Below are 113,196 nucleotides of genomic sequence, written 5' to 3'. Positions count from 1 at the left end.
GACCTTGAATGGCCTGCGAGTTTACTGGCTGCGGGCGCGCCGGCGCGAGCACCTGAACACGTTGCGCCATGCTGCGCTTGTCGCAGGCGCGCGCTGCCCCCATGTATTGCGGACGCTATCGCTCAGCGTGCCGCCGGGGTGTGGCGGTCTCGCTATACTTGTCACCACTGTTTTGGAGTGTCCCCATGGCCATCAGCCTCACCCCCGCCGCGCTGGAGCGCGTGCAGCGTTTCGTGCAGCAGACCCCGGGTGCGCTGGGCCTGCGCTTTGGCGTGACCAAGACCGGTTGTTCCGGCTGGGGCCACATCACTGACCTGGCGCGCGAGAAGCGCGATGACGACGCGGTATTCGAGCAGGGCGGGGTGCATATCTTCGTTGACCCGGTCAGCCTGCCGCTGGTCGATGGCACCTGTATCGACTTCGGCAAGCACGGGCTGAGCGAGACCTTCACCTTTAGCAACCCCAATGCCACCGCCGAGTGCGGTTGTGGGGAGAGCTTTACCACCGCAGACGAGCACCGCTGACTGATCTCCCTTCTCCCGTCGGGAGAAGGTGCCCCGAAGGGGCGGATGAGGGTACGTGCGAAGCCTCATGCAGTTGAACGGCGCGAGTGGCTTCGCCCCGTACTCTCACCCCACCCCTCTCCCGCGGGGAGAGGGGCTTTAGCGCCTGCAAGGACGCCACGTCCGAAGCTAGCTGCCGGCGAGGTCCGGTTGCAGCTAAGCATCTGAACTGCCATACTTTCCTGCTTCCTGCCCGGTTCCAGGTGGGATCCCTTGCTCCACCGGCCGCTTGCGCGGACTTCCCGGGGAGCTGTCCGGCCCACGTGGCCACATCCGAAAGGTAAAACAACATGAGTCGTCATTACGAAGTCGTGTTCCTGGTCCATCCGGACCAGAGCGAGCAGGTCCCGGCCATGATCGAGCGCTACAAGTCGCTGATCGAGGGTGGTAACGGCACCATCCACCGTCTGGAAGACTGGGGCCGTCGTCAGCTGGCCTACCCGATCCAGAACCTGGTGAAGGCGCACTACGTGCTGCTCAACATCGAAGTCGACCAGGCCGTGCTGAGCGAGCTGGTGGAAAGCTTCCGCTTCAACGATGCGGTGCTGCGTCACCTGGTCGTCAAGCGCGATGGCCCGGACACCGAGCAGTCGCTGATCATGAAGAGCAAGGACGAGAAGGGCGACAAGCCCGAGCGTAGCGAGCGTCGTCGTCGTGACGATGAAGAGGGCGAAGCCCCCGCTGCCACCGATACCGACGGCGACAACGCCGAAGCCGCTTAAGGAGCGCTGTCATGTCCAAGTTCTTCCGTCGTCGCAAGTTCTGCAAGTTCACCGCCGAGGGCGTCAAAGAGATCGACTACAAGGATCTCAACACCCTGCGCCAGTACCTCACCGAGAACGGCAAGATCGTGCCGAGCCGCGTGACTGGTACCAAGTCCAAGTACCAGCGTCAGCTGGCCACGGCCGTCAAGCGCTCGCGTTTCCTGGCGCTGATCCCGTACACGGACAACCACGACGTCTAAGCAGTTCCGCGCAGGAGTCCGCAGTCATGCGGCTCCTTGCGCAAGACCCACACGTGTTTTGTGTGAGTCCCTAGCCCGCACATCCATGTGCGGGTTATCAAAAATATAGAGGCCGGTCATTCGAGATGCGGTGTTGATCGTGCTCTTGCGATTCCCAAATCCCGATTCCCGAATCCCGTCTTTTCGGACAGCACCCGTTGCGCCCGCCCACCGGCCGGCGCTAACGAATAACGGAGCACCACCATGGATCTGATTCTTCTGCAGAAAGTGACCAACCTGGGCAACCTGGGCGACAAGGTCAGCGTCAAGCCGGGCTACGGCCGTAATTTCCTCGTGCCGCAGGGCAAGGCCGTTCCGGCTACCGCTGCGAACGTCGAGGCGTTTGAAACCAAGCGCGCCGAGTACGAAGCCAAGGCCAACACCATCCTGGCCGACGCACAGAGCCGCGCCACCAAGTTCGAAGGCGCCAGCGTCACCATCGGCGCGCATGCGTCGACCGAAGGCAAGCTGTACGGCTCGGTTGGCCCGCGTGACATCGCCGAGGCGTTCACCGCCGCCGGCCTGCCGCTGGAAAAGAGCGAAGTGATCCTGGGCGAAGGCGCATTCCGCAATGTCGGCGAATACGACGTTGTGCTGCACCTGCACGCCGATGTGGAAACCTCGGTCAAGGTCATCGTCGAATCCGACGCCTGATCCAGGCCGTCAGTGTCACCCGAAGGGCGCCTTGTTAGGCGCCCTTTGTTTTTGGGGCGCCGCCGCCAGCGCTGGCATGCCCGCTATACTCATGCCCCATTGCCGGTTCCACGGCCCGCAGATCTTATGGATCAAGGGCTTGGGCGCTGGCTTCACAGGAAAAGTACCTACCGGCTTCGTCCGCGCGGTGCCCGGAATCTCCAGTCCCCATGCGCCTGTCCACGATCAAACTGTCCGGTTTCAAGTCGTTCGTCGACCCGACCACGTTGCACCTGCCCACCAACATGACCGGCATCGTCGGCCCCAATGGTTGCGGCAAGTCCAACATCATCGATGCGGTGCGCTGGGTCATGGGTGAAAGCTCGGCCAGCCGCCTGCGCGGCGACTCGCTGACCGACGTGATCTTCTCCGGCTCCTCGGCGCGCAAGCCGGTGTCGCAGGCGACGGTGGAGCTGATCTTCGACAATTCCGATCACACCATCACCGGTGAGTTCGCCTCGTTCAACGAGATTTCGGTCAAGCGCCTGGTCAGTCGCGACGGTAACAGCGCCTATTACCTCAACGGCACCAAATGCCGGCGCCGCGACATCACCGACCTGTTCCTGGGCACTGGCCTGGGCCCGCGCAGCTACTCGATCATCGAGCAGGGCATGATCAGCCAGATCATCGAGGCGCGCCCGGAAGACCTGCGCGTGTATCTGGAAGAAGCCGCCGGCATTTCCAAGTACAAGGAGCGCCGCAAGGAAACTGAAACGCGCATCCGCCACACGCGCGAAAATCTCGACCGGTTGGGCGACCTGCGCGAGGAAATCACCAAGCAGCTGGCGCATCTGCAGCGCCAGGCGCGTCAGGCCGAGCAATACCAGGCCCTGCAGGAAGAGCGCCGGATCAAGGATGCCGAGTGGAAGGCACTTGAATATCGGGGCCTGGACGGGCAGTTGCAGGGCCTGCGCGAAAAATTGAATCAGGAAGAAACCCGCCTGCAGCAATTGATCGCCGATCAGCGCGATGCCGAAGCACGCATCGAAACCGGGCGCGTACGCCGCGAGGAGGCCGCCGAGGCGGTGGCCAAGGCGCAGGCCGACGTGTACCAGGTGGGCAGCGCGCTGGCGCGCATCGAACAGCAGATCCAGCATCAGCGCGAGCTCTCGCACCGCCTGCACAAGGCACGCGACGAGGCGCAGAGCCAGCTGCAGGAATTGACCCAGCACATCAGTGGCGATTCGGCCAAATTGGCCGTGCTGCGCGAGGCGGTGGCCGACGCCGAGCCGCAGCTGGAACAACTGCGCGAAGACCACGAATTCCGTCAGGAAGCGCTGCGTGAAGCCGAGGCGCGGCTGGCCGACTGGCAGCAGCGCTGGGAAGCCCATAACCGCGACACCGGCGAAGCCTCGCGTGCCGGCGAAGTGGAGCGTACGCGCGTCGATTACCTGGACCGCCAATCGCTGGAAGCCGACCGCCGCCGCGAAGCGCTGGTCAACGAACGTGCCGGGCTGGATCTGGATGCGCTGGCCGAAGCGTTCGAGCAGATCGAACTGCGCCACGAAACGCAAAAAGCGTCGCTGGATGGGCTGACCGAGCAGGTGGAAGCGCGCAAGCACGCACTCGGCGGCCTGCAGGAACAGCAGCGGGCAAGCCAGGGCGAGCTGGCGGAAGTACGCAAGCAGGCGCAGGCCGCGCGTGGCCGGCTGTCCTCGCTGGAAACCCTGCAACAGGCCGCGCTCGGCCAGGAGCAGGGCGCGGCGGTGGCGTGGCTGAAGTCGCGCGGCCTGGACTCGGCGGCGCGGGTGGGCGAGCGCATCAGCGTGGAAGGCGGCTGGGAAAACACCGTCGAAAGCGCGCTGGGGCAGTTGATCGAAGGCGTGCTGGTGGAGGCGCCCGAGCAGCTGGTGGACGCCCTGGGCGAGTTGGGCGAAGGCCGCATCGCGCTGGTGTCCAGCGCCACCGACAACGCGAGCTTTGCACCGACCTCGCTGGCCGCCAAGGTGCAGGGGCCGATCGCGATCCGTCGCCTGCTGGCGCGGCTGCACGTCGCCGACGATCTGGCGGCCGCGCGCGCGCTGCAGCGCAGCCTGCCCGAGGGCGACTCGGTCATCACCCGCAATGGCGAGCGGCTGGGCGAGGGCTGGGTGCGCGTGTCGCGCTCCGGCGCCGCCAAGCAGGGCGCCTTGCTGCGCGAGCGCGAAATCCAGGACCTGCGCACCCAGATCGAAACCCTGCAGGAGCGCGAAGCCGAGCTCGAACACCAACTCACCAGCTTCCGCGAGCAATCGCTGGCGGCCGAGCAGCAGCGCGAAGATGCGCAGCGCCAGTTGTACATGGCGCACCGCAGCGTGTCCGAGCTGGCCGGCCAGTTGCAGAGCCAGCAGGGCAAGGTCGACGCGGCGCGCACGCGCATCGACCGCATCGAAAGCGAACTGGCGCAATTGCTGGAAACGCTCGATACCAGCCGCGAGCAGGCCCGCGAAGCGCGCGCAAAACTCGAAGATGCGGTCACCTTGATGGGCGATCTGCAGGGCACGCGCGAAGCTTTGGAAAACGAGCGCCGCCAGCTCACCGACGCGCGCGACCAGGCCCGCGACGCTGCGCGCGGCGTGCGCGATGCGATGCATGCCCTGGCGCTGACGCTGGAGTCGCAACGCACCCAGATCACCTCGCTCAGCCAGACGCTGGAGCGCATGGACAGCCAGCGCGGCCAGCTCGACACGCGCCTGGAAGATCTGGTCGCCCAGCTCAGCGATGGTGATTCGCCGGTGGAAACGCTGGAGCACGAACATCAGGCCGCATTGAGCGAGCGCGTGCGCACCGAGCGCGCGCTGGGCGAGGCGCGCACCCTGCTCGACAGCATCGACAGCGAACTCCGCAGCTTCGAACAAACCCGTCAGCAGCGCGACGAACAGGCGCTGGCGCAGCGCGAACGTATTTCGCAGCGCAAGCTCGATCAGCAGGCGCTGGTGCTCAGTGCCGAGCAGTTGTCGGCTGCCGTGGTCAAGGCCGGCTTCGTGCTCGAAGACGTGGTCAACGGCCTGCCCGAGGCGGCAAATGCGGCCGAATGGGAAGCAGCGGTGGGCCAGATCGACGGGCGCATGCGGCGCCTGGAGCCGGTGAATCTGGCGGCGATCCAGGAATACGGCGAAGCTGCGCAGCGTTCGGAATATCTGGACGCGCAGAACCTGGACCTCAATACCGCGCTGGAAACGCTGGAAGAAGCCATCCGCAAGATCGATCGCGAAACCCGCGGCCGTTTCAAGGACACCTTCGACCGCGTCAACTCGGGCGTGCAGGCGCTGTATCCGCGCCTGTTCGGCGGCGGCCATGCCTATCTGGAACTCACCGGCGAAGACCTGCTCGACACCGGCGTCACCATCATGGCGCGCCCGCCGGGCAAGCGTGTGTCCAGCATTTCGCTGCTGTCCGGCGGCGAGAAGGCGATGACCGCGGTGGCGCTGGTGTTTGCGATCTTCCAGCTCAACCCCGCGCCGTTCTGCCTGCTGGACGAGGTGGACGCGCCGCTGGACGAAGCCAACGTCGGCCGCCTGGCCAACATGGTGCGCGAGATGAGCGAGAAGGTGCAGTTCCTGTTCGTCAGCCACAACAAGGCCACGATGGAAGCGGCGCGTCAGCTCTCCGGCGTGACCATGCGCGAACCGGGTGTCAGCCGCCTGGTCAGCGTGGACCTGGAAGAAGCCGCACGTTTGGCGGGTGCGGCATGACGTGCCATGCTTGTTGGAATGATTCCACCCGTCACTTTTACGCGGAGGCACGCTGAATGTCCGACATGGCCATGATCCGGATCGGGATCCTGATCGCTGGACTGCTGCTGGTCGCGGCCATCTTCCTGTTCGGCCGCCCGAAGAAATCGCCGCAGGGCCGTCGCGTCGACAAGGACGAGGGCCAGCCGCGCGAGCGGCGCGAGCCGGTGATTTCCGGCGATGCAGATGTCGACGGTGCTGCCTTCGAGCGCAGCGAGGGCAGTGCCGAACAGAGCGAGCTGTCGCTGGATGCGCAGGACGCGGCCGGCGGTAACGATGTCGGCAAGCGCCCGAACCAGGATTTCGACAAGATCGTGTCGCTGTTCGTGGCCGCCAAGGCCGGGCAGATCCTGCGTGGCGAGGATGTGGTGGTGGCCGCGGAAAAGACCGGGCTGGTGTTCGGCCACATGAATGTCTTTCACCGTCTGGTGGAAGGGCACCCCGAGCGCGGGCCGATCTTCAGCATGGCCAGCATCCTCAAGCCCGGCAGCTTCGACATGGCCAACATCCGCGAGATGCAGACGCCGGCGATCGCGTTCTTCCTGACCCTGCCGGCGCCGATGACGGCGCTGGATGCCTGGGAAAAGATGCTGCCGACCGTGCAGCGCATGGCCGAGCTGCTGGACGGCGTGGTGCTGGATGACAGCCGCAACGCATTGGGCCGGCAGCGTGTGGCGCATATCCGCGATGAGCTGCGCGCCTACGACCGTCAGCACCAGGCACCGCCGCTGACCAAATCGCCGCGCTGGTGAGTTGAGCGATGTTGAGCCTGCAGGGCGTGTTGGCAGTGGCGCTACTGCTGGTGCTGTGGGCAATCCTGGCGATGCCGCTGCTGTGGGTCTTTAGCAGAATCGCCGCACGGCTGCGCAAGCGCCCGCGCAACTCGCCGGGGGTGATTGGCGGTTTTGCAGCCGCCATCACCTTGCTGGTGGCGCCGGTACCGACGCCCTTCATCAGCGTGTTCCTGCCGCATGCGATCGCGCTGTTCGACCGCCGTTACTACACGCACATCCTGCAAGGCTCGCCGATGCTGCGCGAGCTGCTGCTATGGAACGCCGGCTCGATGGCACTGACCTTCGTCATCAGCTACCTGTGGATCCGGCACACGTTACGCGCACCGCAGAGCGAGGCGTCGGAGCAGTAGTTCTAAGCCCATCTCCCGCCGGGAGAGGGGTTGGGGTGAGGGTACGTGGCGAAGCCACTTGTGGCGTCTCATTTCTGAAGGCGCGTAGCGACGCGCTTGACCTCCGAGGCGGTGACCACTTCGCGATGCGCCCCTCATCCGCCCCTGGCGGGGCACCTTCTCCCCCATAAAGGAGGACAATGTCCCGATGGGAGAAGGGTCCGCGTGGGCTTTATCGAACGCTTTGCGTGTTAGCGCTTGGCTTTGCCGAATGCTTCGCGAAACCGGACCATTTCCGCCTCGGTGCCTACGCTGACACGCACGCGCTTGGGCCAGATCGGCCAGCTGCGGCCGACGATGACGCCCTGCTTCTGCATCGAATCGGCGAACACGCCAGCGTCACGTTTGACGTCCAGCAGGAAGCAGTTGGCTTGCGAGGGCAGGCAGGTGTAGCCCTTGCCCTTGAGCCAGGCGATGGTTTCGTCGCGCACGCGGGCGTTGTCTGCACGGCGGGTCTGCACCAGCAGTGGGTCGCGCAGGCTGGCGATGCCGGCGGCCATCGCCGGTACCGACAACGGGTTGCTGCCGAACGCGGCAAGTTTGGTCTGCAGGCCCGGCGGGGCCAGGGCGGCGCCCAGACGCAGGCCGGCCATGCCGTAGAGCTTGGAGAAGCTGCGCAGCACGATCAGGTCCTGGCGCTGCCGCACCAGATCGGCCACCGAGGGCTCGTTGCTGTAATGGATATACGCCTCGTCGACCACCAGCACCGCGCTGGACGGCTTGTTGGCCAGCAGCCACTCGATGTCGGCGCGCGGGGTGATGGAACCGGTGACATTGCCGGGGTTGCACATATAGATCAGACCGGCGGTCGGGTCCGCCTTGGCCATCGCCTTGACGTCGTGCGCGCCATCGGCACGCAGCGGCACCTTGCGCACGGCCACGCCTCGGGCAGTGGCGCTTTCGATCAGCGGGTCGAAGCTCGGGTCGGCCACCACCAGCCCGGCGCGCGCGGAGGTGAACAGGCTGCCGGCCCGGTTCAGCGCGTCGCGCGAGCCGGGAAACAACGACAGATGATCGTTGGGCAACTGCAGCTCGCCGGTCATCAGGTTGCGCAGGTCCTGCTCCATCTCGAACAGGTAGCGGCCCGAGCGCGCCAGCGAACGCGTGGCAGCGTCAACCGCCGCCGGGGCAGGCCCGAGCGGGTGCTCGTTGAGGTTGAGGTACACGGTGCCGGCCGCGGCGGCCACGCCCGGCGTTGCCGGCGCCGCGGCGCGCTTGCGGGCCGCCTCGGCCGCGGGTGCCAGCCCCAGTGCGGAAACCGCCACGCCGGTGGTGGCGAGGCTGAGAAACGAGCGGCGCGAGACGGGCAACGACACGGGTGAGCTCCAGAGGCGGCGGGCAAAGAGGGCGCCACGCTAGCCGGTTTGGGCGTGTCTGCCTATCGGGAAATACCCGCAGGGCCGGTCGCGCAGGTGCGCGCGCTGCAATCAGGTGGCAGCGACGGTGGTGTTTCCCGCGTTTGCGTACACGGGTCAGGTAACCGCCGGGCCCGCTTCCAGCGGGCTCCGGGCTGTGGCTGAAGCACCTGTTTCGCTCCGATGCCGACACCCTGGCAAGGTGCGGGTTACGCATGGCCACCGCGGCCGACGCTGCCAATGCCAACGACTTCATCCATCGATCAATCCGCGCGACCGAAGGCGCTTCCGCCAACGCTTGGCATCGGCACGGCCCGTTAGAATGGGCGGCCCAGAGCCAGCCCCGCGATCATGACTGCCAGCCCGGATCCCGCTCAGCGCATCGCTGCCTTGCGTCGCCGCATCGACGATGCCAACTACCGCTATCACGTGCTCGACGAGCCGCAGCTGGCCGACGTCGACTACGACCGTCTGATGCGGGAGCTGGAGGCGCTGGAAGCCGAGCACCCGTCGTTGGCCAGTGCCGATTCGCCAACGCAGCGGGTTGGCTATCTGGCCGCCTCGCGCTTTGCCGAGGTACGGCATGCCTTGCCGATGTTGTCGCTGGGCAATGCCTTCAGCGACGAGGAAGTGCGCGAGTTCGTGCGGCGCATCAGCGAGCGCCTGGAGATCAAGCAACCGGTCTTCTCGGCCGAGCCCAAGCTGGATGGGCTGGCGATCAGCCTGCGCTACGAAAACGGCGAGTTCGTGCAGGGTGCCACCCGCGGCGATGGCGCCACCGGCGAGGATGTCAGCGCCAACCTGCGCACGGTCAAGGCGATTCCGCTGCGCCTGCGCGGCCAGGGCTGGCCGCAGGTGCTGGAGGTACGCGGTGAGGTCTACATGCCGCGCGCCGCGTTCGAGGCCTACAACGCGCAGATGCGCGCGCAGGGCGGCAAGGTGCTGGCCAATCCGCGCAACGGCGCGGCCGGTTCGTTGCGCCAGCTGGATGCGCGCATCACGGCACAGCGCCCGCTGAGTTTCTTTGCCTACGGCGTCGGCGAGGTGAGCGAAGGCGCATTGCCGCAGACGCATTCGGCCATCCTGGCGCAGTTGCGCGACTGGGGCTTTCCGGTCAGCCAACTGGTCGAGGTGGTGCAGGGTAGTGAGGGTCTGTTGGCGTACTACCAACGCATCGGCGAAGCGCGCGATGGATTGCCGTTCGATATCGACGGCGTGGTCTACAAGCTCGACGATCTGGCCGGGCAACGCGAGATGGGATTCGTGTCCCGCGCGCCGCGTTGGGCGATTGCGCACAAGTTCCCGGCGCAGGAGCAGTCCACCACGGTGGAGGCGATCGAGATCCAGATCGGCCGCACCGGTGCGGCGACGCCGGTGGCACGTCTGAAGCCGGTGCAGGTGGCTGGCGTCGTGGTCACCAATGCGACCTTGCACAACGCCGACCAGATCGCGCGGCTGGATGTGCGCGTGGGCGACACGGTCATCGTGCGCCGCGCCGGCGATGTGATTCCCGAAGTGGCCGGTGTGGTCGCCGACCAGCGACCGGCCGGCACGCAGGAATGGCGCATGCCCACGCAGTGCCCGGTGTGCGGTTCGGAGATCGTGCGCGAGGAAGGCCAGGCGGTGTGGCGTTGCTCGGGTGAGTTGACCTGCCCGGCGCAGCGCAAGGAAGCGTTCCGGCATTTCGTTTCGCGGCGCGCGATGGATGTCGATGGTCTCGGCGAAAAATTCATCGAGGTGCTGGTCGACAGCGGGCTGGTGCAGGGCGTGGCCGATCTGTATCTGCTCACCGTGGATCAGTTGCTGCAGCTGCGCCTGATCAGCAACGCCGAGAGCCCGCATGCGTTCCTGCGCGAGGCGCGCGAGCATCTGGCCAGCGGTGCGTATGCGCAGCTGGAAACCCGTGTGGTCGGCATCGGCGTGGACCTCGCCGGGGAGCGCGAGGTGCCGCAGACCTGGCAGGCCGATCTGCTGCGCGCAGGCCTGCCGAGCTTCGACTGGAACCGCAGGAAGATCGCCACCAAGTGGGCCGAGAACCTGATCGAGGCGATCGAGACATCGCGCGACACTACGCTGGAGCGCTTCCTGTTTGCGCTGGGCATCGAACATGTGGGCGAGAGCACGGCCAAGGCCTTGTCGGCCTGGTTCGGCGATCTGGAACTGATCCGCCATCTGCCGTGGCCGTTGTTCAAGCGCGTGCCGGATATCGGTGGAGAAGTGGCGCGTTCACTCGGGCACTTCCTCGACCAGCCCGGCAATCAGCAGGCCATCGACGACCTGCTGCAACGTGGCGTGCGTATCGGCGATGCGCATCCGCCATCGCCCAAGCTGCGCGAGGCGTTGAGTTTTGCCAGCGTACTGGAAGACATGGACATCCCCAAGGTGACGCCGGTGCGTGCGCAGCAGCTTGCCGCTGCGGTGGAGTCGTTTGCTGCGCTGCGCACGGCAGGCGCCGATGCCTTGCAACAGGCCGGCGTTCCCGCGCCCGTGGTGGCCGCGTTGCTGCAATGGCTGGATCGCCCGGAAAACGCCGCGTTGGCAAGCGCAGCGCAACAGGCAATGGAAACGGTGCTGGCGCGGCTGCCGGAAGCCGATGCGCTGCAGACCGGCCCGCTCGATGGCCAGACGGTAGTGATCACCGGCACCCTGGCCGCGTTGACGCGCGATGCCGCCAAGCAACGCCTCGAAGCATTGGGCGCCAAGGTCGCCGGCAGCGTGTCGAAGAAGACTGCGTTTTTGGTCGCCGGCGAGGAGGCCGGTTCCAAGCTCGACAAGGCGCAATCGCTGGGCGTGGAGATCTGGGACGAAGCACGGCTGCTGGCCTTCCTGGGTGAACACGGGCAGCAGCCGTGACGGCAGCGACACTGGATCTGGCTGCACTGCAACTGCGCGCGCAGCTCAACGCGGCGATTCGTGCGTTTTTTGCCGAGCGCGGCGTGCTGGAAGTGGAAACGCCGGTGCTCTCGCAGGCCGGCAATACCGAGCCGAACATCGAGAGTTTCAGCACCCGCTTCAGCGGGCACGTGGATGCCGGCCCGCCCGTGCGCTGGTTGCGCACCTCGCCGGAATACCCGCTCAAGCGCCTGCTTGCCGCCGGCCTGGGCGATTGCTACGAGCTGGGGCGTGTGTTTCGCAATGGCGAGGCCGGCGGCCGGCACAACCCGGAATTCAGCATGCTCGAGTGGTACCGGGTGGGCTGGGACGACCGCGCGCTGGCGCAGGAAACCGTTGCGCTGGTGCAGCGGGCGCTTGCGTTGGTCGGGCGTGCGGCTGCGGTGCAGGTGCTCAGCTACCGCGAGCTGTTCGTGCAGCGGCTGGGCATCGACCCGCTGCTGGCGCCGGAACAGGCGTTGCGTGCGCCGCTGCACGACATCGCCATCGACCCGCAGGGGCTCACGCGCGATGACTGGCTGGACCTGCTGATGACCCATCGCCTGCAGCCGGGGTTTTCCGGCGACACGCTCACCGTGGTGCACGACTGGCCGGCCAGCCAGTGCGCGCTGGCGCGGATCCGCCACGACAACCCGCCGGTGGCCGAACGGTTCGAGCTGTATCTGGGCGCCTACGAGGTCGCCAACGGCTACCACGAGTTGAACGACCCGCAGGAGCAACGCGCGCGTTTCCTGCGCGACAACGCGCGGCGCGTGTCGCGCGGTTTGCCGCAGCTGCCGCTGGACGAGGAGCTGCTTGCGGTGTTGTCGCAGCTGCCGGACTGCGCGGGAGTGGCGGTGGGCGTGGACCGTTTGTTGATGGCCTTGCGCGGCACCGCGCAGATCGCCGACGTGCTGGCCTTCGAGTTCGCGCGTGCCTGAGGACGGGGGCGGCCGGCGTCGCGCTGGATCGCACCACGCAGATCGCGGACGTGCTGACGTTCGAGTTCGCGCGCCTGAGCCTCGGCGCGGCGGGCATTGCGCTTGACCGCCAAGGCGTTCCCGAACGCAGGTGCTCCGCCGCAGCTTGCTGCGCACCAGGCCGGCGCGGCGCATCACAGACGTGGCGGATCCGTAAACGACACCGCTCCACGCGTACCGCGCGACAGTGCGCGTGCACCGCGCTGCCATGCCGCTGTCACCTGCGCCGTATTGCTATCTTCACATCGATGATGCTCTCATCTTCACGTCCACGGGGGCGCGACGTAGATCGTTTCGGGGTGAGGATTGTTGGCATGAAGTGGCTGATCAGCTTATGCGGTTTGTGGTGCCTGCCGCTGCTGATGTTCGCCGATGCGCGTGCTTCCGAGCGTGCGGCCGGTGTGGTGCGCTGCGAGTCCAAGGACATGGCGCGCGTGCATTGCGCGATGAACATTGCCAATGGCGTTCAGCTGGTGCGCCAGCTCTCCGAGACCAGCTGTATCCGCGGCAGCGAATGGGACGTCGAAGACGATGGCGTGTGGGTCGAACAGGGCTGCCGCGCCGAATTCGCCGCGTCCCGCGTGCAGACCGCAACGGTGATGCGCCGCGTGGTGCGCTGCGATTCCAATGGCGGCAAGGTGGCGTGCCCGGTGGTGTTGCGTGGCGCGCCGGTGCGGCTGCTGCGGCAACGTTCGATGTGGCCGTGCAAGGAAGGCCGCACCTGGGGCGTTCGCCGTAACGAGATCTGGGTGTCGCGTGGGTGCGATGGCGAGTTCGAAGTGGGTGCCGAAGACGGCTCCGGCTTCGTGACGGTGCCGCGCATGGTCACCTGCGAATCCAAGAAAAGCGCGCGCCGCACCTGCGGGGTGTCGGTGGAGCGTGCGGTACGGCTGGGCCGGCAGATGTCCAGGACGCCCTGCGTGGAAGGCCAGACCTGGGGCTGGAGCCGCGACGGTGTCTGGGTGAACGACGGTTGCCGCGCCGAGTTCATCGTCGACTGAGCGGCTATCAGGGCAGCTGCGCGACTACGTGTCGGTCTAGTGCTGGCTGGAGGATTTAGGTCTTCGCGCGCCGCGGCTGCCCCGTGGTCTGGTTGCAGGGACCTTGCACGCCCACCGTCGTGGGATACGCTGCAAGTACATCCCGGTAAGCTCCGTAGCGGCATCCATGCCGCCATCGAGTCTCCATGGACGGGTTGACGGCGTGTCCCGCAAGCGATGAGGGCGCCGCGCCCTCGACCAGGCTTGAAGATAGCCAAGCGATCGCGATACGCACAGTGCAGGCGTCTCGCCCTGATTGCTCAATACCGGCAGATCAGGAGGAGAGCGGATGGTCTGCGCCTTTGCTGCAGGGCCCTTGCCCGCCCACCATCGCAGGACACGCCGCAAGTACATCCATGTAGCTCCTTGGCGGCATCCATGCCGCCAAGGGTCCTGCGACGGTGGGCGGGCAAGGACCAGTGGAGTTGGTCGGTGTGCAAGGATCTCAACCAGCGACCAGCAAGCTGGCGATGCGGTGACCTTTGCTCTTCGACAAAAACACCAACCAACTGTCTGGCGTGGTGTCCTCGCCGATTGCGGGACCGTGTGGCGGCATGGATGCCGCCACCGAGCCTCCACGGACGGATTCACGGCGTGTCCCGCGAGCGGTGAGGGCACCGCGCCCTCGACCGGACTTGAAGACAGCCAAGCGATCGCTACACGCACGATGCAGGCGTCGCTACCTGATTGCTCAATACTGGTAGATCAGGCGAAAAGCGGATCATCTGCGCCTTTGCTGCAGAGCCCTTGCCCGCCCACCATCGCAGGACCCGCTGCAAGTACGTCCATGTAGCTCCGTGTCGGCATCCATTCCGCCAAGGGTCCCGCGACGGTGGGCAGGCAAGGACCAGTCAAGTTGGTCGGTGCGCAGGGTTTTCAATCAGCAACGGCAAGCTGCGCGGCGCGGCATTTTCGTTTTCGGCAAGACCGCCAGCCAACCGTCTGGGATGAGGGTGCCGCGATCTCGACCAACCGGGCGGTTGCGCCTGATGCATTGCTGCGCGGTCTGCGATCTGGGCGACGCCTTCCACTGACTGCACCGCCCCTGCGCCTTACAATGGACGCATGAACGACAGCGCCCATATCGATTACGCCCGCTACGACCACATCCGGCCGCTACTGTGGACCGGCGATGCCCTGGAATTGCTCGACCAACGCAAGCTGCCCTTCGTGGTGGAGCATGTGCGTTGCGACACCAGTGACGCGGTGGCCGAAGCGATCCATTCGCTGGCCGTGCGCGGTGCGCCGGCGATCGGCATTGCGGCCGGGTGGGGCGTGGTGCTGGCCGCGCGCGACATCGACGCCGATGACGGCAGCGCCGCGCTGCAGAAGCTCGAGCCGGCGCTGCTGCGGCTCAATGCGGCACGCCCGACCGCGGTCAACCTGGCCTGGGCGCTGATGCGCATGCGTCGGGTGTTGGGCGCGGCCGGCGCGGACTGGCGCGAGGTGATCGCGCGCGAGGCGCAGGCGATCGCGGATGAGGATCTGGCGGCCAACCGCCATATGGGTGCGCTCGGCGCCGACCTGATCGCCCCCGGCAGTGGCGTGCTGACCCACTGCAATACCGGCTCGCTGGCCACTGCCGGCTTCGGCACGGCGCTGGGCGTGATTCGCGCCGGTATGGCGCAGCAGCGCATCGCCAAGGTGTTTGCCGGCGAAACCCGGCCCTGGCTGCAGGGCGCGCGCCTGACCGTGTGGGAGCTGCAGCAGGACGGCATCGACGCCACCCTCATCGCGGATTCGGCGGCCTCGCATCTGATGAAGTCCGGCCTGGTGCAATGGGTGATCGTCGGCGCTGATCGCATCTGCGCCAATGGCGATACCGCCAACAAGATCGGCACCTATCAGCTGGCCATTGCCGCGCGCCACCACGGGGTCAAGTTCATGGTGGTGGCGCCGTCGTCGACCGTGGACATGGCCACCGCCAGTGGCGACCAGATCGAGATCGAGCAGCGCGATCCGGGCGAATTGTTCGGTGTGGGCGGGGTGCGTACGGTGGCCGACGGCATCCATGCCTGGAACCCGGTATTCGACGTCACCCCCGGCAGCCTGATCGATGCCATCGTCACCGAGCGCGGGGTGATCGTGCAGCCGGACCTGGTGCGGATGCAGGCAGCCTTCGGCGCCTGAGCCCGGCGCGGCGCACCTGCGCCGCAAACGTCCGGCAAAGTCCTGCAAGTGCTTGTTTCTGGCTGGTAAACCGGAGGCGTCGGGCTGCCCCTTCGTGGTACAATCCGGGGCTTGAATCGATCGGCGGGAGCGTGGGGTCGGCAGCCTGTGGGTAAGGCGCCCCCGACGCGGCTTTCCGGCTCGCCCGCCACCTCACTTACGGAACCCGAATGGCAGAAACCGCCAAGGAAATCATCCAGGTCAATCTGGAAGACGAGATGCGCAAGAGCTATCTCGATTACGCGATGAGCGTGATCGTGGGCCGCGCACTCCCCGATGCCCGTGATGGCCTCAAGCCTGTGCACCGTCGCGTGTTGTTCGCGATGCACGAGCTGGGCGCCCACAGCAACAAGGCCTACTTCAAGTCGGCGCGTATCGTCGGCGACGTCATCGGTAAGTATCACCCGCACGGCGACCAGTCGGTGTACGACACGCTGGTGCGCATGGCGCAGCCGTTCTCGCTGCGCTACATGATGGTCGATGGCCAGGGTAACTTCGGTTCGGTCGACGGCGACTCTGCGGCGGCGATGCGTTACACCGAGTCGCGCATGTCGCGGCTAGCGCATGAGCTGATGGCGGACATCGACAAGGAAACCGTCGATTTCCAGCCAAATTACGACGAAAAGGAACTGGAACCGACGGTCATGCCGACCCGGTTCCCCAGCCTGCTGGTCAACGGTTCGGCCGGTATCGCGGTGGGCATGGCCACCAACATCCCGCCGCATAACCTGACCGAGGCGATCAACGCCTGCATCGCGCTGATCGACACCCCGGAGCTGGATGTCGAAGGCCTGATGGAATACATCCCGGGCCCGGATTTTCCCACCGCCGGCATCATCAATGGCACCGCCGGCATTGCCGCCGGTTACCGCACCGGCCGTGGCCGCGTGCGCATCCGTGCCAAGGCCGATGTGGAAGTGGCCGACAACGGCCGCGAGGCGATCGTCGTCACCGAGATCCCGTACCAGGTGAACAAGGCGCGGCTGATCGAGAAGATCGCCGAGCTGGTCAAGGAAAAGAAGCTCGAAGGCATCAGCGAGCTGCGCGATGAGTCCGACAAGGACGGCATGCGCATCTACATCGAGATCAAGCGCGGCGAGTCGGCCGAGGTTGTGCTCAACAACCTGTATCAGCAAACCCAGATGGAGTCGGTGTTCGGTATCAACATGGTGGCGTTGATCGACGGCCGCCCGCAGTTGATGAACCTCAAGCAGATGCTGGAGGCGTTCATCCGCCACCGCCGTGAGGTGGTCACCCGCCGCACCATCTTTGAGCTGCGCAAGGCGCGTGCGCGTGCGCACGTGCTGGAAGGCCTGACCGTTGCGTTGGCCAACATCGATGAAATGATCGAGTTGATCAAGACCTCGGCCAACCCGCAGGAAGCGCGCGAGCGCATGCTGGCCAAGACCTGGCAACCGGGTCTGGTCGGCGCACTGTTGGGCGCGGCCGGTGCCGAAGCGTCCAAGCCGGAAGATCTGCCGCCGGGCGTGGGCCTGATCAAGGGCTTTTACCAGCTCAGCGAAGTGCAGGCGTCGCAGATCCTGGAAATGCGTCTGCATCGCCTGACCGGCCTGGAACAGGAAAAGCTGACCGACGAGTACAAGCAGTTGCTCGGCGTCATCGAAGGCCTGATCCGCATCCTGGAAAACCCGGACGTGCTGCTGCAGGTGATCCGCGACGAGCTGATCAATATCCGCGAAGAATACGGCGACGAACGCCGCACCGAAATCCGTCACAGCGAAGAAGATCTGGACATCCTGGATCTGATCGCGCCGGAAGACGTGGTGGTGACGTTGTCGCATGCCGGCTATGCCAAGCGCCAGCCGGTGAGCGCTTATCGTGCGCAGCGCCGTGGCGGCCGTGGCCGGTCTGCCGCCGCGACCAAGGAAGAAGATTTCATCGACCAGCTGTGGCTGGTCAACACGCACGACACGCTGCTGACCTTCACCAGCAGCGGCAAGGTGTTCTGGCTGCCGGTGCATCAGCTGCCGGAAGCCGGCTCCAATGCGCGTGGCCGCCCGATCATCAACTGGATTCCGCTGGAATCCGGCGAGCGCGTGCAGGCGGTGCTGCCGGTGCGCGAGTACGCCGACAACCGCTATGTGTTCTTCGCCACCCGCAACGGTACGGTCAAGAAAACGCCGCTGAGCGAATTCGCCTTCCGTCTGGCGCGCGGCAAGATCGCGATCAATCTGGACGAAGGCGACGCGCTGGTCGGCGTGGCGTTGACCGATGGCGACCGCGACGTGTTGCTGTTCGCCTCCAACGGCAAGACCGTGCGCTTTGGTGAGTCCACCGTGCGCTCGATGGGCCGTACCGCCACCGGTGTGCGCGGTATCCGCCTGACCAAGGGCGAGGAAGTGGTCAGCCTGATCGTGGCCGAGCGTGCCGGCGGTGTCGAAGAAGAGATCGAAGGCGACGAGGTCGATGACGTGGTGGAAGCCACCGATGGCGGCGAGCCTGCCGTGATCGAGGTTGCCGACGACGGCAACGTGGCCTACATCCTGACCGCTACCGAGAACGGCTACGGCAAGCGCACCCCGCTGGCCGAATATCCGCGCAAGGGGCGTGGCACCCAAGGCGTGATCGGCATCCAGACCACCGAGCGCAACGGCAAGCTGGTGCGTGCAGTGCTGCTGGGCGCCACCGACGAAGTGTTGCTGATTTCCGATGGCGGCACGCTGGTGCGCACACGCGGTTCGGAAATCTCGCGCGTGGGCCGCAACACCCAGGGCGTGACGCTGATCCGTCTGTCCAAGGGCGAAAAGCTGCAGGCGGTCGAACGCCTGGATGCATCGCTGGATGAAGTGGACGATGTGGTGGAAGACGCAGCTGCGCAGGCCACCGTAGTGCCGCCGGCAACCGAAGAATGATCGGTTGATCGTGCAGCGGCATTGCTGCAGCTGACCAAAAACGCCGGCGGAAGCCGGCGTTTTTTTTATGCCCGTCATTGTTGCAGGCCATGACATCTGCAACGCAGTGTCCTCGACCGATTGTCGCGAAAAAGGCGGCTCTTTCACCCGCGCGGGCCGAAGGTGGTTGGCGGTGCGGCGGCGTTGCGTTGCCGCTGAGTCGAAGAGGAACAAGTGATGACGATTCTGGATCGTCCTTCCGGTCGCGGCCATTGGGCGCTGGCGATATTGGGAGGTGTGATTGCCGTGCTGGGCGCAGTACTGCTGGCCGGTGGCGTGTGGTTGGCCGCGCTGGGTGGCTCCTGGTATTACCTGCCGGCCGGTGCGGCAATGGTGATTGCCGGCGTCTTGCTGGTGTGGGGCCGCAATGCGGGCGCATGGTGGTTTGCTGCGGTGGTGGTGGGTTCGCTGCTGTGGACATGGTGGGAATCGGGCAGCGATTACTGGCGCTGGGTGCCGCGCCTGGGCCTGATCGTCGGCCTGGCATTCGTGCTCGCGCTGTTGCTCCCGAAATTGCAACGCCCGGTGTCGCGCGCGGTCTCGCGCAGCGTGGCGGGCGCGTTGGCGGCAGTGTTCGTGGTCGCCTTCGTGCTGGCCTTCGTGCCGCACGGCGTTACCGAAGCCGATGGCGCGCTGGCGCAGGCGGCCGGCATGGTGGGTGGTCTGCTCAATCGCACTGCATCCGCCCCGGGTGCGGCACCTGGCGCACAGCCGGCGAACGCACCTGCCGACGGCGACTGGGCTGCCTACGGACGCAGCCAGGCCGGGCAACGTTACTCGCCGCTGCAGCAGATCAATCGCGACAATGTGGCGCAGTTGCAGCAGGCGTGGGCATTCCATACCGGCGATCTGCCGAGCAAGCGCTGGGGCGCGGAGACCACGCCGCTGAAGGTGGGCGACAGCCTGTACCTGTGCACCGCGCGCAACCAGGTGATCGCGCTGGATGCCGCCAGCGGCAAACAGCGCTGGCGCTACGATCCCAAGGTCAAGGACGAGGCGATTCCATATACGGCGGCCTGCCGTGGGGTGTCGTATTACGAAGTGCCGGCAGCCGCCAACACTGCAGACGCAACGGCAACGGCAACGTCGCCGGCAGCGCTGTGCCGCACGCGCGTGATCGAAGGCACGCTGGACGGCCGCTTGATCGCACTGGATGCACGCAGCGGTACGCCATGCCCGGACTTCGGCAGCAATGGTCAGGTCGATATCACCGTCGGCATGGGGCAGACGCCGCCGGGCTATGTGTCGATCAATTCGCCACCGGCCATCGTGCGTGGCGTGGTGGTCACCGGCCATCAGGTGCTCGACGGGCAGAAGCGTTACGAGCCGTCCGGTGTGATCGAAGGCTTCGATGCAGTGACCGGCAAGTTGCGTTGGGCCTGGGACATGACGCATCCGGACTGGAACGGTGCACCGCCGCCGGGCCAGAGCTGGACGCGCGGCACGCCGAACATGTGGACCACGGCGGCCGCCGATGAGCAGCTGGGCTATGTGTACCTGCCGATGGGCAATTCCACCGCAGATTACTGGAGCAGCTCGCGCACGCCGCAGGAGAATCGCTACGCGACCTCGCTGTTGGCGCTGGATGTGACCACGGGCAAACCGGTGTGGAATTTCCAGACCACCCACATCGATGCCTGGGATTACGACCTGGGCTCGCAACCGAGCCTGATCGATTTCCCCAAGGATGGCGTCAACGTGCCGGCAGTCTTGCTGCCGAGCAAGCAGGGCGAGTTGTATGTGCTGGACCGGCGCACCGGCAAGCCGCTGGTGGGCGTGCAAGAACGTGCGGTGCCGGGCGGCGGCGTGGAGCCGCAGATGCGCGCCAAGACCCAGCCGTTTTCGCTGTATCACACGCTGCGCAAGCCGGATCTGACCGAGCGCGACATGTGGGGCATGACCCCGATCGACCAGCTGGTTTGTCGCATCCAGTTCCGCACCGCCAGCTACAAGGGCATCTATACGCCACCGGAAGCGGAGCACCATTCGATCGAATACCCCGGATATAACGGCGGTTCGGATTGGGGCAGCGTGGCGGTCGACCCGCGACGCGGCGTGATCGTAGCCAACTACAACGACATGCCCAATTACAACCTGCTGGTACCGCGCGCCAAGGCCGACACGCTGGGCTGGGCACCGCGCGACGAGGTCCGCGGCGATGCCGGTGGCGCAGAAGGCGCGGGCGACCCGCAGGCAGGCACGCCGTATGCGATCAACGTCAATGCCGGCTGGCGGCTGCCGTTCACCAAATTGCTGTGCAAGGAACCGCCGTACGGCGGCATCCGCGCCATCGATCTGGCCAGCGGCAAGACGCTGTGGGACCGCCCGTTCGGCAGCGCACGCGGCAATGGCCCGTTCGGCATCCGCTCCGGGTTGCCGATCGAGATCGGCACGCCCAACAACGGCGGCGCGGTGGTGACTGCAGGCGGTTTGATCTTCATCGCCGCCGCCACCGACGACCTGATCCGCGCCATCGATCTGGCCACCGGCAAGGAGCTGTGGCATGCCAAGTTGCCAGCCGGCGGCCAGGCCAACCCGATGGTGTACGCGTATGGCGGCCGCGAATATCTGGTCATCATGGCCGGCGGGCATCACTTCATGGAGACCCCGGCAGGCGATGCATTGATGGCCTACGCGCTACCGCAGCAGGCGCCATGATGCTGGGGGCGATCGAAGGCCGCTGGTAAAGCCGGCGATGACACGGCTGCGTGGCTGCCGAGCCGCGCGGCCGGTGTCTGAAATCGGAATGCGCCGATGCATATATGGCGCGACCAGGCGCACGGCCGCCCGCAACCACGCTCGTCTGCATCACTCGTCGGCTGCTCCAGAATGCCCAAGCATGAAACAAAGAAAGCGCACCGCAAGCGGTGCGCTTTCTTGCAGAAAATCACGGGGGCTAAAACGCTTGATTCGCTCGAGACGCCATCCTCGTGGAGAGGCGCAACGCCACATTAGCGATGCATCAGGCCGTACGTACTTGCGATTCCCGATTCCCGGTTAATTCGCACGGTACGCATCCTCGGCAGTAGGCGTAACGCCACATCGGGATGCATCAGGCCGTACGCTCTTACGATTCCCGATTCCCGATTCCCGATTCCCGATTCCCGATTCCCGATTCCCGATTCACCCAACGTTCGCCGCCACCGCATCGTCACGCACCGCATCGCGCACATCCTGCGCCAGCGTCGCCTTGACGATGATGGAGCGGATGGCATCGGTGGCTTCGGAGAGCGGTACATCGCTGCTCAGGCGCTGGAAGGTGTCACGGCTGTTGTAGCCGGAGCCGTCCTTCAAATAATGGTCGTACATCGACAGCAGATCCTGGCAGGCGGTGATCAAGGCCGCCGCATTGCCGCGTACCAGCGCGTGGCCGATCTGATCGAAGCTGTGCAGGCAGTCCGCCAGCCAGTGCAGGTCGTAGCGCGCGGTGCTCGGCTCCGGCGCGCTGTGGCCGCGGCTGTAAGCGCTGTAGCGACGCAGGCTGCGTGCCACGCGGGCGACATGCGCAAACAGGGTGCCGATCTCGCTGGCGATATCCAGCCGCTGCACCATCACCATCGGGATCACCTCGGTGGCCGCGGCGTCCTGCTGCCCGGCTGCGTTCTGCTCCTGCTGGTCCAGCGACTGCTTGAGCACTGCGTAGCTGCGCTGCAGCGATTCCAGCTCCAGCGCGCTGGCCGCTGCACGCGCCTTCAGCTGCGACAGCGCTGCCTGGTAACGGCCAAGGCTGTCCTGGGTGCTGGCAAGCTGGCCGGACTCGGCGCGCAGCTGGCGGCCGCGGACGAATGCCAGTGCCGTGGCGATCAGGGCCCAGAGTGCGAATGCAGGCACCAGGTAGATCAAGATGCCCATGGAGATTCCTCGAAACGTTGCATACCTTGTCGGCGAGGCAGCGGCGTTCTTGAGGGCAATCGCCGGGAGTGTGATGCGGTGGTCAGGCGTGAGGTCGGCCTTGCCCACGCCGAGCGCGTTCAGCCCCGCCCGCGAGGGGGCGAGGGATCAGTCGATGCCGATGCGGCCATAACCCCCCGCGGGAAGGGCGGCGGCTCCATGCCCGGCCGCTGGCGCAATCCGTGGCTATTCGAACGATCGCAGATCTCATTGACCTCTTTTGCCCGTGATCCCGGGCAAATCCAGTCCCTGTGCGTCTGCGCAATCCCGTGCAATCGCATAACCGGCGTCGGCGTGGCGCATCACGCCGGTGGCGGGGTCGTTCCAGAGCACGCGCTCCAGGCGCTTGTCGGCCGCCTCGCTGCCGTCGCAGACAATGACCATGCCGGCATGCTGCGAAAAGCCCATGCCGACGCCGCCGCCATGGTGCAGCGATACCCAGGTCGCGCCGCTGGCAGTGTTGAGCAGGGCATTGAGCAAGGGCCAGTCGGACACGGCATCGGAGCCGTCGGCCATCGCTTCGGTTTCGCGGTTTGGCGAGGCCACGCTGCCCGAATCCAGATGGTCGCGGCCGATCACTACCGGTGCCTTGAGCTCGCCACTGCGCACCATCGCATTGAAGGCCAGGCCCAGCCGATGGCGGTCGCCCAGCCCGACCCAGCAGATGCGCGCGGGCAAGCCCTGGAAGGCGATCTTGTCGGCCGCCATGTCCAGCCAGCGATGCAGGTGCGCATCGTCGGGGATGAGTTCCTTGACCTTGGCATCGGTCCTGGCAATGTCTTCCGGGTCGCCGGACAGCGCGACCCAGCGGAACGGGCCGATGCCGCGGCAGAACAGCGGGCGGATGTAGGCGGGGACGAAGCCGGGGAAGTCGAACGCATCGTCGACCCCTTGTTCCAGCGCCATCTGGCGCAGGTTGTTGCCGTAGTCCACGGTGGGCACACCGAGCGCGTGGAAGGTGAGCATGGCGCGGATGTGGTTGGCCATCGTCTCGCGCGCGGCGGCTTCCACCTCCTTCGGTGCGCTCACGCGCTTTGCGTCCCACTCTTCCACGCTCCAGCCTTGCGGCAGGTAGCCGTTGACCGGGTCGTGTGCGGAGGTCTGGTCGGTCAGCAGGTCCGGCTTGATCCCGCGCAGCAGCAGTTCGTCCAGGACGTCGGCGACATTGCCGAGCAGGCCGACCGACAGCGGCTTCTTCGCCGTGCACGATTGCTCGATCAGGCGCAGCGCTTCGTCCAGCGAATCGGTCCAGGTGTCCAGGTATCCGGTGCGCAGGCGCATGTCGATGCTGGAACGGCGGCATTCCACGGCCAGGCAGGAGGCGCCGGCCATCACTGCGGCCAGCGGCTGCGCGCCGCCCATGCCGCCCAGCCCGCCGGTGAACAGCCACTTGCCGGCCAGGCTGCCGCCGTAGTGCTGGCGGCCCATTTCCACGAAGGTTTCGTAGGTGCCTTGCACGATGCCCTGCGCGCCGATGTAGATCCAGCTGCCTGCGGTCATCTGCCCGTACATCGCCAGGCCTTTTTGATCCAGCGCGTTGAAGTGGTCCCAATTGGCCCAGCGCGGTACCAGATTGGAGTTGGCGATCAGCACGCGCGGCGCATCGGCGTGGGTGCGGAACACGCCGACCGGTTTGCCCGATTGCACCAGCAGGGTTTGGTCATCTTCCAGTCGCGTGAGCGCAGCCACGATCGCATCGAAGGATTCCCAGTCGCGCGCGGCGCGGCCGATGCCGCCGTACACCACCAGTTCCTGCGGGCGCTCGGCCACGTCCGGGTCCAGGTTGTTCATCAGCATGCGCAGCGGCGCTTCGGTGAGCCAGCTCCTGGCGGTGAGCGTGGTGCCGGTGGCAGCGCGGATGACGCGGGTAGCATCGTGACGGGTCATGCCGGGTTCCTTGCAATCAACGGTGGGCCGCGTGCGGCGTGGTGTCGGTTCGGGGTGCGTTGGCGAATGCCAGACAGGCCAGCAGCACGTGCCGCAGCACCGCGCGCAAGGCAGCGGCGTGCACCGGCTGCCACGGAGTGGGCCAGTTGTCCGGGGTGATGGTGTCGGGTTCGCGCATGTAGCCGCGGCAGGCCAGCTCCATCTGCAGGGCGTGCACGCCTTGGTCGGGTTGCCCGTAATGGCGGGTGATCCAGCCGCCCTTGAAACGCCCGTTGCGTACCGTACTGGAGCCGCTGCTGCGGCACAGTTGCTCCACCGCGTCTGCCAGCGCCGGGTCGCAGCTGCGGTCGTCGTTGCTGCCGATGTTGAACTGCGGCAATTCGCCGTCGAACAGGTGCGGGATGAAGGACCGAATCGAATGCGCGTCGTACACCACGATGCTTGCGTGCTGCTGGCGCAGGCGTGCAATCTCGTCGGCCAGCGCGGCGTGGTACGGGTCGAACCAGCGGGTGCGGCGCAGATCGATCTGCGCCTGATCCGGCGCCTGGCCTTCGGCATAGAGCGGTTGATTGTCGAAGGTGGTCAGCGGACACAGGCCGGTGGTGTTCTGGCCCGGATACAACGAAACGCCGCTGGGGTCGCGATTGACGTCGATCACCGAGCGGCTGATCGTGGTGCGCACCGTGGTGGCGCCCAGCGACTGCGCAAAATCGTAGAGCTGATGCGCCCACCAGTCTGCATCGCGGCGCGCCAGCCACGGCGAGGCGAACTGGCCGGCAACCAGATCGGGTAACTCGGTTCCGGTGTGCGGGAAACTGATCAGCAAGGGGGCGTTGCCGCGGTGGATCTCCAGCCAGTCGGGCAGGGCACTCATCGGTGCGCTCCGGTGATGCGCGCAGCGGCGAGCGAGTGCGGCCGGCGGCAGCAATCAGTGGCATGCAGGCCGGCTTCGCGCTGGACGCAGCAGCCAAACCCATCGCCCGCAGATCCTGCGCATGCGCGCGCGGCTGTATCGCATGGCGCCGGAATGTTGCACAGGTAAGCTGCAACGCGCCGCATCATGCCTGCGGCTCCACACCCGGCAACGCAATCGCCACCGCCTCGGCCAGGGCGCCCGACCGCACCAGTACGCTGGCGGCCAGCATGTCCGGGTGGAAGTAGCGATCGTCCTGCAACGTGGGCACCTGCGCCCGCAGCAATGCGCGTGCCGCCTCCAGCGCGTCACTGGAGCGCAGCGGTGCATGGAAGTCGCAGCCTTGCACCGCCGCCAGCAGCTCGATACCGATCACGTGCGCGGCGTTTTCCGCCATGGCCAGCAGACGGCGCGCACCATGCGCGGCCATCGACACATGATCTTCCTGGTTGGCGGAGGTTGGAATCGAATCCACGCTGGCCGGGTAGGCGCGCTGTTTGTTCTCCGACACCAGGGCCGCGGCGGTGACCTGCGGAATCATAAAGCCGGAGTTCAAACCCGGGCGCGGGGTGAGAAACGCCGGCAGACCCGACAAGGCCGGATCGACCAGCATCGCGGTGCGGCGTTCGCTGATCGAGCCGATCTCGCACACGGCCATCGCCAGCATGTCGGCGGCGAAGGCCACCGGCTCGGCATGGAAGTTGCCGCCCGACAGCGCCTCGCCGGTGTCGCTGAATACCAACGGATTATCGGACACGCCGTTGGCTTCGATTTCCAGCGTGCGCGCGGCCTGCCGCATGATGTCCAGCGCTGCCCCCATCACCTGCGGCTGGCAGCGCAGGCAATACGGGTCCTGCACGCGCACATCGCCGAGCCGGTGCGATTCGCGGATCGCCGAATCGGCCATCAGTGCGCGCAACGCCGCGGCGGTCGCGATCTGCCCCGGCTGCCCGCGCAGTGCGTGGATGCGTGCATCGAACGGCGTATCCGAGCCCTTGGCCGCTTCCACCGACAGCGCACCGGTCACCAGTGCGGCCTGCAACACGGTTTCGATCTCGAACAGGCCGGCCAGCGCGCAGGCGGTGGAGAATTGCGTGCCGTTGAGCAGCGCCAGGCCTTCCTTTGCGCCAAGCACGCGCGGTTGCAGTTGCGCGTGTGCAAGCGCGTCGGCAGCAGGTAACCGTTGCCCGCCGACGAAGGCTTCGCCAACGCCGATCATCACTGCCGCCAGATGCGACAGCGGCGCCAGATCGCCGGACGCCCCGACCGACCCCTGGCACGGCACCACCGGAGTGATGCCCGCATGCAGCATCGCGTCCAGCAATGCCAGCGTGCCCGGTTGCACGCCGGACGCACCCTGCGCCAGGCTGGTGAGCTTGAGCGCCATCATCAGCCGCACCACCGGCACCGGCGTAGGCTCGCCGACGCCGGCTGCATGCGACAGCACGATATTGCGCTGCAGGGTCTGCAGGTCGTCGCGCTCGATGCGCACGCTGGCCAGCTTGCCGAAGCCGGTGTTGACGCCATAGACCGGCTCGCCACGCGCGACGATGGCCTCCACCGTCTGTGCGCTGCGCAGCACCGCGGCCGCGCAGGCGTCGTCCATCCTCACCTCGGCGCCGCGATACAGCGCACGCCACTGCGCCAGCGTCACGTGGCCGGGTTGCAAGACAACAGAAGCACTCATGACAACTCCAGTGAATCAGGTCGAATGCCCGCGCCAGACGCGGGCGTGAAGCGGGTTGAAGCCCATGCGATAGACCAGGTCGGCCGGCGCATCGATGTCCCAGATCGCCAGGTCGCAGTCCAGGCCGGCGCGCAACCGGCCCAACCGCGCGCTGCGGCCGAGCGCACGCGCAGCCTCGCGGGTGAAGCCGGCGATGCATTCGTCCACGGTCATGCGGAACAACGTGGCCGCCATGTTCATCGCCAGCAGCGGGCTGGTCAGCGGCGAGGTGCCGGGGTTGCAGTCGGTGGCCAGGGCCAGTGGCACCCCCGCCGTGCGCAGGGCGTCGATCGGCGGCAACTGGGTATCGCGGGTGAAATAGAACGCACCGGGCAGCAGTACCGCCACGGTGCCGGCAGCGGCCATGGCCGCCACACCGTCCTGGTCCAGGTATTCGATATGGTCGGCCGACAACGCCCCATGGCGCGCGGCCAGCGCCGCGCCATGCTGGTTGCTCAGCTGCTCGGCATGAATCTTGATGCCCAGCCCGTGCGCCTGCGCGGCGATGAAGACCTGTTCGGCCTGGGCAGGCGTGAACGCCAGGTGCTCGCAGAACACGTCGACCGCTTCGGCCAGGCCATGCGCGGCAATCGCCGGAATCATCCGGGTGCAGACCGCATCGATGTAAGGCTGCGCATCGCTGCCCGGCGGCACCGCATGCGCACCGAGAAACGTCGGTACCACCTCGACCTGACGCAGGCCTGCGAGCGCGCGCGCCACGCGCAGTTGCTTGGTTTCGTCCTCCAGCGTCAGCCCGTAGCCGGATTTGATTTCCAGCGTGGTCACTCCTTCGGAAAGCAGTGCATCCAGGCGCGGCAGGCTGGCAGCGAGCAGGGCGGCATCGTCGGCAGCGCGGGTGGCCCGCACGGTCGCCACGATGCCACCACCGGCTGCGGCGATATCGGCGTAGCTGGCGCCGCGCAGACGTTGCTCGAATTCGTTGGCGCGGTTGCCGGCATACACCAGGTGCGTGTGGCAATCGATCAGGCCCGGGCTGATCCAGCGTCGTTGGCAGTCGTGCGTGGTGGCCGCTGCGAACCCCGGCGCCTGCGCGGCCGGGCCGGCATACACGATGCGGCCGTCCAGGCAGGCGACCACGCCATCGTCCACCGGACCCAAACCGCCGCCTGGTGCGTCCAGGGTCATCAGCTGCGCGTTGTGCCAGAGAACGTCGCAATGCATGGCGCAGGCTCGTGGTGTCTGATATGTATATACAATAAGTTCGTCAATCGAGGGTGTCCAGTGGCAGACCAGCCGTTACAAGCGTTGTGGGCAGCGCGGGCCCTGTTGCCAGGCGGCTGGGCCAGCGGTGTGCGCATCGGCCTGGCGCAGGGGCGCATCGTGTCGGTGCAGGCCGATACCGCGGTGGCTGCCACCGATACACGCGCCGGGACGCTGCTGCCCGGCCTGGGCAACCTGCACAGCCACGCCTTCCAGCGCGGCATGGCCGGCCTGACCGAAGTGGGTGGGCGTCGCGGTGACAGCTTCTGGAGCTGGCGCGAGCTGATGTACCGCTTTGTCGACCGGCTCGACCCGGACAGCCTGCAGGCGATCGCCGAGCAGGCGTATGTGGAGATGCTGGAAAGCGGCTTCACCCGCGTCGGCGAATTCCATTACCTGCACCACCGCCCCGGCGGCGCGCCTTACGCGCATGCCGGCGAAATGTCCGGGCGCATCGTCGCTGCCGCTGCCAGTACCGGCATCGGGCTGAGCCTGCTGCCGGTGTTCTACGCGCACTCGGATTTTGGCGGCGCCGCACCCAGCGCGTCGCAGAAGCGCCTGATCCACGACATCGACGGCTTCGCACGGCTGCTCGACGATTGCAGGCAAAGCCTAACTGCGCTGACCGACGGCGTGCTCGGCCTGGCGCCGCACAGCCTGCGCGCGGTCACGCCGCACCAGCTGATGGCACTGCTGCCGCTGACCGATGGCCCGGTGCACATCCACATTGCCGAGCAGCAGCGCGAGGTCGATGCCTGCCTGGCCTGGTCAGGCCAGCGCCCGGTGGACTGGTTGCTGGCCAATGCGCCGGTGGACGCGCGCTGGTGCCTGGTGCATGCCACGCATGTCACCGGCAGTGAAGTGCAGGCCATTGCCGATCGCGGCGCGGTGGTCGGGCTATGCCCGATCACCGAGGCAAATCTGGGCGACGGGATCTTCCCGATGCAGGTGTTCGCCGCCGCGGGTGGCCGCTTCGGTGTGGGTTCGGATTCCAATGTGCTGATCGATGCCGCCGAGGAGTTGCGCCTGCTCGAATATGGCCAGCGGCTCAGCGTGCAGGCGCGCAACGTGCTGGCGCCCGCCGATGTGTCGAGCGGGCGCTGGTTGTACGACCAGGCCGGCAGGGGGGCGGCACAGGCACTGGGCAGCGCGGTGCACGGAATCCAGACAGGCGCCGCGGCCGATCTGGTGGAGCTGGAGACCTCGCACCCGGCCTTGCTCGCGCGCGACGACGACGCGCTGCTGGACAGCTGGGTGTTCGCCACACGCGCGGGGGCGGTGCGCACCGTCTGGCGCGCCGGGCGTGCGGTGGTGCGCGATGGCCGGCATATTGACCGCGCACGCATCGCCGCGCGGTTTGCACAGGTGTTGCGCACAGTGCTGGGCAACGGAGCCGATGCGCGCACAATGCAGGTCTGACCGGAGACCTCCGCTTTGACCGCCACCCCCATCGCCGCGCCCGGCACCTTGCACCACCGCATCCGGCAGGATCTGGAGCAACGCATTCATAGCGGCGACTGGCCACCCGGGCACCGCATCCCGCCCGAGCACGAGCTGATGGCGCAGTACGGCTGCTCGCGCATGACCGTCAACAAGGTGCTCGGCCTGCTGGCCGACGCCGGCATGATCGAGCGCCGCCGCCGCACCGGCTCGTTCGTGGCGCGCCCGCATCCGCATCTGGAGCAGGTGGCGCTCTCGATCCCGGATATTGAAGTGGAGATGACCACCCGCGGACATCGCTACGCGTTTTCGCTGTTGTCGCGGCGGCTGCGCACTGTGCGCCCGCGCGTGCCGCAGGAGCGCGCGCTGGGCAGCACCGGCAAGCTGCTCGCGCTGGACAGCCTGCATCTGGCCGATGGCAGCCCGTTTGCGCTGGAACAGCGGGTGATCGATGTCACCACCGTGCCCGAGGCCCTGCACGAGTCATTCACCACGCTCGCTCCCGGCAGCTGGCTGTTGCGCAACGTACCGTGGACGCGTGCCGAACACCGCATCAGCGCAGTCAGCGCCGATGCCGCGCAGGCACGCAGCCTGCAGGTGGACGAAGGCGCGGCCTGTCTGGTGATCGACCGCCACACCTGGCGTGGCGAGCAACCGGTGACCTATGTGCGCCAGCTGTTTCTGGGCGGCTCCTACGATCTGGTGGCGCGGTTTGCGCCGGGCATGCGCTGACGCTGTACTGGATCCTCGCGCGCGCCTCCCGCGTAGGGCCTAACGCGTTGCAGAACGCAGTCGCTGCAACGCCGGTGTGCACGGCGGCTTCGAGAGCCCGGCTCGCCTGACCCGGCTGTCGTAAATGGCAGGCCGCTGCATGCGCAATGACGGGAGGCGCGTCGCAGTCATCGCCCAGCCGCGCCCAGCAGATCAGCGCAGGATCGACTGGACTCGCGCGTGCCCACATCCGACGTCCCGATATGTTTACCGGCGGGTTGGCAGACCATCGCGGTGCACCCGCATCAGATCGTGGTGCATTGCCGCCAGCGCACCGGCTCGTCCACGCCCGGTCGGGGGTTGAGCTGCACGCGCACCGTGCGCAGATAGGGGTAACGCTGCAGTTCGCGGCAGATCAGCGGCCATGCCGCGCCATCGTCCACTGCGCGATCCACCGCAAGCGTCGCCTGGGTGATCCAGATCCCGCGCACCAGGCCCGGCGTCTGCGCCAATGCCCTCGACACCTCGCGCCGATAGCCTTGCAGGGTCTCGGCATCCGGCTCTGCGCTGGTTGCCGTCGCAGCGCCGACTGGCGCTGTCGGCGCTGCGGGCTGCGCAGCGTTCATGGCGGCCGCAGCGGGAGGGCTCGGCGGCGTTGCGCCCACCCGCGAGGCCGCAGCGGGCGGTGCCGGGTGTGGCTCGGGCGGGCGCAGTGCCAGCACCGCCACCAGGGCAAGCGTGGCCAGGGAGGCACCGGCAATGACGCTGTGGCGGAGCGCGCGCCGCCGCGCCAGGGTCACCACGCGGGTCTCCACATCGCCCGGCAGATAGGGTTTGAGCAAGGGCCACAGGCGCGTGCCGTCCAGCACTTCGATGGATTGCTTGTCTGCCGCAGCCAGACCTTCGCGCTCCATGCGGCCCTCGGTCACCATCACCCCGCCGCCAGCGCCGGCCAGCCGTGCCATCGCCCCGAGTTCGTTCACTGCAGCTACGCCGATGCGATAGCCGCGGCCATGCTTGCAGGCCACCAGGCGGGTGCCGTGATCGGTCTGCATCATGAAATCGGCGGTGGGCAGGCCGTCCTGCGGCAGCTGGGTCGGTTGCCAGCCACGTTGGTCCTGCAGCACCCGCAGCACTACCGCGGAGAAGTCGCGCCAATGCAGGGCGGCCAGCGCACGGATGCCTTCGTCGGTTTCGTTGGCGCGACGCCGCACCAGCCAGAAGTAAGCGCACACCGCCAACCAGAGCAGCAGTGCAGCCAGGAGCGCCAGAATCCAGGAAGGCATAAGCATCAAGCGAAGGGATGGCGCGTATTACGAGTCGATGCGCCTAGAAGAATCCTTCGTACCGGATTCGTCAATGGATCGCGGGCGGCGATGTCACGAGCCGTGACCCAGGCAACGAAAGACCCGCCAGTCCGAAGCCGTGAGGGGAGGGGAGCAAACGGACTTCGTAATACAGGACTGGCGGGTCGTCCTCGATTGTCTGTAAAACCATGCTGCTTTGCAACACGGTGGCGGGGCGGCTATCGCTTGACCTCGGTGCGGTCCGGGGCGACCCGGCTCCGCGTGACGTCGGCCGTGGACGGGCGTCTGTGCGACGCCCTGCGTGTAGTTCTCCAGGCCAACCCCTTCCCGCAGTTCACTCCCCGTCGAAAGCCGCCGAATTGCCGGTCTGCGAGGTGCCGGCGGTGGTGCCTGCGCTGGTCGTCTCGCTGCTGGCAGCCTGCGCGGCCTGGTTGGCCGTGCGGTTGGCCCGCTTGGTCGCGGCGGTATTGGCGCGCACCTGTGCCTTCAGCGACTCCACTTCACGGCGCAGGGTTTCCAGCTCTTCCTGCTCGGGGATGTTGAGCGTACGCAGCACGCCCTTGACGCGCTCGTCGAAGGCCTTGCCCAACTTGTCCCAGCCGCGCACCGCGGTGTCGCGTGCCTGCTCGAACTGGGTCTCCACTTCTTCGCGCAGCTCGTCCACGCCTTCGGCCGCCTTGCGCTGGCCGGTGCGCTCGTAGGCAGCGCCCTCGCGCACCAGCGAGTCGAACAATTTGCCGCCTTCGCTCTGCACGCGGCCCAGCGCGCCGAGTCCCGCCAGCCACACGGTCTGCGCCGATTCCCCGAGCCGGCGCGAGATCTGCTCTGCCTGGGCCTGGAAGCCCGACGCCGTGTGGTCGCGATTGCCGTTCTGGTCGTATCCGGTCGTCATGGGATGCTCCTGTCGATTGCCAAAGTGACGTTGCGTTCACCCTAGTGCCGGTCCTGCATCGGGCAGGTGAAGCGCCACCCGATCAGGCCTGGCCCAAGCATCCGCCCATCGCGTGCGGGGCGGGTGACTTGGCGCTGAAGCGGCAACCTGCGCGAAGCGCTGGCTCAGGCGAGTTTTTCCGCCAGCAGGCGGCGGATTTCCGATTCCACCATCGGCTGCACGGCCGACAGCAGGAAGCCGAGCTCGGCCGTCACGTGCACCTGCTGCGGCAGCAGGGTGATTGCACCATCCACACCGGCGCGGGCGATGCGCAAGGTGTCGCCTTCCCAATGCGAGGCGACGCCGTAGCGATCGGTCAGCTTGCGCGCCGCCTCGTCGATCGCCGCGCGGGCCTGGGCCGGCGGCAGGGAATGGTCGTGGCGGATATCGATGCTGGACATGAGCTGCCTGGGTGAGACGAAAGTAGGCGCGCATTGTGCGCATGCGCGCGTCCGGCTCCAAGTGCGACCGCTCGCGCCGCGCTCCAGGCGGCATCGTGGAGACATATGCGTCGGTGCCGATGCGCGCATTTCCAGCGCGTACGCTTCGCTGCACAACCGCCTGACGCCGCCCTTCGGCGGTGTGCAAGGTGCCGGGTTGGCCGCTGCTGGCGGCAAACCTGCTAGGCTGCGGCGGGTGCGCGACCTGCAAGTTCATTTCACCCACCGGCAGCAGCCGGATCATTCCCTCACGCCCGGCGTCCACCGGATCGTCCGTCATGCCTCCGGCAGCGTGCGGGTGGTCGCCGATGCGCAGGGTGCGCTGCTGTTGGCGCAGTTCTGCCTGGACCAGCGTGGCCTGTGGCTGCAGGTGGCCAATGGCATCCGCGGCATCCACGTCAACGGACGCCCGGTGCGGCGCATGGCCTTGCTGCGTCCCGGCGATGCGATCTACGCCGACGGTGTGGAGATGCTGTTGCGCAGCGCGCCGTCGAGCGCGCCGGCCAACGATGCGCCGCAGGACAATGCCGGCCTGAGCGAGGTCTGCCTGCTGCTGCGCGGGCTGGGCGGGCGCCACCACGGACGCAGCTTCACCCTGGACCGCTCACGCCTGGTCGGCAGCGACCCGGCGTCGGACATCGTCATCGACGACCCGGCGTTCGCCGCCCAGCACGCGCGCCTGGAACGCCATGGCGACCGCGTGCTGATGCGCGACCTGGGGTCGGAAGAGGGCAGCTGGATCAATGGCGTGCAGGTGCGCGATGGTTGGTTGCAGGCCGGCGACCAGGTCGTGTTCGATGCGCGTCACCGCTTCGTGGTGGAAGTCCCGCGCATCCATCACGGCACCACCTGGGACATTCCCGATTCCGAACCGCCGCCGCCGCCGCGTGCCACCGCCGCGCCGGCGCGCGCACCGATGAAGGTCGCACGCTGGCCCTGGCTGCTGCTCAGCGCGGTGTTGCTGGCGGCGGCGCTGAGCGCCTTGCTGTGGTTCGGCGCGCGCTGAGCTTTTTCCAGATCCGCCAGCCCAGCAGCACGGCCAGGATGCCGGCATACAGTGCCGGTTCGCGGATGTCGGACTTCACCAGCCACCAGAAATGCAGCACCGCCAGCACGCCGATCGGATAGATCAGCTGGTGCAGGCGGCCCCAGTTGCGCTTGAGCCGGCGCATCCAGCCCTGGGTCGAGGTGATCGCCAGCGGCAGCAACAGCAGCCAGGCCGCAAATCCCACCGTGATGTAGGGACGCTTGAGAATCTCTTCGAAGATCTGCGTCCAGAAACCGCGCAGGTCCAGGGTCAGGTACACCAGCAGATGCACGCTGGCGTAGAAGAATGCGTAGAGCCCCAGCATGCGGCGGAAGCGAATCACCACCGCCTGGCCGGTGAGCTGGCGCAACGGCGTGAGTGCCAGCGTGAGCAGAAGAAACCGTAATGCCCACAGACCGGTGCGGTGCTCGATCTCGGCCACCGGGTCGGCGCCCAGTGCATCGCTGCCGTTCTGCCACACCTGCCAGAATTGCCAACAGAGCAGCGCCATCGGCGCCAGTGCGGCAACGTGTACCGCAGTCTTTGCGGCGATCAATGCAATGGAGGTCTTGGCCATGCCATCTCGAAGAAGGGGACGCCGCGTGGGCATGAAGCGTAGGAGCGCACCCGGGCGCGACGGGCCTTACCGGTAAGGCCTGTCGCGCCCGGGTGCGCTCCTACGACCGGTCGATACCGGAGTGCGTGTTGCCTAGAACCACTTCTTCAGATCCATGCCTGCGTACAACGACGCCACCTGATCGGCGTAGCCATTGAACGGCTTGGTCGCGATGCGTTCGGCAAACAGCTTGCTGGCAGTGCCGGCGATGCGGCGCTCGGTCTTCTGGCTCCAGCGCGGATGATCCACCGCCGGGTTGACGTTGGAAAAGAAGCCGTATTCGGAGGGTTGCAGATCGTGCCAGGCGGTCTCGGGCATCTTCTCGACGAAGCGGATTTCCACAATCGACTTGATGCTCTTGAAGCCGTACTTCCACGGCACCACCAGGCGCAGCGGCGCACCGTTCTGCTGCGGCAACGGCTTGCCGTACAGGCCGGTGGCCAGCAAGGTCAGCGGGTGCATCGCTTCATCGATCCGGAGGCCCTCGCGATACGGCCAGTTGATCGAGCGATAGCGCACACCCGGCATCTGCTGCGGGTCGGCCAGCGTGGTGAACGCCACATACTTGGCCTTGGAGGTCGGCGCGAAACGCTTGAGCACCTCGCCCAGTGGCACGCCGGTCCACGGGATCACCATCGACCAGCCTTCCACGCAACGCAGCCGGTAGATGCGCTCTTCCGGTGTAACGCCCTTGAGCAACTCATCCAGCGACAGGCTGCCGGGCTTTTCGCATTCGCCGCCCACTTTCACCGACCACGGCGACAGCTTCAGTGTCTTGGCGGCCTTCGACGGGTCGGTCTTGTCGGTACCGAATTCGTAGAAATTGTTGTAGCTGGTGACATCTTCCAGCTTGGTCAACTCCTCGGCGGTGCGAAATCCGCTGCGCGCCTGCGCCGGGGTCACCACCGTCTTGGGCGGTGGCGGCGGGTCGGCCTCGGCGCAACCGGCCACGCCCAGTGCCGGCGTCAGCGCAAGCAGTTGCAGCAACCGACGACGGTCGCGGTAAACGGCCTCATCGGTGATCTCGCTGGACGGCAGGTTGAAAGCAGTGCGAAACGACATGGCAGGCTCCGGCAATGGCTGCAGCGTGAGAGTAGCCGACCGGGGCAGAAGTTCGTCCCGCGGCTGTCACTACGTTACGTCAGGCTCAGTCAAAAGGATGCAGCTGCAACTTTTTTGCCCGCTGCCAAGGCCGATGCGCTGCGGCATACTAGAAGGCTAGCTCGACAAGGTGTGCCATGACTCGCGCGTTCAATTTCAGTGCCGGCCCTGCGACATTGCCGGAATCGGTCCTGCGGCAGGCGCAGGCGGAGATGGTCGAGTGGAATGGCGTTGGTGCCTCGATCGTTGAAATCAGCCATCGCAGCGCGGATTTCATGGCGGTCGCGGCCGCGGCCGAAGCCGATCTGCGCACCTTGCTGTCGATCCCTGACGACTATGCGGTGCTGTTCACGGCCGGTGGTGCCACCACCATCCAGGCGCTGCTGCCGCTGAACTTCGCCGCGCCCGGCCAGGCGGCCGACTATGTGATCAGCGGTCACTGGGGCAAGACCGCGATCAAGCAGGCGGCACCTTACGTGGACACACGCATTGCCGCCGATGCACAGGCGGGCGGCTTTACCGAGATTCCGCCGGTAGCCAGCTGGACCTTGTCGCCGCACTCGGCCTATGTGCACATCACCGCCAACGAAACCATCCACGGTGTCGAATTCCGTGAGACACCGGATGTGGGCACACTGCCGTTGTTTGCCGATTTCAGTTCATCCATTGCGTCCGAGCCGCTGGATATTTCGCGTTACGGGCTGATCTATGCCGGTGCGCAGAAGAACCTGGGGCCGGTGGGGATTTCGGTGCTGATCGTGCGGCGCGACCTGCTCGAGCGCGCCGGGCAGCCGCGTGCGGACATCTTCAATTACGCCTCGCATGCGGCACGCGATTCGATGCTCAACACGCCGCCAACCTGGAACTGGTATCTGCTCGGGCTGACCGTGAAGTGGATGCTGGAGCAGGGCGGCGTGACCGAATTTGCGCGGCGCAACGCGGAAAAGGCCGGCCTGGTGTATGCGGCCATCGATCGTTCCGGCGGCTTCTATCGCAACCTGGTCACACCGGCGGTGCGCTCGCGCATGAACATCCCGTTCTTCCTGCCGGACGAGCAGCTGGATGCGTTGTTCGTGAGCGAATCCAAGGCCGCCGGGTTGCTTGCGTTGAAGGGCCACAAAGCCGTCGGCGGTATCCGTGCATCGCTGTACAACGCGATGCCGGTGGCCGGTGCGCAGGCACTGGTGGCCTTCATGCACGACTTCCAGCAGCGTCACGGCTGAGTCCAACTTCGACCGCGGCGCATGCCGCGCAGGCGCGTGCGCCGTCTTTTCAAGGAATGCCCAGCGATGGCACCCAAGTCCAACAAGCCCAAGGCCGCCAATGGCGGCAAACACAGCCCGGCGAGCACGTCTGCCGACACGTCTGCACGTGCGCCCGTCAGCAAACCTGCCAAGGTGGCCGCCAAATCCGTCGCCAAGCCGGCCAAGGCCGTCGCCAAGCCTGTCGCGGCCGCACCGGTGCTGGCCGATGTGCGCGCCAAGATCGACGAGATCGACCGCAACATCCAGGCATTGATCGCCGAGCGCGCCAACTTCGCGCACCAGGTCGGCAAGGCCAAGGGCAAACTGGCAGCGGCGGTGGACTATTACCGCCCCGAGCGCGAAGCGCAGGTGCTGCGCATGGTGGTGGACCGCAACGAGGGCCCGCTCAGCGATGAAGTGCTGGTGCACGTGTATCGCGAAATCATGTCTGCGTGTCTGGCCCAGCAGGAGCCATTGAAGATCGGTTACCTGGGGCCGGAAGGCACCTTCAGCCAGCAGGCCGTGCTCAAGCATTTCGGGCGCTCGGCGGTGGGTCTGCCGATGGCGACCATCGAGGAAGTATTCCAGGAAGTGGAAGCCGGCAATGCCGATTTCGGCGTGGTGCCGGTGGAGAATTCCGGGCAGGGCACCATCCAGGTCACGCTGGACATGTTCCTGACCTCCAACCTGAAAATCTGCGGCGAAGTCGAACTGCGCGTGCATCAGTATCTGCTCTCGCGCAACGGCCGGCTGGACGACATCGAGCGCATCTACGCGCATTCGCAGTCCTTCGCGCAGACCGCCGGCTGGTTGCGGTCGCATCTGCCCAAGGTGGAGAAGATTGCGGTTTCCAGCAACGCCGAGGGTGCACGGCGCGCGCGTAACGCCGAAGACGCTGCGGCGATCGGCGGCGAGAGCGCGGCGCACGTGTATGGCCTGAAGAAGGTCATCATGAAGTCGATCGAAGACGACGACGACAACACCACGCGCTTCCTGGTGATCGGCCGGCAGATCTTTCCCTCGTCCGGGCACGACCGCACCTCGGTGCTGGTGTTCATCCATGACAAGCCGGGTGCGTTGTTCGACGTGCTCAGTCCGTTCGCACGCCACGGCATCAGCATGAACCGCATCGAGTCGCGGCCCTCGCATCAGGCCAAGTGGGAGTACGGCTTCTTCATCGATCTGGTCGGCCATGTGGAAGACGAGGCGATGAAGCAGGCACTCGCCGAGCTGGAAGCGCATTCGGCGCAGATCAAGGTGCTGGGGTCGTATCCGGTCGCGATTCCCTAGGCGCACGAACAGCCGCCGCCATCGGCGCGTTGCGTTGGTGTCGGCAACGCGGCCCCTCTTTCAAAGCGCATCGCCACCGCCTGTGGCGATGCGCAGCATTCGGATCATTCGCATGAGCAACAGCACGCAACACTGGATCGCCCGGCAAGGCAGCGCCTTGCGTGGCACCTTGGCCATTCCCGGCGACAAGTCGGTCTCGCACCGTGCGGTGATGTTTGCCGCGCTCGCCGATGGCGTCTCGCAGATCGACGGCTTCCTCGAAGGTGAAGACACGCGCTCCACCGCGGCCATTTTCGCCAAGCTCGGTGTGCGTATCGAAACGCCATCGGCGTCGCAGCGCATCGTGCATGGCGTCGGTGTGGATGGCTTGCAGCCGCCGTCCGAGGCGCTGGACTGCGGCAATGCCGGCACCGGCATGCGTCTGCTGGCCGGCGTGCTTGCCGCGCAGCGCTTCGACAGCGTGCTGGTCGGTGATGACTCGTTGTCCAAGCGGCCGATGCGGCGGGTGACCGGCCCGTTGGCGCAGATGGGCGCCAGGATCGACACCCAGGATGACGGCACGCCGCCGCTACGGGTGCACGGTGGCCAGACATTGCAGGGCATTGCATTCGTTTCGCCGGTGGCCAGCGCCCAGGTCAAGTCGGCGGTGCTGCTGGCCGGTCTGTACGCACAGGGTGAGACCTCGGTGACCGAGCCGCATCCCACACGCGACTACACCGAGCGGATGTTGTCGGCGTTCGGCGTGGAGATCGATTTCGCTCCCGGCACCGCGCGTCTGCATGGCGGCCAGCGACTGCGCGCCACCGATATCGCGGTGCCTGCCGACTTTTCGTCGGCGGCGTTCTTCATCGTGGCTGCCAGCATCATCCCCGGCTCGGAGGTGGTATTGCGCGCGGTGGGATTGAACCCGCGGCGCACCGGGCTGCTGGCGGCGCTCCGCCTGATGGGCGCCGACATCACCGAAGAACGTCATGCCGAACACGGCGGCGAACCGGTGGCCGACCTGCGCGTGCGTTACGCGCCGTTGCAGGGCGCACACATTCCCGAAGCGCTGGTGCCGGACATGATCGACGAGTTTCCGGCCTTGTTCGTGGCTGCGGCTGCGGCAAGCGGACAGACCGTGGTCACCGGCGCTGCCGAATTGCGGGTCAAGGAATCGGATCGGCTGGCCGCCATGGCCACTGGCCTGCGCACCTTGGGCGTGCAGGTCGATGAAACGCCGGATGGCGCCACCATCCACGGCGGCAGCATCGGCAGTGGCGTGATTGAAAGCCATGGCGACCACCGCATCGCCATGGCGTTCGCCATCGCCGGCCAGCTGTCCAACGGCAGCGTGCAGGTCAACGATGTAGCGAATGTCGCGACCTCGTTCCCAGGTTTCGACACCCTGGCGCGGGATGCCGGCTTCGGGCTCAACGCGCTGCGCTGAAGTCCACCGGCACCTGCACGCTGCTGATCACGGCATGGCCATCGCGCGTGGCCGGCGCGAAGCGCCACTGGCGCAGGCTGTCGGTCACCGCCGCATCCAGGCGCGGGTCGTTGCTGCCGGTGCGTTCGACAATGACAACCTCGCGCACCCGGCCCTGCACATCGAGCTGCAGGCGCACGGTACGGCTGCCCTGGATGCCGGCGCGCGCCAGTTCGGCGGGATAGCTGGGCATGGCATTGCCGGGTAACGGTTGGGCCTCGATGCTGGTGGTGGCCGCGCGTGCCGGTGCATGCGCCACCATGGTCATCGCGCGGGGGCCATCGGCACTGGGCAGAATCTGGCGGCTCGCGACGGGAGCGGGGCTTGTATCGGTCGCAAACGACTCGTCGCTATGCCGGTTCCACCACCAGGCAGGAATCACCACCAGCAGAGCCAGCAGCGTCGCCCACAGCCATGGCGAGGCGCCATCGTCTGCCGCATCCGGCCCCCGGCCCGTAACTGGCGGAGCGCCGCGCGACATCGCTGGCGCCTGGGGCGTTGAAGGGTTCGAGATGAAGGACATGGCCGACCTCCTGGCGCATCTTTGGGATGACGCGGCCAGTCTGGTCGGCACTGCCTGAGGCGCAGCTAAGGCGCGGGGCCTGACGGCGGTGGCCGGCGTGCAGATGTTCAGTTTAGTGATGGTGGCGGCCGTTGCATCCGGGCGAATCGATGGCCGTGTACGGGCTCGATCAGTGCATATCGACGGCTGTCGTCCTCCCGATCAGCAGCACCGGCCGATGCCGATCAGCGCTGCCGTCAGTGGCGCTTACTGACCAGGCTTGAATTCGAACGGAACATCCAGGCTGCCGGCCACCGGCTGGCCATTGCGCTGTGCCGGGTGGAAGCGCCAGTGGCGGACCGCTTCCATCGCTGCGCGGTCCAGATCCCGCGAACCGCTGCGCTGCACCAGGGTGACGCCGCCGGGATTGCCGGCGGCATCCACGTCCACGCGCACCACCACATCGCCCGCATCGCCACGGCGCAACGCAGCGGAGGGGTAGCGCGGCGGCGGCATCTGGCCCTGGATCGGCACCGGGCGGTTGCCGCCGGCCACCGGGGCCGAAGCCGGCGCTGCTGTTCCTGGTGCACCGGGGACGGCTTCTTCCGGGAGTGGCGCAGGCGCGGGCGGAGCCGCCGGCGCGGTGTCGACCAATGTGGGCGTTTCTTCCTGCGGCTTGGCCTGTGGCATGTCGCTGGCGCCATCCTGGGCGGGCAGCGGCGCTGGCAGCGGTTGAATGGCATCGTCCGTCGCCGGCGTGCCGGCGCTCGGTTGGGTGGAGGAGGCCTTGTAGAAATCGTCCTTGCGGCCGGTGGCCCACACCAACAGGAACAGCAGCAGGCCGGCAGCGAACGCGATGCCGGCAATTTTCAGCGTGTGGCGGGGCAGGCGCAAAACGATCTGGCGGTCGGACGCAGGGCGGGGCGCGGGCATAGGGCTCACCTGAAGGATCGCCATAATTCTTGCATAGCCCCGGTGAATCGATCGCAGCAGGTGGCGGAACAGGCGATAATCCCGCGCTCCTCACCGACACACAGACTTCCGATGCTAGATCCGGCCCTGCTTCGCCAACATCCCGCCGACCTTGCCGAGCGCCTGCGCAGCACCCGCAGTTTCTCGCTGGACACCGCGGAACTGGAGTCGCTGGAAAGCGAGCGCAAGCGCATCCAGGTGCGTACGCAGGAACTGCAGAGCCAGCGCAATGCCAAGTCCAAGGCGATCGGGCAGGCCAAGGCGAAAGGCGAGGATGTCGCCGTGCTGATGGCCGAAGTGGCCGGGTTCGGCGATGAGCTCAAGGCGTCGGAAGAGGCGCTGGATGCGATTCGCGCCAAGCTCGACACCATTGCGTTGGGGTTGCCCAATCTGCCGGCAAGCGACGTGCCGCTGGGCAAGGACGAAGGCGACAACGTCGAGCAGTCGCGCTGGGGCACGCCGCGGCAGTTCGACTTTGCGGTCAAGGACCATGTGGAACTTGGCGCGCCGCACGGCTGGCTGGACGGCGAGACGGCGGCCAAGTTGTCGGGCGCGCGCTTCACCGTGCTGCGCGGGCCGATCGCGCGGCTGCATCGCGCACTGGCGCAGTTCATGCTGGACCTGCATGTGGGTGCGCACGGCTACGAAGAAACCAACGTGCCGCTGCTGGTCAATGCCGATTCGATGCGCGGCACCGGGCAGCTGCCGAAGTTCGAAGACGATTTGTTCCAGACTGAAGTGGGTGAGTCGCGCCGCTATCTGATCCCCACCTCGGAAGTGCCGCTGACCAATATCGTGCGCGACGAGATCATCGATGCCGAGCGCCTGCCGCTGCGCATGACGGCGCATTCGATGTGCTTCCGTGCCGAGGCCGGCAGCGGTGGTCGTGATACGCGCGGCATGATTCGCCAGCACCAGTTCGAGAAGGTGGAGCTGGTGACGGCCTGCGCGCCGGAGGACAGCGATGCCGAACACCAGCGCATGACGCGCTGTGCCGAGGTGGTGCTGGAACAACTCGGCCTGCCCTATCGCAAGGTACTGCTGTGTACCGGCGACATGGGCTTTTCGGCGATCAAGACCTACGACCTGGAGGTCTGGCTGCCGTCGCAGAACACCTATCGTGAAATTTCATCGTGCTCCAACTGCGGCGATTTCCAGGCGCGGCGCATGCAGGCACGCTGGCGCAACCCGGCCAGCGGCAAGCCGGAATTGCTGCATACGCTCAATGGCTCCGGCACCGCAGTGGGCCGCGCCATGATTGCGGTGATGGAGAACTACCAGAACGCCGACGGCTCGATCGATGTGCCGCAGGTGTTGCGTCCCTACATGGGTGGGCTGGAAAAGATCGGTTGACGTCGGTGCAGCCGGCGAGCGCTGTGCAGCGGTGGAGAGACGTCGAGTGATCTCGGCATACACGCGCGCAGTCTGGAGTGGTCGTTGGATCGGCAGCACGTACGCACTTGCGCGAGCAAGTGCAGTGTCTCTTGCAGGCTAACGGTGCACTTTCAGCACGAAAAAACGGGGCCAGCAGTGGCCCCGTTTCGCGTTGTACGCGGCTGGCTGGGTCGTATGGCGTAGTGCCTGGCGCGAGTCACGGGATGACGCAGCACGCTCAGGATTGCAGCGCGTTGCGCCCACCCAGCACGTCGCTATCGCTCTTGTGGCGCAGGCGAGGGCACTGGCCTGCGTTTGGTGCCGCGCGCTTATGCCACTGCGTCTGAGGTTTGCTGCAGGCCGGTCAGCGCCTGCGCAATCGCGTCGCTGCGGTGCTGCGGCGAATAGGCCAGGCCTTCGGCGCGTACAAAGCTGACATCGTCCACGCCCAGGAAGCCGAACAGCTGACGCAGGTAGGGCTCCTGGAAATCATTGGTCGGGTCGGGGTAGATGCCGCCGCGCGCGCTGGCGACGATGACGCGCTTGCCGCCGGCCAGACCTTCCGGGCCGGATGCGGTGTAGCGGAAGGTATGCCCGGCAACCGCGATGCGGTCGATCCATGCCTTGAGCGTGGAAGGGATGCCGAAGTTGTACATCGGTGCGCCGATCACGATGACATCGGCCTCCAGGAACTGCTGCATCGCCTGCTCGGCCACGGCCGCTTCGGCGGCGTCCGCCTGCGCCAACGACCTGCCGCTGAGGTGGGGGATTGGCTCCTGATCCAGATCGCGGTACGTCACCTGCAGCCCGGGGTGCAGCCGCTGCTGCTGCGCAACGGCGGCGGCACTGAGTTCCCGGCTGACGGAATTGGCGCCCAGGGCGCTGGAGTCGATGTGGAGCAGCTTCATGGCGAAGACCTGTGGCAAGCGGCAGCGCCGCGGAGATGCGCAGACTAGGTCGTTGCCCTGTTGGGATAAAGGTGGTTAAATATCACTTATCGTTCTATCCATGGATACCTGCGCCATGCACGACCTGAATGACCTGTACTACTTCGCGATGGTGGTGGACCACGGCGGCTTCGCCGCGGCCGAGCGTGCGCTTGGTATCCCCAAGTCGCGCCTGAGCCGGCGTATCAGCCAGCTTGAAACCGACCTGGGCGTGCGCCTGCTGCAGCGCTCCACACGCCGCTTCGCGGTTACCGACGTCGGCACCAGCGTTCACCGGCATGCCCAGACCATGCTGGCCGAGGCCCAGGCCGCGCGCGAGGTGGTGGATCGTCTCAGCGCCGAGCCGCGCGGTCTTGTACGTGTGAGCGTTCCTGTCTCGCTCGCGCAGATCCAGTTGCCCAAGCTGTTGCCGGAATTTCTGGCCAAGTACCCCAAGGTGCGGTTGCAGCTCAACATCAGCAACCGCCGCGTCGATGTGATCAACGAGGGCTACGACATCGCCCTGCGTGTGCGTTCGCGCCTGGACGACGACGGCAGCCTGGTGATGCGCAGCTTCGGCCAGGTGCAGGAGCTGCTGGTGGCCAGCCCGAAGTACCTGGACCGCGCCGGCCGTCCCAAGGACCCGAGCGAGCTGGCCAACCACACCACCATGAGCACCAGCGAAGACGAGGCGCACCAGCGCTGGGAGCTGCATGGACCCAACGGCGAGATGCGCCGCGTGGACCTGCAGCCGCGCCTGGCCGGCTTCGACTTCCCGCTGCTGCAATCGATGGCGCGCGACGGCTTCGGCATCACCATGCTGCCGGAGACCGTGTGCGCCGAAGCGGTGCGCAGCGGCGAACTGGAAGTGGTGCTGCCGCACTGGTCGCTGCCGCAGGGCATCTGCCATGCGGTGTTCGCCTCGCGCCGCGGCCTGCTGCCGGCGGTGCGCGTGTTCATCGACTTCCTGGCCGAGCACCTGCCGCAGGAAATCGAACGCTCGCGCCTGGATTGCGGCGGCAACTGCGCCGAGCTTGCGGAAAAGCTCAAGCGTGCCGCCGGCACTGCTCCGCGCTTGGTCGTGGCCGAAGCCGGCTGAGGGGTTGTGGCCAAGGCCGGCTGAGGGCTGCGTCTGGCCGTCGCGGCTGGCTGGCAAGTTGGCTGGCAGCCAGCGAGCTGCTCGGCAGTCGGTTCGCTGCAGACGTTCGGCAGGCCGCATCCATGCTTGTGTGCATCCCGCCAACAACAACATGCAGCGGCCGGCCACGAGTAGCGCCGCACGACGCTGTGCCAGCCAGAAGCGAGTGGTGCCACCAAGCAAAACGCGTCCGGGCATGCGAGAATGCGCGCCCGGGAGCGATCCTGGGAGTGGTGGATCCGCACAAGATGTCCCTGCGGCCACCGTCAGGCGCCACCCGCGCAATGCGGGTCGCTAGCGTGACAGCCGATGCCTTCGGCGGTCATGCGCAGCAGCATCGGAGAGATGGCCGAGCGGTTTAAGGCACCGGTCTTGAAAACCGGCGAAGGGTCAAACCTTCCGTGGGTTCGAATCCCACTCTCTCCGCCACTTTGGTCCCGCGCGCTGACGTCAGCTTGACTCTTGATCCGACCCCCGGTTTCCGCGAGCCCGTCGCTGCGCGGAGTGCAACCCCGTGCGAGCAGCGCGCCTTGGCCTGCCTCAGCCATTCATGAAGCGCGAAAGGATGCCCTGGTGTAGCCAGCGTGGGGTGGCCCAGATCATGACGGCGGCGGCCTTATTACTGAAGCCTGGGACCACGCTGATGCGGCCGCGATCGAGTGCGCGGATACCTGCGCGAACCACCGGTGCCGGCTGCATCATCATCAGCTTCAGCCCAAACGTGATCTTTTGTTTTGCAGCCTGTGCAAAGCCGGTATCTGACAAGCCGGGGCAGAGCGAGGTGACGGTCACGCCGTCGCGTTTGAACTCACGGTGCAGCGCGTCGCCCAGGCGCAAGACGTAGGCTTTTGCGGCGCCGTAGACGGCCATGTTCACCACGCCGAAATGCGACAACAGACTAGCCACGAGAAGAATCTTTCCATGACCTCGCGCGCGCATGTCTGCGCCGAACAGTTGGGTCATGACGGTCAGGCTGGCGATATCCAACTGCACCATATCCAGTGCGCTCTGTGTGGACGTTTCGAGGAAGGCGCCCTGCAGGCCATGACCGGCGTTGTTGATGAGGATTTCCACCGCGATGCCGCGCTCGCGAAGTGTTCGGTGCAGGGCGGTGACCGCATCGATGTCTGCGAGATCGACAGGCTCAACGACAACCTCGTTGCCGAACTGCTGGCGCAGCGTGGCGGCCAAGGCGTTCAGCCGATCCAGCCGACGCGCGACAAGAATCAGGGGGTGGCCTTTGGCAGCATATTGCCTTGCAAATTCTTCGCCAAAGCCACTGGAGGCGCCGGTGATGAGAACCCAGCCATTGCGATTGTTGGTCATGTTCGTGCCCGTTGCGGATGAGGGGGGTGGTCGCTAACCTTGCGGACATGCAAAATTGAAGACCGATGGTCTTTAATTTAAGAGACCGTCGGTCCTTTATCAAGTCAAATAGTAGACCCGTTATGAGTTCCTTCACTTCCTACTCCCGTGCCCGCTCGCCCGAGCAGAAAGAAGAGCGCCGGCGGCATCTGTTGGCGACTGCCCGCGCGATGTTGACGGACAGTCCGTCAGCGCTCGATCTGGGCATCAACGAGTTGGCGCGGCAGGCGCAGATGACCAAGTCCAATGTCTATCGCTACTTCGAAAGCAGCGAAGCGGTGTTGATGGACGTGCTGGTGGAAGAATTTGCCCTTTGGCAGGACGCGCTGACCGCAGCGCTTGCGCGGACAGGGGAAAAAGGGGCGACGGTCGAACACATCGCGCGCGCGTTTGCCTCCACTCTGTGCGCCCGGCCGCTACTGTGCAGGCTGATCAGCATCATGCCGTCCATCCTTGAGCGCAAGGTGTCGTTCGAGCGCATGGTGGAGTTCAAAGGCACGCTGTTGGCGATCAGGCAGCAGGCTGCAGAGGCGTTTCATGCGCATTGCCCCGCGCTTACGGCGAACGCATTCGATCACGTGATCAAGCATGCGTTGCCGCTGATCATTGGCCTATGGCCGCTCAGCAACCCCGTCGACAGTGCGGCGCAAGTTGTCGAATTGCAGGAGTTTGCATTGCTACGCTACCGTTTTCGGGACGATCTGGAGCATGCACTGCTCACCTTGATGCGAGGAATTGTGCGCGTGTAAACACAGGCAAGCTCGCGCTAAGCGCGGGCATTGGCGCGTGCGTGCATCACTTGGCGTGGGCGCTCGCAATGATAGTTCTCTGTTGCCACTGGCTTGATCTACTGCTGAGGTGCATGACGCCTCACCCACGGTCAGCGCCAACGCGCCTTCGCAGCAGGCCGGCTTCGTCCCGGGCCTGGAGCAGGTCACGGCTGTTGCGAGGCAGCGGCGCAAGGCGCCGAGGTGTGCCGAGGCGCTGTGTGGAAGCGCCATCGCCGATCGATCGCGGATTTGTTACTCCATCGCGGCTGGCAGCCTCTGCATATCCGGGGCGAGACCTGCCGCAGCCACATCGGCTGAATCGCGATGCGCACTCCGTGGCCCCGATCTCACCAAGCCGCTGCCAGTCCGGCCTATTTCTGACGAGTCGGGTACCTACGCTGAACGACTCGACTCGACTCGACTCTACTCGGCGCGACGGCACGGCGCCTCGCGCATGTGCGTTAGCGCGATTACCTGAAGTCACAGCACCGTTGCATTGACCTTGAAGACTTCCACTGCGCGGGTGAGTTGCGTGGAGTGCTCCTCCAACGCATGCGCGGCGGTGCTGGCGGCTTCGACGAGGCGCACGTTTTGCTGGGTGGTTTCGTCCATCTGAGCGATGGTGTGGTTGACCTGTTCGATGCCGCCGGCCTGTTCCTGCGAGGCGGCGGAAATATGCCCGATGATGTCGGTGACGTGCTGGACGCTGGTGACGACTTCGCCCATGGTGGTGCCGGCCTGATGCACCAGGGTCGAGCCATCGGCCACGCGTTGTACGGAATCGTCGATCAGGCGTTTGATCTCCTTCGCTGCATCCGATGAGCGGTGCGAGAGCGTGCGCACTTCCGACGCGACCACCGCAAAACCGCGGCCTTGTTCGCCCGCGCGCGCGGCTTCGACAGCGGCGTTCAACGCCAGAATATTGGTCTGGAAGGCAATGCCGTCGATGACGGAAATGATGTCGGCGATCCGTTTGGAGGAGGCTTCGATACCGGACATCTGCTCGATGACCTGGCCGACCACATCGCGACCTTGCGAGGCGATGGTGGCCGCGCCGAGCGCGAGCTGGTTGGCGCGGCCTGCATGCTCGGCGTTCTGCTTGACCGTGGAGGTCAGCTCTTCCATCGAGGCGGCAGTTTCTTCCAGGCTGGCCGCCTGCTGTTCGCTGCGACGGGTCAGTTCCTGGTTGCCACCGGTGATGTCTTCGGCCGCGAATCCGATGCTGTTGGACGTGGTCTGGATGCGCGTCACGATATCGGTGAGGCGGTGCACGGTGCTGTTGGCGTCGTCGCGCATGGACGCAAACACGCCGTGGAAGTTGCCGGACATGCGCACGGTCAGGTCGCCGTCGGCGATGGCGCGCAGCAGTTCGGAGAACTTGGCCAGGTTGGTGTCGGAGGTCGCCATCATGGTGTTGAGGTTCTCCACCATCAGGCGGAAATCGTGCTCGAACTTGTCCGGCTGGCCGCGAAGTGCGAAGTCGCCCGCGCAGGCAGCCTGGGTCAGGGCGTGGATCTGCGCGTTGATCGCGCGCAGGTTCTGCTTGACCTGCTGCATGGTGGCGGTGATGGCGGCCTTTTCGCCGGGATACTGTTCGATCTCCGGAGCCAGGTCGCCGACTGCATAGCGGCCCATGACCTCGGTCATGCGCAACTGCGTCTGCACATGTGCGTGCACCAATGCGTTGGTGTCCTGCACCATGTGGCCGTACTCGCCGGGGAAGCGCTGCGCATCGGTGCGATAGCTGATCTCGCCGGCATCGTGGCGCGATGCCATGGTGCGTTGTGCGGAGATCACGTCCTGCAGGCGATGCTGCATATGCTGCATGGCGCGCAGCAGTTGGCCGGATTCGTCGCTGCCGGTCGGGGCGTCCTGGCTGCGCAGGTCGCCTTCGTTGATGCGCTGGGCCAGCTGCAGCGACTGACGCAGCGGCAGCACCACGCTGCGGGTGAGCAGGAAGGCAATGGTTGCGCCGAGCAGCAGCGCGACGACGGTGGAGATCACCATCAACATCGCAAAGCCACGCGCGGTGGCGACGGCTTGCTTGGCCGCTGCGCGGTTCTTGGCTTCCTGCAGGTCGATGAAGGCGTTGATGCTGGCCAGCCAGTCGATGAAGGCCGGGCGTGCTTGCTGCAGCAATTGTTGCTCGGCGTGCAACCGGTCCGATGCATCGCGGAACGAGCGCACCTGCGTGATCAGCGGCATGGTGCGCTGCTCGATGGACTGGATCTGCTGAAGGATGGCTTTTTCTTTTGCGTCGGTCGAAGCCGCGATCATGTCGTCGAGCGGCTGCGCGGAACGCGCGTAGTCGGCGGCGAGCTTGTCGATCAATTGCTCGGCCGCGTGGCGGTCGGCCGGCGCGTCCATCAGGACAACATCGCGCAAGGCGATCGCGCGATCATGCACGCTGCCGCGAAAGTTGATGGCGTAACGCTGCTTGACGCTATTGACCTCGTTGATGGCGGTCAGTTGCTGGTCGATGCTCCGTACGCGCTGGATGCCAACCACGGTCAGGATCACCATCAGCACGATGATGGACAGAAAGCCGAGCGCCAGGCGCTGACCAATGCGCAGATTCGAAAGGAGATGCATAGGGTTCGATCGGTGATCCGACAGCGGGATGGCAGGAGTCCCCGCGGCAATGGCGAGGCGAAAGGCGCGATACGGCCGTGGGCAGCGCAAGGCCGCTGCGTTGGGTGTGTCTCGACCTATCCGTTAGCGGCCTCGGCCAGTAGAACTGAACTTTGCAGCCTGGAGGATTCAGGTGCGGTTGCTGCGTCCGGGGCGGCGTCGAGCCGCCAGCCAGCTCGCCCGGATGGCGTTGGCGATGCATGGGCGGGCGACGCCCGAGCCAAGCCCGGAGCGGAGCTGGCATGACCCACATCGTCCGGTGCAGACGTCATGCCCGCCGTGTAAGCCCGTTCTGCCAAGGGGCCTGTCTCCATCCACTCCCGACCGGAGCGCGGCAGCCGGCGAACAACCACTGCCGAGCTGGCAGGTAATCGATTCAGTGGCATGTCGCCCGTCCGCTGGACGGCGTCGGTCGCAGGCAAGATGATAGGCGCCCGGCGTGGGTGTCGCCTGTCACCCACGCGCCGATTCCTGAGTCTTCCCGATGGTCACAACGATGCTTCCATGGTCGACAGGTCACCTGGCCCCCCGTCGTGCTGCACTTGCGCGGTGCGCTGCGCGGTGCGGCGCGCGCAGTGGCGCGCCATGGTCGTGCGCTGCATGAGCGCAGCATTCCCGCATGGCGATAGCGCGATGGCACAGGCGGTCCGTGCCCATGACTGGAGCGGCACGCCACTGGGGCTGCCCGCGCAGTGGCCGTTGCCGTTACGAAATACCGTCGATCTGATGCTCGCCTCGCCCGAAAGCATGTATGTGGTCTGGGGGCCGGCGCTGACGTTCTTCTACAACGATGCCTATGCGCCGATCCTGGGGCCGCGTCAGGCGCAGGCATTGGGTGCGCCGCTGCGCGAGTTGTGGGCCGATGCCTGGGATGCCGTGCGTGCGCCGATCGAGGCGGCGTTTGCCGGGCGCGCGTCGCGCTTCGAAGAAGTGCCGATCGCGATGAACCGTTATGGCACGCCCGAAGACACCTGGTGGACGTTCTCGTTCTCGCCGATCTATCTCGACGATGGCAGCGTGGGTGGCGCGTTCTGCGTGACCAACGAGGTGACCGCACGCAAGGTGGCGCAGGCGCGGTTGGCCGACGAGCACGAACGCCTGATCCGCCTGTTCGAGCAGGCGCCGATGTTCATGGCGTTCTTGAGCGGGCCGCAGCATGTCGTCGAGTTCGTCAATCCGTGTTACTCGCGCCTGATCGGTCACCGCGACGTGATTGGCCGCCCGTTGGCCGAGGCGTTGCCGGACGTGGTGGCGCAAGGACACCTGGCGCGGCTGGATGAGGTGTTTCAATCCGGACGTGCGTATTCGGCCACGGCGCTCGCCTACGATGTGCAGGCCGTGCCGGGCGGGCCGACCGAGCGCCGGCTGCTGGATCTGGTCTATCAGCCGATCGCCGGTGCCGACGGCACGGTGTCGGGCATCTTTGTGCAGGGTCTGGACATTACCGACCGCATCAGCCTGGAACGCGCGGTGCGCGAGGCCGAAGTGCGCAACCGGCAGATCCTGGACAGCGTCATGGACTACGCGATCATTGCCACCGACATGCGCGGCCGGGTGACCTCATGGAACGAGGGCGCACGCCGCATTCTGGGATGGAGCGAGAGCGAGATGCTCGGGCAATCGCTGGAGCGCACGTTCACACCGGAAGACGTGGAAAGGCGGCAGATCCTCATCGAGGCTGCCGCCGCGCTGGAAAGCGGCAGCGGCATGGACGAACGCTGGCACGTGCGCAAGACCGGCGAGCTGTTCTGGGCCAATGGGTCGTTGATGGTGTTGCGCGAAGAAACCGGCACGGCGATCGGTTTCGTCAAGGTCCTGCGCGACCGTACTGCCGAGCGTCTGGCCAGCGAAGCCTTGATCAGGAGCGAGCGCCGCCTGGATGCGCTGGTGCGCGCCTCGTCGCAATCGATCTTCTCTGCGGCTGCCGACTGGAGCGCATTGCGCCAGCACGTGCGCGACGGGCTGCTCAACGACAGCCTGCCGGCGAACGCGCGCTGGCAACAGGACTGGGTGTACCCGGACGATCGCGCGCTGTTGTCGAGCGCCATCGGTGCTGCGATCGCCGACAAATCTGGGCTGGAGCTGGAGCTGCGGGTGCTGGATGCCAGCCAGCGCGTGCGCTGGACCCTGCTGCGCGCAGTGCCGCTGCTGGATGCGCACGGCGCGATCGAAGAATGGTTCGGCACTGCATCGGACGTCACCGACAGACGCCAGGCCCAAGAGCAATTGCGCCTGCTGACCGAAACCCTGGAAGAACGCGTGCGCGAGCGCAGCGCGGCACTGCTGCTGGCTGAAGAAAAATTGCGTCAGAGCCAGAAGATGGAAGCCGTTGGGCAGCTGACCGGCGGCCTGGCGCATGATTTCAACAACCTGCTGACCGCCATCACGGTGGGGCTGGAGCTGCTGCAAGCGCGTGTGCAGCAAGGCAAGTACGACCGGCTGGAACGCTACGTGGAGATGGCGCAGACCAGCGCCGCGCGCGCGGCGGCGTTGACGCAGCGTCTGCTGGCGTTTTCGCGTCGGCAGACCCTGGCGCCGAGCGCACTGGAAGTGGAGGCACTGGTGCATGGCATGCGCGAGATCATCGCGCGCACCCTGGGGCCGTCGATCAGTTTGCAGGTGATTCCGGCGGCCGACGCCTGGAAGGTGCTGGTGGATGCGCCGCAGCTTGAAAATGCCTTGCTCAACCTGTGCATCAATGCGCGCGATGCCATGCCCGATGGTGGCGAGCTCACCATCAGCCTGCATAACCGCTCGCTGGATCACGCTGCGGCCCAGCTGCTCGATTTGCCGCCCGGCGACTATGTGTGCCTGAGCGTGCAGGACACCGGCACCGGCATGAGCGAAGAGATCATGTCCAAGGTTTTCGAGCCGTTCTTCACGACCAAGCCCATCGGTCAGGGCACCGGGCTGGGCCTGTCGATGATCTATGGGTTTACCCGCCAATCCGGCGGGCATGTGCGTATCGAATCGGACGTTGGAGTGGGCACCACCATGGCGCTGTATCTGCCGCGCTTCATGGGCGAGCAGGTGCATGACGAAGGGCCGGCCACGCAGGATGATCCGCAGCGGGCGACGATGCACAGTTGCACGGTGTTGCTGGTCGAAGATGAAACCGCGATCCGTGTGCTGATTTCCGAAGTGCTCACGGACGCCGGGTATCGGGTCATCGAGACGGCCGAGGGAAGCGCGGCAGTGGAGCGCCTGCGGTCAGCGGAAACGATCGATGTGCTGGTAACCGATGTCGGTCTGACCGGCGGTTTGAACGGGCGCCAGGTGGCGGATGCGGGCCGGCAATATCGCCCGATGCTGCCGGTCTTGTTTGTCACCGGCTACGCGGCGACCGCGGCCGTGGGAGCAGGGCAGTTGGATGACGGCATGGAAGTGCTGACCAAGCCCTTCCTGGCGGCTGACCTGGAGCGGCGCGTGGCGCAATTGCTGGAGCGGCGCCCGTAGTGAGTCGGGGCGGTGCGCGGTCACGCTTGGAGGATAGGGCGTGACCGCGAGATGAGGCGCTTCAGGCGTTGTGCTCTCCGCCGCGCAGCAGGAGCATAAAGACCAGCATCTCCTCAGGTCATTCCATCGCTGCAGCTGGGTGTGGCACCACGCGAGGCGTTACAACGCCTTCTGAACGATACCCAGCAGGTCGCGTAACGAAAATGGTTTTGGCAGCAGGCGCATGCCGGTGTCCAGGAAGTCCGCGCGCTTGGCAATCGCACCGGCATAGCCGGTCATGAAGACGATCGGTAGCGCGGGATACAGGCGCCGCGCATTGTCGGCAAGGTCGCGTCCGTTCATGCCGGGCAGGCAGATATCCGAGAGCAGCAAGTCGAACGGACAGGCCGTGGTGAGTTGCTGCATCGCCTGCTCGGCGTCAGCGGACACAACCACCTGATAGCCCTCGTCACCCAGAATGTCTGCGGCCATCGCACGGATGGCATCGTCGTCTTCAACCAACAGAATGCGTGCATTGCCTGATGCGTCGTTCACTGCCGTCCTCGAGCGATCGCAACAGCGCGTTCGCTTCCATTGCCCACGCTATGCGCATGCGCGTGACGGATGTGTCGGAGTTGCCATAAAGCCGGCGGCGCAGGCGGGCACGATCCTCGCAAGTTTTTGTGCGATTCATCGCCGGCGGTAAAACGTTAGCGGTGTCACGGCAGAAAGGCGATAAAACACACAGCACGTCAAGCCAAACAAGCTGATCAATTCAGTCCCTGACGCGGCTGTATCACCGGCGCGTGATAAATTCTGCGGCATGGAAAACGTAAAGCCGATGATCGCAAACCGTATTACCACCGGGACGACGGGGCTTGACACCATCCTCCGCGGTGGCCTGCCCGCCAACCGGTTGTATCTGCTTGAAGGCCAGCCGGGCTCCGGCAAGACCACGATGGCGTTGCAGTTTCTGCTCGATGGCGCAGCCAGGGGCGAAAGCTGCCTGTATGTGACGTTGTCGGAAACCATCGACGAGCTGACCGAAGTGGCCGCCTCGCATGAGTGGTCGCTGGAGCCGCTGCATATTTTCGAGCTAGCTTCGGCCGAAGCGTTCCTGGGCGACGGGCGTCAGCAGTCCATCCTGCATCCGTGGGAAATGGAACTGGATGGGACGATCAAGCTCATCCAGGCCGAGGTCGATCGGGTCAAGCCCACACGCGTGGTGTTCGATTCCTTGTCCGAGTTGCGATTGCTGGCGCAGGATTCGCTGCGCTACCGGCGCCAGGTGCTGGCGCTCAAGCAATTCTTTGCCCCACGCAATATCACCGTGTTTCTGGTGGACGACCTGACCGGTGAACATGGCGAGCGCGATGCCCATCTGCACAGCCTCTGCCACGGTGTGGTCTCGCTGGAGCGCATGACACTGGATTTCGGTGCTGCGCGGCGGCGCATGCAGGTGCAAAAGCTGCGCGGGGTCAATTTCATCGCCGGCTACCACGATCTGACGATCGCCACCGGTGGCATGCATATCTATCCGCGTCTGATTGCCTCCAACCATCACGTGCCGTTCGTTGGCGATGCGGTGTCCAGTGGCGTGGAGCGGATCGATGCGCTGCTGCATGGCGGCCCGCTGCGCGGTACCAGCACGCTGCTGACCGGGCCGGCCGGCTCGGGCAAGACCAACGTGGCGCTGCAATATGTCAACGCGGCCTGCGAGCGTGGCGAGCACTGCTGCGTGCTGGAGTTCGATGAGCGCACCGGCACATTGCTGACGCGCGCACAAAGCCTGGGCATGGATTTACGCAAACATCTGCAGTCGGGTTTGCTGGAGCTGCATCAGATGGATCCGGCCGAGCTGACTCCCGGCGAGTTTGCCTGGGCCGTGCGCGAAAGCGTGGAAAAGCGCAACTGCCGTGTGCTTGTGATCGATAGCCTCAACGGGTACCTGTCGTCGATGCCGCAGGAAAAGCAGTTGATGTTGCAGATGCACGAGCTGCTGTCGTATCTCAATCAGAGCGGCGTGACCACTTTCCTGATCAATCCGCAGCATGGCCTGGTGGGGACGATGTCCACCGGCAACCTCAACGTGTCCTACATGGCCGATACCGTCATTCTGTTCCGCTTCTTCGAAGCGCAGGGCCGCATTCGCAAGGCCTTGTCGGTGATCAAGAACCGCAGTGGTGCGCACGAAGATTCGATTCGCGAGCTGCAGATCGGCACGGGCGGTCTGCAGCTGAGCGAGCCGCTGGAAAAATTCCATGGCGTGCTGACCGGCACTCCGCAGTTCGTCGGAGACGATGCGCCGTTGCTGGGGCGTCCCCTTGACCAGTTGTGAGGCAGACGGCTCGATCGTTCACATCATCGCGCCGTTCGGCCGCGATGCCCAAAGCATCGCCGGCATCGTCGGCGAGCACGGGCTGACCGAGAAGGTGTATGGCACGCTGGCCGCGCTGGCCGGCGACCTGCTCGACAGTTCCGGTGTGGTGGTCCTGACCGAAGAGGCGGTGGGTGGCGATCTGCAACAGCTGCAGCAGATCCTGCAGGCCCAGGCGGCCTGGTCGGACATCCCGTTCGTGCTGCTGCGTGCGCCGCGCGGCAGCCACGCCGGGCGGCGGGCAAGCCTGCCGCCGGAGATGACCAACGTCATCGAGCTGGAGCGGCCGCTGAGTTCGTCGTCGTTGCTGAGCGCGATTTCCACTGCGCTGCGCTCGCGCCAGAAGCAGTTCGTGATCCGCGATCAGATGGCCCAGCTGGCCGAGAGCAGGGCGGCGCTGGCGCTCAGCGAGGCCGAGCTGCGTCGTGTCACCGATGCCCTTCCGGTCTTGATCGCGTTCATCGACAAGCACCTGGTCTACCGCTTCGCCAACCGTTCGTATGAAGACTGGATCGGGATCCCGCCGCAGGATGTGATCGGGCGGCCGCTGGTGGACGTGGTGGGGCCCGCGGTGGTGGCCGAGCGTCGCGCGTGGATCGAGGCGGCACTGGCCGGGCGGGCGCTCACGGTGGAAACCAGCTGGCCGCATGCCGATGGGCGTCGCCGCGATGCCGAGATCCGCTACATGCCGCGCTTCGATGCGGACGGCCAGGTGGACGGGTTCCATGTGTTCGCGACCGATGTCACCGCGCGGGCGCTGGCGATGGAATCCATCCAGCAGCAAGCCACCGTGCTCGAGGCCAAGGTCGCCGAGCGCACGGCCGAGCTGCAGCAGCAGATGCAGGCGCGCGAGTCCAGCGAGGCGGCGCTGCGCCAAGCGCAGAAGATGGAAGCGGTGGGCCAGCTGACCGGCGGCATCGCGCACGATTTCAACAACATGCTGACCGGCATCCTGTCTGCGCTGGATCTGGCGCGCCTGCGCATCGATCAGGGGCGCACCGAAGGGCTGGGGCGGTTCCTGGATGTGGCGTCGGCCTCGGCGCTGCGTGCGGCCGCGTTGACGCAGCGGCTGCTTGCGTTTTCGCGCCGGCAATCGCTGGAAGCGCGGCATCTGCAATTGAACGATCTGGTGGTGTCGCTGCAGGATCTGCTGGCGCGCACGCTGGGCGAATCGGTGCGCCTGGAAACCGATCTGTGCAGTGCGTTGCCGCAGGCCTATGTCGACGAAAACCAGCTGGAAAGCGCGCTGCTCAACCTGGCCATCAATGCACGCGATGCGATGCCCGATGGTGGGTTGTTGCGCATCGCCACGCGGCATCTGCAGGTCCAGGCGCAAGGGCTGGAGCTTGGCCGTGGCATCAGCCTGGCGCCGGGCGACTATGCGGTGGTGTCGGTCACCGACACCGGCACCGGCATGCCGACCGATGTGCTGGAGCGGGTGTTCGAGCCGTTCTACACCACCAAGCCGATCGGGCAGGGCACCGGCCTGGGCATGTCGATGATCTACGGCTTCATGCAGCAGTCCAACGGGCAGGTGTGGGTGGAGTCGCAGATTGGCACGGGCACCACGGTCAGCCTTTACCTGCCGGCCGGGGTGTCCGTGCCGGGTGCGGTGTCCGAGCCGCAAAGCGGTGCGGTGGTGGCCGGGCAGGGGCAGCAGGTGCTGGTGGTGGAGGACGACGAACAGGTGCGCCTGCTGGTGACCGAGTTGCTGGGCGAATTGGGCTACCAGGCCGAGGTGGTGGCCGATGCGGATGCCGCGTTGGCGATCCTGGCGTCGCCACGGCGGATCGACCTGCTGGTCACCGACGTCGGCCTGCCCGGGCTCAACGGCCGCCAGCTGGCGGAAATCGCGCGGCAGTCGCGCCGCGATCTGCCGGTGATCTTCATGACCGGCTACGCCGAAACCGCGCGCGACCGTGGCGAGTTTCTGGCCGAGGGCATGAGCATGATCGCCAAGCCTTTCACGCTGGGCGAGTTCAGCGGCAAATTGCATGAGGTGCTCGGGCCATCGCCGTGAGCCAGTCGCGCGCAGCCCGGCGCGCTGTTGCCGGTCTGCGGCGGTGACCACAGTCGCGGTGTCGTGCTGCTGCGCTCCGCAGCACACACAAGCGCCGCAGTAAGGCTTGCGGCAGTGGCGGGCGAGACGCGTCGTGCGAGCCGGCCGCCGTGAGCGATGGGTCGCGGTGAGGTCTAGCGCGCAGCGCGCCCGGATTGCCGCTCGGTGGCCAGCGCTTGCGCCACGGCAATCTTGTCTGCCACCGCCTTCTGCATGGGCGAGCCGGTCTCCAGCAAACCGTGCAGGTGACGCCAGTGCGTGGTGGCGGCTGCGTAGTCGTGCTGCTGGAAATCGCTGATGCCAAGCAGCCACAGCCCGCGCTGGTTGTCCGGTTCGCGCACGATCACCTGTTGCAGGCGCGTGCGTGAGGCCGCGTCGATCGCAAAATCGTCATGCGTGGCCATGTCGGCAGCAATCCAGCCGACGATGGCCGCGCTGGTGTCCGGCGCAAGCGTCAGGGCCTGTGCGTACGCGTCGCGTGCCTCGGCGGGGCGGTTGTTCTGTTCGTGATCCTTGGCCTGCTGCATCCATGCATCGAGTGCCTGCAGTTGCGCGTCGTCGGCAACCGGGGTCTGTGCCTGTGAGGGGGCGGCAACGGCGGCGTGCGTGCTCTGCGGCGGCGCGGCGTCGATGCGCGGCGCGATCGCATCGGGTGTGCCCACCAGCCGATACAGCCCGGCAGTGGCGAGCGGCAGCCCCAGCGCAAGCAGTACCGGCAGCGTGTAGTGCGCGGCGCCATGGCGCGTGGGCTTGCGCAACAGCGGCAGCAGCAAGAGCAGCAGCGCAACGAGCACCAGCGCGGCGCTTGCGAGATAGAAGCCTGTCATCACCAGTCGTCCTCCGGCCGCGGCGCCACCGGCGTGCCGGCGCGCGCGCGCTGGCGCACGGTGTGGGCCACCATCACCGCGCCGGCGACCAGCATCAGTGCCGGCCCGAACCACAGCAACCAGGTGCCGCGCTTGACCGGCGGGTCGTACAGCACGAAGTCCGAATAGCGGTCGACCATGTACTGCTTGATCTGCGCATCGCTGCTGCCAGCCTGCAGCTGCGCAAAGACCTGGTGGCGCAGGTCGCGCGCCAGGCTGGCGTTGGAATCGGCCAGGTTCTCGTTCTGGCACACCAGGCAACGCAGCTGCGCGGTCAGCCGCTGATAGCGCGCTTGTTCGGCGGCATTCTTGAACGGCAGCGGGTCCACTGCCTGCGCCTGGAGACCGGGCGCAAGCAGCAGGCCCAGCAGCAATACCAGCAACAGCCGCAGCTGCCGCGCCTGCTGCTGCCGATGCGCCTGCAGCCCGCGGTAACACTCGATCACCGCGCCCCCCTGGGCAGCGCAGCGATGGCCGGCAGCAGCTCGTCGTTGATGACATCCGGGGTCAGCACGCCGATGTGCTTGTAGCGGATCATGCCGTGCGCATCGATCAGGAAACTTTCCGGTGCGCCGTAGACGCCGAAGTCGATTGCGGTCTGGCCGGTTTCGTCGGCAAGCACCATGGCATACGGATTGCCCAGGCGTGCAAGCCAGGCGGTGGCATCGGCCGGCGCGTCCTTGTAGTTGTAGCCGATCAACGGCACGCCAAGGCGTTGGGCCTGCGCCATCAGCACCGGATGCTCGTGCACGCACTCGGCGCACCAGCTGCCGAACACGTTGAGCACGTACGGCTTGCCCAGCAGCTGGTCACGGGTGACGTGCCGCGCGGGCTGATCCAGCTGCGGCAGCGAGAACGCCGGGGCCGGTTTGCCGATCAGCGGCGAGGGCACCTCGCGCGGGTTGTACTGCATCGTCCAGTAGATGCCGAAGCCGAACAGGGCGGCTACCACCAAAAACCCCAGCAGGGGCAGCATGCGATTCACGGGTGCGACTCCTGCGCGATGACCAGGCCATCATGTGCGGGTACTGCGGCAGGCCTGGCGGCGCTGGCCGGTGCACGAAAGCGCCGTGCGCAGGCGCTGACGAAACCGCCCAGCATCATCAGCAGGCCGCCGGCCCAGATCCAGCGGATGAAGGGTTTGTAGTACAGCCGCAGCGTCCAGTCGTATTCGATGTGTTGATCGTCAAGCGGCTCGCCGAGTGCGACATACAGGTCGCGGGTGATGCCGGGGTCGATCGCCGATTCGGTCTGGATACGCTCGCTGCTGTACAGGCGTTTTTGCGGATGCAGTTGCGCCACCACCTGGCCATCGCGACTGACCTGCACGCTGCCTTGTTCGGCCTTCCAGTTGGGACCATCGATCAATTGCACGCCGTCGAAGCGGAAGCTGTAGCCGGCGATCTCGGCGGTTTGCCCAGGTGCCAGGCGCACGTCGCGTTCGACCGACAGGCTTTCGGACACCAGCACGCCGGCAACGAAGACCGCCACGCCGGCATGCGCGATCAGCATGCCGGCCATTTCAGCCGGGAAACGCCGGCCGCGCGGCAGCTCGCGCCAGCGCTTGTAAACGTACAGCGCGGTACCGGCGGCCACCCAGGTCGCCACGCCGATGCCGGCGATGGCCTTGGCCTGTCCATCGGCAACGATGCTGCCGACCAGCGCACAGGCCATCGCCGCGATGCCGGCACGGGTGCCGAGCGCCTTCAATGGCGCGGCATCGGCCTGGCCCCAGCGCAGGTAGGGGCCGAACGGCAGCAACAGCACCACCGGCAGCATCAAGAGCGGGAACAACAGGCCGAAGTAGGGCGGCCCCACCGAGACCTTGCCCAGGCCGAAGGCATCGGCAATCAGCGGGAACAAGGTGCCCAGCAGCACCATGGCGGCGGCCACGGTGAGCAGCAGATTGCCGATCAGGATCGCGGTCTCGCGCGAGGCCGCAGCGAACGGTTTGCCGCTGGCGATCCTGGGCGCGCGCAGCGCGTACAGCAGCAACGAGCCGCCGACCACCACGACCAGGAAGATCAGGATGTAGAGGCCGCGGCGCGGGTCGGCCGCGAACGCGTGCACCGAGGTCAGCACGCCCGAGCGCACCAGGAAGGTACCCAGCAGCGACAACGAAAACGCCAGGATCGACAGCAGGATGGTCCACGCGCGCAGGCTGCCGCGTTTTTCGGTGACCGCCTGGGTGTGGATCAACGCGGTGCCGACCAGCCACGGCATGAAGCTGGCGTTCTCCACCGGGTCCCAGAACCACCAGCCGCCCCAGCCCAGCTCCGCATATGCCCACCAGCTGCCGGCGACGATGCCGGCGGTGAGGCAGGCCCAGGCCACGTTGGTCCACGGCCGCGCCCAACGCACCCAGGCCTGTTCCAGCTCGCCGCCCAGCAGCGCGGCGACCGCAAACGCGAACGCCACCGAGAAGCCGACGTAGCCGGTGTACAGCACGGGCGGGTGGAAGGTCATGCCCGGGTCCTGCAGCACCGGATTGAGCTCGTTGCCATCCAGCGGGATCGGTGACAGCCGCCCGAACGGATTGGAGGTCAGCAGGATGAAGGCCAGGAAGCCCACCGACACCAGCCCCAGCACCGCCAGCACGCGGGCGGCGAAGTGCTGCGGCAGATGCCGGCTGAAGGCGGCCAGCAGCACCGTCCAGGTGGCGAGGATGGCGATCCACAGCAGCAGCGAGCCTTCATGCGCACCCCACACCGCGGCGAAACGGTAGTACCAGGGCAGGGCGATGTTGGCGTTGGCGGCGACGTATTGCACCGAAAAATCCAGCGACAGCAACGACCACGCGAGCAGCCCGAAGGCCATCCACACGAACACTGCCTGGCCAAGCGCGGCCGGGCGCGCAATGCCCATCAGTGCAGCGTTGCCGCGCCAGGCACCGATCAGCGGCAACACGCCCTGTGCAAGCGACAGCAGTAACGCCAGGATCAGTGCGATCTGGCCGAGTTCAGGCGTCATGGATAGGTCGCTGGGTGTAACCAAGAAGAGTCATTGCAGTGCCTTGCGCCAGCCGACGACGCATCAGCGCGGCGCAGACAGCGGCACGGCGGTGGCAGCAATCGGCTTGCCGACATGGCCTTCGGCCATCGCGTCTTTCAGTTCTTTGGGCATGTAGGTTTCGTCGTGCTTGGCCAGCACTTCGTTGGCGACAAAGCGCCCGCCCTGCATGCGCCCGTTGGCGATCACCGATTGGTTGTCGCGAAACAGGTCCGGCAGGATGCCGGTGTACTCGACCTGGGTGGCTGCGTGTTTATCGATGACGGTGAAGCTGACTTTCAACGAGTCGCTGGCGCGCTGGATCGAGCCGGCCTTGACCATGCCGCCCAACCGGAATTGCTGGTAACCGGCCGCTTCGCCGGCGTGTACCTGGCTGGGAGTGAACAGGTAGCTCATGTTCCGCTGCAATGCGAACACGATCAGCGTGCCGGCCAGTGCGGCGGCGGCCAGCACGCCGACGACCAGCCACAGGCGCTGTTTGCGGGTGGCATTCATGGTGCGTCGCGCTCCAGTGCCGGCAACGGCGTATTGCGCTGGCGGCGCGGCGTCTGCCGCTGCAGTTGACCGCGCAGCTCGCGCGGCAGGCGCCGGCGCCGCAACCACGGCGATGCCAGATCGGCCAGCAGCACCAGCATGAACACCGCATACGAAGTCCACACGTAGTGGCCGTAGCCACCCATGGCCAGGAAGCTGCTCATGCGGTGCGCTCCGCCAGCACGATGCGGCGTGCCCAGTCCTTGCCGCTGTCCAGTGCCAGCAGCTCCACCCGTACCCGCCCGAACAGGCTGGCGATGTAATAGCACTTGGTAGCCAGCATCATGGTCAGCAACGGCCATAGCATGTCTGCACCCATCTTGGAGGGACCGAGCAGGCGCACGGTGGAGCCCTGGTGCAGCGTGTTCCACCACACCACCGAGTAATGCACGATGGGCAGGTTGATCAGGCCCACCAATGCGAGCAGGCCGGCCGCGCGCATCGCCTGGCGGCGGTCTTCCACCGCGTAGTACAGGCCCAGCACGCCCAGATACAGAAACAGCAGCAGCAACTCCGAGGTCAGCCGCGCGTCCCAGGTCCACCAGGTGCCCCACATCGGCTTGCCCCACAGCGCGCCGGTGCACAAGGTGATGAAGGTAAAGGCCGCGCCGATCGGTGCCGACGCCATGGTCACCACCTCGGCCAGCTTGATCCGCCACACCAGCGCGATAAAGGCCGACATGCCCATCGCCGCATAGATGAAGAGGCTCATCCAGGCGCTGGGCACGTGGATGAAGATGATGCGGTACGCGTCGTGCTGTTGATAATCCGGCGGCGCCAGCACCAGCCCGCCATAAGCGGCCACTGCGCCCAGGGCCAGCGCCAGCGCCAGCGCCCACGGACGCACGCGCCCGGCAAAGCGGTAAAACAGCGGCGGTGAGCTCAGCCTGTGCAGCCACAACGGGATCCACTTGGCCATGCCGGTGTCGTCAGTTGGAATGTTTGGAAGGCGACAACGCGTCGACCGCCGCGCCGGCATTGACCTGCAGCTGGCCATCGGAAACCTTGCTGGTGCGCTGCAACAGCTCGCGCAGCGCGCTGGCGTCCATCGACGGCGACAGCGACAACAACAGCGCGGCCATGCCGCTGACGTGCGCGGTGGCCATCGACGAGCCGGAGGTGAAGTCGTAACGGCCGTTGGGCTGGGTGGTCAGGATGTCCTTGCCGGGTGCGCTGAGCACCCCTGGCATCGCCGCGCTGGCACTGCTGCTGCGCACCACGAGCACTCCCGGCACGTCGTTGGGAAACCCGTCCAGCCGGCCGTTGGGCGGCATGGCCGCCACCACGATGCGGCCTTGCTGCACCAGGTGCAGCAGCATCTTGCTCAGCAGCGGGTCGGCCGGGCCGCCCAGGCTCAGGTTGACCACCCGCGCGGAGCTGTTGTTGATCGCCGCCAGCGCCTTGGCCAGGGTGAAGGTATTGCAGCGGGCGGTGGCGCCGACCGTGGGCGCATACCAGCAGGCCTTGTAGATGCTCAGCATGGCCTTGGGCGCCATGCCGACGATGCCTTGATGGTTGTTGCTGCCGGCGGCGATGATGCCGGCCACTTCGGTGCCGTGCGAATCGGTGCTGGTCATGACCGGCGTGTCGTCGACCAGATCGTGCACGTCGCGGATGCGCGTCTTCAGGTCGGGGTGGCTGGTATCCACGCCGGTGTCGACCACGGCCACCACCACGCCACGGCCCTGGGTGACGGTCTGCGCGCTGGCGGCATCGGTGTCGATGAAGCCGCGCTGCATGTCCACGTACGGGTCGTTGTAGCCCGACAGCGGGGTGCTCTTTTCGGCGGCATCGGCAGAAAACACCGAGAAATCCTGCACCGGCTGCACCAGCTCCACGCCGTCGTCGTGGGACAGGGTGCTGACCAGCGCATCGCGCGACACGCCTTCTGGCGGCTGCAGCACCGCGCAGTACAGCCCCAGCGAGGTGATCGGCCAGCCGGAGACCTCGCGCAGTTTGTAGCGCCGCTTGATGGCTTCCATGCGCACGGCGGCCTTCTGCCCGGCACCGTAGTAACTGGAGGCGTAGCCGATCAGGCTGGAGCCGGCACGCGCCGGTGGTGCGCTGAGCGGATTGGCCACCGCCAGCAGGATGTCGCGGCTGGCATCGGGTGTATGCGCATCGGCCGGAGCGGATGCCGCGGCGATGGCGGCCAGGTTCGCAGTGTCCTGCGTGGGCGCGGCAGCGTGCGCGCTGCCCTGCAGGCCCAGGCCGATGAGGGTGACGCACAGGCCGATGGCGAGAAGACGGCTCATGGGGCGGAGACGATCTCGGCCAGCCGGATGGCCGGATTGGCGCGCAGTTGCTGCACGGTCTGCTGCGGCTGCGGCTGCGGCGCGGCCGGCACCACGGTGTAGGCGCCCAGGTCGTTGGGCCCGGCGATGACCTGCAACTGCTGCGCGCGCAGCAGGCGATCCCAGTCGGCCACGGTCATCCTGGCATCGGGCACCACGCGGATGGCGCCCTGCGGCACCGGCAACGCGGTTGCGCTGCTCAGCGTGCGGTAGTCGTGCGTGGGGGCCGGCGAGGCCAGCTTGACACCCATGACGCCCAGGCCGATGGCCTGCACCAACGCGGCGGCGGCCAGTGCGCGCACCGTCCAGCTGCCGGAGCGGCGTACTGCCGGTGCCGGCGCGGTGCGCTGTTCGGGGGCATCCAGGCGGCCGAGCAGGCGTTGCAGCCCGGCATTGGGGTCCAGCGTGACGGCCGACGGCAGCGCCAGCGCCTGGCGCAGACGATTTTGCTGCGCGAACTCGGCGCTGCACGAGGCGCACTTGGCCACGTGCGCAATCAGCCAGCTGTGTTCTTCCTCGGTGGCGCTGTCCAGCAGGACGGCTGGCATCAGCTCCCACGCGTGCGAGCATTCCTTGCCAGGCGCGATGAAAAACGTCTTCATTGCATGGTCTCCGTGTAAGGCGCGCTGCCGGCCAGGCCGGGCAGCACGTTGCGTAATTTGACCCGTGCATGGAACAGCCGGGCTTTGATCGTGCCCACCGGGCACTGCATGATGTCGGCGACTTCTTCCAGCTTGTGGCCGACGCCGTAGACCAGTTCGATCACCAGGCGCTGATCCGGCGACAGGCGCTCCATGCCCTTGTCCAGCCAGTCGCGCAGCTCGCGGTCGTCGTTGTCGTCTGCACTGGGGGCGTGCTCTTCCACCACCGCGGTGTCGTCGATGGCTTCACCGTCATGCTGGCGCAGGCATTTGAGCCCGCAGCGGTAGGCGATGCCCATGATCCAGGTCGACACCTGCGAATCGCCGCGGAAGTCGCCGGCTTTCTGCCAGGCGATCCAGAAGCAGTCGTTGATGGCCTCCTCGATGATGTCGGGGCGGCGGGTCAGGCGCGACAGAAACCGGCACAGGCGCCCGTGATAACTGGTGTACATGCTGGCCAACGCGTCGCGATCGCCCGCCGCCATGCGGCGCAACAGCATGCGGTCGGTGGCATCGCCCAGGGTGTCGGTGTCATTCATCGAGGCAGGCATGGCGTAGGACACCTTTGAGTGCCCGCAGGCGGGCAAAAGGTTGCGGGTGGATCAGAAGGCGCGCGAGACCATGCCCACCCAGGGTGTTTCGCCGGGGCCGCCCTGCGCGCGCGGGGTGTTGCTGCTGGTCAGGATCCGGTCCAGCTTCACGGTCCATGCGGCGTGGTTCCACTTCAGGCCCAGTTGGCCATACCGATAGCGGCCGGAACTGGCGGCGCCGTAGGTCATTGCCGGAAAATCGGAGATGCCGGCACCAGCGGAGAGACTGAAACTGGACGACAGCGGCACGCTGGCGGTGACGTCGATCACCTTGTTCCAGGGCGAGCGCTGCGCGCGCGGGAAATTGAAGGTGGACAGCGAAAAGGTCAGCATGTCGCGGTAGGACCAGGCCAGGCTCGCTTCCTGGCGGTCGAAGGTGCGCGACTGGCGGTCGGCCGGGTAGGCGTAGTACAGCAGGCTGGCCTGCATCTGCCAGCGGTCGTCCAGCATCCAGGCGCGCGCGCCCTGGATGGTGAATGCCACCGGCTTGCTGAGCGACGGCGACTGCAGTGCGGCAGAGACCGAGGTCGACCAGCCCGGCGACGGCAGCCAGTAGCCGGCGGTCTGCAGGGTGAAGCGGTTGGGCGCAATTGCGATGCCGCGATCGATCAGGGAGGAGGCGACTGCGACCGCACCGCCGACATTATCGGCCAGTGCATTGCCGCAGGGGCCCAGGAGCAGGGCGAGCATGACTGCATGGCGCAGCTGTAAGCGCTGGGGCTGCGGTGCCGGCGTTCTGCAATGCGCGTGCAGGCAGGGCACGCGTCGAGGCGACGAGGAGGACGACGGTGCACGGCCGTGCGATGCGGCCCACGGCCGCCCCCCGCAGGCGCAATGGCGTCGCGGTGGGTACGGAGACTGCTTGGCGGACAGCAGGTTCGGCAAGGGCGTAGGGCATGGACACGAAGCGGGGCGCGATAGTGACCCATCACGCAGGACGAGACCGCCCCAGCTGTGGCGGTTCCGTCCGTATACGCGAAGGTGTCGGCTCAGGCAACGCGATACCGCGCACCCGTCCTGGTGCGGCATGTGACCGGCTGCCGGCCGCGGAGACTGCGGCCGGCAGGCTGTACCGGGCTTGAAGCGATCGCACCTGCCTAAGCGCGGTCTTCAGACACATGCAGCGATGGCTTGGGCAGGCTCGACTGCCTTGCCGTCCCCGTGCCGGCAGGGACACCCCGCCGGCCGGCGTTTCCGGCATGGCTTGCCGTTCGTCTCAGTGCAGGGTGTTGAGGTAGGCGATCAGGGCGTCCAGCTCCTTCTCGTCTTCAAGCCCTTCGTACTTCATCTTGGTACCCGGTATCGCTTTCTTCGAATCCGCTCTCAGAAAGGCCTTGAGGCCGGCCGCATCCCAGGTGCGCTTGCTTGCCTTGAGCTCAGGGGAGTAGCCGCTGAAGTCCGCCACCGCGCCGGCAGGGCGATTGACGATGCCGAACAGGGAGGGACCCTTCTTGTTCTTGCCCTGCGTGGCGCTATGGCATTCGGCGCATTCGGTCGCAAAGACGCTCTTGCCATCAGCGGCGCGCGCCGGCGTGGCCAGGGTTGCGCCGGCCAGCAACAGGCCGGCCAGCGGTGCGCATAACAACGTTTTGTGGAATGGGTGCATATGAGTCCGTACGGTTGCGTGCAACGGTGGGGGATCAGAACGCCAGGTTGACCGACAGCGAGAAGCTGTCGAGATCGCGCGGATTGGTGATCGGCGGGCCACGGAACACGTTGGAGGTGCTGCCGTTGAATTTGTCGAACCGGAACCAGCCAGCGGAAACGCGCAGGTTGGCGTTGGTGGTGTAGGTGCCTTCGCGGCCGAACGGGCTCCAGTACAGCAGGATCAGATTGCTGGTGGTGTCGGGGATGCCCACCGGCGAATAGCGCGCCGCATCGAACGAGCCGGTGTTGATCATGTGCGCGGCCAGCACGCCATAGGTCTGCTTGAAGGCGTAGTTCACGCTGAAGGTCTGATCGCGCACGCTGCCGCGGTCCAGCGCCGGCATGGTCGGGTCGGACGGAATCAGCGGGCTGCCGTATTTGCGGCGCTCGTAGATGTTGACGTAGGCCAGCGACGCCACGTGCTCGCGCGTGCCGAGGAACTGGTAGGTGAGGTCGTAGCCGAAGTCGGTGAGGTCGTCGCTGGGCCCGTTGCGCGGGCGCTGGCGACGCGTGTTGAGCGCGGTCAGGCCCACCGAGAAGAACTGCCGCTTCATGTCCTTCATGTAGGCCACGCGCGCGTAGGTGGTGTCGCTGAGCTTGCCCGGGTCGCCGTTGATCGGCCAGCCGAGGCGGTCCTGCGCAGACGGCGACAAGGCGCTGTAGCTGCCCACTTCGCCGTACCAGTTCTTGTCATACAGCCCGTACACGCTGGCACCGATGACGCGGTTGGACAGCGACGAGGAGCTGAGCATGGTGGAGGCGCCGCCGTTGGACGCCGGGGTCAGCGTGGAGGCATTGGGCAACACGTGGATCGGGTCGGAGATGCCCGGATTGTTGTTGACGCTGACACCGACCATGGTGTCCTTGCCGGCCAGCTGGAACGGCTTGGTCACAAAGCGCAGATCGACGTCGTCGAGGCGGGTATCGAAGGTGGCATTGCCGCTGTTGTTGGAGCGGATCTTGGAGTAGCCGCCGACGTTGTCGCTGACGCGGCCGGCCAGATACAGGTCGGCCTGGGTCAGGCGTGCGGTGCTGTCGCCACGGCTGGGATTGTTGCGCGACCAGGTGAGCTGGCCGGACACCGGTATCTTGGTGCCGTTGCCGTCGGTATCGGTGAAACCGCCGAGCTTGAAGCGCATGCCATACGGCGTGAGCGAGGGGCCGTACGAGCCGATGTGGCAATCGGCGCAGGACGAACCGGTCTGGCGTGCGAAGGCGGCAACCGCCTGCGCCTGGTTGCTCGCCATCAGCAGCAACGGACCGGTGACGCATAGCAACGACGTCAGGGAGGCGGCACGCGAGGCGGTGGCGCGGCGCGGAGCGGGCTGGGAGTTGGGCATGGAAAGTCCTTGTTCGGCGGGACGGAATGCAACGGATTGGATGCGTGCGGAGAACGGGCGAGGGCTCATGCGTGCTTGCCTGGCAACACGCGGCGCAACAGGCCATCGCGCAACACCAGGTGATGCCAGAGCGCGGCACCGATGTGCAGCAGCACCAGCGCCAGCAGCGCCCAGGCCGCGTTCAGATGCCAGGTGCCCAGGGTGTCGCCGAGATCCGCGTCCACCTCGATCAGGTTCGGCAGCGGCAGGCCGAACAGATACACCGTCTTGCCGAAGGCGTTGCTCAGCGACCAGCCGATCAGCGGCAGTGCGAGCATCAGGCCGTACATGGCCAGGTGGGTGGCACCGGCCAGCAAGCGGGTGATCAGCGGGGCGGGCGGACCGGGCGGCAGCTTGCGCAGACGCAGGCGCAGGCCGATGCGCAACACGAACAGCAGCAACACCATCAGGCCGAAGTGGCGGTGACCTTCCAGCAGCCACTGACGCAATGCGCGACCATCGAGTTCGGCGCGCAGCAGGATCAGGCTGGCCGCCATCACCAGGCACAGCACCGTGAGCCAGTGCAGCACGCGCATCGGTCTGGGGAGCGGAATGACGCGCGCGGCCGGCGCAGTGTCTGGCGCCGACGGCAGCGCGGTGGCATCGGCGCTGGCCGCCGAGTCGGAAGCCTGAGGGGAAGAGCGCATCTGGTCGGTGTCCTCACCGGTGGTGGTCGTTGGTTCCGGCAATGCGTGTCGCGCTGCCAGGCCTGGCTCCCCACGCCGGCCAAGCTGCGGCCAGGTGAACGTGCACCGATATGTGCGGCGATGCCGATGAAAGGTTGCATCGCCACAACGAATTTTTATCGCGGCGGCGGGACATCGGCGCTGCGCCACGCGTGCTGCTGCGCTTGCGCGCACGCCGCTTCGCAGGGCCCCGGCGTGGCGCAACCTTTCGCGCATCGCGGCGCACTCAGGCATGTCGCACTACGTGCAGTCAGCGGTAACGCCCCCGGATCATGGCCTTCGAACCCATCCAGTTGCATACCCACGGTGATGATCGCGGCCTGCTCGTGTCGTTGGAGCAGCAGCGCAATGTCCCGTTCGAGATACGCCGCGTGTACTACCTGTTCGGCACCCGCAGTGGCGTGCACCGCGGACAGCACGCGCACCGCCAGCTCAACCAGCTTGCGGTGGCCTTGCACGGCTCGGTGAGGATCCTGCTGGACGAAGGCAAGGGCGATGGCCCGACCGAAGTGGTGCTGGACGACCCGGCGCAAGGCCTGCTGCTGGGCCGCATGGTGTGGCGCGACCTGCATCACTTCAGCCCCGACTGCGTGCTGATGGTGCTGGCCGACCAGCTCTACGACCCCGGCGACTACATCCTGGACTACGACCAATTCCTGAGCGAAGTGCGTGGCCATCGCAACGATGCACGCAGGTTGGAAGCATGAGCACCCGCAAGCCGCTGGTGATCGTCGGTGCGGGCGAGTTCGCCCAGATCGCCTGCGAATACTTTCGTTACGATAGCGACTACGAGGTGGTCGCCTTCAGCGTGGAGCGCGATTTCCTGCTGCGGCCCAGTCTGGCCGAGCTGCCGGTGGTGGCTTACGAAGAACTCGAACAGCGCTACCCGCCTGCGGCGTACGAGGTCTTTGTTGCGATTCCCGCCACGCAGTTGAACCGCCTGCGTGCGCGGTTCTACGCGGATGTGGTGCGTCGCGGCTACCGCTGCGCCAGTTATGTCAGCTCGCGCGCCTTCGTATGGCGCAATGCCGAGATCGGTGCCAACACGTTTGTCTTCGAAGGCAATGTCATCCAGCCCTTCACCGGTATCGGCAACAACTGCATCCTGTGGAGCGGCAACCATATCGGCCATCGCACCGTGGTGCAGGACCACGTGTTCATTGCCTCGCATGCGGTGATTTCCGGCTATTGCGAGATCGGGCAGGGCAGCTTCGTCGGCGTCAACGCCACGCTCAGCGACAAGGTGCGGATTGCCCCGCACAACATCATCGGCGCGGGCGCACTGGTGACCCGGCATACCGAGCCCGAACGCGTGTATGTCGGCTCACCGGCACGCGCCGTGGCAGGCAGATCTGCGTTCGACGTGGAGCTGTAAGACATGTTCGCCTGGACCAAGCGAGGCCTGGTGTTCGACGTCGCACGCGATGGCGTGGGCGGCTGGATGCAGCATGCGGCGTTGACGCCCACCCCGTACCGGCTGTCCGCGCAGGTGCTGCGCGTGTACGCGGGATTTCGCGACACGCAGGGAGTGAGCCGGATCGGCTACGTGGATGTGCGTGCCGATGCGCCGACGCAGATCGTTGGCGTGAGCGCCAGGCCAGTGCTGGACATCGGGCGCGACGGCAGCTTCGACGACAACGGCATGATCCTCGGAGACGTGGTGGCCGGGCCGGATGGCCTGTACATGTTCTATGTCGGCTTTCAGCGCGTGGCCAAGGCCAAGTTCCTGGCGTTCACCGGCCTGGCTGTCTCGCACGATGGCGGCGAGACGTTTCAGCGCCGCCAGGACACGCCGCTGCTGGACCGTGCGCCCGGCCGCAGCACCATCGCGGCGGTGCATTCGGCACGCTATGAAGATGGACGCTGGCGGCTGTGGTACGCGGTTGGCGATGACTGGGAATATATCGGCGGCCAGCCGTATCCGCGGTATCACATTCGCTATGCCGAGACCGATGTGTTGAGCTGCATTCCCCTTGACGATAGCGTGTGCCTGCGCCCGCAGGGCACGGAATACCGAATCGGGCGTCCGCGCGTCTACCGCCTTGGCGGACGCTATCTGATGTACTTCACCCGCGGCGATACCGCGGGTGGTTACTTCCCGGGCATCGCCTTCAGCCGCGATGGCGTGCACTGGGAGCGGGACGACGGCCAGCTTGGGCTGCGACTGTCCGAGACCGGCTGGGATGCGCAGACGCTGTGTTATCCGGCACTGATCCAGCACGGCGAGCGTGTGTTGATGTTCTACAACGGCAATGCGATGGGGCAGGCCGGCTTTGGCCTGGCCGACGCTGCGTTGCCGGTGGAACTGCAGGGCTGCCATGTATTCGGTTAGGCCCTACACCACCAGCGATGCAGCCAGATGGGACGCGCTTGTCACCTGCTCGCGCAATGGAAATCTGTTGCATCGGCGCGGCTACATGGACTATCACGCAGACCGATTCGTGGATGCGTCGCTGCTGGTGGAACGTGGCGGTGAGGTGGTGGCGGTGTTTCCGGCCAATGTGCACGGCGACTGCGTCAGCAGCCACGCCGGTCTTACCTATGCCGGTCTGCTCTTCTCGGCGGCCTTGCGCGCAGGCGCGAGCTTGCAGGTGTTCGAGCTGATCGCAGCGCATTACCGGGCAACAGGTGTGCGCGAGATCGTCTACAAGCCGGTGCCGCATGTCTTTCATGCGTACCCGGCCGAAGAAGACCTCTACGCGCTGCATCGTGTGGGCGCGCAGCTGTCTCGGCGTGACCTGTCGTCAGTGATTGCACTGCGTCAGCCCTTTGCCTTCAGTGCCGAGCGGCGGCGGTCGATCGCCAAGGCGCGCAAGGCCGGTGTGCAGATCCAGACCGGCACCGCGCTGGAAGAGTTTCATGCGCTGCTCAGCGATGTGTTGCGGCGCCATGCCGTGGCGCCCACGCATCGCCTGGAGGAGTTGCAGCTGCTGCAGGGGCGCTTCCCGCATCACATCGTGCTGCATGAGGCGCGTGCTGGGGGGCGGTTGCTGGCAGCGGCACTGGTCTACGACTTCGGGCGCAGCGTGCACACCCAGTACCTGGCGGTGTCCGAGCGCGGGCGCCAGTTGGATGCGCTGAGCCTGTTGCTGGCCGAGCTGATCACGCAGGTGTATGCGGCGCGCGATTACTTCAGCTTCGGCATTTCCACCGAGCAGGGGGGGCTGGTGCTCAACGAGGGGCTGGTCGAACAAAAGGAGCGCTTCGGCGCGCGGGCCGTGGTACAGGATGTCTATCGATGGACCTTGTAATGGATGTGCCTTTCCTGGATTTGCGCGCGGTCAACGCGCGGTATGCGGACGAACTCAAGGCCGCCGCCGCGCGGGTGATCGATGCCGGCTGGTACGTGCTGGGCCAGGAGCTGGCCGGGTTCGAAGAAGAGTTTGCCAGTTACTGTGGCACCGCCCATGCCGTGGGCGTGGGCAATGGCCTGGATGCGCTGTCGTTGATCCTGCGTGGCTATCGGGAGCTGGGCGCGCTGCGCGAGGGCGATGAGATCATCGTGCCGGCCAACACCTTCATTGCCACCTTTCTGGCGATCAGCCAGAACCATCTGGTGCTGGTGCCGGTGGAGCCGGATCCGGCCACCTTCAACATGGATCCGGCCAGTGTGGAAAAGGCGATCGGGCCACGCACCCGCGCCATCATGGCAGTGCACCTGTACGGTCAGCTGGCCGATATGGCGGCGTTGCAGACGCTGGCGCACCGCTACGGGCTGCTGTTGATCGAAGATGCGGCGCAGGCGCACGGTGCGATGGCGCACGGCCGGCGTGCCGGTGCCTTCGGCGATGCGGCCGCTTTCAGTTTCTTTCCGACCAAGAATCTTGGTGCGCTGGGCGACGGCGGCGCGGTGGTCACCGCCGATACGCATCTGGCCGAGCGCATTCGCGCGCTGCGCAACTACGGCTCGGAGGTGAAGTATCACCATCTGTATCAGGGCGTGAACTCGCGCCTGGATGAGCTGCAGGCCGCCTTGCTGCGGGTCAAGCTTGGCTATCTGGACGAAGAGATCGCGCTGCGGCGCGAGGTGGCGCAGCGCTATCTGCAGGGGATCGACAACCCCTTGATCACGCTGCCGGCCGTGGTCAGCGACGAGCAGCATGTCTGGCATCTGTTCGTGGTGCGTAGCCCGCAGCGCGATGCGTTGCAGGCGCATCTGCTGCGCCATGGCATCCACACCCAGATTCATTACCCGGTGCCGCCGCATCGGCAGCCGGCCTACGCCACCCTGGGCGATGCCTGCCTGCCGGTCAGCGAGCGCCTGCATGCGGAGGTGCTCAGTCTGCCGATGAGCCCGACGCTGGATACCGCGTCGGTGCAGCGGGTGATTGACGCATGCCAATCCTTCGGCGCCCGCACATGAATCTGCTGCGCAGCAGCGCCTATACCGGCGTTGCGACGTTGGCCAAGCTGCTCGCTGCACTGGTGGTGGTCAAGCTGGTGGCCATCCATGCCGGGCCGCAAGGGGTGGGCCGGCTCGGGCAGTTCCTCAATCTGATGTCGGTGCTGGCGGTGCTGGCCGGTGGCGGCATCAGCGCCGGGATCGTCAAGTATGTGGCCGAATATCGCGGCGACCCGCAGGCCCAGGCACGCCTGCTGGGCACGGCGCTGTGGTATGCGTTTTGCGCCTCCTGCGTGCTGGCCGTGCTGGCACTGCTGTTCAGCCAGGCGCTCGCCGAACGTCTGCTGGGCGATGCCGGCTACCGGCCGCTGATCTGCGTGCTGGCGATCGCGCAGCTGGGCATTGCAGTGGTCAATTACATTCTTGCCGTGATCAACGGCTTCATGGACGTGCGCCGCCTGGCCGTGGTGCAGGTGAGCGGTGCGGTTTTGAGTGTGGCCTTGGTGGCGTGGTTGTCCAGCCGGGCCCAGTTGCAGGGCGCGCTGCTGGCGCTGGTGCTGGGACAGGTGCTGTGGCTGCTGGCCGGCGTGCCGGCCTTGCGGGCCAGCCCGTACTTTCGACGCGAGATGCTGCGCATGCGCTTCGATGCGCCGATGGCGCGCCGTCTGGCCGCGTTTTCGGTGATGACGCTGACCTCCACGCTGGTGCCGCAAATGGTGGTCATGCTGGTGCGTGACCATCTGGTCGCACAGTTCGGCTGGCAGCAGGTCGGCTACTGGCAAGCGGTGAGCCGGGTGTCGGATGCGTACCTGCTGTTCTTCACCACCGCCATCAATGTGTACTACCTGCCCAAGCTGGCCTCGTTGCATGAGCGTGCCGCGCTGGGGCGCGAGCTGCGCGCCGCGTACCGCTACGTGATGCCTGCGGTGATCGGCATGGCCCTGGGCGTCTATGTCTGCCGCGACTGGGTGACCTGGGTGCTGTTCGACCCAGGGTTTTCCGCGGCCAGGGCGTTGTATGCGCCGCAGCTGATCGGCGACGTAGTCAAGATTGCCGCCTTCGTGTTGTCGTATGTGATGCTGGCCAAGGCGATGACGCGCGTGTTCGTGCTGTCCGAATGCGTATTTGCGGCCAGTTACCTGGGGTTGGTGTACCTGTGCACCGCGCACTTCGGCCTGGTCGGTGCGATGTACGCGTTCGTCGCCAACTACGTGCTGTACCTGCTGTTCAACATCGTGGTGGTGCGTCGCTACCTGGTGCAACCGGCGTGAGCGAACGAATGCCCCTGTCGGAGCGTGCACACTGGCCGCTGGTGTCGGTGCTGATCCCGGCATTCAACCACGCGCGCTTCGTCCAGCGTTGCCTGGACAGCGTGCTGGAAGAACCTTACCCGTGCAAGGAGATCGTCATCATCGACGATGGCTCCAGCGATGCGACCGCCGAGAGGATCGGTGAGTGGGTCGCGCAGCACGGGCATCGGTTGCCGGTGCAATTTGTGCAGCGGGAGAACCGGGGTGTGGCTGCCACGCTCAACGAGCTGGCCCTGCGTGCCAACGGCGACTATCTGCGCCTGGGTGCCAGCGACGATTACCTGCTGGCGGGCGGGCTCGATGCACAGGTGCGTTACCTGCGTGCGCACCCACAAAAGCTGGCAGTGATCGGCGATGCCTGCGTGGTCGATCAGCACGGGCAGCGCTTGCACGACAGTGCGATGCGCGACCTGCACGGTGTGGATGTCGATCTGTATCGCTCCGAGCCCGGGATCCGGCGCGCGGTGATTCGGTACTGGGCGGTCAGCGGTGCAGTGGCGCTGTTGCGGCGCAGTGCTTTCGATGCCCGCAGCGGCTGGGACGAGTCGTTGCGCATCGAAGACTGGGACTTCTTTCTGCGCCTTGCTGCAGGTAATGCGCTGGGATTTGTCGACATGCAGGTGTGCGCCTACCGCTTGCATGGCAGCAATCTCAGCAAGACCGTCGACGTGCGTGCGCGCATCGCCAATCTGAGCGAGTCGCGGCAGGTTGCGCTGCGCTGCGCGAAGCTGTTCGACGAAGAATCTGACCGCACGCTGTTGCGTGCGCAATCGCGCTACATCGCCGCCAAGGTGGCCTACCTGCAACGCCGGCCGCTTGCCCTGGCCGGCCATCTGCTGGCCTATGCCTGGTTATCGCTGCAGGCACGCTGGCGACCGGGGCATGCGGCGCGCGCGACGGAGCCGGTATGACGAGCCTGTTGCGACGACCGGCAAGCTATCTGGCGTTGCCGATGCTGCTCAGCTGCGCATTGACGTGGCTCACCTATACGCTCCCCGATGGCTACGGCGCGGGCGTGGCGTTGCTCGCAGTCGCTGCGGCGTCGACCTGTGCGCTCGATGCGCTCCTGCGGACACACTTGCCCGATATCGAGCACTTCCGCCGCTACCGCTACGCCGGCACCCGCGACGCTTTCCTGGCACTGACCCTGGCGGCGGTAGTCACCGTGTTCTGCATCGCCGATGTGGTGCTGTTTCCGATTCCGCTGTTCAGCGATCCCGCGTCTTACGCAACCTTGAGCCCGGCGCGCTCGCATGTGCGGCACATCTCCAATATGTGCTGGATCCTGCCGCCGATCGCGCTGCTGTGCGTGCGCCACCGCGGCCTGCGCGCGGCGATGGTGACGTTGGGGTTTGTCTTCCCGATCGTGGTGATCGACCGCAACCGCATCTTCGCCGGGCTGTTTTCCTTTGTGCTGGTGATGCTGCTGCGCCGCGATGCGGCACGCCGCTTGCCGTGGAAGACCATCGGCTTGTTGCTGCTGGCGGGCGGCGGCGTGTTCTCGGTGCTTGGCGCCTTGCGGTCCGGCTCGCTGGCGACGGTGGCGCTGCCGTTCAGTGCGTTCTACCGCGCCGTGCCGCAGGGGCTGCAGTGGCTGCTGCTGTACATCAGCGCCGGGCCCTACAACTTCGGCGCGATACTCGCCAAGGGCTACGTCAACGCCAGCTTGCTGATCAACCAGCTGGTGCCCTTCAGCGGCTCGATTGCCACTGCCGGCACCGGCATTCCGCTGGACGCGCCCAACATCAACGTGGGCACCGAGTTCTTCCCGTTTCTGATGGCCTGGGGTGCCCCCGGTGCCTTGCTGGCGTTGCTGGCGCTGTATGCGGGCCTGGTGTGGAGCGTGCGCCGGCTCAACCGGTCGTTGTCGATCTTCCATGTGCTGATCTTTCTGCGCATCGCCTATGCCTGCGTGATGTCGCCCTTTGCACCGCAGGCGTTTACCTGGACCAACTTCGGCTTCATTGCGCTGTGCCTGGTGTTGCATGCCTGCACCGTGCTGCTGCCCAACCGCCATGCCCCATGCCCGTCTGCCGTGTAAGTACGCGGCCACGTCCTCTCTCACGTTTCAGAGTCTGCGCACCATGAATCAACACGACGAAATCTATCTGATCGACCTGTGGCGCATCCTCCGGCGCGAATGGCGCTGGGCGCTGGCTGCGTTGGTGCTGGTGCTTGGCCTGGCTTTCGTTTTCCTGCGCGTGGCCACCCCGCAATGGGAAGCCACTGCATGGATCCAGGTGGGCGAGATCGGCCCGACCCCGGCGGGCCGCGACCCCAAGGTGGAGCCGTTCCAGAGGGTGATCGACCGCATGAAGACGCGGCTGTTTCAGGATGCGGTGCTGCGCCAGGCCGGCGTGCCGCTCAAGAGCCGCGCCGCGCAGGTGTACCGCGGCAGCCTCAAGCCGGACCCGGACCCGTACGCCAACCTGATCGGCATCACCGTCCGTGCCGGATCGGCGCAGCAGGCGCGCACCCTGGCCATGGCAACCGTGACAGTCCTCCAGACCTTGCACGGCGACACCAACACCGCCGCGCTCGCGCTGGCACGTACCCGCCTGCAGGGACTGAGCGAAGACCTGCGTGTTGCCACGCTCACCCGCGTGCAGCTGCAGCAGCAGCTGCACGCGGGGCAGGGGGGGGCCGGTGCGACACCTGCGCAGGTGCTGGCCGGGGTGCTGTTGACCGAGAACACCACTGCCATTCGCGCGATCAAGGCCGAGCGCGACGATCTGATCGCGCGGCTGACCGCACGGTATACCTACCAGACCTCGCTGGCGTGGCCGCTGTACGTGCCAGAACAGCGGGCGTTCCCGAATGCCGTCATGGTCTGGGCAGTCGCCCTGCTGGGCGGTGCCGGGCTGGGCACGGTGGCGGCGGTGCTGCGCAATGCGTGGCGTCGCCACCGCATGGCAGGCGTCACCGCGGCCGGCTGAGTGTTGGGCATCCACGCTCTGCAACGCGTCGCAGCGCAGACCGATCGCAGCATTGCCAGCTCCAGGTCTTGTGCGCCGAGCGCGTAAGCGCATCCCCGTTCGGTCCTTGGTCACAGCACGCGGGCGTTGCCCCCGGCACGGCGGGTAGCTGGCAGGCGGTGCGACTGCAACCAAACCGGCAGCCGGACGCACTCACGGGTCTATCAAGCGATGCCGCGCTGGCGGCACTGCGTCCGGAGAGTGCCGTGGAATCAGCAGGACAGGTGTGGGAGGCGATGCATGTCGTTGGTCAATGAGCATGCTGCGCGCGGCGGCACGGTCGCGCCGGAACAGTTGCTGGAAACGCAGCGTGCATTCGACAGCGTCGCCCCCGACTATGACGGTCCGCGCGGCAACAATGCGCTGATCCAGCGCATGCGCACCACCTTGTGGGACACGGTCGCTGCCGAGTTGCCGCAAGGCGCGCGGCTGGTGGACCTGGGCTGCGGTACCGGTCTGGATGCCGGCGAGTTCGCCCGGCGCGGCTATCGCGTGCTGGCCACCGACTGGTCGCCGGCCATGGTCGAGCGCACCCGCCAGCGTGCGGCCACCCAGGGCCTGGAAGAACGCCTGGCGGCCGCGCACGTCGGCATCCAGCAGCTGGATCAGTTGCAGGGCACCTTCGATGGCATGTACTCCAACTTCGGCCCGCTCAACTGCGCACCGGACCTGCCGGCGGTAGCCGCCCAGTGCGCACGTCTGTTGCGGGCCGATGGCTGCCTGGTGTTTTCGGTGATCGGGCGGATCTGCCCGTGGGAAATCGGCCATTACGCCTTGCGTGCGCGCTTCAGGCGCGCGGCGGTGCGTGCGGCAACGGGCGCCACGGCGGTAGGCATGAACGGGCACACCATCTGGACCTGGTACCACCTGCCGCGCGAGTTCTATCGCGCGTTCGAACCACACTTCGTACTGGAGCGCTATCGTGCGCTGAGCTTGTTTCTGCCACCGCCCTATCTGGTGGATGTCTGCCAGCGGCACCCGCGCCTGGCCGAGCGACTGGGGCGGCTGGACGACCGGTTCGGCGGCCTGCCGCTGCTGCGCGACATGGGCGATCACTTCCTCATCGTGATGCGCAAGCGCTGAGTGGAGACGCCGATGTCCATGGCCGACGTCTGTCTGCAGGGTGCGCGCTCGATCACGCTGGCCGGCCCGTCGCGCGCGGCGCTGAACCTGCGCGCAGGCCGCTTCGGCGGCACCGTGGGCACCGCGACCCTGCGCCTGGATCTGTCCGGCCATGTGCTGGCACCGGGGCTGGTCAATGCGCACGAGCATCTGCAGGTGAACTGCGTGCCGCCGCTGCCGCAGCGTGCGCCTTTCCCCAACAGCTACGCCTGGATCGAAGCATTTCAGGCGCATTTCCAGCATCCGGCCGTCGCTGCGGCGCTGCGCGTGCCCAAGGCGGTACGGCTGCGCCACGGCGGGCTGAAGAACCTGCTGGCCGGCGTCACCTGCGTGGCCCAGCACGACCCCTGGCACGCCACCCTGGATGAGGCGGATTTCCCGGTCGGCGTGCTCAACGAATTCGGCTGGAGTTACGCACTCGGCTGGACCGGCTATGGCCCGCCGGTGCAAGCCAGTTTCGCCGCCACGCCCTCCACGCATCCGTGGATGATCCATCTGGCAGAAGGCACCGATGCGGTGGCACGGGCGGAGCTGGACGACCTGGACCGCCTCGGTTGCCTGGCTGCCAACACGGTGTTGATCCACGGCGTGGGCCTGGGCGAGCAGGCGATCGAACGGGTGATCGCGCGCGGTGCGGCGGTGGTGTGGTGCCCGTCGAGCAATCTGGCGTTGCTGGGTCGCACGCTCGACCCCTGGCGGCTGTGCATGGCCGGGCGGCTGGCGCTGGGCAGCGACTCGCGCGTCAGCGGCGCGCGCGATCTGCTCGAAGAACTGCGCATCGCCGCCGACAGCGGGCTGGCGCCCGACCTGCTGCTGGGCCTGGTCACAGACCGGTCCGCGCGCATCCTGCGCATGCCAAGGCGCGGGCGCATCGCTCCGGGCGCCGCTGCGGATCTGGTGATCGTGCGCGACCGCGGCGGCGAGCCCGCCGACAGCGTCATCGGTTGTCAACGCAGCGAGCTGCGTGCGGTGATCCGCAACGGCAAGCCGCGCATTGCGGACCCGGATTTTGCGCCGTGGTTCGCGGCAGCCGGTGTTCCGGCCGTGCCGGTGGTGCTGGATGGCCGGCCCAAGCTGCTGGATGCGGCGCTCGCCGATCCCGCCGTGCTGGCGCTGGAGCCTGGTCTGCACCGTGTGCAGCCGCTCGCACCTGCGAGCACCAGGGCAATGGGCGCAGTGAGCGCGATGGGAGTGGCGTCGTGAATGCCGTTCCGGTGCTCGAACCCGCTGCCGCATACGCGCTGTGGGCACAGGCGTATCCGCCGCATGCGCATAATCCGGTGATGCTGGCCGAAGAACGCGCCATGCTGGGCCTGATGCCGGCCAGCCTGCAGGGCCAGCACGTGCTGGACGCCGGCTGTGGCAGCGGCCGTTACATGCAGCACGCATTGCGCCGCGGCGCGCGGCATGTGACCGGTGTCGACCTGTCGCCGCAGATGTTGCAGCGCGCCGGTACCGAACTGGCACAGCAGTGGCCGCCCGCGCGCGTCAGCCTGCAGCAGGGCAGCCTGGACCAGTTGCCGTTGGCCGATGCGGTGGCCGACCTCAGTGTCTGCGGCCTGGTGGTGGGCCACCTGCAGCGCCTGTGGCCGGCGCTGGAAGAACTGCATCGGGTAACCCGTCCCGATGGCCTGGTGATGTGCAGTGACGTGCATCCGATCGGCCATGCACTGGGGTGGCGTCGTGATTTCAAGGCCGATGGCCGGCACTACGCCGTGCGCCACACCCAGCATCTGTACAGTCACTGGCATGCGGCCTGCGCCGCGTTGGGCTTTGCGATCGAAGCGGTGGCCGAGCCGATGCTGGACCCGGCCGACATTCCTGCCGGCGCAAACTTCGACCGCACCGCGTTGCAGGTACCGGTGGCGCTGGTGCTGCGCCTGCGTCGCGTCGCGTGACCGGTGCGGTTGCAGTGGCCGTGTACGGCCGCACGCTGAGTGGCCAGACCAGGCTGCACTGCGGCCACGTCGTCTCTTGCGCGGCTGCGGGTTGCGGCCGCACGCATCATTCGACACGGGCGATCTGCGCGTCATGAGCCTGCACGTGGCCCAGCTCAATCTGGTTCCTACCCCGCACGGTCTGAGCGCGGCGCAGGTGTTCGCGCAATGGCCGTCGCTGGCCGACATTGCCGAGGCCGTTGCCAGTGCCGGCGTGCGGGTCACGGTGATCCAGGCCTCGGCGCTGGATCAGCACATCGTCCAGTGCGGCATCGACTATCGCTTCGCGCCACTTGGCCCGCGGGGCAGCGCCGCACGGGCGCGCACGCTATGCGCGCTGCTACGCGAGATCGACGCCGACGTGATCCACGTGCACGGGCTGGAATTTGCCGGCGATGCACGGCGGCTGGCGCGCAGGCTGCCGCACGTGCCACTGCTGCTGCAGGACCACGCCAATCGTCCGCCGCGTTGGTGGAGCAGGCTGCTGTGGCGCGCGCGCTACAGCGCCGCTGCCGGGATTGCGTTCACCTCGCTGCAGCTGGCGCAGCCATTCTTGCGCGCGCGCCTGTTTCGCCCGCAGACGCAGCTGGTTGCCATTCCCGAATCCAGCAGCCGCTTTACTCCCGGCGATCGCCTGCTGGCACGCGAACAGACCCGGCTGCAGGGCGACCCCTGCGTGCTCTGGGTCGGCCATTTGAGCGCTGCCAAGGACCCGTTATGCGTGCTCGACGCGGTGGCCATGGCCGCGCGCATGCTGCCTGGCCTGCGGCTGTATTGCGTCTTCGATCAGGCGCCGTTGATGGACCAGGTCCGCCAGCGCCTGCGCGACGACCCGCGGCTGGCGCGCTGCGTGCAGTTGTTGGGCAAGGTCGATCATGCACAGGTGCAGGACTTGCTGCGGGCCAGCGACCTGTTCGTCTCGGCCAGCCATACGGAGAGCTGCGGCTACGCCGCGCTGGAGGCCTACGCCTGCGGAACGCTGCCGTTGCTGACCGACATTCCCGCATTCCGCGCGCTCAGCGATGCCGGCAGCATGGGCGAACTGTGGCCGGTGGGCGATGCCAATGCGCTGTCGGAGCTGTTGTTGCGCGTGTCGCGGCAGCGGCCCGCCCGTGCGCAGGTGCGGGCGCATTTCGATGCGCGGCTGTCGTTTGCCGCAGTCGGGCAGCGCTGGGCGCAGGCGTACGCCAGCCTGCTCAAACCTCTGCGCGGGAGCGCGGCATGAAACTGGCGCTGGTGGTGCCCGGTGGGGTGGACCGCAGCGGCGAGGTGCGGGTGATCCCGGTGTTCCTGACCCTCATCGACTGGCTGGCGCGCAATCACCAGGTGCATGTATTCGTGCTGCACCAGGAGCCCTTGCCGGATACCTGGATGCTGCGCGGTGCCACGGTGCACAACATCGGCGCGCGGCGCACGCGCCTGCGTGCGGTCGCAGCCATCGTGGCGGAGCATCGTCGCGCCCCGTTCGATGTGATCCAGGCGGTTTTTTCCGGCTACTGCAGCCTCATCGCGGTGGCGGCGGCGCGCCTGTTGCGGCGTCCCAGCGCGGTGCACATCGCCGGTGGCGAGCTGGTGGCGCTGCACGCTATCGGCTACGGCGGCCGCCGCAAATGGCGCGGCCGCCTGCGCGAGGCGGTGATCCTGCGGCTGGCCGATCGGGTCACTGCGGCCAGCGAACCCATCATCGCCTCGCTGCAGGCACTGGGCATCGCTGCCACGCGCGTGCCGCTGGGTGTGGATCTGCGTGCCTGGCCGGTGGCGCCACCGCGTGTCCGCCAGGGTGCGGTCGCGCGCCTGCTGCACGTCGCCAGCCTCAACCCGGTCAAGGACCAGCGCACCCTGCTGCAGGCGATGGCCGCGCTCAAGCGCGCCGGGGTCGCCTTTACGCTGGACATGGTTGGTGTGGACACCCTGGATGGCGCCATGCAGCGCCTGGTGCAGGCGTTGGGCCTGCAGGATCAGGTGCGCTTTCTGGGCTTCAAGACCCAGCGCGAGCTGCGCCCGATCATGCTGGCGGCCGATCTGTTGCTGCTGTCCTCGTTGCACGAAGCCGGGCCCATGGTGCTGCTGGAAGCGGCCGTGGCCGGTGTGCCGACGGTCGGCACGGCGGTCGGCCATCTGGTCGAATGGGCGCCGGTTTCGGCACTGGCGGTGCCGCCCGGCGATTGGGCCGGAATGGCCGAGGCGGTCCGGCAGGTGCTCGGCGATGACCAATTGCGCCTGCGCCTGGCCTGGGCGGCGCAGTGCCGCGCAGTGCGCGAAGATGCCGCGTTCACCACCCGCCTGTTCGAGCAGCTCTATCGGCAGGTATGCGACGCACGGCCGTTGTCTTGATGGGTCGGGTATAGCGCGGAAGGGCGGTCGGCGTCGAGGCGTGCCCAGCCTGCGGCGCAGCTGCGGAGTGCACCGTGCACCTGGCCGACGGGCCATCGCGCCCGATGCGGCCGTGGCGCAGCGCGTGGCAGCCGGCACGCGGCGGCAATGGGCCGACCAGCGCGCACAACGCCGCGCTGCTGAGCTGCACCTTCAGCCGCTGCAGACGTCGCGCGGCATGGCACACACGCAATCGCTTTGCTGCTACGCCGGCTGCAGATAGCCCTCCAGCGCCGCACGCACCACATACAGCATGTCGGTGCGGGGCACCGGCCGGGTCAGTCGCGTCATCAGACGGCGTGCCTGGGTGTGGCGCACCCATGGCTGGTCCTGCAGCCACAACTGGGTCAGCAGCATGTCCGCGCGCTCCTTGCGGCTCTCGGCCGAGGGCACCACGCGCTCGCGCAGATACTGCCGCGCTTCGTGCAGGGAGCCGGACCATTCGATCCCCGGCAGGGCGGACAACCACAGGTTGGAGCACGACGCGGTGGTCAGGGTCTGTCGCGCGGCGCGTCTGCGCAGCAGTCGCGGGCATTCCGCATGCAGGCGGGCCATCACCGCAGGCGGCACCACCGTGCGGTAGTAGCGTTGCAGCAACAACAACGGCGGCAATGCCCACCAGGGCGACACCGCCGGGTCTTCCCACAGTTCCTGCCAATCGCGCGGCCCCATGCGGGTGGCCAGCAACGCAAGATCGTGCAGATGCATCAGGCGGATGCTGCGATGGCAGATGCCGCCAGCGGCATGCAGCAGCAGGTGGCTCATCAGCGCGCCAGTCGACGGATACGGGTTCAGGCCCGGCTGCGCATGCTCCAGCCAGATGCGTGCGGTGATGTCCACGCCGCGCACCGGCAGGCGCTCCTGGATACGCGTATGCAGCTCGATGTTGATCGGGGCATCGCGATGCTCGCCCAGTCCGGCCACCGCATTGCCGCGGATGGGTTTGAACACCTGGTGCTTCCACTGTTCGAACGAGGCGGTGTAGCCCAGCTCGCACAGCACCGCTGCAACCGCGGGTGCGGCGTCCGGCGCCACCAGTAGATCGATATCGGCCATCGGGCGATCGCCGGGCAGGTACACCCCCAACCGGTGCAAGGCGGTGCCCTTCAATCCCACCAGGGCAATGCCGGCACTGCGGGCGGCGCTGTCGATACGGGCCAGCAGCACGGCAATGCGCCGGTGGCGGTCTTCGACATGGCGGCGTTGCTCGGTGAGAAAGGCCGTCCATTGCGCGTCCTGCCACAACGAGCGGCGCTGCAGCAGCGGGGAGACGCCGTGTGCCGCCGCCGCGGCCGCCGCCAGTTGCCACTGCAGCCGGTCCCACTGCGGCGCGCTGTCGCCCGGCTGTGCCAGTTCGTGCGCCAACTGCTCGGTGGCGGTGTGCAAGCCGTGTTTGATGGTACGGAGCGAAGGCTGCATGCGGGCGTGGTCCGGAAGGTCGAAGGGAGGTGTCGCGACGCGTCGTTGTCTGAAACGCGTCGCGGGGGTGGTGCGGTCAAGCGGCTCGCAGGGTGCCGCGATGAAGGTGGCTACATGGCGTGCACAGCGAACTCGCGCCACGGATCTGCTCAGCCCACCAGCACGGTGGCCAACGCCCGTGGTTGTCGCGCGGCCAGCGTGGCAAGCGGTTCGGTCCGGTGGCGATGTTCAACGGCGATCAGCGCAGACCAGCGTGCTTCCAGCGCCTCGGCCGCGCGTGCAAATGCGTCGGCGGCCATGCCGGCGCGTGCCTGTTGCAGATCGACCTGGGTGTGCAGCAGGTCGCGCACGCTGCGATAGAACTCCGAGTCGTACGCACCATGGAACATCATCGCCAGATCGTCGCTGTCCTGCCAATGCGTCTTGCCGCCCAGCTGGTTTTTGACCTCTTCGTAGAACTTGGTGCCGGGCAGGGGATAAGACACGCTGACGCCGATGATGTCGGGGTTGGCCTGCGTCACCAGCGCACGGGTGGCCAGGATGTCGTCGAGGTCTTCGCCCAGATATCCCAACTGGATGAAAAATCCCACGCGGATGCCCTGTGCTCCCAGGCGTTGGCGCGCCGCGATCACCTCGGCGACCTGCGTGCCCTTGGTCATCCGGTCCAGCACGCGTTGGCTGCCACTTTCTGCGCCGATCCAGGCTTCCGCGCATCCGGCCCGCGCCAGTGCCGCAGCCATGCGTTCGCTGGCCAGGTCGGCGCGGGTCTGGATGGTGAACGGGATGGCGCCATCGGCCTCGGTCAGGCGTTGCGCAAAGGTTTCCACCCAGTCGATGTGGAAGCCGAAAATATCGTCGGCCATCCACAGGTGGTCGGGCTGGAAGCTGCGTTTGAGATGGATCATCTCGGCGGCCACGTCCTCGGCGCCGCGGCGTTTGTAATGGTTGCCCCAGATCGGCTTGGCGCACCAGTTGCAGCGGAACGGGCAACCGCGCGAGGCCGCCATGTTCAGGCTGAAATAGCCATGGCGCTGCTGCCAGAACTGCCGATAGCGCGGCATGTCGACCAGGTCCCAGGCGGGCAGGCCACTCAGGCGCGCGTCCGGCGGCTGGGCACCCGGATGCGCGCGCACCACGGCAGGATCGCGGGTGGCGATGCACGCAACGCCGGCCAGCCACTTGCTCGTGGCGATCTGCGGGTCGGCTTCGAGGCGTTCGATCAGTTCGATCAGTGGCGCGATGCCTTCGCCAATCAGCACTGCGTGCGCGCCGGCAGCCAGAAAGACATCCGGGTTGTCGGACGCATCGGAGCCCGCCACCAGCACGCGGCAGCCGGCTGCATGCGCCTGCCCGATCATGCGGCAGGCTGCCTCGCGCATCCGGCTCAGGCACATCTTGGTGAGAAAGTTGAAGTTGTCCTCGTAGAACACCACCAGCTGCGGTTGCGCGTCCTGCAGCGCACCGGCGTACTCCTCGACATCGTCGGCCAGCATGGCATCGAACAGGCTCAACGCATGGCCACGTTCGCGCAGCAGCGCGGCAATCTGCAGCGTCGCCAAGGGCGGGTACGGTTTGCCGCGCTCCCATTGCTTGGGGTCGTAACGCAGGAAATACGAATGACTGACCTGGATCTTTAGCATCTGCACAAGGCTCTCGTTCTGTCGCCAGGTGGCGCGCAGCGGCGGCGTGCGCAGGCACCGGCATTCGGCTCGGCAGTAGGTGCGCATGCAGGCGTCTTTGGTTGCGCTGTCGCGCTGCCAGCGGCGGGACGGCGGCGCGGCGATGCATCACCCGTGTCGATGCAACCTTCGTGTAGCGAATCGGCACCCACCGGCTGATCGATGCAATGGATGGACAGGCATGCCGCAGTCGGCTGCATTGGCGCAACACATGCCGCCGGGCGAGCACGCACCCCTGGCCACGCCGGGCGTGCTGGCCGCCGATCCGTTTGGCGAGCAGCGGCCGCGTCGTTTCAGCGTGCAGCGGCAGATTCTCGGTGCGCTGTTCCACTTCAGCAGCGACAGTCACGCGCTGCTGGCGCTGGTCGATGCCGCGTATGCCGGGTTGCCGGCGCATCACCTGCCCGGCGCGCCGCAGTTCCACATCAGCCTGGATCTGCTGCCGCGCGTATCGCACGGCCGTGTTGCCGTGCCGCCGCCGGTGCGCACGCACGCCGTCGGCGGGCTGGTGTGCGGGGTCATGGATGCCTGCAACTATCTGATGCTCTCGGTGCCCGAGCGCCGCGCGATGCTGGTGGTTTCCGAGGACATGCTGGCGCACGCCTATCACGTGCGTTACGAGCTGATCGAGTTCGCCGTGTTCCTGCTGGCCGCGCGTGGCATGGGGCTGGTGCCGTTGCATGGGGCCTGCGTCGGCCGTCGTGGGCGCAGCGTGCTGTTGTTGGGCGCCAGCGGCGCGGGGAAATCCACGCTCGCCTTGCATTGCCTGCTGCATGGACTGGAGTTTGTTGCCGAAGACGGCGTGTTCGTGGCGCCGGACAGCCTGCTGACCACCGGCGTGGCCAACTTTCTGCATCTGCGGCCCGAGGCGCTTGCGCTGGTCGATGCGCGCACGCGCGCCTGGATCAGTGCCTCGCCCACCATTGTCCGTCGCAGCGGCGTGGAGAAGTTCGAAGTGGATATCCGTCATGGCCAGGCCACGCTGGCGCCCACGCCCTTGCAGCTGTGTGCGGTGGTGATGCTCTCCCCGCTATCGGCCGGCACGTCCGCGCCGGGCCTGGTTCCGGTGCCCACCGCACAGATCGCCGAGTGCCTGGCACGCGACCAGCCCTATGCGGCCGGGCAGCCGGGGTGGCAACGGTTTGTGGCTCAGGTGCAGCGTATCGGCATGTCGACCCTGCGTCGTGGCGCCCGGCCGCAGGCCTCGCTGGAGGCGGTGCTGCAGGTGTTGCGATGAACCCACCGCCGCAATGGCCGTGCGCAGACTGCGCGCCGCCCGCCCCGGCATGTCGCAGTGCTGTGGACGCGGCGCAGCACTGCGTTGCGCGCTGCTGATGCATAAGGCCATCGCTCGCCATGACGTGGTGGCCGTGCTGCGCCGCTTCGCCGGCACGCTGGTGCCGGCAGATGTGCCATCGATGATCATGTACGTGGCATTGTCGCTGGCGGCCGCCTGCGTCGGCAGCATCGTGGCGGTGTGTCTGGTTCCGCTGGTCCAGCCCGGTCATGGCGTGCAGCTGGCCGGCTATCGACTCACCGTGCCGGGTGGTTTGCCGATGCAGGCCGGCCTGTTTGTGGTGGTGAGCCTGGTGTTCGCCGCGTTGCGCTGGCAGGGTGCCCGGCTGGCGGCGCGGTTGACCAGTCGTTATGCGCTGGGCCTGCGCCGACGTGTGCATACCGCCCTGATCGATGCGCCGCTGCCCGCGCTGGCGGGTACCAGCTCCGCCGAAATCGCCAACGTGCTGACCTATAACATCGAGATCGCAACGCAGGGCTTCAGTGCCGTGCTGCAGTTGCTGGTGGCCGGCATTACGGCCGCCGTGAGCCTGTGCATTGCGGTGTTGATCGCACCATCGTTGCTGCTTGCCACGCCGCTGCTGGCATTGCTTGCGTGGCTGGGTCTGCGCCTTTCCAGCAGCGCGGCGCAGGCGCGCATCAGCCGCGACTACGTGGCCGACATGACTCGGTTGTTCTGGTTGAGCGAGGACTTTCCGCGGCGTCTGCGCCACGTGCGCTCGTTCCAGCGCGAGGACGTGGAAACCGGGCATTACGAGCGCATCTCTGCGCGCCTGGGCCAGGGCTATGCACAACAGCAGGCACTGGTGGCCAGCAGCCGACTGGTGCTCGAAGTCACGGCAGTGGCCGCCATCGCCGGCATTCTGGTGCTGGCCAATCTATGGCAAGGCGGCGTGCGTGCCGCGCTGATCACGGTCAGTCTGCTGCTGGGGCGGCTGCTGCCTTATCTGGTCACCACGCGGCAAAGCGTGCAGCAACTGCGCTCTGCCTGGCCGGCCCTGCAACTGTGGCAGCGCCATGTGGATCTGGGCGCCGCGCGTGCCCCGGCTTCTGCCGTCGCCGCCTGTTCGCTACCCGCCGCGCTGCAGATCGAGCGCATTGCGCTGGCGCCGCCGCTGGCCCGGCTGGAGATCGCTGCGTTGGTGCTGGTGCCGGGTGAAATGACCCTGGTCGTGGGCCCGTCCGGCATCGGCAAGAGCAGCCTGATGGACGTGCTGTCCGGGCAGACGTCACCGCAGCTGTTCGATGCGCACATGGGCGGGCGTCGGCTGGATTTTGCCGCCTACCGGCAGCTGGTCCGGCATGGCGCCTACCTCGGGCAGGGCGTGCGGCCGTGGCAGCGCAGCGTGCGCGATTGCCTGGACTGGGCGCTGCCGGGTGTGCCGGAGGCGCGCATGTGGGACGCGTTGAGCGACGTCGGTTTGCGCGCACGCCTGCAGCGCAAGGGGCAGGGGCTTGAGACCGTCATCCATGGGCAAGCCAGCCGTCTGTCCGGGGGCGAGGTACAGCGGTTGTTATTGGCGCAGGTGTTGCTGCGTCAGCCCGCCCTGGCGGTGCTGGATGAAGCCACCAGCGCGCTGGATGCAGATGCCGAGCACCAGGTGCTGTGCATGCTGCGGCAGCGTCTGCCGCAGACCGCGCTGGTCGTGGTCTCGCACCGCACCAGCCTGGCCGCGGTGGCCGACCGCACGGTGGCCTTGGGCGCCGCGCCTGACGCGCAGGCGCGGGGCAGGGCGGCGCTCGCCACCACGCGCGGCGCATGATGCGCGCAGCGCCACTGCGCACCCGCTAACCGGCGATGTCTTCCAGCGCACGATTGCGCGTGCGCGGGCCGAACACGGCGATCACGCTCGCCACGATCGACATGCTGATCACGATGAAGCCCAGCACGCCGTCGCTGCCGACCCGGCTCAGCAACCAGCCGATCAATACGCTGCTGCACGCGGTGGACAGGCGACTGAACGAATAGCAGAAGCCCACCGCACGCGCGCGCAATGTGGTGGGGAACAGCTCGGCCTGGTACCCGTGATAGGCAAAACTCATCCAGGCATTGCAGAACGCGATCATGGCGCCGCACAGCACCATGCCGATGGCCTGCTGCTGCAGCGAGAACGCCACCCCGAACACCACCGCGCCCAGCGCCGATGCGGTGATCTGCCACTTGTTTTCCCAGCGCTGCGCAACGCGCAGCAACAGCAGCGGCGCCAGCGGGTAGGCCAGCGAGATCGCAAACGAATATCCCAGGCTCTTGCTCACCCCGTTGCCCTGGGCGGCAATCAGCGCCGGCAGCCAGTTGCCGAAGCCGAAGAAGCCAATGGCCTGAAAAACATGGAACACCACCAGCATGCCGATGCGGCCGCGATACGGCGCGCGCCACAACTGCGAGACCTCTGCCCGGCCGGTTGGCCGTGCAGCGGCCGCCTGCGGTGCTGGCAACGGCGCGCCGAGATCGCGCATGCAGCGGGCTTCCAGTTGCGCCAGCACTGCGTCCGCTTCGGCGTGGCGGCCCTGCGCGGCCAGCCAGCGCGCCGATTCCGGCAGGCGGCTGCGCAACCACCAGATCGCCAACGCAAACACGCCGCTCAGCAGCACTACCCAGCGCCAGCCGCTGACGCCCAGCGGCGCGTGCGGCACCAGCAGCCAGGCGGCCAGCGCGACGGCGGGCACCGCCAGAAACTGCACGAAGAACGCGAATGCGAACGCTGCGCTGCGCATGTGCCGCGGCACCAGCTCTGACAGGTAGGTATCGATGGTGACCAGCTCGATGCCCAGCCCGATGCCAACCAGAAGGCGCAGCACGATCATGCCGGTGGCGGTGTCTTGCAGCCCCATCGCCACTGTCGCGGCGGTGTACCAGACCAGCGCAAAGGTGAATACCGGACGGCGCCCGAAGCGATCGGCAAACGGGCTCAGCAGCGCAGCACCGACAAACAGGCCCAGGAAGGTCGCCGCCGCGAACGCGGCCTGATCGGACATGCCGAACGCGCCGTCGGCACCGCTGGCAAAGATACCGTCGGCGATCAGCCCGGGGCTGATGTAGGCGGTCTGGAACAGGTCGTACAGCTCGAAGAAGCCGCCCAGCGCCAGCAGGCCAACCAGCCGCCACAGGGTGGCGCTGGCCGGCAAGCGATCGATCCTCGCTGCGATCTGCGCAGAAGGCGAGGGCGGTACAAGGGCAGGCGCGGCAATCGGAGACATGTGCAGCCAGTCGTAGACGGAGCGGCGCCATCATAGGCAGTGCCCAGATCCCACAGCGGCCCCGCTTCGCGGCGCAGTCAAGGCGTTCGCCTGCAAGCAAGATGGCGCTGGGCATACGAACACCAGCGGACAGCACGACAAGCGTGCCCCCAAGGTTCACCAGGCTTCGCCCTTGCCCTCATCCGGCGCTACGCGCCACCTTCTCCCGGCGGGAGAAGGAATAGCCGCTTCCCGCCGGGAGAAGGGTTGGGCGAGGGCCCCTGTGCCGAGAGTCAGGCAGGCCACGGAGCACTCCGCTTCATTGCAGCCCCCCAGTGCATGCTTGACGCTACTCAGTCCCATAACCCACCCGTTGTCCGACTGCTGGAATGCTGTAATCCCCTCAGCGCCAATGAAACCGCTGGCAATCCCCCCGGACAGCCCCATTTCCTGCACATCACTTCTCCCGGAGCCGTCCGATGACGCCCATTTCCGTGCTCGACCTGGCGCCCGTCTGCGAAGGCAGCGACACCACCCACGCTTTCGCCAACATGCTCGATCTGGCGCAACACGCCGAGCGCTGGGGTTACCAGCGTTACTGGCTGGCCGAGCATCACAACATGCCCGGGATCGCCAGCGCGGCCACCGCCGTGCTGAGCGGTCATGTGGCCGGGGGCACCAAGACCATTCGTGTCGGTGCGGGCGGCATCATGTTGCCCAACCACGCGCCGCTGCAGGTGGCCGAGCAATTCGGCACGCTGGCCTCGCTGTATCCGCAGCGCATCGACCTGGGGCTGGGGCGCGCGCCCGGCACCGACCAGCCCACCGCGCGTGCCTTGCGCCGTTATTTCGATAGCGCCGACCAGTTCCCGCAGGATGTGGCGGAGTTGTTGCGTTACTTCGCGCCCGCCGTGCCGGGACAGCTGGTGCAGGCGGTTCCCGGTGCCGGCCTGGACGTGCCGGTGTGGCTGCTGGGGTCCAGCCTGTTCAGTGCGCGGCTGGCGGCGGCGATGGGCTTGTCGTTCGCATTTGCGTCGCACTTCGCGCCCGACGCGATGGACGAAGCGGTGGCGATCTACCGCCGCGAATTCCGCCCGTCCGCACAGCTGGCCAAGCCGCACGCGATGCTTGCGCTGAACGTGGTGGCGGCCGACACCGAGGCGCAGGCGCGGCGCCTGTTCACCACCCAGCAGCAGAGTTTCGTCAATCTGCGACGCGGCAGGCCCGGCAAGATTCCGCCGCCGATCGATGACATCGACGCCTTCTGGCAGCCGCACGAGCGCGCCGGCGTGGAGCGTGCGCTTGCATGCACGGTGCTGGGCGATGCGGAGCAGGTGGCGCACGGCGTGGCGGCCTTCATCGAGCGGCATGCGCCCGATGAGTTGTTGTTCACTGCCAACATCTACGACCACAGCGCACGTCTGCGCTCGTTCGAACTCGCGGCCGCCGCCTGCCGCGAGCTGGACGTGACCACTGCGTGATTCACGTCGCTTTGCGCGGCGATCCGCTCAGATGCGTGCATCTCCATCAGGAAGGCAGGCATGCAATTTCAGGATCGCAGCGACAGCATCAAGCAATTGGCGGAATTGATTCGCGGCGTGGACATCGCGATGTTCACCACCGTGTCGGCGGACGGAAAGCTGGTCAGCCGTCCGCTGGGCACGCAGGAAGTGGAATTCGATGGCGACCTGTGGTTTGCCACCGCAGCCGACAGCCCGAAGGTGGCCGAGATCGCCGCCGACCCGCGCGTCAACGTGGCCTACGCGTCGGCATCCAGGAACACCTATGTGTCGGTCGCCGGAACTGCGCGTGTCGTCCACGACCGCGCCAAGATCGATGCATTGTGGTCGCCGGCAATGAAGGTGTTTTTCCCCGGTGGCAAGGACGACCCCAACCTGCGCCTGATCCATGTGCGTGCCGAATCGGCCGAATACTGGGACGGCCCGAGCGGCCTGCTCGGCAAGGCCTTGTACTTCGTCATGACCGCCGTGACCGACGACACCGCCAGCCTTTCGGACAACCGCGTGGTCGATCTGAAGTGAGCAAGACCTGAGCTGGTGTAGCGACGACGATCAGCCCATTGCCAGACAAGAGACGATCAGCCCTTGCCGGGCAAGAGCGAGGTGGCGTGCAGGTTCCCGGCGCGCGTGTAGCGTAACACCGCGCGCGGGGCGTGTAAGCCCCTCTCTTGCGGGAGAGGGGTTGAGGTGAGGGTAAGGTCGCTCGCATCACCTCAGCGCGCCGGAAACAGATCGGCGCTGCGGAGATCCGTCAGGAAAGTTTCCACCAAGCCAGCTCAGCCAATACCGTCACCAAACCATCGCGGGCCAGCACACCGCACGCTCCACCACCGACACACGCGCAGCCAAGCTCCATCAGCGAGGCACACCGACGCCCGCCGGTGACCGCAGCCTCAACGCCAGGCCACCGGCCACCAGCCGCGAATCAGGTCCACCAACTGATCCGAGGTCACGCCAAACACGGCGATCGAGATCAATGCCGCCGCCCAGCCCGCCAGCATCAGGGCGCCATCGCGCTCCAGCAGGGCCAGCGCAAACAACAGCAAAATCAGCCCGAACAGATAGTTGGTGAACGGGATCGGCAGCGTCAGCAGGACGCCAACCAGTACCAGCAGCGCCCCGGTGAACACCTGCGCCGGCATGCGGTCCAGCACACCATGCAGGCGTGGCCTGAGTAGACGGTCCAGCCGCTGCAGGGTCGGCGCCAGCTTCGCCACGAAGCGCTGGCTGGTGCGCCGCTTCGGGCCACGGTCGCCGATGAACCCCGGCACCCAGGGCTTGCGCAGGCAACACATCATCTGCAGGCCGATCAATACCGTCAGCGGGCCGCTGATGCCGCCGGCCACGCCGGGAATGGGAATGAAGGATGGCAGGATCGCCAGGAACAGGAACACGCCGAATGCGCTCTGCTGCAGATCGGCCAGGATCTCGCGCACGCGCAACACGTGCTCCGGGTCGCCGTCGCTGAAGGCCGCCAGCAGGCTGCGGATGCCTTCGTTGCGGTAACGCATCTGTTCGCTGCCGGCGTCCTCCGAAGGCGGCGCGCCGTTATCCGACGATGTCATCGCTGCCCTCGTCGCCGACGCGGCTCAGCAACAACTTGTCCACGCGCGCGCCGTCCAGATCCACGATCTCGATCCGCCAGCCCGCCCAGTCGAAGAATTCGCCGGCCTGCGGAATCCGGCCGAAGTAATAAATGCAGAGCCCGGCCAGCGTGTGGTAGTCGCCTTCGTCGGCATCCGGCAGTTCGGCTCCCAGCACCTCGCGCAGCTCTTCCACCGGCAGCGAGCCGTCGATCAGCAGCGAGCCATCCGCGCGCGTCACCACCAGCGCATCTTCGTCGGTGTTTTCCACCGCCTGCAGACGGCCGACCACCGCACCCATCAGGTCGCTGATGGTCACCAGGCCGCGGATCTCGCCATATTCGTCGACCACCAGGGCCATCGACTGCTGCTCTTCGCGAAAGATCTCCAGCAGCTTCATCGCGTGCGTGGATTCGGAGACGAACAAGGTCTCGCGCAGTGCCTGGAACAGGTTCTCGCCGTGCCCGCCCATGCGCGTGACCAGCGATTTGACTTCCAGTACGCCAGCAATGTCCTGGTCGCTGCCGCGATACACGGGGTAACGCGAGAATTCATGCTCGCGCATCACCGCAAAGTTACGTTCCGGCTCGGCGTTGGCGTCCAGCCAGGCGATGCGGTTGCGCGGGGTCATCAAACTGTCGGCGGTACGGTCGCCCAGTCGCATCACGCGATTCATCATGTCGCGCTCGTGCGCGTCGATCACGCCGGCCTCGTGGCTTTCGGCCACCAGCATGCGGATCTCTTCTTCGGTCACCGATGCCGATTCGTCCTTGCCCATGCCCAGCATGCGCAGCACCAGCCGGGTCGAGCGTGCCAGTATCCACACGCCGGGCGCGGCGATCCTGGCCAGCCAGGTCATCGGCACCGCCACCACCCCGGCGATGTCTTCGGAGTTGCGCAGCGCCAGCCGCTTGGGCACCAGCTCGCCGAAGATCAACGTCAGGAAGGTGATCAGCGCCACGGCCAGGGTGCTGCCGATCACCACCGAGTAGGGGCGCGGCTTGCCGACCAGCTCGAACGAGGCAGACAAGGCCGGGAACACGCCCTGCAGCCAGCTGCTGATCGCCTCGCCGATGGCCTCGCCACCGAACACGCCGGTCAGGATGCCGATCAGGGTGATGCCGATCTGGACCGTGGACAGAAAGTTCTCGGGGCTTTCGGCCAGGGCTAGCGCCCGTGCGGCGCGCTTGCTGGAGCCGGCCATCTGCTTCAGGCGGCTCTTGCGCGAGGTCATCAACGACATCTCCGACATGGCGAAGAAGCCGTTCAACAGGATCAGGGCGATGACAATCAGAAACTCAACCACGGGCGTCTTCCCCGGTCAGTGAAGGGGAGGGCGGGCAAGCACGGGGTTGGCCGGCGCGCGCAAGGGCGGGGCGGCAACGGGGGAATATAGGGTCGTCTTCCATAGGGTGCGCCCGAAGGCGCGCAAGCATGGTAGCAAACCACAGGGTGGTTCGAGCCGGGAAATGCCGGCGTGAAGGCCACAGGCGGCGTCGATATACCCAGACAGGTCATGGACCGGTCATAATTCGCCCCTGGTGCCGTCCTCCCTCGACGGCAGGAAGTTCTCCACCCATGTTCTCGTTGCAGACCATCTTCGGTTCCGGCAAGCAGTTCTATTCGCTCCTGAACGAAGCGGCGCAGGCCGCCTACGACAGCACCAAGGCGTTGCACGCCATGATGCGCGAGTCCGACCGGCAGCCCGCACTGGACGCCTTCAAGCTCGCCCGCCTGCGCGAACGCGCTGCCTCCGACAAGATCGGCCAGGCCTTGGTGGACAGCTTCATGACCCCGATCGAGCGCGAAGACATCGAAGCGCTGGGTTCGGCGTTGTACAAGATTCCCAAGCAGGTCGAAAAATTCGCCGACCGCTATTCGCTGGCCACCCAGCACCTGGAACACATCGACTTCGCCCCGCGCGCGGCGATGCTGGAGCAGGCTGCCGCGGTGGTGGTGGAGATGGTCGACGACCTTCCACGCATGAACATCGATCGCATGACCGCGCTCAACGACAAGCTGCGCATGCTCGAGAACGAGGCCGACCGTCTGATGCTCGAGCTGTATCGCGACATCTATTCCGGCCGCCTGGATACGCTGCAGATGTTCCTGCTCAAGGAGTTCTTCGAGATCCTGGAAAAAGCCATCGACCGTTGCCGCGAGGCAGGGGTGGTGGTGTACCAGATCGTGTTGAAGAACAGCTGAGGTCGCCGCGTGCTTACCCTTGTTCTGGTGGTGATCCTGGCCGCGTTGGTGTTCGAGTTCATCAACGGCTTCCACGACACCGCCAACTCCATCGCCACCGTGGTCGCCACCAAGGTGCTGTCGCCGGGCTGGGCGGTGATGCTGGCGGCCGGCATGAACCTGATCGGCGCCCTCACCGGTACCGCAGTGGCGCTGACCATTGCCTCCGGCCTGCTCAATACCAACGTCGTGGATGTCACCCCGCAGGTGATCCTGTGCGCACTGCTGGGCGGCATCATCTGGAACCTGATCACCTGGTGGAAGGGCCTGCCGTCGTCGTCCTCGCACGCGCTGATCGGTGGCCTGTGCGGCGCCGGCCTGGCCGCGGCGCACAACAACTGGGACGCGCTGATCTGGTCGGAGAACATCGGCAACTGGGCCAAGAACAAGGGCCTGTTGTGGAAGGTGTTCGTGCCGATGATCACCTCGCCGATCGCCGGCTTCCTGCTCGGCATCGTGGTGATGGTGCTGCTGTGGGCGATCATCGCCGGCATGTCCAGGCTTGGCGGCCCGATCGGGCGGCTGGCGCGGCCGCGCTGGGTCAATGCGTTCTTCGGCAAGGCGCAGATCGCCTCGGCTGCGTACATGGGCTACGCGCATGGTCACAACGACGCGCAGAAGACCATGGGCATCATCGCCATGACCCTGATCGGCGCGCAGTCGGCCGGCGCACTGGATGACCTGCCCAGCTGGCTGTCGTTCCTGCACCCGGGCACCGGCCTGGCCGCCGGCGCCGGTATCCCGATGTGGATCGTGCTGACCTGCGCGGTGGTGATGGCGGCCGGCACGGCGTCCGGCGGCTGGAAGATCATCAAGACGCTCGGCCACAAGATGGTCAAGCTGCATCCCATCCACGGCTTTGCCGCCGAAACCAGCTCGGCCACGGTGCTCACCGTGGCCGCGCACTTCGGCATGCCGGTATCCACTACGCACAGCATCTCCACCGCCATCATGGGCGTGGGCTTTGCCAAGAACCCGCGCTCTCTGCGGCTGGGCGTGATCGAGCGCATCGTCTGGGCCTGGATACTCACCATTCCCGCAGCCGGCGGTGTGGCGTATCTGATCCTGCGCATGTTCGAGCTGTTCGGCTGGACCTGACACGGTGTCGCGGTGCGGTCACGCGCCGCGACCACGATGCGGCCCTTGCGCAAGCCATCTGCCACCGGCGGTGTGCCTGCGCGTTCTGAGTGAGACCCTGCCTCGATGATGCTTGCCCTGGTGTGCGTGTTGTTCGGGTTTGCCTGGTTGATCGATCGCCGCGGCCTGCGGCGATTTTCGCGTGTGCTGGGCGGCATCAGCCTGGCGCTGGTGTTTGCCGTGGGCTGCGGCCCGTTGCCGTCGTGGATGCTGCAACACCTGCAGCGCACCGGGGTCAACGACTTCAACGCGTGGGGCGCGCGCAACGTGATCGTGCTGCTCGGCGCCGGCACGGTGCGCCCGGAGGGGCGTGACGCGGTGGCCGAGGCCAACATGTTCGCCTACGGGCGCATTGTCGAATCGGCGCGGCTGTACCAGCAGTGCCGCCGCAGCGGCGGCGATTGCAAGATCGAGATCAGCGGTGGCGACGCGCGCGGCCTGGGCCTGTCCGAGGCGGTGGTCTATCAGCGCGTGTTGATCGGGCTGGGGATCGAGCGGGCGGATCTGATCATGGAGCCCTCCAGCATGAACACCTGGCAGAACGCGCAGTTCAGCCAGCCGCTGCTGCGCGCGCACCGGCCGGACCGCATCGTGCTGGTGTCCTCGGCCACGCATCTGCGCCGCGCCGAGCTGTACTTCCGCCACTTCGGCATCGACGCCGTGCCGGTGCGTGCGGACTGGCTGACCGCCTCCTGGTCGGTGCTGCCGCAGAGCTACAACTTCACCCTGGCCGATGTAGCCCTGCACGAATACCTGGGCATCGCGCGCTACCGCGTCTACCAGTGGCTGGGCTGGAACGTCAAAGCCACCGGGCCCGGCGCGGTCTGAGCGCCGTGCGGCGCGGCTGCTTCACCGCCGGACCTCGCACGCCCGGCGATGGCTGCACTCAGCGCGCCTGGTACATCGCCTTGACGTCGTTGCGGAACGCGGCCTGGCTGTCGGCGCGGTTGTAGAACATGTGGCCGCCCGGGTATTCGCGCACCTGCACGCGGTTCGGGTCGCTGCCCATTGTCGGCATCTGGTCCACGGTCAGGATCGACCCCATGAACGGGCAGGAGAGGTCGTTCCAACCGTGCGCGATCAACACGCGCAACTTGGGGTCGATCGCCACCGACTGGCGCAGCTGCGTCACCGCACCCTTGCGCAACTCGTCACCCCAGTCCCATAGCGCGTTGACCTCCATATTGATCGCCTGATAACGCGCATCGACCTTCCAGCCGACCACGCGGGTGACGAAGTCCACCATCGCGGTGGTGGTCGGCGCGATGATGCTGTCCAGCAGCGGGTCGTTGGCGCGTTGTTCGGCATCGTTGGGGAACGGGTCGAAGGCGGTCACGTTGGAGTCGTAACGGCTGCCCAGCTCGCCCTTGTCGCGAAACACCTCGCGCAGATACGCCTGGGTTTCCAGGCGTCCACCGGAACGCCGCACGTACGCCGGGTCCAGCCCGGTCATGCGGGTCACCTGCTGCAGCATCGCTTCGGTCGCCTGCGGGTCGGTGCGTCCTTTCATCAACGCCACTGCGTAGTCGCCGCGCGTGTAATCGATCACCTGGCGCATGGCGCTGTCGCTGAGCTGGCCCTGGCGCTCCAGATGCGCAGCAGCGATGGAGGGCAGTGTCAGCATCCACGCCAGCGGGGAGACATCGCCGTTGTCGTCCAGGGTGGGATTGAGATACGGCGACACCAGCACCACGCCGTTCATCGCCACGCCCAGCCGCGTCTGCAGGAAATGGGTGATGCGCGGGCCGCGGAAGCCGCCGTAGCTTTCGCCCACCAGATACTTGCGTGCCTGCAGGCGGCGGTTCTTGAGCAGCCAGTCGTAGATCACGCGCGAGAGATATTCCACATCCGCCTGCGGGTTGTAGAACTGCTTCTTGGCATCGTCGTCGCCGATCAATGCGCGGCTGAAGCCGGTGCCCACCGGGTCGATGAACACCAGGTCGGTGAAGTCCAGCCAGGTGCCCGGGTTGTCGCGCAGCGTCGCCGGTGCCGACGCGCTGTCGCCTTCAGCGCCGAAACCGACGATCTTCGGCCCGATCGCGCCCATGTTGAGATACACCGATGAGGCGCCGGGCCCGCCATTCAATGCGAAGGTCACCGGACGGTCCTTGCCATCGACGGTGTAGGCGGTGAACACCACTTCGCCGGTGGTCTTGCCCTGCGCATCGCGCACCGGCAGCGTGCCGACCGTGGCGGTGTAGCTCAGGCTGCGGCCGGCCACCCGCGTGCTCTGGCGCACGCTGATGTCGGCCGGCAGCGGCGCAGGTCTGGACGCCGACGCATCGGCTTTCGCCTCGCTGGGGTCGCTTTTACGATCGTCTTTATCTGGTGCAGCCGCCAGTGCCGCCCCGCTGAGCAGGAAGCAGGCCAGCAGGCTGGCACGGAAGAGCAAGGGCATGAGCATCGACGCCGGAACAGGGGAGCGCTGATGCTAGGCCGCTGCAGAGCCCGGTGGATGTGCAGGAAGGCATGGGTGGCGCGTTGACCGATGCAGCAAGCGTGGCGTAGAGCCGGGTGTACTGCGGCAGGAAGCCGTCTGACCTGGGGGTGAGGTCTGCGCGGTTCGCTGAAACAAGCATCGACCTAAAAAAGAAGACCGATAACCCTCCCTTCTCCCCCCGGGACATTGTCCTCCTTTATGGGGGAGAAGGTGCCTCGCAGGGGCGGATGAGGGTACGGGCGACGCCTCGTGCGATTACTTACCCAATGGCGTCGCCCGTACCCTCACCCCAACCCCTCTCCCGACGGGAGAGGGGCTTAAAGGTTCCAGAGGTTTCAAACTTCCAACGAAGCCAGATCACCCTTGCTCTCAAGCCACTGCTTGCGGTCGCCCGCGCGCTTTTTCGCCAGCAACATGTCCATCAACGAACGGGTCTGCTCGCCATCGTCGATGGTGAGCTGCACCAGCCGGCGGGTATCCGGATGGATGGTGGACTCGCGCAGCTGCTGCGGGTTCATCTCGCCCAGGCCCTTGAAGCGGGTGACGCTGATCTGGCCCTTCATCTTCTCGCGCGCAATCTTGTCCAGCAGCGTGGTCTTTTCTTCTTCGTCCAGCGCATAGAACACCTGCTTGCCCACGTCCACGCGGAACAGCGGCGGCATCGCCACGAACACGTGGCCGGCGGCTACAAGCGCAGGGAAGTGCTGCAGGAACAGCGCCGTCAGCAGCGTGGCGATATGCAGGCCGTCGGAGTCGGCGTCGGCCAAGATCACTACCTTGCCGTAGCGCAGCCCGGTGATGTCGTCCTTGCCCGGGTCGCAGCCGATCGCGATCGCCAGGTTGTGCACTTCCTCGGAGGCCAGCACGCTGCCGGACGCCACTTCCCAGGTGTTGAGGATCTTGCCGCGCAGCGGCAGGATCGCCTGGAAATCCTTGTCGCGCGCCTGCTTGGCCGAGCCGCCGGCCGAATCGCCTTCGACCAGGAACAGCTCGGTACGCGACAGGTCCTGGCTGATGCAATCGGCCAGCTTGCCGGGCAGGGCCGGGCCCTGGGTCACCTTCTTGCGGACGATCTGCTTTTCGGTCTTCAGCCGCGCGCTGGCACGGTCGATGGCGATCTGCGCGATCTTCTCGCCGATCTCCACGTTCTGGTTGAGATACAGGCTGAAAGCGTCATGCGCGGCGCCTTCGATGAAGCCGGCGGCCTGGCGCGACGACAGGCGTTCCTTGGTCTGCCCGGAGAACTGCGGGTCGGTCATCTTCAGGCTGAGCACGAAGGTGACGCGGTCCCAGACATCTTCCGGCGCCAGCTTGACGCCGCGCGGCAGCAGGTTGCGGAAATCGCAGAACTCGCGCAGCGCATCGGTCAGGCCCGAACGCAGACCGTTGACGTGGGTACCGTGCTGCGCGGTGGGGATCAGGTTGACGTAGCTTTCCTGCACCAGCTCGCCTTCCGGCACCCAGGCCGCGGCCCAGTCCACGATCTCGGTGTCCTTCTTCAGGCTGCCCACGAACAGCTCGGCCGGCAGCAGTTCGTGCTCGGCCATCTCGCCTTTCAGATAGTCGCGCAGGCCGTTTTCGAAGTACCAGCTGTCCTGCTCGCCGGTGGCTTCGTCATGCAGCTTGACGGTCAGGCCGGGGCACAGCACCGCCTTGGCGCGCAGCAGGTGGCGCAGTGCGCGCACATTGAATTTGGGCGTGTCGAAGTACTTCGGGTCGGCCCAGAAGCGCAGCCGCGTACCGGTGTTCTTCTTGCCGACGGTGCCGACCACTTCGAGCTTGGAGGCGGCGTTGCCGTCGCGGAACTCCATGCGGTGCTCGCTGCCTTCGCGCTTGATGAACAGCTCGACCTTGGTCGAGAGCGCGTTGACCACGCTCACGCCCACGCCGTGCAGGCCGCCGGAGAAGGTGTAGTTGCGGTTGCTGAACTTGCCGCCGGCGTGCAGGCGGGTCAGGATCAGTTCCACGCCCGGGATCTTCTCTTCCGGGTGGATGTCCACCGGCATGCCGCGGCCGTCGTCGGACACCTCGCAGCTACCGTCCTTGTACAACGTGACTTCGACCTGCTTGGCGTGACCGGCCAACGCCTCGTCGACCGAGTTGTCGATCACTTCCTGCGCCAGGTGGTTCGGGCGCGCGGTGTCGGTGTACATGCCCGGGCGGCGTTTGACCGGGTCCAGGCCCGACAGCACTTCAATATCGGCGGCGTTATAACGGGTGTTCATGCATCTCGTTGGCACGTGAAACGACGCGCAAGTGTGGGGGCTGAGGCAACTTTTTGCACGTGGCAGGCGTTCAGTGCGGGGCGGGGTGCCGGTGGCTACCCTGGTGTTGGTTTCGGAACCAAACGTCCCCACCTGAGGATGTCACCGAACCGGAGGACACCATGAAGTTCAAGCATATTCTGATGCTCACCCTGGGTGCGGCCGCCGTGGCGGCACTTCCCGCCATGGCGCAGGCGGCCCCGCAGCAGGCCGGGCAGGGCGCCAGCGCGCAGAAGAGCGACGACGCCAAGGCCAAGACCGAAGCCGAGCGCAAGGCCGAGCGCCGCGCCGCCGCTGCCGCGCAGAAGCCCAAGGCCGACAGCGCTCCGCGCGAGGAAGAGGAAGAAGAAAAGCCCTCGCGCTGAGTCTTTTGTCAGGTCACTGCGTGACATGGACGCCCCGGCTTCGGCCGGGGCGTCTGCATTTGCAGATGCGTAGCCGAATTTTCCGTGCTGGATGGCCTCGCCGTCACGCAACCCTTGGGCATTCGCCCGTCACCCGTTAAACTATGGCTTTCCGGGAGGCCTTGAGCCCCATGACTCCCCTGATTTTCGTAACAGGCGGTGTAGTGTCCTCGCTAGGCAAGGGCATCGCCGCAGCTTCGCTTGCGTCCATTCTTGAAGCGCGTGGCCTGAAGGTCACGATGATGAAGCTGGACCCGTACATCAATGTTGACCCGGGCACGATGAGCCCGTTCCAGCACGGCGAGGTCTACGTCACCGACGACGGTGCCGAAACCGACCTGGACCTTGGCCACTACGAGCGCTACGTGCGCACGCGGCTGTCGCGCAAGAACTCGGTGACCACCGGGCGGATCTACGAGAACGTGATCCGCAAGGAACGTCGCGGTGATTATCTGGGCGCCACCGTGCAGGTGATCCCGCATATCACAGACGAAATCCGCCGTTGCATCGACGAGGCCACGGCCGGCTTCGATGTGGCGCTGATCGAGATCGGCGGCACCGTGGGCGATATCGAATCGCTGCCGTTCCTGGAAGCGATCCGTCAGGTACGCACCGAGCGCGGCGCCGAAAAGGCCATGTTCATGCACCTCACCCTGGTGCCGTACATCGCGGCTGCCGGTGAGTTGAAGACCAAGCCGACCCAGCATTCGGTCAAGGAACTGCGCTCGATCGGCATCCAGCCGGACGTGCTGCTGTGCCGCTCCGAGCAGGCGGTGCCGGATTCGGAGCGTCGCAAGATCGCGCTGTTCACCAATGTCTCCGAGCGCGCGGTGATCAGCTGCCCGGATATCGACGTGCTGTACGGCATGCCGCTGGAGTTGCTGCGCCAGGGACTGGACGAATTGGTCATCGACCAGTTCAAGCTGCGCGACAAGGTCGCTGCCGCCGATCTGTCCGAGTGGGCGGCGGTCGTGGATGCGGTTAAGCATCCGCTGGACGAGGTCAACATCGCCGTGGTCGGCAAGTATGTCGATCACCAGGACGCCTACAAGTCGGTGGCCGAAGCGTTGCGTCACGGCGGCCTGCGTCAGCGCACCAAGGTCAACCTGAAGTGGCTGGAGGCGCAGGATCTGGAGGGCAGCGACATGTCTGCCTTGCAGGATATCGACGGCATTCTGGTGCCGGGCGGTTTCGGCGACCGCGGTTTCGAAGGCAAAGTGCAGACCTCCAAGTTCGCGCGCGAGCACAAGGTGCCGTACTTCGGCATTTGCTACGGCATGCAGGCGGCGGTGGTGGACTATGCCCGCCACGTGGCCGACCTGGACGCGGCCAACAGCACCGAGAACGATCGCCAGTCGCCGCATCCGGTGATCGGCCTGATCACCGAATGGCGCACCGCCACCGGCGAAGTCGAAAAGCGCGACGAAAAATCCGACCTGGGCGGCACCATGCGCCTGGGCTTGCAGGAGCAGCGGCTCAAGCCGGGCACGCTGGCACGCGAGGTCTATGGCAAGGACGTGGTGGCCGAGCGTCATCGTCACCGCTATGAGTTCAACAACCGCTACCGCACCCAGCTGGAAGACGCTGGTCTGGTGATTTCCGGCAAGTCGATGGACGACACCTTGGTGGAAGTGGTGGAGCTGCCGCGCGATGCGCACCCGTGGTTCCTGGCCTGCCAGGCGCACCCGGAATTCCTGTCCACGCCACGCGACGGGCACCCGTTGTTCATCGGCTTCGTGCGCGCCGCGCGCGAGAAGAAGGCGGGCGGCAAGTTGTTGAAGGAAGCGCGTGCGTGAGCTGTGCCTTCTCCCCTTGGGAGAAGGTGCCCTGAAGGGGCGGATGAGGGTGCGCCGCAATGCACTGGAAGGTGGCAGCCATGACGAGCGCGTCGCTGCGCGCTAGTCAGGCAAACCATCATGCTTCAGCAGTGCTTCGCAACCGCACCCTCACCCCAACCCTTCTCCCGACGGGAGAGGGGCTCAGATCATGGCAACTCCCTTCTCCCGTCGGGAGAAGGTGGCGCGAAGCGCCGGATGAGGGGACGGGCGAAGTCTCATGCACCCAATCACTCAATTACCACGCGCAAGCCTTACCCTCACCCCAACCCCTCTCCCGATGGAGAGGGGCTTTAATCAATAGGTGACCTGATGAAACTGTGTGACTTCGAAGTTGGTCTGGATCAGCCGTTGTTCCTGATCGCTGGCCCCTGCGTGATCGAGTCGATGCAGCTGCAGCTCGACGTGGCCGGCAAGCTCAAGGAAATCACCGGCAAGCTCGGGGTCAACTTCATCTTCAAGTCGAGCTTCGACAAGGCCAACCGCACCTCCGGCACCAGCTTCCGCGGCCCGGGCCTGGAAGAAGGCCTGAAGGTGCTGGATGCAGTGAAAAAGCAGATCGGCGTGCCGGTGCTCACCGACGTACACGAATACACCCCGATGAACGAGGTCGCCGCCGTCGTCGACGTGCTGCAGACCCCGGCATTTCTGGTGCGCCAGACCGACTTCATCAAGAACGTCTGCGCCGCCGGCAAGCCGGTCAATATCAAGAAGGGCCAGTTCCTGGCGCCGTGGGACATGAAGCCGGTGGTGGACAAGGCCAAGTCGACCGGCAACGAGCAGATCATGGTCTGCGAGCGTGGCGCCTCGTTCGGCTACAACAACCTGGTCAGCGACATGCGCTCGCTGAGCGTCATGCGCGATACCGGGTGCCCGGTGGTGTTCGATGCCACCCACTCGGTGCAGTTGCCTGGCGGGCAGGGCAGCAGCTCCGGCGGCCAGCGCGAGTTCGTGCCGGTGCTGGCACGCGCCGCGGTGGCGGTCGGTATTTCCGGCCTGTTCGCCGAAACCCATCCGGATCCGTCCAAGGCGCTGTCCGATGGCCCCAATGCGTGGCCGCTGGACCGCATGGAAGAGCTGCTGGAAACGCTGATGGAACTGGACGCCGTCACCAAGAAGCACGGGTTCGCGCGCTTCGCATGAGTTCCGATCCGTGGGCGTTGGCGGCATCGCGTCGCCAACGCCGGCACTGGCGGCACTGGCCCTGGGGCTGGATGGCGTTGGGTTTATCGCTTGCTGCATGGGCCTGTCTGGCCGTCATGGCCTTCTTGGTAACCGCCAGCATCGGCATGCCGGGCGACGGCAACCATGCGATGCAGGCCACGCGCGTTCCGATGTTTGTCACGCTGTTGGTGGGCGCGCTGGTGGCGATCGGCGGGTGTGTCGCCAGCCCGGTCGCGTTCTCGCTGCGTCGCCAGCCGGGCGCTGCAGCCATGGGCTTGGCGTTGCTGCTGCTCTTGCTACTGCTGTCTTGTTTGTCGCTGCTAGGACTGAAGGCCTAGCTGCACAGTCTTGCCGGTCAGGCACTCATCGGGCCCAATGCGATTTGGCAATGGACCGGTGTGCAGCGATAATCCGGCAGCTTGTTTCCGGTGTACTTCCCCCTTACTGGTAACCGATCGACCTATGACCACTATCGCCAAGATCCTCGCCCGCGAAATCCTCGATTCCCGCGGCAATCCCACGCTGGAGGCCGAAGTCACGCTGGACGACGGCTCGTTCGGCCGCGCCGCCGTGCCCTCGGGCGCATCGACCGGCACCAAGGAAGCGGTGGAGCTGCGCGATGGCGACAAGACCCGCTACCTGGGCAAGGGCGTGCGCCACGCGGTGGACAACGTCAACGGCACCATCGCCGAGACGCTGAAGAACTTCGATGCGGCCGACCAGCAGGGTCTGGACCGTCGCCTGATCGATCTGGATGGCACCGAGAACAAGGGCCGCCTGGGTGCCAACGCACTGCTGGGTGTGTCGCTGGCCGCCGCGCATGCCGTGGCCGCCTCGCGCAAGCAGCCGCTGTGGCAGTACCTGTCCACCATCACCGAGGCCGATGTCAGGCTGCCGGTGCCGATGATGAACATCATCAACGGTGGCGCGCATGCCGACAACAACGTCGACTTCCAGGAGTTCATGGTGCTGCCGGTGGGCTGCAGCTCGTTCTCCGAAGCGCTGCGCGCCGGTACCGAAATCTTCCATTCGCTCAAGTCGGTGCTCAAGGGCCACGGCCTGAGCACGGCGGTGGGCGATGAAGGCGGCTTTGCGCCGGACTTCCGCAGCAACGTCGAAGCGCTGGACACCATCCTCGAGGCGATCGGCAAGGCCGGTTACACCGCCGGCGAAGACGTGCTGCTGGGCCTGGACGTGGCCTCCAGCGAATTCTACGACAACGGCAAGTACAACCTGGTCGGCGAGAACAAGCGCCTGACCAGCGAGCAGTTCGTCGACTTCCTGGCCGACTGGGTCGCGCAGTACCCGATCATCAGCATCGAAGACGGCCTGGCCGAAGACGACTGGGCCGGCTGGAAGCTGCTGACCGATCGCGTCGGCAAGAAGGTTCAGCTGGTGGGCGACGATCTGTTCGTCACCAACCCGAAGATCTTCAAGCAGGGCATCGACTCGGGTACCGCCAATGCGATCCTGATCAAGGTCAACCAGATCGGCACGCTGACCGAAACGCTGGAAGCCATCGCCATGGCGCACGCGGCCAATTACGCCTCGATCGTCTCGCACCGCTCGGGCGAAACCGAAGACACCACCATCGCCGACATCGCCGTGGCCACCACCGCCACGCAGATCAAGACCGGCTCGCTGTGCCGCAGCGACCGCGTCGCCAAGTACAACCAGCTGCTGCGCATCGAGCAGGCACTGGGGTCCGGCGCGCGTTACGCCGGCCGCGACGCGTTCGTCTCGATCAAGCGATAAGCCGTGCGCAACTGGCGCTGGCTACTGCTGGTGCTGGCGGTGCTGCTGGCTTGGCTGCAGTACCGCTTCTGGTTCGGGCCTGGGAATTCCGGTGAAGTCATGATGCTGGAAGCCCAGGTCGCGCATCAGACACAGGACAACGAAGGTCTGCGCCAACGCAACCAGGCGTTGGCAGCAGAGGTGAAGGATTTGAAGGACGGCGAAGCGGCAATCGAGGAACGCGCACGCAGCGAGCTGGGCATGATCAAGCCGGGCGAGACGTTTTATCGCGTGGTCGAAGATGCGCCGTTGCCGTCACCCGCAGCCACTGATGCAGCGGTCCCCGCACAGCAAGCGCCCGACGCCACCGATCCGGTGGATCACCCATGACAGGCTCCATTTGGGCCATCGTGCCGGCCGCGGGGCGCGGCACGCGGTTTGGCGGGCCGGTGCCCAAACAATACCTGCCTGCCGGCGGTCAGCCGTTGATGGCGTATACGCTGGCCGCGCTGGCCGCGCATCCGGCCGTGGCCGGCATCCTGGTGGCGATCGCCCCCGGCGATGCCGACTGGCCCGGCTGGACTGCGGTGGAATCCACACCGGTGCTGACCTGCGTCGGCGGCGCCACGCGTGCGGCCTCCGTACTGGCCGGATTGCTGGCCTTGCCCGAGAGTGTTCGTGCAGACGACTTCGTGCTGGTGCACGACGCCGCACGGCCCAACCTGGCGCTGGCCGATTTGGATCGGCTGCTGGAAATCGGCCGCGGCGACCCGGTCGGCGCGATCCTGGCCGCACCGGTACGCGACACGCTCAAGCGTGCCGGCGACGATGGTGGCATCGACGGCACCGAGCCGCGCGAACGCCTGTGGCGTGCGCTCACGCCGCAGCTGTTTCGGCGTCACCAACTCATCCGCGGCCTCACCGAAGCGTCGGCGGCCGGGGTGGATGTGACCGACGAGGCAATGGCGATGGAGCGCCTGGGGCTGCGCCCCCTGTTGGTGGAAGGCGCCGAAGACAACTTCAAGGTCACCACGCCGACGGATCTGGCGCGCTTCGAATTCGAATTGGCGAGGCGGGGCCCGGAGCCCTGGAGCCGGGACCCGGACAGCCTCGGTCCAGCTTCTACTGTCTTGGCATCTGCCGTTCCGGGACCCGATTCCCGGGTTCCCGGTCCCGAAGAGGTTTGATCCATGTCCTTCAATTTCCGAATCGGCCAGGGCTACGACGTACATGCGTTCGGCGATGGCGATCACGTGATGCTCGGCGGTGTGCGCGTGGCGCACAGCCAGGGCGTTCTGGCGCATAGCGATGGCGATGTGGTGCTGCATGCGCTGTGCGATGCCATGCTGGGCGCGTTGGCGCTGGGCGATATCGGCGTGCATTTCCCGCCCTCCGACGCGCGTTGGAAGGACGCTGACAGCGCGCAGTTCCTGCAGCATTGCGATCAGTCGCTGCGCGAGCGCGGCTGGCGCGTGGGCAACGCGGACATCACGGTGATCTGCGAGCGGCCCAAGGTCGGCCCGCATGCACTGGCGATGCGCGAACGCATCGCCGGGCTGCTGGCGATCGAGCTGGATGCGGTCAGCGTCAAGGCCACCACCAGCGAAAAGCTCGGCTTCACCGGTCGCAGCGAAGGCATCGCGGCGCAGGCGGCGGTGCTGCTGGGCAAGATCGCCGTCTAGACGCGCTCCTGCATGCCGCGCATCGGCATGCGTCCTCACATTCCGCGCCGAGAGCTCGGCACACCGCGCGCGATGGGTCGGCGCAAAGGCGAACACCACCATGAGCGAAACCTCCCAGCTTCCACGCGCACACGGGCCTGCAGTGCTGAGCGCGGCAATGCGCAGCACCCCGGAAGACTTCCAGGTCGACGAGTTACCATCGTTCGAGCCATCCGGCGAAGGCGAACACTTGCTGCTCACCATTCGCAAGCGCGGCCAGAACACCGCCTACGTCGCCAAGCAACTGGCGCACTGGGCAGGGATCGCCGAGATGGGCGTCAGCTATGCCGGCCTGAAGGATCGCCATGCGGTGACCACCCAGCGCTTCAGCGTGCATCTGCCAAAACGCATCGCGCCGGATCTGGCAACGCTCGACGATGCGCAGATGCAGGTGGTCGAAAGCACATGGCATCACCGCAAGCTGCAGCGCGGCGCGCTGCTCGGGAACCGCTTCGTGCTGACATTGCGACAGGTGCAAGGTGAGCGCGAGGCCATCGAACGACGTCTGCAGGCGATTGCGGCGCGTGGCATTCCCAACTGGTTCGGCGAGCAGCGCTTCGGCCGCGACGGCGGCAATGTCGCCTCCGCGCTGGCGATGTTCGGCTACACGCAGGATGCCGACGGCACATTGGCCCTGGCTCCGAAGCGACGCCTGCGCAACGATCAACGCTCGATCCTGCTGTCGGCCGCGCGTTCGTCGCTGTTCAATCGCGTGCTGGGCGCACGTGTGGAGCAGAGCAGTTGGGATATCGGCCTGGACGGCGAGGCGTGGATGCTCGACGGCTCGCGCAGCGTGTTTGGTCCGGAGCCGTGGAGCGAGGTGCTGACCGAACGGCTGGCGCGGTTCGATATCCATCCCAGCGGCCCGTTGTGGGGCGCGGGCGAACTGCGCTCGACCGGGCAGGCTGCAGCGGTGGAGCAGGGCGCGCTGTCAGATCCACAGTCGGAAATCTTGCGTCAGGGCCTTGAAGCGGCAGGATTGAAGCAGGAGCGCCGCGCACTGCGGTTGCGTCCGCAAGGCCTGGATTACCGCTGGCCGGAAGCGCAGACCCTGCAGGTGGAATTCGCACTGCCGCCGGGCTGCTACGCCACCGCGGTGCTTTGGGAATTGGGAGAGGTCAGCGACGCCGGCCGTGCCGCGCCGCAGCTGCATACCGACGCCTGACCGTCGTTTTCGGAGGAACGGCCCCGGCCGCGACAGGCATTCCTCCGGCGCTCCGCGCGGCAAGACCGCTCGTACGCGGCCTCAGCAGGTTGCGGCTACTTCCGCGCCAGCAACACCAGCAAGGCCCCGGTGCCACCCTGGGTGGGTGGCGCCGAATGAAACGCCAGCACATCGTTGCGCTGGCGCAGCAGGCGGTCCATCAGGTTCTTCAGCACCGGCGTGCCGTTGTCCGACTGCAGGCCCTTGCCGTGGATGATGCGCACGCAGCCATGTTCGTGCGCATGCGCCTCGAGCAGGAACTGGCGGAGCAACGCCTCGGCCTGCGCTGCGGTGGCGCCATGCAGATCCAGTTCGTCCTGCACCGAAAACTGGCCGCGCTTGAGTCGCTGGAACAGGCGGGCCGGAAGCGTGTCGCGGCGGTAGCTGGCAGTGTCGCCCGCCTCCAGCGGCCCGCTGTCGCGCAGCAGGCGAGCAAATTCCGAGTGCGCGTCGGCCTCGTCGCGCTCGGCCATGCGCGCGCGGGGTTTCGGTCGCGGCTTGGCGTTGGCCGGCGGCGCGACCTCGCGGATCGGCTTGACCGCGCCGATCGCCGCGCGAAACAGCGCAGCGTCGTCTTCGTCTTCAGGGTGCGACATGGCAACAGCGTAACCGTTCCAACCTCAGACGTACGCGAAGATCAAGCGCGAAGCCCAGGGACGCATCCGGTATCATGGCCCGGTTTTCCGAGGAGTCCCATGCGCGTACTGGTTAGCAACGACGACGGTGTCGACGCCCCCGGCATCCAGGTATTGGCCGAGGCGCTGCGCCATGCCGGTCATGAAGTGATGGTGGTCGCGCCCGACCGCGACCGCTCCGGCGCCAGCAATTCGCTGACCCTGGATGTACCCATCCGCACCCGCCGCATCGATGCGCAGACCTGCGCGGTGGCCGGTACCCCGACCGACTGCGTGCATCTGGCCCTGACCGGGATGCTGGATTACGACCCGGACATCGTGGTGTCGGGCATCAACAACTCGGCCAATCTGGGCGACGACGTGATCTATTCGGGCACCGTCTCCGCCGCGATGGAAGGCCGGTTCCTCGGCCTGCCTGCAGTTGCGGTGTCCTTGGTCACCCACAACCACCAGGCGCACAACTATGCGACCGCCGCGCGCGCTGCGGTGGAAATCGTCGCTCGCCTGAAGGCCGACCCGTTGCCCGCCGACACCATCCTCAACGTCAACGTGCCGGATCTGCCCTGGTCGGATGTGCTTGGTTTCGAGGTCACCCGGTTGGGCAACCGTCACCGGTCCGAGCCCTGCGTGGAGCAGCGCGATCCGCGCGGCCGTACCGTGTACTGGATCGGCCCGGCCGGTCCCGAGCAGGATGCCGGCGCCGGCACCGATTTTCATGCGGTGCGTACCGGGCATATCTCGATCACGCCGATCCACGTCGATCTCACCCGCTACCAGGCGCTGGACACCGTGGCTGGCTGGGTGGGCGGATTGACCGCTGCGCTGGATGGACCGGCATGACGCCGAGGCTGCGCCTGCAACCGGAATCGGTGGGCATCGGCATGACCTCGCAGCGCGTGCGCGACCGCCTGGTCGAGCGCCTGCGCGAGGCCGGCATCCAGGACGAGGCCACGCTCAACGCCATGCGTACCGTGCCGCGGCATCTGTTCATCGATGAAGCGCTGGCCTCGCGCGCCTATGAAGACACCGCGCTGCCGATCGGCCATGGCCAGACCATCTCCCAGCCCTGGGTAGTGGCGCGCATGACCGAGGCGGTGCTGCAGGTGGCGCCGACCAAGGTGCTCGAAGTGGGCACCGGCTCCGGCTACCAGGGTGCGATCCTCGCGGCGCTGGGCCTGGAGGTCTACACGGTCGAGCGCATCGGCGACCTGCTGCGGCAGGCGCGCAAGCGCTTCCGCCATCTGGGCATGAACGTGCGCAGCAAACATGACGATGGCCGCATCGGCTGGCCCGAGCATGGCCCGTACGACGCCATCGTGGTCACTGCCGCTGCGCCGGCATTGGTCGATGCCTTGGTCGATCAGCTGGCGGTCGGCGGGCGTCTGGTCGCACCGGTGGGCGGTGCGTCCTCGCAGTCGCTGGTGCAACTCACCCGTGATGCCGACGGTGCCATCGCACAACAGGTTCTGGCCCCGGTCACGTTCGTCCCGCTGTTGTCGGGCATGCTGGATTGACCCCATGAGAGTTCCTCGATGAAGATTTTCGGGCCGTTGTACGACGTGGCCATCCGTTGGTCGCGCCACCGCCGCGCTCCTGCGCTGCTGACCGGCCTCAGTTTCGTGGAAGGCTTCATCTTTCCGGTGCCGCCGGAGGTGATGTTGGCGCCGATGTCGCTGGCCGAGCCCAAGCGCGCGCTGTGGTTCGCCACGCTTAGCCTGATCGGCTCGCTCAGTGGCGCGCTGGTGGGCTATCTGCTCGGCCACTTCGCCTTCGCCGCGCTGCAGCCGCTGATTGAATGGCTGGGCTGGAGCGCAAAGATTCAGGCGCAGATCGAAACCCTGCGCGCGCTGGTGGCCGAGTCGCCGTGGAAGGCATTCTGGACCCTGGTACTGGTCGGCTTCACGCCGATCCCGCTGAAGATCTTTACTTGGGCTTCGGGCGTGGTCGGCGTGCCGATCCTGCCGTTCATCGCCAGCATGCTGGTCGGTCGCGGCAAGCGCGTGTATCTGGTCGCCGGCGCGATCCGGCTGGGCGGTGCGCGCGCCGAAGCCGCGCTGCATCGCTGGATCGAGCCGCTGGGCTGGGTGGCGATGGCCGTGCTGGCGGTGGGAGCAGGGTGGCTGGTGTGGAAGACAACCAACGGATGAGCAAGTTGCAGATGAATTCGGTACGTAAGACAGCAGTCCTGCTCCTGGTGACGGCCGGGCTTGCCGCCTGCAGCAGCGCCACGGTGGTGCGATCGCCGGGAGCCGGCGGTGGTTCGTCGTCCGCACGTCCATCTGCGGCGCCGCGTCCGTCGGTGCCGCGCCCCGGTGCAACGGTGACCGTCCAGCGTGGCGACACCCTGTATGCCATCTCGCGCCGCACCAACATCACCGCGCCGGATCTGGCTGCGTGGAACGGCCTGTCCTCGCCCAACACGATCTATCCCGGCCAGACCCTCAAGCTGTATCCGCCAGGTGCCAGCAAGCCCGGCAGCAGCAGCGCCCCGGTTGCCGGCACCGTGGTCCCGCCACGGCCGGCGGCCCCGGTCGCCGCACCGGTCAGCAGCGGGTTTCCGTGGCGCTGGCCGGCCGACGGCGTGGTGGTCGGCACCTTTGTCACCGGCGAAACCACCAAGCAGGGCGTGGACATCGCCGGTGCCAGCGGCCAGGCCGTGCGTGCTGCTGCCGATGGCGTCGTGGTGTATTCCGGCGCCGGCCTGGTCGGTTACGGCGAGTTGATCATCATCAAGCACAACGACCAGTGGCTGTCGGCTTACGGCCACAACCGCAAGCGCCTGCTCAACGAG

At 66.5% G+C, this 113,196-nt stretch carries 97 protein-coding genes, 1 tRNA gene and 1 pseudogene (1 of these 99 cut by a window edge); 60 read left to right on the top strand and 39 right to left on the bottom strand.

Annotated features, from left to right (window positions below; genetic code table 11):
- Positions 1-185: 185 nt before the first annotated feature.
- The 7 genes from XnspCFBP7698_RS08525 to XnspCFBP7698_RS08495 all read left to right on the top strand — a co-directional run bounded on the left by XnspCFBP7698_RS08525 (position 186) and on the right by XnspCFBP7698_RS08495 (position 7,116).
- A complete protein-coding gene (locus XnspCFBP7698_RS08525) occupies positions 186-524 on the top strand; it encodes an iron-sulfur cluster assembly accessory protein (protein ID WP_047696593.1) in 339 nt (112 codons plus the stop codon).
- A gap of 329 nt (positions 525-853) precedes the next feature.
- Positions 854-1,285 (top strand): 30S ribosomal protein S6, encoded by a 432-nt coding sequence (gene rpsF, locus XnspCFBP7698_RS08520; protein WP_039411444.1) that lies wholly within the window; start codon positions 854-856, stop codon positions 1,283-1,285.
- Positions 1,286-1,296: 11 nt separating this feature from the next.
- On the top strand, positions 1,297-1,527 hold the full coding sequence (gene rpsR, locus XnspCFBP7698_RS08515) for a 30S ribosomal protein S18 (protein WP_005991243.1): 231 nt from the start codon (positions 1,297-1,299) through the stop codon (positions 1,525-1,527).
- A gap of 243 nt (positions 1,528-1,770) precedes the next feature.
- The gene (rplI, locus tag XnspCFBP7698_RS08510; RefSeq protein ID WP_039411457.1) at positions 1,771-2,220 is read left to right on the top strand and encodes a 50S ribosomal protein L9; all 450 of its coding nucleotides are present in this window, start codon (positions 1,771-1,773) and stop codon (positions 2,218-2,220) included.
- A gap of 209 nt (positions 2,221-2,429) precedes the next feature.
- A complete protein-coding gene (gene smc, locus XnspCFBP7698_RS08505) occupies positions 2,430-5,933 on the top strand; it encodes a chromosome segregation protein SMC (protein WP_123137375.1) in 3,504 nt (1,167 codons plus the stop codon).
- Positions 5,934-5,989: 56 nt separating this feature from the next.
- Positions 5,990-6,724 (top strand): cell division protein ZipA, encoded by a 735-nt coding sequence (zipA, locus tag XnspCFBP7698_RS08500; protein ID WP_047696589.1) that lies wholly within the window; start codon positions 5,990-5,992, stop codon positions 6,722-6,724.
- Between the two features lie 8 nt (positions 6,725-6,732).
- A complete protein-coding gene (locus XnspCFBP7698_RS08495) occupies positions 6,733-7,116 on the top strand; it encodes a hypothetical protein (protein WP_123137374.1) in 384 nt (127 codons plus the stop codon).
- A gap of 230 nt (positions 7,117-7,346) precedes the next feature.
- Here the strand turns inward: XnspCFBP7698_RS08495 and XnspCFBP7698_RS08490 are convergent, their stop codons facing one another.
- The gene (locus XnspCFBP7698_RS08490) at positions 7,347-8,471 is read right to left on the bottom strand and encodes a pyridoxal phosphate-dependent aminotransferase (protein WP_123137373.1); all 1,125 of its coding nucleotides are present in this window, start codon (positions 8,469-8,471) and stop codon (positions 7,347-7,349) included.
- Positions 8,472-8,861: 390 nt separating this feature from the next.
- Here XnspCFBP7698_RS08490 and ligA point away from each other — a divergent pair, with 390 nt between their 5' ends.
- From ligA to XnspCFBP7698_RS08450, 6 genes are all read left to right on the top strand, one after another.
- A complete protein-coding gene (gene ligA, locus XnspCFBP7698_RS08485) occupies positions 8,862-11,363 on the top strand; it encodes an NAD-dependent DNA ligase LigA (protein ID WP_123137372.1) in 2,502 nt (833 codons plus the stop codon).
- Positions 11,360-12,322 carry an EF-P lysine aminoacylase EpmA gene (epmA, locus tag XnspCFBP7698_RS08480; RefSeq protein ID WP_123137371.1) on the top strand — a complete coding sequence of 321 codons (963 nt, stop codon included), beginning with the start codon at positions 11,360-11,362 and terminating at the stop codon, positions 12,320-12,322. Before ligA ends, epmA begins: the two co-directional genes overlap by 4 nt.
- Positions 12,323-12,675: 353 nt before the next feature.
- Positions 12,676-13,362 (top strand): DUF3011 domain-containing protein, encoded by a 687-nt coding sequence (locus tag XnspCFBP7698_RS08475; RefSeq protein ID WP_123137370.1) that lies wholly within the window; start codon positions 12,676-12,678, stop codon positions 13,360-13,362.
- Positions 13,363-14,466: 1,104 nt separating this feature from the next.
- Entirely contained in the window at positions 14,467-15,531 is a 1,065-nt protein-coding gene (mtnA, locus tag XnspCFBP7698_RS08460) for an S-methyl-5-thioribose-1-phosphate isomerase (RefSeq protein WP_047696581.1), read from the top strand.
- 209 nt (positions 15,532-15,740) lie between these two features.
- Positions 15,741-18,443: a DNA gyrase subunit A gene (gene gyrA, locus XnspCFBP7698_RS08455; RefSeq protein WP_123137369.1), complete on the top strand. Its 2,703-nt coding sequence runs from the start codon at positions 15,741-15,743 to the stop codon at positions 18,441-18,443.
- 216 nt (positions 18,444-18,659) lie between these two features.
- Entirely contained in the window at positions 18,660-21,140 is a 2,481-nt protein-coding gene (locus XnspCFBP7698_RS08450; protein ID WP_123137368.1) for a membrane-bound PQQ-dependent dehydrogenase, glucose/quinate/shikimate family, read from the top strand.
- Between the two features lie 465 nt (positions 21,141-21,605).
- Here XnspCFBP7698_RS08450 and XnspCFBP7698_RS08440 read toward each other — a convergent pair whose 3' ends face one another.
- The 5 genes from XnspCFBP7698_RS08440 to hutI all read right to left on the bottom strand — a co-directional run bounded on the left by XnspCFBP7698_RS08440 (position 21,606) and on the right by hutI (position 28,081).
- The gene (locus XnspCFBP7698_RS08440; RefSeq protein ID WP_123137366.1) at positions 21,606-22,334 is read right to left on the bottom strand and encodes a hypothetical protein; all 729 of its coding nucleotides are present in this window, start codon (positions 22,332-22,334) and stop codon (positions 21,606-21,608) included.
- 246 nt (positions 22,335-22,580) lie between these two features.
- On the bottom strand, positions 22,581-24,260 hold the full coding sequence (gene hutU, locus XnspCFBP7698_RS08430; protein WP_123137364.1) for a urocanate hydratase: 1,680 nt from the start codon (positions 24,258-24,260) through the stop codon (positions 22,581-22,583).
- A gap of 16 nt (positions 24,261-24,276) precedes the next feature.
- Entirely contained in the window at positions 24,277-25,134 is an 858-nt protein-coding gene (gene hutG, locus XnspCFBP7698_RS08425; protein WP_123137363.1) for an N-formylglutamate deformylase, read from the bottom strand.
- 184 nt (positions 25,135-25,318) lie between these two features.
- On the bottom strand, positions 25,319-26,860 hold the full coding sequence (hutH, locus tag XnspCFBP7698_RS08420; protein WP_123137362.1) for a histidine ammonia-lyase: 1,542 nt from the start codon (positions 26,858-26,860) through the stop codon (positions 25,319-25,321).
- 15 nt (positions 26,861-26,875) lie between these two features.
- Positions 26,876-28,081, bottom strand: coding sequence for an imidazolonepropionase (gene hutI, locus XnspCFBP7698_RS08415; RefSeq protein ID WP_123137361.1), 1,206 nt, complete (start codon positions 28,079-28,081; stop codon positions 26,876-26,878).
- Positions 28,082-28,141: 60 nt separating this feature from the next.
- On the opposite strand from hutI, the gene XnspCFBP7698_RS08410 reads away from it, so the two are divergent.
- Complete coding sequence (locus XnspCFBP7698_RS08410) at positions 28,142-29,539, top strand: formimidoylglutamate deiminase (RefSeq protein ID WP_147423589.1); 1,398 nt, start codon at positions 28,142-28,144, stop codon at positions 29,537-29,539.
- Between the two features lie 15 nt (positions 29,540-29,554).
- Positions 29,555-30,292 (top strand): histidine utilization repressor, encoded by a 738-nt coding sequence (gene hutC, locus XnspCFBP7698_RS08405; protein ID WP_047696566.1) that lies wholly within the window; start codon positions 29,555-29,557, stop codon positions 30,290-30,292.
- A gap of 284 nt (positions 30,293-30,576) precedes the next feature.
- On the opposite strand, the gene XnspCFBP7698_RS08400 is transcribed toward hutC, so the two are convergent.
- From XnspCFBP7698_RS08400 to XnspCFBP7698_RS08390, 3 genes are all read right to left on the bottom strand, one after another.
- Positions 30,577-31,563, bottom strand: a complete 987-nt coding sequence (locus tag XnspCFBP7698_RS08400) for a restriction endonuclease (protein WP_147423588.1) — start codon at positions 31,561-31,563, stop codon at positions 30,577-30,579.
- A 349-nt stretch (positions 31,564-31,912) separates the two neighbouring features.
- A complete protein-coding gene (locus XnspCFBP7698_RS08395; protein ID WP_047696562.1) occupies positions 31,913-32,470 on the bottom strand; it encodes a phasin family protein in 558 nt (185 codons plus the stop codon).
- Positions 32,471-32,634: 164 nt separating this feature from the next.
- Positions 32,635-32,910: a polyhydroxyalkanoic acid system family protein gene (locus XnspCFBP7698_RS08390; RefSeq protein WP_039412646.1), complete on the bottom strand. Its 276-nt coding sequence runs from the start codon at positions 32,908-32,910 to the stop codon at positions 32,635-32,637.
- 235 nt (positions 32,911-33,145) lie between these two features.
- Between XnspCFBP7698_RS08390 and XnspCFBP7698_RS08385 the strand changes: the two genes are divergently transcribed.
- On the top strand, positions 33,146-33,955 hold the full coding sequence (locus XnspCFBP7698_RS08385; protein ID WP_047696560.1) for an FHA domain-containing protein: 810 nt from the start codon (positions 33,146-33,148) through the stop codon (positions 33,953-33,955).
- Here XnspCFBP7698_RS08385 and msrQ read toward each other — a convergent pair.
- Together msrQ and msrP are read right to left on the bottom strand one after the other, a co-directional pair.
- Positions 33,897-34,553: a protein-methionine-sulfoxide reductase heme-binding subunit MsrQ gene (gene msrQ, locus XnspCFBP7698_RS08380; RefSeq protein WP_047696557.1), complete on the bottom strand. Its 657-nt coding sequence runs from the start codon at positions 34,551-34,553 to the stop codon at positions 33,897-33,899. The two genes, XnspCFBP7698_RS08385 and msrQ, sit on opposite strands and share 59 nt — an antisense overlap.
- Positions 34,554-34,685: 132 nt before the next feature.
- Entirely contained in the window at positions 34,686-35,654 is a 969-nt protein-coding gene (gene msrP / locus XnspCFBP7698_RS08375) for a protein-methionine-sulfoxide reductase catalytic subunit MsrP (protein ID WP_039412641.1), read from the bottom strand.
- Positions 35,655-35,830: 176 nt separating this feature from the next.
- Between msrP and serC the strand changes: the two genes are divergently transcribed.
- From serC to aroA, 3 genes are all read left to right on the top strand, one after another.
- A complete protein-coding gene (gene serC, locus XnspCFBP7698_RS08370) occupies positions 35,831-36,916 on the top strand; it encodes a 3-phosphoserine/phosphohydroxythreonine transaminase (RefSeq protein ID WP_104580082.1) in 1,086 nt (361 codons plus the stop codon).
- A gap of 66 nt (positions 36,917-36,982) precedes the next feature.
- Positions 36,983-38,227, top strand: coding sequence for a prephenate dehydratase (gene pheA / locus XnspCFBP7698_RS08365; RefSeq protein WP_104580083.1), 1,245 nt, complete (start codon positions 36,983-36,985; stop codon positions 38,225-38,227).
- 112 nt (positions 38,228-38,339) lie between these two features.
- On the top strand, positions 38,340-39,656 hold the full coding sequence (gene aroA / locus XnspCFBP7698_RS08360) for a 3-phosphoshikimate 1-carboxyvinyltransferase (protein WP_104580170.1): 1,317 nt from the start codon (positions 38,340-38,342) through the stop codon (positions 39,654-39,656).
- Here aroA and XnspCFBP7698_RS08355 read toward each other — a convergent pair.
- Entirely contained in the window at positions 39,640-40,107 is a 468-nt protein-coding gene (locus XnspCFBP7698_RS08355) for an energy transducer TonB (protein WP_104580171.1), read from the bottom strand. The two genes, aroA and XnspCFBP7698_RS08355, sit on opposite strands and share 17 nt — an antisense overlap.
- A 357-nt stretch (positions 40,108-40,464) precedes the next feature.
- Positions 40,465-41,130, bottom strand: coding sequence for an energy transducer TonB (locus tag XnspCFBP7698_RS08350; RefSeq protein ID WP_199680120.1), 666 nt, complete (start codon positions 41,128-41,130; stop codon positions 40,465-40,467).
- A gap of 111 nt (positions 41,131-41,241) precedes the next feature.
- Here XnspCFBP7698_RS08350 and serS point away from each other — a divergent pair, with 111 nt between their 5' ends.
- Positions 41,242-42,522, top strand: coding sequence for a serine--tRNA ligase (gene serS / locus XnspCFBP7698_RS08345; RefSeq protein WP_104580085.1), 1,281 nt, complete (start codon positions 41,242-41,244; stop codon positions 42,520-42,522).
- A gap of 350 nt (positions 42,523-42,872) precedes the next feature.
- Here serS and XnspCFBP7698_RS08340 read toward each other — a convergent pair whose 3' ends face one another.
- Positions 42,873-43,451, bottom strand: a complete 579-nt coding sequence (locus XnspCFBP7698_RS08340; protein ID WP_104580086.1) for an FMN-dependent NADH-azoreductase — start codon at positions 43,449-43,451, stop codon at positions 42,873-42,875.
- Between the two features lie 100 nt (positions 43,452-43,551).
- Here XnspCFBP7698_RS08340 and XnspCFBP7698_RS08335 point away from each other — a divergent pair, with 100 nt between their 5' ends.
- Together XnspCFBP7698_RS08335 and XnspCFBP7698_RS08330 are read left to right on the top strand one after the other, a co-directional pair.
- Complete coding sequence (locus XnspCFBP7698_RS08335) at positions 43,552-44,568, top strand: LysR family transcriptional regulator (RefSeq protein ID WP_003485786.1); 1,017 nt, start codon at positions 43,552-43,554, stop codon at positions 44,566-44,568.
- A gap of 378 nt (positions 44,569-44,946) precedes the next feature.
- Positions 44,947-45,036, top strand: a tRNA-Ser gene (locus XnspCFBP7698_RS08330).
- Positions 45,037-45,147: 111 nt separating this feature from the next.
- On the opposite strand, the gene XnspCFBP7698_RS08325 is transcribed toward XnspCFBP7698_RS08330, so the two are convergent.
- Positions 45,148-45,933 (bottom strand): SDR family oxidoreductase, encoded by a 786-nt coding sequence (locus XnspCFBP7698_RS08325; protein ID WP_047696811.1) that lies wholly within the window; start codon positions 45,931-45,933, stop codon positions 45,148-45,150.
- Between the two features lie 122 nt (positions 45,934-46,055).
- On the opposite strand from XnspCFBP7698_RS08325, the gene XnspCFBP7698_RS08320 reads away from it, so the two are divergent.
- The gene (locus XnspCFBP7698_RS08320; RefSeq protein ID WP_104580087.1) at positions 46,056-46,721 is read left to right on the top strand and encodes a TetR/AcrR family transcriptional regulator; all 666 of its coding nucleotides are present in this window, start codon (positions 46,056-46,058) and stop codon (positions 46,719-46,721) included.
- Positions 46,722-47,222: 501 nt separating this feature from the next.
- Here the strand turns inward: XnspCFBP7698_RS08320 and XnspCFBP7698_RS08315 are convergent.
- Positions 47,223-49,334: a methyl-accepting chemotaxis protein gene (locus XnspCFBP7698_RS08315; RefSeq protein WP_104580088.1), complete on the bottom strand. Its 2,112-nt coding sequence runs from the start codon at positions 49,332-49,334 to the stop codon at positions 47,223-47,225.
- A 639-nt stretch (positions 49,335-49,973) separates the two neighbouring features.
- Here XnspCFBP7698_RS08315 and XnspCFBP7698_RS08310 point away from each other — a divergent pair.
- A complete protein-coding gene (locus tag XnspCFBP7698_RS08310; RefSeq protein ID WP_104580172.1) occupies positions 49,974-52,829 on the top strand; it encodes a PAS domain-containing protein in 2,856 nt (951 codons plus the stop codon).
- 159 nt (positions 52,830-52,988) lie between these two features.
- Here the strand turns inward: XnspCFBP7698_RS08310 and XnspCFBP7698_RS08305 are convergent, their stop codons facing one another.
- Complete coding sequence (locus XnspCFBP7698_RS08305; RefSeq protein ID WP_039409498.1) at positions 52,989-53,333, bottom strand: response regulator; 345 nt, start codon at positions 53,331-53,333, stop codon at positions 52,989-52,991.
- A gap of 298 nt (positions 53,334-53,631) precedes the next feature.
- On the opposite strand from XnspCFBP7698_RS08305, the gene XnspCFBP7698_RS08300 reads away from it, so the two are divergent.
- Both XnspCFBP7698_RS08300 and XnspCFBP7698_RS08295 read left to right on the top strand, forming a co-directional pair.
- Complete coding sequence (locus tag XnspCFBP7698_RS08300) at positions 53,632-55,146, top strand: ATPase domain-containing protein (protein WP_123137358.1); 1,515 nt, start codon at positions 53,632-53,634, stop codon at positions 55,144-55,146.
- Entirely contained in the window at positions 55,133-57,205 is a 2,073-nt protein-coding gene (locus XnspCFBP7698_RS08295) for a PAS domain-containing sensor histidine kinase (protein ID WP_199680119.1), read from the top strand. Before XnspCFBP7698_RS08300 ends, XnspCFBP7698_RS08295 begins: the two co-directional genes overlap by 14 nt.
- A 173-nt stretch (positions 57,206-57,378) precedes the next feature.
- Here the strand turns inward: XnspCFBP7698_RS08295 and XnspCFBP7698_RS08290 are convergent, their stop codons facing one another.
- From XnspCFBP7698_RS08290 to XnspCFBP7698_RS08225, 14 genes are all read right to left on the bottom strand, one after another.
- Positions 57,379-58,071 (bottom strand): tetratricopeptide repeat protein, encoded by a 693-nt coding sequence (locus XnspCFBP7698_RS08290; protein WP_047696818.1) that lies wholly within the window; start codon positions 58,069-58,071, stop codon positions 57,379-57,381.
- Entirely contained in the window at positions 58,071-58,556 is a 486-nt protein-coding gene (locus tag XnspCFBP7698_RS08285; protein WP_052077085.1) for a cytochrome c-type biogenesis protein, read from the bottom strand. Before XnspCFBP7698_RS08285 ends, XnspCFBP7698_RS08290 begins: the two co-directional genes overlap by 1 nt.
- The gene (locus XnspCFBP7698_RS08280) at positions 58,553-59,095 is read right to left on the bottom strand and encodes a DsbE family thiol:disulfide interchange protein (RefSeq protein WP_104580091.1); all 543 of its coding nucleotides are present in this window, start codon (positions 59,093-59,095) and stop codon (positions 58,553-58,555) included. The genes XnspCFBP7698_RS08285 and XnspCFBP7698_RS08280 overlap by 4 nt, the downstream gene beginning before the upstream one ends.
- Complete coding sequence (locus tag XnspCFBP7698_RS08275) at positions 59,092-61,080, bottom strand: heme lyase CcmF/NrfE family subunit (protein WP_047696822.1); 1,989 nt, start codon at positions 61,078-61,080, stop codon at positions 59,092-59,094. The genes XnspCFBP7698_RS08280 and XnspCFBP7698_RS08275 overlap by 4 nt, the downstream gene beginning before the upstream one ends.
- Positions 61,081-61,143: 63 nt before the next feature.
- Positions 61,144-61,614, bottom strand: a complete 471-nt coding sequence (ccmE, locus tag XnspCFBP7698_RS08270; protein ID WP_104580092.1) for a cytochrome c maturation protein CcmE — start codon at positions 61,612-61,614, stop codon at positions 61,144-61,146.
- Positions 61,611-61,817, bottom strand: coding sequence for a heme exporter protein CcmD (gene ccmD, locus XnspCFBP7698_RS08265; protein WP_104580093.1), 207 nt, complete (start codon positions 61,815-61,817; stop codon positions 61,611-61,613). The genes ccmE and ccmD overlap by 4 nt, the downstream gene beginning before the upstream one ends.
- On the bottom strand, positions 61,814-62,572 hold the full coding sequence (gene ccmC / locus XnspCFBP7698_RS08260; RefSeq protein WP_104580094.1) for a heme ABC transporter permease CcmC: 759 nt from the start codon (positions 62,570-62,572) through the stop codon (positions 61,814-61,816). The genes ccmD and ccmC overlap by 4 nt, the downstream gene beginning before the upstream one ends.
- Positions 62,573-62,582: 10 nt before the next feature.
- Positions 62,583-63,908 (bottom strand): S8 family serine peptidase, encoded by a 1,326-nt coding sequence (locus XnspCFBP7698_RS08255; protein WP_104580095.1) that lies wholly within the window; start codon positions 63,906-63,908, stop codon positions 62,583-62,585.
- Complete coding sequence (locus XnspCFBP7698_RS08250; RefSeq protein ID WP_047696831.1) at positions 63,905-64,549, bottom strand: zf-HC2 domain-containing protein; 645 nt, start codon at positions 64,547-64,549, stop codon at positions 63,905-63,907. Before XnspCFBP7698_RS08250 ends, XnspCFBP7698_RS08255 begins: the two co-directional genes overlap by 4 nt.
- Positions 64,546-65,139, bottom strand: a complete 594-nt coding sequence (locus tag XnspCFBP7698_RS08245; protein ID WP_179455132.1) for a sigma-70 family RNA polymerase sigma factor — start codon at positions 65,137-65,139, stop codon at positions 64,546-64,548. The genes XnspCFBP7698_RS08250 and XnspCFBP7698_RS08245 overlap by 4 nt, the downstream gene beginning before the upstream one ends.
- A 51-nt stretch (positions 65,140-65,190) precedes the next feature.
- Positions 65,191-65,868 carry a hypothetical protein gene (locus tag XnspCFBP7698_RS08240; RefSeq protein ID WP_104580096.1) on the bottom strand — a complete coding sequence of 226 codons (678 nt, stop codon included), beginning with the start codon at positions 65,866-65,868 and terminating at the stop codon, positions 65,191-65,193.
- 526 nt (positions 65,869-66,394) lie between these two features.
- Positions 66,395-66,784, bottom strand: a complete 390-nt coding sequence (locus XnspCFBP7698_RS08235) for a c-type cytochrome (protein ID WP_047696832.1) — start codon at positions 66,782-66,784, stop codon at positions 66,395-66,397.
- A 34-nt stretch (positions 66,785-66,818) separates the two neighbouring features.
- Positions 66,819-68,165, bottom strand: coding sequence for a cytochrome C (locus tag XnspCFBP7698_RS08230; RefSeq protein ID WP_104580097.1), 1,347 nt, complete (start codon positions 68,163-68,165; stop codon positions 66,819-66,821).
- A gap of 65 nt (positions 68,166-68,230) precedes the next feature.
- A complete protein-coding gene (locus tag XnspCFBP7698_RS08225; RefSeq protein ID WP_146093207.1) occupies positions 68,231-68,851 on the bottom strand; it encodes a cytochrome b/b6 domain-containing protein in 621 nt (206 codons plus the stop codon).
- A gap of 311 nt (positions 68,852-69,162) precedes the next feature.
- Between XnspCFBP7698_RS08225 and XnspCFBP7698_RS08220 the strand changes: the two genes are divergently transcribed.
- The 14 genes from XnspCFBP7698_RS08220 (at position 69,163) to XnspCFBP7698_RS08155 (ending at position 82,910) form a co-directional block, all read left to right on the top strand.
- A complete protein-coding gene (locus tag XnspCFBP7698_RS08220; RefSeq protein ID WP_104580099.1) occupies positions 69,163-69,597 on the top strand; it encodes an FdtA/QdtA family cupin domain-containing protein in 435 nt (144 codons plus the stop codon).
- Positions 69,594-70,265, top strand: a complete 672-nt coding sequence (locus XnspCFBP7698_RS08215; RefSeq protein ID WP_104580100.1) for an acetyltransferase — start codon at positions 69,594-69,596, stop codon at positions 70,263-70,265. The genes XnspCFBP7698_RS08220 and XnspCFBP7698_RS08215 overlap by 4 nt, the downstream gene beginning before the upstream one ends.
- A 3-nt stretch (positions 70,266-70,268) precedes the next feature.
- Positions 70,269-71,222: a hypothetical protein gene (locus tag XnspCFBP7698_RS08210; RefSeq protein ID WP_104580101.1), complete on the top strand. Its 954-nt coding sequence runs from the start codon at positions 70,269-70,271 to the stop codon at positions 71,220-71,222.
- Entirely contained in the window at positions 71,209-72,141 is a 933-nt protein-coding gene (locus XnspCFBP7698_RS08205) for a GNAT family N-acetyltransferase (RefSeq protein WP_104580102.1), read from the top strand. Before XnspCFBP7698_RS08210 ends, XnspCFBP7698_RS08205 begins: the two co-directional genes overlap by 14 nt.
- Positions 72,129-73,253, top strand: a complete 1,125-nt coding sequence (locus tag XnspCFBP7698_RS08200) for a DegT/DnrJ/EryC1/StrS family aminotransferase (protein ID WP_104580103.1) — start codon at positions 72,129-72,131, stop codon at positions 73,251-73,253. Before XnspCFBP7698_RS08205 ends, XnspCFBP7698_RS08200 begins: the two co-directional genes overlap by 13 nt.
- Positions 73,250-74,503: an O-antigen translocase gene (locus XnspCFBP7698_RS08195; RefSeq protein ID WP_104580104.1), complete on the top strand. Its 1,254-nt coding sequence runs from the start codon at positions 73,250-73,252 to the stop codon at positions 74,501-74,503. Before XnspCFBP7698_RS08200 ends, XnspCFBP7698_RS08195 begins: the two co-directional genes overlap by 4 nt.
- Positions 74,500-75,453 carry a glycosyltransferase gene (locus XnspCFBP7698_RS08190; RefSeq protein WP_104580105.1) on the top strand — a complete coding sequence of 318 codons (954 nt, stop codon included), beginning with the start codon at positions 74,500-74,502 and terminating at the stop codon, positions 75,451-75,453. Before XnspCFBP7698_RS08195 ends, XnspCFBP7698_RS08190 begins: the two co-directional genes overlap by 4 nt.
- Positions 75,450-76,583 carry a hypothetical protein gene (locus tag XnspCFBP7698_RS08185; RefSeq protein WP_104580106.1) on the top strand — a complete coding sequence of 378 codons (1,134 nt, stop codon included), beginning with the start codon at positions 75,450-75,452 and terminating at the stop codon, positions 76,581-76,583. Before XnspCFBP7698_RS08190 ends, XnspCFBP7698_RS08185 begins: the two co-directional genes overlap by 4 nt.
- 43 nt (positions 76,584-76,626) lie before the next feature.
- Positions 76,627-77,478 carry a Wzz/FepE/Etk N-terminal domain-containing protein gene (locus XnspCFBP7698_RS08180; protein WP_104580107.1) on the top strand — a complete coding sequence of 284 codons (852 nt, stop codon included), beginning with the start codon at positions 76,627-76,629 and terminating at the stop codon, positions 77,476-77,478.
- 279 nt (positions 77,479-77,757) lie between these two features.
- Positions 77,758-78,600 (top strand): class I SAM-dependent methyltransferase, encoded by an 843-nt coding sequence (locus tag XnspCFBP7698_RS08175; RefSeq protein ID WP_104580108.1) that lies wholly within the window; start codon positions 77,758-77,760, stop codon positions 78,598-78,600.
- Between the two features lie 12 nt (positions 78,601-78,612).
- Complete coding sequence (locus XnspCFBP7698_RS08170) at positions 78,613-79,842, top strand: amidohydrolase family protein (RefSeq protein ID WP_184385224.1); 1,230 nt, start codon at positions 78,613-78,615, stop codon at positions 79,840-79,842.
- On the top strand, positions 79,839-80,537 hold the full coding sequence (locus tag XnspCFBP7698_RS08165) for a class I SAM-dependent methyltransferase (protein ID WP_104580110.1): 699 nt from the start codon (positions 79,839-79,841) through the stop codon (positions 80,535-80,537). Before XnspCFBP7698_RS08170 ends, XnspCFBP7698_RS08165 begins: the two co-directional genes overlap by 4 nt.
- Positions 80,538-80,670: 133 nt before the next feature.
- Positions 80,671-81,801: a glycosyltransferase family 4 protein gene (locus XnspCFBP7698_RS08160; RefSeq protein ID WP_104580174.1), complete on the top strand. Its 1,131-nt coding sequence runs from the start codon at positions 80,671-80,673 to the stop codon at positions 81,799-81,801.
- Complete coding sequence (locus XnspCFBP7698_RS08155) at positions 81,798-82,910, top strand: glycosyltransferase family 4 protein (RefSeq protein WP_104580111.1); 1,113 nt, start codon at positions 81,798-81,800, stop codon at positions 82,908-82,910. The genes XnspCFBP7698_RS08160 and XnspCFBP7698_RS08155 overlap by 4 nt, the downstream gene beginning before the upstream one ends.
- Before the next feature lie 243 nt (positions 82,911-83,153).
- On the opposite strand, the gene XnspCFBP7698_RS08150 is transcribed toward XnspCFBP7698_RS08155, so the two are convergent.
- Both XnspCFBP7698_RS08150 and XnspCFBP7698_RS08145 read right to left on the bottom strand, forming a co-directional pair.
- Positions 83,154-84,368, bottom strand: coding sequence for a nucleotidyltransferase family protein (locus tag XnspCFBP7698_RS08150; RefSeq protein ID WP_104580112.1), 1,215 nt, complete (start codon positions 84,366-84,368; stop codon positions 83,154-83,156).
- Positions 84,369-84,517: 149 nt separating this feature from the next.
- A pseudogene (locus tag XnspCFBP7698_RS08145) lies at positions 84,518-86,072 on the bottom strand (radical SAM protein).
- A gap of 156 nt (positions 86,073-86,228) precedes the next feature.
- Between XnspCFBP7698_RS08145 and XnspCFBP7698_RS08140 the strand changes: the two are divergent.
- Both XnspCFBP7698_RS08140 and XnspCFBP7698_RS08135 read left to right on the top strand, forming a co-directional pair.
- On the top strand, positions 86,229-87,284 hold the full coding sequence (locus XnspCFBP7698_RS08140) for a serine kinase (RefSeq protein WP_104580114.1): 1,056 nt from the start codon (positions 86,229-86,231) through the stop codon (positions 87,282-87,284).
- A gap of 97 nt (positions 87,285-87,381) precedes the next feature.
- On the top strand, positions 87,382-89,106 hold the full coding sequence (locus tag XnspCFBP7698_RS08135) for an ABC transporter ATP-binding protein (protein WP_146093208.1): 1,725 nt from the start codon (positions 87,382-87,384) through the stop codon (positions 89,104-89,106).
- Between the two features lie 25 nt (positions 89,107-89,131).
- On the opposite strand, the gene XnspCFBP7698_RS08130 is transcribed toward XnspCFBP7698_RS08135, so the two are convergent.
- Positions 89,132-90,541, bottom strand: a complete 1,410-nt coding sequence (locus XnspCFBP7698_RS08130; protein WP_047697581.1) for an MFS transporter — start codon at positions 90,539-90,541, stop codon at positions 89,132-89,134.
- A 458-nt stretch (positions 90,542-90,999) separates the two neighbouring features.
- Between XnspCFBP7698_RS08130 and XnspCFBP7698_RS08125 the strand changes: the two genes are divergently transcribed.
- On the top strand, positions 91,000-92,001 hold the full coding sequence (locus XnspCFBP7698_RS08125) for an LLM class flavin-dependent oxidoreductase (RefSeq protein ID WP_104580115.1): 1,002 nt from the start codon (positions 91,000-91,002) through the stop codon (positions 91,999-92,001).
- Positions 92,002-92,061: 60 nt separating this feature from the next.
- Positions 92,062-92,562: a pyridoxamine 5'-phosphate oxidase family protein gene (locus XnspCFBP7698_RS08120; protein ID WP_039409367.1), complete on the top strand. Its 501-nt coding sequence runs from the start codon at positions 92,062-92,064 to the stop codon at positions 92,560-92,562.
- Between the two features lie 371 nt (positions 92,563-92,933).
- Here the strand turns inward: XnspCFBP7698_RS08120 and XnspCFBP7698_RS08115 are convergent, their stop codons facing one another.
- Both XnspCFBP7698_RS08115 and XnspCFBP7698_RS08110 read right to left on the bottom strand, forming a co-directional pair.
- A complete protein-coding gene (locus tag XnspCFBP7698_RS08115; RefSeq protein WP_166743137.1) occupies positions 92,934-93,605 on the bottom strand; it encodes an exopolysaccharide biosynthesis protein in 672 nt (223 codons plus the stop codon).
- A complete protein-coding gene (locus XnspCFBP7698_RS08110) occupies positions 93,589-94,929 on the bottom strand; it encodes a hemolysin family protein (RefSeq protein ID WP_104580116.1) in 1,341 nt (446 codons plus the stop codon). Before XnspCFBP7698_RS08110 ends, XnspCFBP7698_RS08115 begins: the two co-directional genes overlap by 17 nt.
- A gap of 272 nt (positions 94,930-95,201) precedes the next feature.
- Between XnspCFBP7698_RS08110 and XnspCFBP7698_RS08100 the strand changes: the two genes are divergently transcribed.
- From XnspCFBP7698_RS08100 to XnspCFBP7698_RS08090, 3 genes are all read left to right on the top strand, one after another.
- Positions 95,202-95,828 (top strand): DUF47 family protein, encoded by a 627-nt coding sequence (locus XnspCFBP7698_RS08100; protein ID WP_039412104.1) that lies wholly within the window; start codon positions 95,202-95,204, stop codon positions 95,826-95,828.
- Positions 95,829-95,837: 9 nt separating this feature from the next.
- Positions 95,838-96,965: an inorganic phosphate transporter gene (locus tag XnspCFBP7698_RS08095; protein ID WP_047694061.1), complete on the top strand. Its 1,128-nt coding sequence runs from the start codon at positions 95,838-95,840 to the stop codon at positions 96,963-96,965.
- A 105-nt stretch (positions 96,966-97,070) separates the two neighbouring features.
- Positions 97,071-97,832 carry a YdcF family protein gene (locus XnspCFBP7698_RS08090; RefSeq protein WP_104580117.1) on the top strand — a complete coding sequence of 254 codons (762 nt, stop codon included), beginning with the start codon at positions 97,071-97,073 and terminating at the stop codon, positions 97,830-97,832.
- 58 nt (positions 97,833-97,890) lie between these two features.
- Here the strand turns inward: XnspCFBP7698_RS08090 and XnspCFBP7698_RS08085 are convergent, their stop codons facing one another.
- Positions 97,891-99,402 carry a S10 family peptidase gene (locus XnspCFBP7698_RS08085; RefSeq protein ID WP_104580177.1) on the bottom strand — a complete coding sequence of 504 codons (1,512 nt, stop codon included), beginning with the start codon at positions 99,400-99,402 and terminating at the stop codon, positions 97,891-97,893.
- A 377-nt stretch (positions 99,403-99,779) separates the two neighbouring features.
- Entirely contained in the window at positions 99,780-101,669 is a 1,890-nt protein-coding gene (gene parE / locus XnspCFBP7698_RS08075; protein ID WP_047694065.1) for a DNA topoisomerase IV subunit B, read from the bottom strand.
- Positions 101,670-101,830: 161 nt separating this feature from the next.
- Between parE and XnspCFBP7698_RS08070 the strand changes: the two genes are divergently transcribed.
- The 9 genes from XnspCFBP7698_RS08070 to truD all read left to right on the top strand — a co-directional run bounded on the left by XnspCFBP7698_RS08070 (position 101,831) and on the right by truD (position 109,731).
- Positions 101,831-102,073, top strand: a complete 243-nt coding sequence (locus XnspCFBP7698_RS08070) for a hypothetical protein (protein WP_047694067.1) — start codon at positions 101,831-101,833, stop codon at positions 102,071-102,073.
- A 170-nt stretch (positions 102,074-102,243) separates the two neighbouring features.
- On the top strand, positions 102,244-103,908 hold the full coding sequence (locus tag XnspCFBP7698_RS08065) for a CTP synthase (RefSeq protein ID WP_047694069.1): 1,665 nt from the start codon (positions 102,244-102,246) through the stop codon (positions 103,906-103,908).
- Positions 103,909-104,259: 351 nt separating this feature from the next.
- Positions 104,260-105,090: a 3-deoxy-8-phosphooctulonate synthase gene (kdsA, locus tag XnspCFBP7698_RS08060; RefSeq protein WP_008571228.1), complete on the top strand. Its 831-nt coding sequence runs from the start codon at positions 104,260-104,262 to the stop codon at positions 105,088-105,090.
- Positions 105,087-105,449 (top strand): hypothetical protein, encoded by a 363-nt coding sequence (locus tag XnspCFBP7698_RS08055; protein ID WP_081422370.1) that lies wholly within the window; start codon positions 105,087-105,089, stop codon positions 105,447-105,449. The genes kdsA and XnspCFBP7698_RS08055 overlap by 4 nt, the downstream gene beginning before the upstream one ends.
- Positions 105,450-105,573: 124 nt before the next feature.
- Positions 105,574-106,866 (top strand): phosphopyruvate hydratase, encoded by a 1,293-nt coding sequence (gene eno / locus XnspCFBP7698_RS08050; RefSeq protein ID WP_047694074.1) that lies wholly within the window; start codon positions 105,574-105,576, stop codon positions 106,864-106,866.
- A 3-nt stretch (positions 106,867-106,869) separates the two neighbouring features.
- Positions 106,870-107,235, top strand: a complete 366-nt coding sequence (ftsB, locus tag XnspCFBP7698_RS08045) for a cell division protein FtsB (protein ID WP_123137357.1) — start codon at positions 106,870-106,872, stop codon at positions 107,233-107,235.
- Positions 107,232-108,032, top strand: coding sequence for a 2-C-methyl-D-erythritol 4-phosphate cytidylyltransferase (gene ispD / locus XnspCFBP7698_RS08040; RefSeq protein ID WP_123137356.1), 801 nt, complete (start codon positions 107,232-107,234; stop codon positions 108,030-108,032). The genes ftsB and ispD overlap by 4 nt, the downstream gene beginning before the upstream one ends.
- A 3-nt stretch (positions 108,033-108,035) precedes the next feature.
- On the top strand, positions 108,036-108,527 hold the full coding sequence (gene ispF, locus XnspCFBP7698_RS08035; protein WP_123137355.1) for a 2-C-methyl-D-erythritol 2,4-cyclodiphosphate synthase: 492 nt from the start codon (positions 108,036-108,038) through the stop codon (positions 108,525-108,527).
- A 100-nt stretch (positions 108,528-108,627) separates the two neighbouring features.
- On the top strand, positions 108,628-109,731 hold the full coding sequence (truD, locus tag XnspCFBP7698_RS08030) for a tRNA pseudouridine(13) synthase TruD (RefSeq protein ID WP_104580122.1): 1,104 nt from the start codon (positions 108,628-108,630) through the stop codon (positions 109,729-109,731).
- Positions 109,732-109,826: 95 nt separating this feature from the next.
- Here the strand turns inward: truD and XnspCFBP7698_RS08025 are convergent, their stop codons facing one another.
- On the bottom strand, positions 109,827-110,366 hold the full coding sequence (locus tag XnspCFBP7698_RS08025; RefSeq protein WP_104580123.1) for a Smr/MutS family protein: 540 nt from the start codon (positions 110,364-110,366) through the stop codon (positions 109,827-109,829).
- A gap of 99 nt (positions 110,367-110,465) precedes the next feature.
- Between XnspCFBP7698_RS08025 and surE the strand changes: the two genes are divergently transcribed.
- The 4 genes in view from surE to XnspCFBP7698_RS08005 are tightly spaced (at most 18 nt apart) and all read left to right on the top strand, a layout consistent with a single transcriptional unit that may run on beyond the window.
- The gene (gene surE, locus XnspCFBP7698_RS08020; protein ID WP_104580124.1) at positions 110,466-111,245 is read left to right on the top strand and encodes a 5'/3'-nucleotidase SurE; all 780 of its coding nucleotides are present in this window, start codon (positions 110,466-110,468) and stop codon (positions 111,243-111,245) included.
- The gene (locus XnspCFBP7698_RS08015; RefSeq protein ID WP_047694086.1) at positions 111,242-111,919 is read left to right on the top strand and encodes a protein-L-isoaspartate(D-aspartate) O-methyltransferase; all 678 of its coding nucleotides are present in this window, start codon (positions 111,242-111,244) and stop codon (positions 111,917-111,919) included. The genes surE and XnspCFBP7698_RS08015 overlap by 4 nt, the downstream gene beginning before the upstream one ends.
- Before the next feature lie 18 nt (positions 111,920-111,937).
- Complete coding sequence (locus tag XnspCFBP7698_RS08010; protein WP_104580125.1) at positions 111,938-112,552, top strand: YqaA family protein; 615 nt, start codon at positions 111,938-111,940, stop codon at positions 112,550-112,552.
- Positions 112,549-113,196: the 5' portion of a peptidoglycan DD-metalloendopeptidase family protein gene (locus XnspCFBP7698_RS08005; RefSeq protein ID WP_199680118.1), read on the top strand. The gene runs 132 nt beyond the window's last position; 648 of the gene's 780 nt are visible here — the first part of the coding sequence; the start codon lies at positions 112,549-112,551; its stop codon lies off the right edge, out of view. The genes XnspCFBP7698_RS08010 and XnspCFBP7698_RS08005 overlap by 4 nt, the downstream gene beginning before the upstream one ends.

This window comes from Xanthomonas sp. CFBP 7698 (assembly GCF_003600855.1).
GTDB lineage: Bacteria > Pseudomonadota > Gammaproteobacteria > Xanthomonadales > Xanthomonadaceae > Xanthomonas > Xanthomonas cannabis.
This window is presented reverse-complemented; position numbering and strand designations above follow the sequence as displayed.

Excerpts from the sequence above, each read along its gene's own strand:
- surE (WP_104580124.1), top strand. The coding sequence starts at position 110,466 with ATGCGCGTACTGGTTAGCAACGACGACGGTGTCGACGCCCCCGGCATC.
- XnspCFBP7698_RS08115 (WP_166743137.1), bottom strand. The coding sequence starts at position 93,605 with ATGACATCGTCGGATAACGGCGCGCCGCCTTCGGAGGACGCCGGCAGC.
- msrP (WP_039412641.1), bottom strand. The coding sequence starts at position 35,654 with ATGTCGTTTCGCACTGCTTTCAACCTGCCGTCCAGCGAGATCACCGAT.
- XnspCFBP7698_RS08230 (WP_104580097.1), bottom strand. The coding sequence starts at position 68,165 with ATGCCCAACTCCCAGCCCGCTCCGCGCCGCGCCACCGCCTCGCGTGCC.
- XnspCFBP7698_RS08120 (WP_039409367.1), top strand. The coding sequence starts at position 92,062 with ATGCAATTTCAGGATCGCAGCGACAGCATCAAGCAATTGGCGGAATTG.
- XnspCFBP7698_RS08205 (WP_104580102.1), top strand. The coding sequence starts at position 71,209 with ATGTATTCGGTTAGGCCCTACACCACCAGCGATGCAGCCAGATGGGAC.
- XnspCFBP7698_RS08400 (WP_147423588.1), bottom strand. The coding sequence starts at position 31,563 with ATGCTTATGCCTTCCTGGATTCTGGCGCTCCTGGCTGCACTGCTGCTC.
- XnspCFBP7698_RS08100 (WP_039412104.1), top strand. The coding sequence starts at position 95,202 with ATGTTCTCGTTGCAGACCATCTTCGGTTCCGGCAAGCAGTTCTATTCG.
- smc (WP_123137375.1), top strand. The coding sequence starts at position 2,430 with ATGCGCCTGTCCACGATCAAACTGTCCGGTTTCAAGTCGTTCGTCGAC.
- XnspCFBP7698_RS08125 (WP_104580115.1), top strand. The coding sequence starts at position 91,000 with ATGACGCCCATTTCCGTGCTCGACCTGGCGCCCGTCTGCGAAGGCAGC.
- XnspCFBP7698_RS08350 (WP_199680120.1), bottom strand. The coding sequence starts at position 41,130 with ATGCCCGCGCCCCGCCCTGCGTCCGACCGCCAGATCGTTTTGCGCCTG.
- XnspCFBP7698_RS08015 (WP_047694086.1), top strand. The coding sequence starts at position 111,242 with ATGACGCCGAGGCTGCGCCTGCAACCGGAATCGGTGGGCATCGGCATG.
- XnspCFBP7698_RS08180 (WP_104580107.1), top strand. The coding sequence starts at position 76,627 with ATGAATCAACACGACGAAATCTATCTGATCGACCTGTGGCGCATCCTC.
- XnspCFBP7698_RS08085 (WP_104580177.1), bottom strand. The coding sequence starts at position 99,402 with ATGCCCTTGCTCTTCCGTGCCAGCCTGCTGGCCTGCTTCCTGCTCAGC.
- XnspCFBP7698_RS08440 (WP_123137366.1), bottom strand. The coding sequence starts at position 22,334 with ATGGGCATCTTGATCTACCTGGTGCCTGCATTCGCACTCTGGGCCCTG.
- kdsA (WP_008571228.1), top strand. The coding sequence starts at position 104,260 with ATGAAACTGTGTGACTTCGAAGTTGGTCTGGATCAGCCGTTGTTCCTG.
- XnspCFBP7698_RS08315 (WP_104580088.1), bottom strand. The coding sequence starts at position 49,334 with ATGCATCTCCTTTCGAATCTGCGCATTGGTCAGCGCCTGGCGCTCGGC.
- XnspCFBP7698_RS08185 (WP_104580106.1), top strand. The coding sequence starts at position 75,450 with ATGACGAGCCTGTTGCGACGACCGGCAAGCTATCTGGCGTTGCCGATG.
- gyrA (WP_123137369.1), top strand. The coding sequence starts at position 15,741 with ATGGCAGAAACCGCCAAGGAAATCATCCAGGTCAATCTGGAAGACGAG.
- ccmE (WP_104580092.1), bottom strand. The coding sequence starts at position 61,614 with ATGAATGCCACCCGCAAACAGCGCCTGTGGCTGGTCGTCGGCGTGCTG.
- XnspCFBP7698_RS08175 (WP_104580108.1), top strand. The coding sequence starts at position 77,758 with ATGTCGTTGGTCAATGAGCATGCTGCGCGCGGCGGCACGGTCGCGCCG.
- msrQ (WP_047696557.1), bottom strand. The coding sequence starts at position 34,553 with ATGGCCAAGACCTCCATTGCATTGATCGCCGCAAAGACTGCGGTACAC.
- XnspCFBP7698_RS08495 (WP_123137374.1), top strand. The coding sequence starts at position 6,733 with ATGTTGAGCCTGCAGGGCGTGTTGGCAGTGGCGCTACTGCTGGTGCTG.
- XnspCFBP7698_RS08300 (WP_123137358.1), top strand. The coding sequence starts at position 53,632 with ATGGAAAACGTAAAGCCGATGATCGCAAACCGTATTACCACCGGGACG.
- XnspCFBP7698_RS08320 (WP_104580087.1), top strand. The coding sequence starts at position 46,056 with ATGAGTTCCTTCACTTCCTACTCCCGTGCCCGCTCGCCCGAGCAGAAA.
- XnspCFBP7698_RS08025 (WP_104580123.1), bottom strand. The coding sequence starts at position 110,366 with ATGTCGCACCCTGAAGACGAAGACGACGCTGCGCTGTTTCGCGCGGCG.
- XnspCFBP7698_RS08335 (WP_003485786.1), top strand. The coding sequence starts at position 43,552 with ATGGATACCTGCGCCATGCACGACCTGAATGACCTGTACTACTTCGCG.
- XnspCFBP7698_RS08200 (WP_104580103.1), top strand. The coding sequence starts at position 72,129 with ATGGACCTTGTAATGGATGTGCCTTTCCTGGATTTGCGCGCGGTCAAC.
- XnspCFBP7698_RS08255 (WP_104580095.1), bottom strand. The coding sequence starts at position 63,908 with ATGAGCCGTCTTCTCGCCATCGGCCTGTGCGTCACCCTCATCGGCCTG.
- XnspCFBP7698_RS08340 (WP_104580086.1), bottom strand. The coding sequence starts at position 43,451 with ATGAAGCTGCTCCACATCGACTCCAGCGCCCTGGGCGCCAATTCCGTC.
- XnspCFBP7698_RS08475 (WP_123137370.1), top strand. The coding sequence starts at position 12,676 with ATGAAGTGGCTGATCAGCTTATGCGGTTTGTGGTGCCTGCCGCTGCTG.
- XnspCFBP7698_RS08325 (WP_047696811.1), bottom strand. The coding sequence starts at position 45,933 with ATGACCAACAATCGCAATGGCTGGGTTCTCATCACCGGCGCCTCCAGT.
- XnspCFBP7698_RS08250 (WP_047696831.1), bottom strand. The coding sequence starts at position 64,549 with ATGAAGACGTTTTTCATCGCGCCTGGCAAGGAATGCTCGCACGCGTGG.
- ispF (WP_123137355.1), top strand. The coding sequence starts at position 108,036 with ATGTCCTTCAATTTCCGAATCGGCCAGGGCTACGACGTACATGCGTTC.
- eno (WP_047694074.1), top strand. The coding sequence starts at position 105,574 with ATGACCACTATCGCCAAGATCCTCGCCCGCGAAATCCTCGATTCCCGC.
- XnspCFBP7698_RS08395 (WP_047696562.1), bottom strand. The coding sequence starts at position 32,470 with ATGACGACCGGATACGACCAGAACGGCAATCGCGACCACACGGCGTCG.
- XnspCFBP7698_RS08140 (WP_104580114.1), top strand. The coding sequence starts at position 86,229 with ATGCCGCAGTCGGCTGCATTGGCGCAACACATGCCGCCGGGCGAGCAC.
- XnspCFBP7698_RS08170 (WP_184385224.1), top strand. The coding sequence starts at position 78,613 with ATGTCCATGGCCGACGTCTGTCTGCAGGGTGCGCGCTCGATCACGCTG.
- XnspCFBP7698_RS08155 (WP_104580111.1), top strand. The coding sequence starts at position 81,798 with ATGAAACTGGCGCTGGTGGTGCCCGGTGGGGTGGACCGCAGCGGCGAG.
- XnspCFBP7698_RS08055 (WP_081422370.1), top strand. The coding sequence starts at position 105,087 with ATGAGTTCCGATCCGTGGGCGTTGGCGGCATCGCGTCGCCAACGCCGG.
- hutI (WP_123137361.1), bottom strand. The coding sequence starts at position 28,081 with ATGCATTGCGACGTTCTCTGGCACAACGCGCAGCTGATGACCCTGGAC.
- ligA (WP_123137372.1), top strand. The coding sequence starts at position 8,862 with ATGACTGCCAGCCCGGATCCCGCTCAGCGCATCGCTGCCTTGCGTCGC.
- XnspCFBP7698_RS08390 (WP_039412646.1), bottom strand. The coding sequence starts at position 32,910 with ATGTCCAGCATCGATATCCGCCACGACCATTCCCTGCCGCCGGCCCAG.
- rpsF (WP_039411444.1), top strand. The coding sequence starts at position 854 with ATGAGTCGTCATTACGAAGTCGTGTTCCTGGTCCATCCGGACCAGAGC.
- XnspCFBP7698_RS08225 (WP_146093207.1), bottom strand. The coding sequence starts at position 68,851 with ATGCGCTCTTCCCCTCAGGCTTCCGACTCGGCGGCCAGCGCCGATGCC.
- XnspCFBP7698_RS08245 (WP_179455132.1), bottom strand. The coding sequence starts at position 65,139 with ATGCCTGCCTCGATGAATGACACCGACACCCTGGGCGATGCCACCGAC.
- XnspCFBP7698_RS08220 (WP_104580099.1), top strand. The coding sequence starts at position 69,163 with ATGGCCTTCGAACCCATCCAGTTGCATACCCACGGTGATGATCGCGGC.
- XnspCFBP7698_RS08450 (WP_123137368.1), top strand. The coding sequence starts at position 18,660 with ATGACGATTCTGGATCGTCCTTCCGGTCGCGGCCATTGGGCGCTGGCG.
- XnspCFBP7698_RS08215 (WP_104580100.1), top strand. The coding sequence starts at position 69,594 with ATGAGCACCCGCAAGCCGCTGGTGATCGTCGGTGCGGGCGAGTTCGCC.
- hutH (WP_123137362.1), bottom strand. The coding sequence starts at position 26,860 with ATGAGTGCTTCTGTTGTCTTGCAACCCGGCCACGTGACGCTGGCGCAG.
- XnspCFBP7698_RS08235 (WP_047696832.1), bottom strand. The coding sequence starts at position 66,784 with ATGCACCCATTCCACAAAACGTTGTTATGCGCACCGCTGGCCGGCCTG.
- XnspCFBP7698_RS08240 (WP_104580096.1), bottom strand. The coding sequence starts at position 65,868 with ATGCTCGCCCTGCTCCTGGGCCCCTGCGGCAATGCACTGGCCGATAAT.
- ispD (WP_123137356.1), top strand. The coding sequence starts at position 107,232 with ATGACAGGCTCCATTTGGGCCATCGTGCCGGCCGCGGGGCGCGGCACG.
- truD (WP_104580122.1), top strand. The coding sequence starts at position 108,628 with ATGAGCGAAACCTCCCAGCTTCCACGCGCACACGGGCCTGCAGTGCTG.
- rplI (WP_039411457.1), top strand. The coding sequence starts at position 1,771 with ATGGATCTGATTCTTCTGCAGAAAGTGACCAACCTGGGCAACCTGGGC.
- XnspCFBP7698_RS08195 (WP_104580104.1), top strand. The coding sequence starts at position 73,250 with ATGAATCTGCTGCGCAGCAGCGCCTATACCGGCGTTGCGACGTTGGCC.
- XnspCFBP7698_RS08010 (WP_104580125.1), top strand. The coding sequence starts at position 111,938 with ATGAAGATTTTCGGGCCGTTGTACGACGTGGCCATCCGTTGGTCGCGC.
- XnspCFBP7698_RS08090 (WP_104580117.1), top strand. The coding sequence starts at position 97,071 with ATGATGCTTGCCCTGGTGTGCGTGTTGTTCGGGTTTGCCTGGTTGATC.
- serC (WP_104580082.1), top strand. The coding sequence starts at position 35,831 with ATGACTCGCGCGTTCAATTTCAGTGCCGGCCCTGCGACATTGCCGGAA.
- XnspCFBP7698_RS08070 (WP_047694067.1), top strand. The coding sequence starts at position 101,831 with ATGAAGTTCAAGCATATTCTGATGCTCACCCTGGGTGCGGCCGCCGTG.
- XnspCFBP7698_RS08310 (WP_104580172.1), top strand. The coding sequence starts at position 49,974 with ATGAGCGCAGCATTCCCGCATGGCGATAGCGCGATGGCACAGGCGGTC.
- XnspCFBP7698_RS08130 (WP_047697581.1), bottom strand. The coding sequence starts at position 90,541 with ATGTCTCCGATTGCCGCGCCTGCCCTTGTACCGCCCTCGCCTTCTGCG.
- XnspCFBP7698_RS08135 (WP_146093208.1), top strand. The coding sequence starts at position 87,382 with ATGCATAAGGCCATCGCTCGCCATGACGTGGTGGCCGTGCTGCGCCGC.
- XnspCFBP7698_RS08150 (WP_104580112.1), bottom strand. The coding sequence starts at position 84,368 with ATGCAGCCTTCGCTCCGTACCATCAAACACGGCTTGCACACCGCCACC.
- XnspCFBP7698_RS08525 (WP_047696593.1), top strand. The coding sequence starts at position 186 with ATGGCCATCAGCCTCACCCCCGCCGCGCTGGAGCGCGTGCAGCGTTTC.
- hutU (WP_123137364.1), bottom strand. The coding sequence starts at position 24,260 with ATGACCCGTCACGATGCTACCCGCGTCATCCGCGCTGCCACCGGCACC.
- pheA (WP_104580083.1), top strand. The coding sequence starts at position 36,983 with ATGGCACCCAAGTCCAACAAGCCCAAGGCCGCCAATGGCGGCAAACAC.
- XnspCFBP7698_RS08210 (WP_104580101.1), top strand. The coding sequence starts at position 70,269 with ATGTTCGCCTGGACCAAGCGAGGCCTGGTGTTCGACGTCGCACGCGAT.
- ccmC (WP_104580094.1), bottom strand. The coding sequence starts at position 62,572 with ATGGCCAAGTGGATCCCGTTGTGGCTGCACAGGCTGAGCTCACCGCCG.
- hutG (WP_123137363.1), bottom strand. The coding sequence starts at position 25,134 with ATGAGTGCCCTGCCCGACTGGCTGGAGATCCACCGCGGCAACGCCCCC.
- zipA (WP_047696589.1), top strand. The coding sequence starts at position 5,990 with ATGTCCGACATGGCCATGATCCGGATCGGGATCCTGATCGCTGGACTG.
- ccmD (WP_104580093.1), bottom strand. The coding sequence starts at position 61,817 with ATGAGCAGCTTCCTGGCCATGGGTGGCTACGGCCACTACGTGTGGACT.
- mtnA (WP_047696581.1), top strand. The coding sequence starts at position 14,467 with ATGAACGACAGCGCCCATATCGATTACGCCCGCTACGACCACATCCGG.
- parE (WP_047694065.1), bottom strand. The coding sequence starts at position 101,669 with ATGAACACCCGTTATAACGCCGCCGATATTGAAGTGCTGTCGGGCCTG.
- serS (WP_104580085.1), top strand. The coding sequence starts at position 41,242 with ATGCTAGATCCGGCCCTGCTTCGCCAACATCCCGCCGACCTTGCCGAG.
- rpsR (WP_005991243.1), top strand. The coding sequence starts at position 1,297 with ATGTCCAAGTTCTTCCGTCGTCGCAAGTTCTGCAAGTTCACCGCCGAG.
- XnspCFBP7698_RS08160 (WP_104580174.1), top strand. The coding sequence starts at position 80,671 with ATGAGCCTGCACGTGGCCCAGCTCAATCTGGTTCCTACCCCGCACGGT.
- XnspCFBP7698_RS08290 (WP_047696818.1), bottom strand. The coding sequence starts at position 58,071 with ATGACAGGCTTCTATCTCGCAAGCGCCGCGCTGGTGCTCGTTGCGCTG.
- XnspCFBP7698_RS08065 (WP_047694069.1), top strand. The coding sequence starts at position 102,244 with ATGACTCCCCTGATTTTCGTAACAGGCGGTGTAGTGTCCTCGCTAGGC.
- XnspCFBP7698_RS08275 (WP_047696822.1), bottom strand. The coding sequence starts at position 61,080 with ATGACGCCTGAACTCGGCCAGATCGCACTGATCCTGGCGTTACTGCTG.
- aroA (WP_104580170.1), top strand. The coding sequence starts at position 38,340 with ATGAGCAACAGCACGCAACACTGGATCGCCCGGCAAGGCAGCGCCTTG.